105 protein-coding genes and 1 pseudogene (1 of these 106 running past the window's edge) are annotated in these 113,753 nt (G+C 67.4%); 56 read left to right on the top strand and 50 right to left on the bottom strand.

The window, feature by feature from the left end; genetic code table 11:
- On the bottom strand, window positions 1-147 hold the beginning of the coding sequence (locus tag AC3WTE_RS21935; RefSeq protein WP_492440872.1) for a hypothetical protein. The gene continues 666 nt to the left of window position 1, outside the view; 147 of the gene's 813 nt are visible here — the first part of the coding sequence; it begins with the start codon at window positions 145-147; the stop codon falls past the left edge of the window.
- 117 nt (window positions 148-264) lie between these two features.
- Here AC3WTE_RS21935 and AC3WTE_RS21930 point away from each other — a divergent pair, with 117 nt between their 5' ends.
- Window positions 265-1,461: a mannosyltransferase gene (locus AC3WTE_RS21930; protein ID WP_492440870.1), complete on the top strand. Its 1,197-nt coding sequence runs from the start codon at window positions 265-267 to the stop codon at window positions 1,459-1,461.
- Here the strand turns inward: AC3WTE_RS21930 and AC3WTE_RS21925 are convergent.
- Window positions 1,458-1,730, bottom strand: coding sequence for a 4a-hydroxytetrahydrobiopterin dehydratase (locus AC3WTE_RS21925; RefSeq protein WP_492440869.1), 273 nt, complete (start codon window positions 1,728-1,730; stop codon window positions 1,458-1,460). The two genes, AC3WTE_RS21930 and AC3WTE_RS21925, sit on opposite strands and share 4 nt — an antisense overlap.
- A 145-nt stretch (window positions 1,731-1,875) precedes the next feature.
- On the opposite strand from AC3WTE_RS21925, the gene AC3WTE_RS21920 reads away from it, so the two are divergent.
- Together AC3WTE_RS21920 and AC3WTE_RS21915 are read left to right on the top strand one after the other, a co-directional pair.
- The gene (locus AC3WTE_RS21920) at window positions 1,876-2,730 is read left to right on the top strand and encodes an endonuclease domain-containing protein (protein ID WP_492440867.1); all 855 of its coding nucleotides are present in this window, start codon (window positions 1,876-1,878) and stop codon (window positions 2,728-2,730) included.
- A gap of 77 nt (window positions 2,731-2,807) precedes the next feature.
- Window positions 2,808-3,194, top strand: coding sequence for a (deoxy)nucleoside triphosphate pyrophosphohydrolase (locus tag AC3WTE_RS21915; RefSeq protein WP_492440962.1), 387 nt, complete (start codon window positions 2,808-2,810; stop codon window positions 3,192-3,194).
- Here AC3WTE_RS21915 and AC3WTE_RS21910 read toward each other — a convergent pair.
- Complete coding sequence (locus tag AC3WTE_RS21910; protein WP_492440865.1) at window positions 3,188-3,460, bottom strand: hypothetical protein; 273 nt, start codon at window positions 3,458-3,460, stop codon at window positions 3,188-3,190. The genes AC3WTE_RS21915 and AC3WTE_RS21910 overlap by 7 nt on opposite strands.
- 93 nt (window positions 3,461-3,553) lie before the next feature.
- Complete coding sequence (locus AC3WTE_RS21905; protein WP_459368643.1) at window positions 3,554-3,721, bottom strand: hypothetical protein; 168 nt, start codon at window positions 3,719-3,721, stop codon at window positions 3,554-3,556.
- A gap of 68 nt (window positions 3,722-3,789) precedes the next feature.
- On the opposite strand from AC3WTE_RS21905, the gene typA reads away from it, so the two are divergent.
- Window positions 3,790-5,697 (top strand): translational GTPase TypA, encoded by a 1,908-nt coding sequence (typA, locus tag AC3WTE_RS21900; protein ID WP_492440863.1) that lies wholly within the window; start codon window positions 3,790-3,792, stop codon window positions 5,695-5,697.
- 48 nt (window positions 5,698-5,745) lie between these two features.
- Here the strand turns inward: typA and AC3WTE_RS21895 are convergent, their stop codons facing one another.
- Window positions 5,746-6,615 carry a hypothetical protein gene (locus tag AC3WTE_RS21895; protein WP_492440861.1) on the bottom strand — a complete coding sequence of 290 codons (870 nt, stop codon included), beginning with the start codon at window positions 6,613-6,615 and terminating at the stop codon, window positions 5,746-5,748.
- Window positions 6,616-6,702: 87 nt separating this feature from the next.
- Here AC3WTE_RS21895 and AC3WTE_RS21890 point away from each other — a divergent pair, with 87 nt between their 5' ends.
- The gene (locus AC3WTE_RS21890) at window positions 6,703-8,628 is read left to right on the top strand and encodes an ABC transporter family substrate-binding protein (protein ID WP_492440860.1); all 1,926 of its coding nucleotides are present in this window, start codon (window positions 6,703-6,705) and stop codon (window positions 8,626-8,628) included.
- Between the two features lie 477 nt (window positions 8,629-9,105).
- Window positions 9,106-10,491, top strand: a complete 1,386-nt coding sequence (locus tag AC3WTE_RS21885) for a hypothetical protein (RefSeq protein ID WP_492440859.1) — start codon at window positions 9,106-9,108, stop codon at window positions 10,489-10,491.
- 53 nt (window positions 10,492-10,544) lie between these two features.
- Here the strand turns inward: AC3WTE_RS21885 and AC3WTE_RS21880 are convergent, their stop codons facing one another.
- Entirely contained in the window at window positions 10,545-11,840 is a 1,296-nt protein-coding gene (locus tag AC3WTE_RS21880) for a chloride channel protein (RefSeq protein ID WP_492440857.1), read from the bottom strand.
- A 29-nt stretch (window positions 11,841-11,869) separates the two neighbouring features.
- Between AC3WTE_RS21880 and mshB the strand changes: the two genes are divergently transcribed.
- Both mshB and AC3WTE_RS21870 read left to right on the top strand, forming a co-directional pair.
- Window positions 11,870-12,748: an N-acetyl-1-D-myo-inositol-2-amino-2-deoxy-alpha-D-glucopyranoside deacetylase gene (gene mshB, locus AC3WTE_RS21875; RefSeq protein WP_492440856.1), complete on the top strand. Its 879-nt coding sequence runs from the start codon at window positions 11,870-11,872 to the stop codon at window positions 12,746-12,748.
- A 90-nt stretch (window positions 12,749-12,838) separates the two neighbouring features.
- Window positions 12,839-13,291 carry a hypothetical protein gene (locus AC3WTE_RS21870; RefSeq protein ID WP_492440854.1) on the top strand — a complete coding sequence of 151 codons (453 nt, stop codon included), beginning with the start codon at window positions 12,839-12,841 and terminating at the stop codon, window positions 13,289-13,291.
- A gap of 21 nt (window positions 13,292-13,312) precedes the next feature.
- Here AC3WTE_RS21870 and AC3WTE_RS21865 read toward each other — a convergent pair whose 3' ends face one another.
- The gene (locus tag AC3WTE_RS21865) at window positions 13,313-14,560 is read right to left on the bottom strand and encodes a hypothetical protein (protein WP_492440852.1); all 1,248 of its coding nucleotides are present in this window, start codon (window positions 14,558-14,560) and stop codon (window positions 13,313-13,315) included.
- Between the two features lie 217 nt (window positions 14,561-14,777).
- Between AC3WTE_RS21865 and AC3WTE_RS21860 the strand changes: the two genes are divergently transcribed.
- Both AC3WTE_RS21860 and AC3WTE_RS21855 read left to right on the top strand, forming a co-directional pair.
- On the top strand, window positions 14,778-17,354 hold the full coding sequence (locus AC3WTE_RS21860) for a bifunctional FO biosynthesis protein CofGH (RefSeq protein ID WP_492440850.1): 2,577 nt from the start codon (window positions 14,778-14,780) through the stop codon (window positions 17,352-17,354).
- Window positions 17,355-17,434: 80 nt separating this feature from the next.
- Window positions 17,435-17,899, top strand: a complete 465-nt coding sequence (locus AC3WTE_RS21855; RefSeq protein ID WP_492440848.1) for a DUF2231 domain-containing protein — start codon at window positions 17,435-17,437, stop codon at window positions 17,897-17,899.
- A 120-nt stretch (window positions 17,900-18,019) separates the two neighbouring features.
- On the opposite strand, the gene AC3WTE_RS21850 is transcribed toward AC3WTE_RS21855, so the two are convergent.
- Complete coding sequence (locus AC3WTE_RS21850; RefSeq protein WP_492440846.1) at window positions 18,020-20,047, bottom strand: FAD-dependent oxidoreductase; 2,028 nt, start codon at window positions 20,045-20,047, stop codon at window positions 18,020-18,022.
- Complete coding sequence (locus AC3WTE_RS21845) at window positions 20,044-20,610, bottom strand: PadR family transcriptional regulator (RefSeq protein WP_492440844.1); 567 nt, start codon at window positions 20,608-20,610, stop codon at window positions 20,044-20,046. The genes AC3WTE_RS21850 and AC3WTE_RS21845 overlap by 4 nt, the downstream gene beginning before the upstream one ends.
- 257 nt (window positions 20,611-20,867) lie before the next feature.
- On the opposite strand from AC3WTE_RS21845, the gene fdxA reads away from it, so the two are divergent.
- Both fdxA and dapC read left to right on the top strand, forming a co-directional pair.
- Window positions 20,868-21,188, top strand: a complete 321-nt coding sequence (gene fdxA / locus AC3WTE_RS21840; protein WP_029121628.1) for a ferredoxin — start codon at window positions 20,868-20,870, stop codon at window positions 21,186-21,188.
- Window positions 21,185-22,306, top strand: coding sequence for a succinyldiaminopimelate transaminase (gene dapC / locus AC3WTE_RS21835; RefSeq protein WP_492440842.1), 1,122 nt, complete (start codon window positions 21,185-21,187; stop codon window positions 22,304-22,306). Before fdxA ends, dapC begins: the two co-directional genes overlap by 4 nt.
- 20 nt (window positions 22,307-22,326) lie before the next feature.
- On the opposite strand, the gene AC3WTE_RS21830 is transcribed toward dapC, so the two are convergent.
- The gene (locus AC3WTE_RS21830) at window positions 22,327-23,253 is read right to left on the bottom strand and encodes a LysR family transcriptional regulator (RefSeq protein WP_492440840.1); all 927 of its coding nucleotides are present in this window, start codon (window positions 23,251-23,253) and stop codon (window positions 22,327-22,329) included.
- Between the two features lie 69 nt (window positions 23,254-23,322).
- Between AC3WTE_RS21830 and AC3WTE_RS21825 the strand changes: the two genes are divergently transcribed.
- Window positions 23,323-26,787 (top strand): proline dehydrogenase family protein, encoded by a 3,465-nt coding sequence (locus AC3WTE_RS21825; RefSeq protein ID WP_492440838.1) that lies wholly within the window; start codon window positions 23,323-23,325, stop codon window positions 26,785-26,787.
- Window positions 26,788-26,815: 28 nt separating this feature from the next.
- Here the strand turns inward: AC3WTE_RS21825 and AC3WTE_RS21820 are convergent, their stop codons facing one another.
- The 3 genes from AC3WTE_RS21820 to AC3WTE_RS21810 form a co-directional block, all read right to left on the bottom strand.
- Window positions 26,816-27,061 carry a hypothetical protein gene (locus AC3WTE_RS21820; RefSeq protein ID WP_492440837.1) on the bottom strand — a complete coding sequence of 82 codons (246 nt, stop codon included), beginning with the start codon at window positions 27,059-27,061 and terminating at the stop codon, window positions 26,816-26,818.
- Window positions 27,062-27,159: 98 nt separating this feature from the next.
- Window positions 27,160-27,732 carry an NUDIX domain-containing protein gene (locus AC3WTE_RS21815; RefSeq protein WP_492440835.1) on the bottom strand — a complete coding sequence of 191 codons (573 nt, stop codon included), beginning with the start codon at window positions 27,730-27,732 and terminating at the stop codon, window positions 27,160-27,162.
- A 33-nt stretch (window positions 27,733-27,765) separates the two neighbouring features.
- Complete coding sequence (locus AC3WTE_RS21810) at window positions 27,766-28,305, bottom strand: DUF302 domain-containing protein (protein ID WP_492440834.1); 540 nt, start codon at window positions 28,303-28,305, stop codon at window positions 27,766-27,768.
- 230 nt (window positions 28,306-28,535) lie between these two features.
- On the opposite strand from AC3WTE_RS21810, the gene AC3WTE_RS21805 reads away from it, so the two are divergent.
- Window positions 28,536-29,933, top strand: coding sequence for an acyl-CoA synthetase (locus tag AC3WTE_RS21805; protein WP_492440832.1), 1,398 nt, complete (start codon window positions 28,536-28,538; stop codon window positions 29,931-29,933).
- Between the two features lie 116 nt (window positions 29,934-30,049).
- Window positions 30,050-30,469: a TIGR03618 family F420-dependent PPOX class oxidoreductase gene (locus AC3WTE_RS21800; RefSeq protein ID WP_492440830.1), complete on the top strand. Its 420-nt coding sequence runs from the start codon at window positions 30,050-30,052 to the stop codon at window positions 30,467-30,469.
- Between the two features lie 11 nt (window positions 30,470-30,480).
- Here AC3WTE_RS21800 and AC3WTE_RS21795 read toward each other — a convergent pair whose 3' ends face one another.
- Together AC3WTE_RS21795 and AC3WTE_RS21790 are read right to left on the bottom strand one after the other, a co-directional pair.
- Complete coding sequence (locus AC3WTE_RS21795; protein ID WP_492440828.1) at window positions 30,481-31,347, bottom strand: ABC transporter substrate-binding protein; 867 nt, start codon at window positions 31,345-31,347, stop codon at window positions 30,481-30,483.
- Between the two features lie 52 nt (window positions 31,348-31,399).
- Complete coding sequence (locus tag AC3WTE_RS21790; protein WP_492440827.1) at window positions 31,400-32,143, bottom strand: SDR family NAD(P)-dependent oxidoreductase; 744 nt, start codon at window positions 32,141-32,143, stop codon at window positions 31,400-31,402.
- A gap of 334 nt (window positions 32,144-32,477) precedes the next feature.
- Here AC3WTE_RS21790 and AC3WTE_RS21785 point away from each other — a divergent pair, with 334 nt between their 5' ends.
- The gene (locus AC3WTE_RS21785) at window positions 32,478-34,190 is read left to right on the top strand and encodes an MOSC domain-containing protein (protein WP_492440826.1); all 1,713 of its coding nucleotides are present in this window, start codon (window positions 32,478-32,480) and stop codon (window positions 34,188-34,190) included.
- Here AC3WTE_RS21785 and dapD read toward each other — a convergent pair whose 3' ends face one another.
- Together dapD and AC3WTE_RS21775 are read right to left on the bottom strand one after the other, a co-directional pair.
- Window positions 34,191-35,123 carry a 2,3,4,5-tetrahydropyridine-2,6-dicarboxylate N-succinyltransferase gene (gene dapD / locus AC3WTE_RS21780; protein ID WP_492440824.1) on the bottom strand — a complete coding sequence of 311 codons (933 nt, stop codon included), beginning with the start codon at window positions 35,121-35,123 and terminating at the stop codon, window positions 34,191-34,193.
- An 83-nt stretch (window positions 35,124-35,206) separates the two neighbouring features.
- Window positions 35,207-37,021 (bottom strand): NAD(P)-binding domain-containing protein, encoded by a 1,815-nt coding sequence (locus tag AC3WTE_RS21775; protein WP_492440823.1) that lies wholly within the window; start codon window positions 37,019-37,021, stop codon window positions 35,207-35,209.
- 114 nt (window positions 37,022-37,135) lie between these two features.
- On the opposite strand from AC3WTE_RS21775, the gene AC3WTE_RS21770 reads away from it, so the two are divergent.
- The 6 genes from AC3WTE_RS21770 (at window position 37,136) to AC3WTE_RS21745 (ending at window position 43,534) form a co-directional block, all read left to right on the top strand.
- Window positions 37,136-38,182, top strand: a complete 1,047-nt coding sequence (locus AC3WTE_RS21770; RefSeq protein ID WP_492440822.1) for a 2,3-butanediol dehydrogenase — start codon at window positions 37,136-37,138, stop codon at window positions 38,180-38,182.
- Window positions 38,183-38,196: 14 nt separating this feature from the next.
- Window positions 38,197-38,991: an acetoin reductase gene (locus AC3WTE_RS21765; RefSeq protein ID WP_492440821.1), complete on the top strand. Its 795-nt coding sequence runs from the start codon at window positions 38,197-38,199 to the stop codon at window positions 38,989-38,991.
- A 23-nt stretch (window positions 38,992-39,014) separates the two neighbouring features.
- The gene (locus tag AC3WTE_RS21760) at window positions 39,015-40,295 is read left to right on the top strand and encodes a GAF domain-containing protein (RefSeq protein ID WP_492440820.1); all 1,281 of its coding nucleotides are present in this window, start codon (window positions 39,015-39,017) and stop codon (window positions 40,293-40,295) included.
- Between the two features lie 26 nt (window positions 40,296-40,321).
- Window positions 40,322-41,386: a succinyl-diaminopimelate desuccinylase gene (dapE, locus tag AC3WTE_RS21755; RefSeq protein WP_492440818.1), complete on the top strand. Its 1,065-nt coding sequence runs from the start codon at window positions 40,322-40,324 to the stop codon at window positions 41,384-41,386.
- On the top strand, window positions 41,383-41,745 hold the full coding sequence (locus AC3WTE_RS21750) for an RNA-binding S4 domain-containing protein (protein ID WP_492440817.1): 363 nt from the start codon (window positions 41,383-41,385) through the stop codon (window positions 41,743-41,745). Before dapE ends, AC3WTE_RS21750 begins: the two co-directional genes overlap by 4 nt.
- Before the next feature lie 142 nt (window positions 41,746-41,887).
- Complete coding sequence (locus AC3WTE_RS21745) at window positions 41,888-43,534, top strand: ABC-F family ATP-binding cassette domain-containing protein (RefSeq protein WP_492440815.1); 1,647 nt, start codon at window positions 41,888-41,890, stop codon at window positions 43,532-43,534.
- A gap of 139 nt (window positions 43,535-43,673) precedes the next feature.
- Here AC3WTE_RS21745 and AC3WTE_RS21740 read toward each other — a convergent pair whose 3' ends face one another.
- Both AC3WTE_RS21740 and AC3WTE_RS21735 read right to left on the bottom strand, forming a co-directional pair.
- Window positions 43,674-44,510 (bottom strand): type VII secretion target, encoded by an 837-nt coding sequence (locus AC3WTE_RS21740; RefSeq protein WP_492440814.1) that lies wholly within the window; start codon window positions 44,508-44,510, stop codon window positions 43,674-43,676.
- 71 nt (window positions 44,511-44,581) lie between these two features.
- Window positions 44,582-46,243 (bottom strand): AAA family ATPase, encoded by a 1,662-nt coding sequence (locus AC3WTE_RS21735; protein WP_492440961.1) that lies wholly within the window; start codon window positions 46,241-46,243, stop codon window positions 44,582-44,584.
- Between the two features lie 104 nt (window positions 46,244-46,347).
- Here AC3WTE_RS21735 and log point away from each other — a divergent pair, with 104 nt between their 5' ends.
- From log to AC3WTE_RS21700, 7 genes are all read left to right on the top strand, one after another.
- A complete protein-coding gene (log, locus tag AC3WTE_RS21730; protein ID WP_459370248.1) occupies window positions 46,348-46,923 on the top strand; it encodes a cytokinin riboside 5'-monophosphate phosphoribohydrolase in 576 nt (191 codons plus the stop codon).
- 11 nt (window positions 46,924-46,934) lie between these two features.
- Window positions 46,935-48,716 carry a long-chain-acyl-CoA synthetase FadD6 gene (fadD6, locus tag AC3WTE_RS21725; protein ID WP_492440812.1) on the top strand — a complete coding sequence of 594 codons (1,782 nt, stop codon included), beginning with the start codon at window positions 46,935-46,937 and terminating at the stop codon, window positions 48,714-48,716.
- Window positions 48,717-48,844: 128 nt separating this feature from the next.
- On the top strand, window positions 48,845-49,669 hold the full coding sequence (gene folP / locus AC3WTE_RS21720; protein WP_492440959.1) for a dihydropteroate synthase: 825 nt from the start codon (window positions 48,845-48,847) through the stop codon (window positions 49,667-49,669).
- A gap of 5 nt (window positions 49,670-49,674) precedes the next feature.
- Window positions 49,675-50,607, top strand: coding sequence for a glucosyl-3-phosphoglycerate synthase (locus tag AC3WTE_RS21715; protein ID WP_492440810.1), 933 nt, complete (start codon window positions 49,675-49,677; stop codon window positions 50,605-50,607).
- Between the two features lie 36 nt (window positions 50,608-50,643).
- Window positions 50,644-50,949 carry a DivIVA domain-containing protein gene (locus AC3WTE_RS21710; protein WP_459368675.1) on the top strand — a complete coding sequence of 102 codons (306 nt, stop codon included), beginning with the start codon at window positions 50,644-50,646 and terminating at the stop codon, window positions 50,947-50,949.
- The gene (locus AC3WTE_RS21705) at window positions 50,946-51,518 is read left to right on the top strand and encodes a DNA-3-methyladenine glycosylase I (RefSeq protein WP_492440808.1); all 573 of its coding nucleotides are present in this window, start codon (window positions 50,946-50,948) and stop codon (window positions 51,516-51,518) included. The genes AC3WTE_RS21710 and AC3WTE_RS21705 overlap by 4 nt, the downstream gene beginning before the upstream one ends.
- A gap of 166 nt (window positions 51,519-51,684) precedes the next feature.
- Window positions 51,685-51,852 carry a DUF3117 domain-containing protein gene (locus AC3WTE_RS21700; protein WP_005059648.1) on the top strand — a complete coding sequence of 56 codons (168 nt, stop codon included), beginning with the start codon at window positions 51,685-51,687 and terminating at the stop codon, window positions 51,850-51,852.
- A 1-nt stretch (window position 51,853) separates the two neighbouring features.
- Here the strand turns inward: AC3WTE_RS21700 and glgA are convergent, their stop codons facing one another.
- Window positions 51,854-53,023: a glycogen synthase gene (gene glgA, locus AC3WTE_RS21695; RefSeq protein WP_492440806.1), complete on the bottom strand. Its 1,170-nt coding sequence runs from the start codon at window positions 53,021-53,023 to the stop codon at window positions 51,854-51,856.
- Between the two features lie 75 nt (window positions 53,024-53,098).
- Here glgA and glgC point away from each other — a divergent pair, with 75 nt between their 5' ends.
- Both glgC and AC3WTE_RS21685 read left to right on the top strand, forming a co-directional pair.
- Window positions 53,099-54,313 (top strand): glucose-1-phosphate adenylyltransferase, encoded by a 1,215-nt coding sequence (gene glgC / locus AC3WTE_RS21690; RefSeq protein ID WP_492440804.1) that lies wholly within the window; start codon window positions 53,099-53,101, stop codon window positions 54,311-54,313.
- A 164-nt stretch (window positions 54,314-54,477) separates the two neighbouring features.
- Window positions 54,478-55,497, top strand: coding sequence for a zinc-dependent alcohol dehydrogenase (locus AC3WTE_RS21685; protein ID WP_492440802.1), 1,020 nt, complete (start codon window positions 54,478-54,480; stop codon window positions 55,495-55,497).
- Between the two features lie 45 nt (window positions 55,498-55,542).
- On the opposite strand, the gene AC3WTE_RS21680 is transcribed toward AC3WTE_RS21685, so the two are convergent.
- The 5 genes from AC3WTE_RS21680 to AC3WTE_RS21660 all read right to left on the bottom strand — a co-directional run bounded on the left by AC3WTE_RS21680 (window position 55,543) and on the right by AC3WTE_RS21660 (window position 60,478).
- Window positions 55,543-56,217, bottom strand: coding sequence for a methyltransferase family protein (locus AC3WTE_RS21680; RefSeq protein WP_492440800.1), 675 nt, complete (start codon window positions 56,215-56,217; stop codon window positions 55,543-55,545).
- Window positions 56,218-56,225: 8 nt separating this feature from the next.
- Window positions 56,226-57,863 carry an ABC transporter permease gene (locus tag AC3WTE_RS21675; RefSeq protein WP_492440798.1) on the bottom strand — a complete coding sequence of 546 codons (1,638 nt, stop codon included), beginning with the start codon at window positions 57,861-57,863 and terminating at the stop codon, window positions 56,226-56,228.
- Complete coding sequence (locus AC3WTE_RS21670) at window positions 57,860-58,801, bottom strand: ABC transporter ATP-binding protein (RefSeq protein ID WP_492440796.1); 942 nt, start codon at window positions 58,799-58,801, stop codon at window positions 57,860-57,862. The genes AC3WTE_RS21675 and AC3WTE_RS21670 overlap by 4 nt, the downstream gene beginning before the upstream one ends.
- The gene (locus AC3WTE_RS21665) at window positions 58,798-59,451 is read right to left on the bottom strand and encodes a TetR/AcrR family transcriptional regulator (protein WP_492440795.1); all 654 of its coding nucleotides are present in this window, start codon (window positions 59,449-59,451) and stop codon (window positions 58,798-58,800) included. Before AC3WTE_RS21665 ends, AC3WTE_RS21670 begins: the two co-directional genes overlap by 4 nt.
- Before the next feature lie 262 nt (window positions 59,452-59,713).
- Window positions 59,714-60,478, bottom strand: coding sequence for an O-methyltransferase (locus AC3WTE_RS21660; RefSeq protein ID WP_492440793.1), 765 nt, complete (start codon window positions 60,476-60,478; stop codon window positions 59,714-59,716).
- A 459-nt stretch (window positions 60,479-60,937) separates the two neighbouring features.
- Here AC3WTE_RS21660 and sigE point away from each other — a divergent pair, with 459 nt between their 5' ends.
- The 4 genes from sigE (at window position 60,938) to tatB (ending at window position 64,093) form a co-directional block, all read left to right on the top strand.
- On the top strand, window positions 60,938-61,597 hold the full coding sequence (gene sigE / locus AC3WTE_RS21655) for an RNA polymerase sigma factor SigE (protein WP_459370250.1): 660 nt from the start codon (window positions 60,938-60,940) through the stop codon (window positions 61,595-61,597).
- 90 nt (window positions 61,598-61,687) lie between these two features.
- On the top strand, window positions 61,688-62,095 hold the full coding sequence (gene rseA / locus AC3WTE_RS21650; protein WP_492440791.1) for an anti-sigma E factor RseA: 408 nt from the start codon (window positions 61,688-61,690) through the stop codon (window positions 62,093-62,095).
- 85 nt (window positions 62,096-62,180) lie between these two features.
- Complete coding sequence (gene htrA, locus AC3WTE_RS21645; RefSeq protein WP_492440790.1) at window positions 62,181-63,674, top strand: serine protease HtrA; 1,494 nt, start codon at window positions 62,181-62,183, stop codon at window positions 63,672-63,674.
- Complete coding sequence (tatB, locus tag AC3WTE_RS21640; RefSeq protein ID WP_492440789.1) at window positions 63,674-64,093, top strand: Sec-independent protein translocase protein TatB; 420 nt, start codon at window positions 63,674-63,676, stop codon at window positions 64,091-64,093. Before htrA ends, tatB begins: the two co-directional genes overlap by 1 nt.
- Before the next feature lie 4 nt (window positions 64,094-64,097).
- Here tatB and AC3WTE_RS21635 read toward each other — a convergent pair whose 3' ends face one another.
- Window positions 64,098-64,805: a TetR/AcrR family transcriptional regulator gene (locus AC3WTE_RS21635; RefSeq protein ID WP_492440788.1), complete on the bottom strand. Its 708-nt coding sequence runs from the start codon at window positions 64,803-64,805 to the stop codon at window positions 64,098-64,100.
- A 143-nt stretch (window positions 64,806-64,948) separates the two neighbouring features.
- Here AC3WTE_RS21635 and AC3WTE_RS21630 point away from each other — a divergent pair, with 143 nt between their 5' ends.
- The 3 genes and pseudogenes from AC3WTE_RS21630 to AC3WTE_RS21620 all read left to right on the top strand — a co-directional run.
- Window positions 64,949-66,034, top strand: a complete 1,086-nt coding sequence (locus AC3WTE_RS21630; protein ID WP_492440786.1) for an oxygenase MpaB family protein — start codon at window positions 64,949-64,951, stop codon at window positions 66,032-66,034.
- Between the two features lie 41 nt (window positions 66,035-66,075).
- Complete coding sequence (locus AC3WTE_RS21625; RefSeq protein ID WP_492440784.1) at window positions 66,076-67,767, top strand: aldehyde dehydrogenase family protein; 1,692 nt, start codon at window positions 66,076-66,078, stop codon at window positions 67,765-67,767.
- A gap of 243 nt (window positions 67,768-68,010) precedes the next feature.
- Window positions 68,011-68,643 (top strand): annotated as a pseudogene (locus tag AC3WTE_RS21620) (acyl-ACP desaturase); the annotation flags it as partial.
- 4 nt (window positions 68,644-68,647) lie between these two features.
- On the opposite strand, the gene AC3WTE_RS21615 reads toward AC3WTE_RS21620, so the two are convergent.
- The 5 genes from AC3WTE_RS21615 to AC3WTE_RS21595 all read right to left on the bottom strand — a co-directional run bounded on the left by AC3WTE_RS21615 (window position 68,648) and on the right by AC3WTE_RS21595 (window position 74,365).
- Complete coding sequence (locus tag AC3WTE_RS21615; protein WP_492440782.1) at window positions 68,648-69,652, bottom strand: beta-ketoacyl-ACP synthase III; 1,005 nt, start codon at window positions 69,650-69,652, stop codon at window positions 68,648-68,650.
- A 26-nt stretch (window positions 69,653-69,678) separates the two neighbouring features.
- The gene (locus AC3WTE_RS21610) at window positions 69,679-70,812 is read right to left on the bottom strand and encodes an Mrp/NBP35 family ATP-binding protein (RefSeq protein ID WP_492440780.1); all 1,134 of its coding nucleotides are present in this window, start codon (window positions 70,810-70,812) and stop codon (window positions 69,679-69,681) included.
- Window positions 70,813-70,855: 43 nt separating this feature from the next.
- Entirely contained in the window at window positions 70,856-72,166 is a 1,311-nt protein-coding gene (locus AC3WTE_RS21605) for a lytic transglycosylase domain-containing protein (protein WP_492440957.1), read from the bottom strand.
- 256 nt (window positions 72,167-72,422) lie between these two features.
- A complete protein-coding gene (locus AC3WTE_RS21600; RefSeq protein WP_492440778.1) occupies window positions 72,423-73,055 on the bottom strand; it encodes a DUF1003 domain-containing protein in 633 nt (210 codons plus the stop codon).
- Complete coding sequence (locus AC3WTE_RS21595; protein ID WP_492440777.1) at window positions 73,052-74,365, bottom strand: magnesium transporter MgtE N-terminal domain-containing protein; 1,314 nt, start codon at window positions 74,363-74,365, stop codon at window positions 73,052-73,054. Before AC3WTE_RS21595 ends, AC3WTE_RS21600 begins: the two co-directional genes overlap by 4 nt.
- Window positions 74,366-74,390: 25 nt before the next feature.
- Here AC3WTE_RS21595 and AC3WTE_RS21590 point away from each other — a divergent pair, with 25 nt between their 5' ends.
- Entirely contained in the window at window positions 74,391-75,356 is a 966-nt protein-coding gene (locus AC3WTE_RS21590; protein ID WP_492440776.1) for an HpcH/HpaI aldolase/citrate lyase family protein, read from the top strand.
- A 9-nt stretch (window positions 75,357-75,365) separates the two neighbouring features.
- Here AC3WTE_RS21590 and AC3WTE_RS21585 read toward each other — a convergent pair whose 3' ends face one another.
- Complete coding sequence (locus tag AC3WTE_RS21585; RefSeq protein ID WP_492440774.1) at window positions 75,366-75,596, bottom strand: DUF4190 domain-containing protein; 231 nt, start codon at window positions 75,594-75,596, stop codon at window positions 75,366-75,368.
- Window positions 75,593-76,213: a DUF4190 domain-containing protein gene (locus AC3WTE_RS21580; RefSeq protein WP_492440773.1), complete on the bottom strand. Its 621-nt coding sequence runs from the start codon at window positions 76,211-76,213 to the stop codon at window positions 75,593-75,595. Before AC3WTE_RS21580 ends, AC3WTE_RS21585 begins: the two co-directional genes overlap by 4 nt.
- An 80-nt stretch (window positions 76,214-76,293) precedes the next feature.
- On the opposite strand from AC3WTE_RS21580, the gene AC3WTE_RS21575 reads away from it, so the two are divergent.
- The 6 genes from AC3WTE_RS21575 to AC3WTE_RS21550 all read left to right on the top strand — a co-directional run bounded on the left by AC3WTE_RS21575 (window position 76,294) and on the right by AC3WTE_RS21550 (window position 81,867).
- Window positions 76,294-76,794 (top strand): YflT domain-containing protein, encoded by a 501-nt coding sequence (locus AC3WTE_RS21575; protein ID WP_492440772.1) that lies wholly within the window; start codon window positions 76,294-76,296, stop codon window positions 76,792-76,794.
- A gap of 145 nt (window positions 76,795-76,939) precedes the next feature.
- Window positions 76,940-78,349: an extracellular solute-binding protein gene (locus tag AC3WTE_RS21570; RefSeq protein WP_492440771.1), complete on the top strand. Its 1,410-nt coding sequence runs from the start codon at window positions 76,940-76,942 to the stop codon at window positions 78,347-78,349.
- Window positions 78,346-79,260: a carbohydrate ABC transporter permease gene (locus tag AC3WTE_RS21565; RefSeq protein WP_492440769.1), complete on the top strand. Its 915-nt coding sequence runs from the start codon at window positions 78,346-78,348 to the stop codon at window positions 79,258-79,260. Before AC3WTE_RS21570 ends, AC3WTE_RS21565 begins: the two co-directional genes overlap by 4 nt.
- Before the next feature lies 1 nt (window position 79,261).
- Window positions 79,262-80,098: a carbohydrate ABC transporter permease gene (locus AC3WTE_RS21560; protein ID WP_492440767.1), complete on the top strand. Its 837-nt coding sequence runs from the start codon at window positions 79,262-79,264 to the stop codon at window positions 80,096-80,098.
- Between the two features lie 3 nt (window positions 80,099-80,101).
- Entirely contained in the window at window positions 80,102-81,277 is a 1,176-nt protein-coding gene (locus tag AC3WTE_RS21555; RefSeq protein WP_492440765.1) for an ABC transporter ATP-binding protein, read from the top strand.
- Window positions 81,274-81,867: a suppressor of fused domain protein gene (locus tag AC3WTE_RS21550; protein WP_492440763.1), complete on the top strand. Its 594-nt coding sequence runs from the start codon at window positions 81,274-81,276 to the stop codon at window positions 81,865-81,867. Before AC3WTE_RS21555 ends, AC3WTE_RS21550 begins: the two co-directional genes overlap by 4 nt.
- Here AC3WTE_RS21550 and AC3WTE_RS21545 read toward each other — a convergent pair.
- Together AC3WTE_RS21545 and corA are read right to left on the bottom strand one after the other, a co-directional pair.
- Window positions 81,864-82,142, bottom strand: a complete 279-nt coding sequence (locus tag AC3WTE_RS21545; protein ID WP_492440762.1) for a hypothetical protein — start codon at window positions 82,140-82,142, stop codon at window positions 81,864-81,866. The genes AC3WTE_RS21550 and AC3WTE_RS21545 overlap by 4 nt on opposite strands.
- 85 nt (window positions 82,143-82,227) lie before the next feature.
- Entirely contained in the window at window positions 82,228-83,334 is a 1,107-nt protein-coding gene (corA, locus tag AC3WTE_RS21540; RefSeq protein ID WP_492440760.1) for a magnesium/cobalt transporter CorA, read from the bottom strand.
- 137 nt (window positions 83,335-83,471) lie between these two features.
- Here corA and AC3WTE_RS21535 point away from each other — a divergent pair, with 137 nt between their 5' ends.
- Window positions 83,472-84,614, top strand: a complete 1,143-nt coding sequence (locus AC3WTE_RS21535; RefSeq protein WP_492440955.1) for an NAD(P)-dependent malic enzyme — start codon at window positions 83,472-83,474, stop codon at window positions 84,612-84,614.
- A gap of 5 nt (window positions 84,615-84,619) precedes the next feature.
- Complete coding sequence (locus AC3WTE_RS21530) at window positions 84,620-85,480, top strand: glycine betaine ABC transporter substrate-binding protein (protein WP_492440758.1); 861 nt, start codon at window positions 84,620-84,622, stop codon at window positions 85,478-85,480.
- Here the strand turns inward: AC3WTE_RS21530 and AC3WTE_RS21525 are convergent.
- From AC3WTE_RS21525 to AC3WTE_RS21515, 3 genes are all read right to left on the bottom strand, one after another.
- Entirely contained in the window at window positions 85,477-86,307 is an 831-nt protein-coding gene (locus tag AC3WTE_RS21525) for an SDR family NAD(P)-dependent oxidoreductase (RefSeq protein WP_492440756.1), read from the bottom strand. The two genes, AC3WTE_RS21530 and AC3WTE_RS21525, sit on opposite strands and share 4 nt — an antisense overlap.
- 17 nt (window positions 86,308-86,324) lie before the next feature.
- Entirely contained in the window at window positions 86,325-87,161 is an 837-nt protein-coding gene (locus AC3WTE_RS21520; RefSeq protein ID WP_492440755.1) for an SDR family NAD(P)-dependent oxidoreductase, read from the bottom strand.
- 140 nt (window positions 87,162-87,301) lie between these two features.
- On the bottom strand, window positions 87,302-87,562 hold the full coding sequence (locus AC3WTE_RS21515; RefSeq protein ID WP_492440754.1) for a helix-turn-helix domain-containing protein: 261 nt from the start codon (window positions 87,560-87,562) through the stop codon (window positions 87,302-87,304).
- Between the two features lie 76 nt (window positions 87,563-87,638).
- Here AC3WTE_RS21515 and map point away from each other — a divergent pair, with 76 nt between their 5' ends.
- Window positions 87,639-88,400: a type I methionyl aminopeptidase gene (gene map / locus AC3WTE_RS21510; RefSeq protein WP_492440752.1), complete on the top strand. Its 762-nt coding sequence runs from the start codon at window positions 87,639-87,641 to the stop codon at window positions 88,398-88,400.
- Between the two features lie 81 nt (window positions 88,401-88,481).
- Here the strand turns inward: map and AC3WTE_RS21505 are convergent, their stop codons facing one another.
- Together AC3WTE_RS21505 and AC3WTE_RS21500 are read right to left on the bottom strand one after the other, a co-directional pair.
- A complete protein-coding gene (locus AC3WTE_RS21505; RefSeq protein WP_492440750.1) occupies window positions 88,482-92,189 on the bottom strand; it encodes a multifunctional oxoglutarate decarboxylase/oxoglutarate dehydrogenase thiamine pyrophosphate-binding subunit/dihydrolipoyllysine-residue succinyltransferase subunit in 3,708 nt (1,235 codons plus the stop codon).
- Window positions 92,190-92,364: 175 nt separating this feature from the next.
- Window positions 92,365-93,117 carry a hypothetical protein gene (locus AC3WTE_RS21500; RefSeq protein ID WP_492440748.1) on the bottom strand — a complete coding sequence of 251 codons (753 nt, stop codon included), beginning with the start codon at window positions 93,115-93,117 and terminating at the stop codon, window positions 92,365-92,367.
- Window positions 93,118-93,303: 186 nt separating this feature from the next.
- Here AC3WTE_RS21500 and AC3WTE_RS21495 point away from each other — a divergent pair, with 186 nt between their 5' ends.
- On the top strand, window positions 93,304-94,590 hold the full coding sequence (locus tag AC3WTE_RS21495) for a Bcr/CflA family efflux MFS transporter (RefSeq protein WP_492440746.1): 1,287 nt from the start codon (window positions 93,304-93,306) through the stop codon (window positions 94,588-94,590).
- A 194-nt stretch (window positions 94,591-94,784) separates the two neighbouring features.
- On the top strand, window positions 94,785-96,509 hold the full coding sequence (locus tag AC3WTE_RS21490) for a DHA2 family efflux MFS transporter permease subunit (protein WP_492440953.1): 1,725 nt from the start codon (window positions 94,785-94,787) through the stop codon (window positions 96,507-96,509).
- Between the two features lie 159 nt (window positions 96,510-96,668).
- On the opposite strand, the gene AC3WTE_RS21485 is transcribed toward AC3WTE_RS21490, so the two are convergent.
- The 4 genes from AC3WTE_RS21485 to AC3WTE_RS21470 are packed head-to-tail and all read right to left on the bottom strand — an operon-like array spanning window position 96,669 to window position 102,588.
- Entirely contained in the window at window positions 96,669-97,280 is a 612-nt protein-coding gene (locus tag AC3WTE_RS21485) for a hypothetical protein (protein ID WP_492440744.1), read from the bottom strand.
- A gap of 33 nt (window positions 97,281-97,313) precedes the next feature.
- Complete coding sequence (locus AC3WTE_RS21480) at window positions 97,314-98,672, bottom strand: FAD-binding oxidoreductase (RefSeq protein ID WP_492440742.1); 1,359 nt, start codon at window positions 98,670-98,672, stop codon at window positions 97,314-97,316.
- Window positions 98,669-99,172 (bottom strand): hypothetical protein, encoded by a 504-nt coding sequence (locus tag AC3WTE_RS21475; protein ID WP_492440740.1) that lies wholly within the window; start codon window positions 99,170-99,172, stop codon window positions 98,669-98,671. Before AC3WTE_RS21475 ends, AC3WTE_RS21480 begins: the two co-directional genes overlap by 4 nt.
- Window positions 99,169-102,588, bottom strand: coding sequence for a TM0106 family RecB-like putative nuclease (locus AC3WTE_RS21470; protein WP_492440739.1), 3,420 nt, complete (start codon window positions 102,586-102,588; stop codon window positions 99,169-99,171). The genes AC3WTE_RS21475 and AC3WTE_RS21470 overlap by 4 nt, the downstream gene beginning before the upstream one ends.
- A gap of 53 nt (window positions 102,589-102,641) precedes the next feature.
- Here AC3WTE_RS21470 and AC3WTE_RS21465 point away from each other — a divergent pair, with 53 nt between their 5' ends.
- Window positions 102,642-102,986: a DUF2200 domain-containing protein gene (locus AC3WTE_RS21465; protein WP_492440737.1), complete on the top strand. Its 345-nt coding sequence runs from the start codon at window positions 102,642-102,644 to the stop codon at window positions 102,984-102,986.
- Here the strand turns inward: AC3WTE_RS21465 and AC3WTE_RS21460 are convergent.
- Window positions 102,983-103,522, bottom strand: a complete 540-nt coding sequence (locus tag AC3WTE_RS21460; protein ID WP_492440951.1) for an LppP/LprE family lipoprotein — start codon at window positions 103,520-103,522, stop codon at window positions 102,983-102,985. The genes AC3WTE_RS21465 and AC3WTE_RS21460 overlap by 4 nt on opposite strands.
- Window positions 103,523-103,621: 99 nt before the next feature.
- On the opposite strand from AC3WTE_RS21460, the gene AC3WTE_RS21455 reads away from it, so the two are divergent.
- A complete protein-coding gene (locus AC3WTE_RS21455; protein ID WP_492440735.1) occupies window positions 103,622-105,526 on the top strand; it encodes a DEAD/DEAH box helicase in 1,905 nt (634 codons plus the stop codon).
- Window positions 105,523-106,623, top strand: a complete 1,101-nt coding sequence (locus tag AC3WTE_RS21450; protein ID WP_492440733.1) for an acyltransferase family protein — start codon at window positions 105,523-105,525, stop codon at window positions 106,621-106,623. The genes AC3WTE_RS21455 and AC3WTE_RS21450 overlap by 4 nt, the downstream gene beginning before the upstream one ends.
- On the opposite strand, the gene AC3WTE_RS21445 is transcribed toward AC3WTE_RS21450, so the two are convergent.
- Window positions 106,620-107,705, bottom strand: coding sequence for a DUF5685 family protein (locus AC3WTE_RS21445; protein WP_492440732.1), 1,086 nt, complete (start codon window positions 107,703-107,705; stop codon window positions 106,620-106,622). The genes AC3WTE_RS21450 and AC3WTE_RS21445 overlap by 4 nt on opposite strands.
- Window positions 107,706-107,779: 74 nt before the next feature.
- On the opposite strand from AC3WTE_RS21445, the gene AC3WTE_RS21440 reads away from it, so the two are divergent.
- Window positions 107,780-108,505, top strand: coding sequence for a siderophore-interacting protein (locus tag AC3WTE_RS21440; RefSeq protein WP_492440731.1), 726 nt, complete (start codon window positions 107,780-107,782; stop codon window positions 108,503-108,505).
- A 28-nt stretch (window positions 108,506-108,533) separates the two neighbouring features.
- Here the strand turns inward: AC3WTE_RS21440 and AC3WTE_RS21435 are convergent, their stop codons facing one another.
- The 3 genes from AC3WTE_RS21435 to AC3WTE_RS21425 are packed head-to-tail and all read right to left on the bottom strand — an operon-like array spanning window position 108,534 to window position 111,758.
- The gene (locus AC3WTE_RS21435; protein WP_492440729.1) at window positions 108,534-109,103 is read right to left on the bottom strand and encodes a TetR/AcrR family transcriptional regulator; all 570 of its coding nucleotides are present in this window, start codon (window positions 109,101-109,103) and stop codon (window positions 108,534-108,536) included.
- Complete coding sequence (locus AC3WTE_RS21430; RefSeq protein ID WP_492440728.1) at window positions 109,103-110,350, bottom strand: cytochrome P450; 1,248 nt, start codon at window positions 110,348-110,350, stop codon at window positions 109,103-109,105. Before AC3WTE_RS21430 ends, AC3WTE_RS21435 begins: the two co-directional genes overlap by 1 nt.
- 43 nt (window positions 110,351-110,393) lie before the next feature.
- Complete coding sequence (locus tag AC3WTE_RS21425; RefSeq protein ID WP_492440727.1) at window positions 110,394-111,758, bottom strand: FAD-binding oxidoreductase; 1,365 nt, start codon at window positions 111,756-111,758, stop codon at window positions 110,394-110,396.
- A 101-nt stretch (window positions 111,759-111,859) separates the two neighbouring features.
- Here AC3WTE_RS21425 and AC3WTE_RS21420 point away from each other — a divergent pair, with 101 nt between their 5' ends.
- The gene (locus AC3WTE_RS21420) at window positions 111,860-112,207 is read left to right on the top strand and encodes a hypothetical protein (protein ID WP_492440726.1); all 348 of its coding nucleotides are present in this window, start codon (window positions 111,860-111,862) and stop codon (window positions 112,205-112,207) included.
- On the opposite strand, the gene AC3WTE_RS21415 is transcribed toward AC3WTE_RS21420, so the two are convergent.
- Window positions 112,194-112,832: a TetR/AcrR family transcriptional regulator gene (locus tag AC3WTE_RS21415; RefSeq protein WP_492440725.1), complete on the bottom strand. Its 639-nt coding sequence runs from the start codon at window positions 112,830-112,832 to the stop codon at window positions 112,194-112,196. The two genes, AC3WTE_RS21420 and AC3WTE_RS21415, sit on opposite strands and share 14 nt — an antisense overlap.
- A gap of 80 nt (window positions 112,833-112,912) precedes the next feature.
- Between AC3WTE_RS21415 and AC3WTE_RS21410 the strand changes: the two genes are divergently transcribed.
- Complete coding sequence (locus AC3WTE_RS21410; protein WP_492440724.1) at window positions 112,913-113,698, top strand: oxygenase MpaB family protein; 786 nt, start codon at window positions 112,913-112,915, stop codon at window positions 113,696-113,698.
- The last annotated feature ends 55 nt before the right edge of the window (window positions 113,699-113,753 follow it).

The following is a 113,753-nucleotide window of genomic DNA, read 5'->3' as shown; positions in this document are numbered from 1 at the left end:
CAGCGGCGTGCCGGGCACGACGGGTGCCGGGGCCGCGGGAGCCGGGTCGGCGGCCGCGACAGCGCTCAGTGCGATCGCCACCGGGACTGCGCCGGCGGCGGCAATCATGCTGGTGGCCAACAATTTTCCTTTGGTGCGTTTGCGCATTTTGGGGGTCCTCCCGGTCCAGTGGTGGCGCGTCAGAACCGACGGTATGCCGTTACTGGTGTTACTCAAGTGACACGTGTGGCATTTATAGATCCGTTACTGATCGGAAGGCGAAGGGTGACCGACCGTTACAGTCGTGCGATAAACACCGCCACGCGATCAGTCCTGCGCTGGGCGCCACTGATGCTGGCGCTCAGCGTCGCTGTGCGCTTCGCGTGGACCTACCTGGTGCCCAACGGAGCCAACTTCGTCGACCTCCACGTCTACGTCGGCGGCGCGGCGACACTCGGCAGCGGCCACCCGCTGTACGACTACGTCTATGCCGACCAGACGCCCGACTTCCCGCTGCCGTTCACCTATCCGCCGTTCGCGGCGGTGCTGTTCTATCCGCTGCACTTCGTGCCGTTCGGTTTGCTGGCATTCTTCTGGCAGGTCGGCATCATCGCTGCGCTCTACGGCGTGGTGTGGATCAGCCTGCGGCTCATCGGGTCAGCTGATCCCGCACACCGGCTGGCCATGGCGTGGACGGCCATCGGTATCTGGACCGAGCCGCTGCGGAGCACGTTCGACTACGGTCAGATCAACGTCGTCCTCGTGCTGGGCGTGCTGTACGCGGTCTACAGCACCCGGTGGTGGTGGTCCGGCCTGCTGGTCGGGCTCGCGGCCGGGGTCAAGCTGACGCCGGCGGTGACCGGGCTCTATTTCCTCGGCGTCCGCCGCTGGGGCGTGGCGGTCTTCGCGGCCGTCACGTTCGTCGGCACCGTGCTGGTGTCGTGGCTGGTGTTGCGGGATCAGGCGCTCTACTACTTCACCGATCTACTGGGCGACGCCAATCGCATCGGCCCGGTCGCGACGTCGTTCAACCAGTCCTGGCGCGGCGCGATCTCGCGCATCGTCGGGCATGACGCCGGTTTCGAGCCCGCCGTGGTGATCGCGGTGGTGCTGACCGCCGTGCTGGCCGTGTTCGCCTGGCGCGCGGTCTACGGTCCGGACCGGCCCGACCGGCTGGGTGCGCTGCTCGTCGTGCAATTGTTCGGGCTGCTGTTCTCGCCGATCTCGTGGACCCACCACTGGGTGTGGCTGATCCCGCTCATGATGTGGCTGTGGCACGGGCCGTTCGCGGAACTGTCCAGCGCGCGGGCGCTGCGCTGGACCTGGCTGGTGCTCATGATCGTCGGGGTGCCGTGGCTGCTGAGTTTCGCCCAGCCGACGATCTGGGTGATCAGCCGTCCGTGGTACCTGGCATGGGCGGGGCTGATCTACCCGGTGATGACGGTGGTGACGCTGGGCTGGATGGCGAGACGCGTCCGCTAGACGAGCCTGTTGATGTCCTCGGCCATCGCGACATCCTTGTCGGTGATGCCGCCTTCGGAATGCGTAACCAGAGTGAAAGTGACTGTCCGCCAACGGATGTCGATGTCGGGGTGGTGGTCTTTGGCTTCGGCGTGGACCGCCACCCGGCGGACGGCGTCGATACCGTCGAGAAACGCCGGGAACTTCACGGACCTGCGTAGCGCGCCGTCGGCTCGTTCCCAGCCCTCGGGCAGTGCGGCGTCTACTTGTTCATCGGTGAGGACAGCCATCACCCCATTGTTCCGGCCAGCGTGGGGGATTACGAGGAATTCCTGCCGAATTCCCGCGTAATCCCCCACGCTCGGCGGCCTGACCTGTGGATAACCGCTCCATTGGGAGCCAAATTTGTCGCCCGTACCGTCGAGGGTGGGTGTCATGGACCAACTCATCCTCGGTTCGCACGCTTTACGGGCCGGCCGCCTGACGGAGCATCAGCTCCGCACTCGGTATCGCATGGTCTATCGCAACGTGTACCTGGCCAAGGGCGTTGAGATGACAGCGGAACTCAAGGCGCGCGCCGGTTGGTTGTTCGCCGGTCCGGACGCCGTTCTGGCCGGAGTGTCGGCGGCCGCGGTACACGGAACGAAATGGCTCGACGCCGACGCTCCCGCGGTGGTGGTCCGCCCAGATCGGCACTGCCCGAAAGGGCTGACGGTGTTTTCGTATGCCGTTGCGCCACAAGACGTCTGCCTGCGAAAAGGCATGCGGGTCACAACCGCCGCCCGTACCGCGTTCGATCTCGCGCGACTGCTGCCGCAACGCGAGGCCGTGCCGATCGTGGACGCGCTGATGAACGCTACCGACTTGAAGGTCATCGATGTCGAACCGCTGATCGCGGCGAATCCGCGTATCCGCGGGCTACAGCGAGCACGGATGGCGTTGGCGTTGGTCGACGGCGGCGCGGAGTCGCCGCAGGAATCCCGGCTGCGGTTGACGCTGGTGGCGGGTGGGCTTCCGATTCCCGAGACGCAGATCCGGTTCTACGACGATTACGGTGAGGCATTCATCCGCGTCGACATGGGCTGGCGTCAGTGGAAAGTGGCCATCGAGTACGACGGCGTGCAGCACTGGAGCGACGGCCGGCAGCGGGCGTGGGACATCGAGCGCCTCGCGATATTGGAAGCCATGGGGTGGGGCGTCATCAGGGTCAGCGCCACGATGTTGCGTGAGCCCGAAAAGCTGGTCGAGAGGGTGCGCGCCAAACTACGTGCCTCGGGTTGCCCGGTCTGACGCTGCCGAGCGTGGGCCTCTACGAGGAATTCCTGCCGAATTTCCGCGTAAACCCCCACGCTCGACGGCCAAGTAACCTGACCGACGTGATCGTCGTCGCGGGCGCCCTGATCGCCGACGCCAAACTACTGGTCGCTCAGCGCAATCGGCCGCCGGAGCTCGCCGGTCTTTGGGAGCTGCCCGGCGGAAAAGTTGCGCCGGGGGAGACCGACGAGCAGGCGCTCGCCCGCGAACTCCACGAAGAACTCGGGGTCATGGTGACCGTCGGGAAGAGGCTGGGCGAGGACGTGCCGTTGTCCGCCACCGTCACGTTGCGGGCGTACCGGGCATCGACCGACGACGCGCCCCACGCTCATGACCACCACGCCGTGCGTTGGGTGAGTGCGGCCGAACTCGACGATCTGCCGTGGGTGCCTGCGGACCGCGCGTGGCTGGTCGAGCTGAAGGCGGCGTTGGCTCAGTAGTGCAGCTTGTCGCCGACGACGCGGGCCGACGCCATCGCGGTGCCGTGCTGGGCGGTGTACAGCGGATGCAGCAGCGCGGGGTACTTGCAATGCGGGCAGGCGGTCTTCGGCTTGTTCGCCGTGGAGAACGCCAAATGGTGACACGCAGCACACCTCACCACGAAGAACCCGCCGGCCCAATTGGCCAATCCGGCGAATATCGCGGCCGTTGCGCCGAGCGCCAGCACGAACCCGACAATGCCGGTCAACACTTCGTAGACGGTCATGACGACGACCTCCTCGCGCTGGTTCCGTGGAGCTGACGAGACGCTTCCACCCTACTCGCGAAACCAGTAAAGAGGCAGGTCAATAGCTGTACATCAAGCCTTGCGGGCGCGCTTGTAGACCTTCTCCAGATCCTTGCCGTGCACCCCGTGGTGCGCTGCCTTCTCGACCTTGTGCAGCACCAGCGGACACCGCTTGCACCGGGGCTTGCTGCGGCAGCATTTCTTCTTTGGTTTCGCCCCGGCGAGCTTGCTGGCCTTCATCGATGTGCAGTTTCCTCAGGGCGTGCGCAGTTTCGCAAACCGACCCCCTCGCTGCGACAATCTTGGGCGTGAGTGAGCAGGCCAGCGCCGGATTCAGAAATGTCGCCATCGTCGCACACGTCGACCACGGCAAGACGACCCTCGTCGATGCCATGCTGCGGCAGTCCGGAGCGTTGACCCACCGCGGCGACGACGCCACCGAACGCATCATGGACTCGGGTGACCTTGAGAAGGAAAAGGGCATCACGATCCTGGCAAAAAATACGGCAGTTCACCGCCATAATTCCGATGGCTCCGTCACGGTCATCAACGTGATCGACACCCCGGGCCACGCCGACTTCGGTGGCGAGGTCGAGCGCGGCCTGTCCATGGTCGACGGCGTCGTGCTGCTGGTCGATGCCTCCGAGGGCCCGCTGCCGCAGACCCGCTTCGTGCTGCGCAAGGCCCTTGCCGCGCACCTGCCCGTCATCCTCGTGGTGAACAAGACCGACCGGCCCGACGCCCGTATCGCCGAGGTCGTCGAGGAGAGCCACGACCTGCTGCTCGACGTCGCCTCTGATCTGGACGAAGAAGCCCAGGCTGCCGCCGAGAAGGCGCTCGACTTGCCGACCCTGTACGCCTCGGGCCGCGCCGGTGTCGCCTCGACCGTCCAGCCCGCCAACGGCGAGGTGCCCGACAGCGAGAACCTGGACCCGCTGTTCGACGTGCTGCTCGAGCACATCCCGGCGCCCCAGGGCGACCCGGACGCTCCGCTGCAGGCGCTGGTCACCAACCTCGACGCGTCGGCCTTCCTCGGTCGTCTGGCGCTGGTCCGCATCTACAAGGGCAAGCTCAAGAAGGGCCAGCAGGTGGCCTGGATGCGTGAGGTCGACGGCGCACCCGTCATCACCTCCGGCAAGATCACCGAACTGCTGGTCACCGTCGGTGTCGAGCGCACCCCGACCACCGAGGCCGTCGCCGGCGACATCGTCGCAGTCGCGGGCATGCCGGAGATCATGATCGGCGACACCCTGGCCGACCCCGAGCACGCCCACGCGCTGCCGCGTATCACCGTCGACGAGCCCGCCATCTCGGTGACCATCGGCACCAACAGCTCGCCGCTGGCCGGCAAGGTCTCCGGACACAAGCTGACGGCGCGAATGGTCAAGTCCCGCTTGGATTCCGAGCTCGTCGGTAACGTGTCGATCCGCGTCGTCGACATCGGCCGTCCCGACGCCTGGGAGGTCCAGGGCCGTGGTGAGCTGGCGCTGGCCGTGCTGGTCGAGCAGATGCGCCGCGAAGGCTTCGAGATGACCGTCGGCAAGCCGCAGGTGGTCACCCGGCAGATCGACGGCAAGCTGCACGAGCCCTTCGAAGAGCTGACCATCGACTGTCCCGAGGAGTTCCTCGGCGCCATCACTCAGCTGATGGCCGCCCGCAAGGGCCGCATGGAGCAGATGACCAACCACGCCGCCGGGTGGGTCCGGATGGACTTCATCGTGCCCAGCCGTGGCCTGATCGGCTTCCGCACCGACTTCCTGACGCTGACCCGTGGCACCGGTATCGCCAACGCCGTGTTCGAGGGCTATCGGCCCTGGGCCGGCGAGATCCGCGCCCGGCACACCGGCTCACTGGTCAGCGACCGGACCGGCACCATCACGCCGTTCGCGATGATCCAGCTGTCCGATCGCGGCCAGTTCTTCGTCGAGCCGGGCCAGGACACCTATGAAGGCCAGGTCGTGGGCATCAACCCCCGTGCCGAAGACCTCGACATCAACATCACCCGCGAGAAGAAGCTGACGAACATGCGCAGCTCGACCGCGGACGTCATGGAGACGCTGGCGCGGCCCCTGGAGCTCGGCCTGGAGCAGGCCATGGAGTTCTGTGCCGAGGACGAGTGCGTTGAGGTCACCCCTGAGGTCGTGCGCGTGCGCAAGGTCGAGCTGACGGCCAGCCTGCGTGCCCGCGCCAAGGCCCGCGAGAAGGCCCGCAACTAACTCACCAAGCCGAAAAGCGGGTTGGCGCAAGCGTTTTCACGACGTGCGCTAGCCCGCTTTCTGGTTCTGGTCGAGCCAGGCGACGCCGTCATCGGCAGCCTTGTTCAGCGCGCCGCGCTCGCCGAAGTATGTGGAGACCGCGCCGACCCAGGGCAGCGCGCTCATGCGCTGCCACCACTTGGCCGGCTGCGGCCGTTTGGCGATCTCGTCGAACGTCGCGCGCAGGATGCCGGCCAGCTGCCAGACGGTCTTGACGACCACCACCGGCATCGATGACGTGATGGCCTCCAGCGGCTTCCAGCCCGGCGGCGGCGTTTCGGGAAGCGGCTCCGGATTCGCGGACGACACGGCCCGGTCGTCGAGCACGTCTTCGGACAACTGCCGACGGCACAGCACCGCGGCGAGCAGCCGCACCTGCTCGCGCCGATCGGTGACGCCGTATTCGCGGGACACCGCGCACAGCACGATGGCGTGGTTGACGAACCCGGCCAACTCGCTCACCGGCAGCACCCGGGCCAGCCAGCCGAAGAGCCCGGGTGTGGCCACCACGAGCGTGTTCAACGCGCCGACGCGGTGCACCCACCAGTGGATGCGTTCGTCGCGGCTCATCCGCTCCCAGGCAGCGGTGCCGGGCAAATCGGCGGCATTCATCAGGTGGGCACCGGCGTTCAGCGCACGGTCTGTGGTGCTGGGGCTGCGGCCGGCCTCGGCGCGCCGGTGCCGCACCCGCAGCCGACGGACCAGATCGCCCACCCGGCGGGGCGGTCGCAGCAGGCGGTGGGTGCGCTTGCGCAGCCCGATGGGATCGGCTTCGGACAGCACGTCGAGCAACGGGTTGATGATCGCGACGGCGCGGCTCAGCGCATCGGCGACGTCGGCGTCGGAGAGCGGGGTGTACGGCTTCGGCAGTAGGCCCATACCGCAGATTGTGGACCATCCGGGGCGAGCGAAGCGACGCGAATTGGTCACCCAAGAGGCGAGCGAAGCGACGGGGAAGTGGTCACGATGGTGGTCGCGCAGTTGCCGACCGATACCCTGAACGGCGTGCCGACCGCCCGCCGCCAGCTGATGACGACTGGTGCACTGGTATCGGTCCTGGCACTGGCCGGCTGCACGGTGAGCCCGCCACCGGCGCCACGCAGCACCGAAACGACCAAGACGGTCGTCCCACCGCCGCCCAAGATGAACCAGATCATCATGGCCATCGACTGGATCGGCCCCGGATTCAACCCGCATCTGCAGTCCGACCAGTCGCCGGTCAACGCGGCGATCTCGGCACTGGTTCTGCCGAGCTCGTTCCGGCCCATCGCCGATCCGGCGTCGCCGTCGGGATCGCGCTGGGAACTCGACCCGTCGTTGCTGTTGTCGGCTGAGGTGACCAATCAGAACCCGTTCACGGTCACATACAAGATCCGTCCCGAGGCGCAGTGGACCGACAACGCGCCCATCGCCGCGGACGACTACTGGTACCAGTGGCGGCAGATGGTCAGCCAGCCCGGCGTCGTCGACCCGGCCGGTTATGACCTGGTGACCGGTGTCCAGTCGGTCGACGGTGGGAAGACGGCCGTCGTGACGTTCGCCCGGCCGTACCCGGCCTGGCGGGAACTGTTCAACAACATCTTGCCCGCGCACATCGTCAAGGACGTACCCGGCGGTTTCGCTGCCGGACTGGCGCGGGCCATGCCGGTGACGGGCGGTCAGTTCCGCGTCGAGAGCATCGATCCGCAGCGCGACGAGATCCTGTTGGCGCGCAACGACCGCTACTGGAGCGTGCCGTCGGTGCCGGACCAGGTGCTGTTCCGGCGTGGGGGATCGGCTGCCGCCCTTGCTGATTCGATCCGGAACCGGGACACCCAGGTGGCCCAGGTGCACGGCGGGCAGGCGACGTTCGCGCAACTCGCCGCCATCCCGGGCGTGCGGACCGCGCGGATCGTCACCCCCCGGGTCATGCAGCTGACGTTGCGCGCGCAGCGCCCGGGACTGACCGACGTCCAGGTCCGCAAGGCGCTGCTGGGCCTGCTCGATGTCGGCCTGCTGGCGGCCGTCGGCGCGGGCAGCGACAACACCGTCACACTGGCGCAGGCCCAGGTGCGGACGCCGTCCGACCCCGGCTACGTGCCGACGGCGCCGCCGGCGCTGGACCGCAACGCCGCGATGGACCTGCTTCACCAGGCCGGGTACAACGTCGAGCCCGCTGTCGCGCTGCCGGCGTCACCCGGCATGCCGCCGCCACCGGGCCATGATCGGCTGGTCAAGGACGGCAAGCCGCTGGAGCTGGCCATCGGTGTCGCCGCGAACGACCCGACCTCGGTCGCGGTGGCGAACACCGCGGCCGACCAACTGCGCAGCGTCGGGATCGAGGCCACGGTGCTGGCCATGGATCCGGTGGCGCTGTACGCGGACGGTCTGGAGCGAGTCGATGCGATCGTCGGCTGGCGCCATGCCGGTGGTGATCTGGCGACGGTGCTGGCGTCGCGGTACGGCTGCCCGGGGCTGGACGCCACGGCGGTGTCGACCACGACGCCCCCGGCCCCCGCCCCGCAGCCGACAGCGACCTCCAAAACCGTTGCGCCGAAACCGCAGCCGCCGACGACTCCATCGCCGACACCCACGGTGACCTCCACCGCGCCGACCGTTCCGCTGCCCAAGCCGCTCGGTGGTGATCAGCTGGTGCAGGCGCCCAGTAACTTGACCGGTATCTGCGACCACACAATTCAGCCGAAGATCGATGCGGCCCTGGCCGGTACCGAGAGCATCGCCGATGTGCTGGGTGAGTTGGAGCCCAAGCTCTGGGCCATGGAGACGGTGTTGCCGATCCTGCAGGACACCACGATCGTCGCTGCCGGGCCCACGGTGCAGAACGTCAGCCTCACCGGCGCCGTCCCGGTCGGGATCGTCGGCGACGCGGGCAAGTGGGTCAAAGTTCCCTGATCTGCTCCCGGCGCCTCTGAGGTTTCGGAGCCGCTCCGCGTCACGGAAAAGTCTGCTGTCGAGCTCGGGCAGTGGTGGCGGCCGCATTGCGTCTGTCGCGGCCGGCTTTCGCCTCATTTGGTCTGGTAGTTCCGTTTGAAAGCATTTCGGCAAATTGTGCTTAGCGTGGCTCCACGAACACAAAGCCCAGCTAAAGAGCTGTTCTATAGGTTGCTGCAGCGTCTCTCAGTCAACGAGTCCGCGATCGAGGTGCGGACCTAAAATTGTTTGCTGTCACTTGGTCTTGGGGTAGCTGCAGTCAGATTTATGGCTGGTGAGCTGTGTCGTTGAACTGACGCTGTTGTCATATATCGATCACCTAAGTTGCTGGGAAGTCGCAAATTGATATTGCTTTGCAACTTACCGGCGAGTAAATTTTGCGACGCGCGCCCACTGAGATCACCGACACAATCGAGAGGGAAAGTAATGCAGCTAACGATGAGGCCCTATGTCAACGCGGGTCTTGCCTTGGCGGGTGCCAGCGTCATCGCTGTCGCTTCGGTCGTCCCGAGCCAGGCTCTACATGCGCCGACGCTGCCTCAGGTGCACATGCCTGCGGTCCAGTTGACCGCCCTGGACAACCCGCTCGACGTATTCGGCCCGATCGTCACCGCAATCCAGCAATTGCTCGGCGACACCGCCAACGTCGCCGAAACCAGCGTCAATCCACTTCTTCAGCAGGTCGTGATCAATCAGCTGTACACGCTCCAGCAGGCGCAGCAGCTCATCGGCAACGTCGCCGGGGGGCTGGGAACCATCGGGGCGGCACTGCCCAGCACGCTTCAGGCGGTCGGCGCACAGCTGGCCACCGGAAATGTCAACGGCGCCATCGACGCCTTCCAGAGCGGCATCATCTTGGGGGGATTGCAGCTCATCACTGGAATTTCGCAGCCCATTCAGAACATCGTGCAGCGGCCGCTTGCCGTCGCCTCGGCGTTGGTTCCGGCAATGATCACCACCGTTCAGTCCTTGGTGATCTTCGCGGTGGGCTCGACGATCGGGATCGGCTGCAGTGACTGCGTCACCGTCAAGCCGATTGTTCAGCAGATGGTGAGCAGTATTCAGAGTGTGCTGCAGGCGGTTACGACGCTGAATCCGATCAACGTCATCAACGCTGTCCAGCACGGGATCGCGGATGTGACGATCGACGTTATCAAGCAGGTGGATCAGTTCGTCACCGATGCGGTGCCGTTCATCGCCAGCACGATCAAGACCGCCCTGAACGTGAATCCGAATACCTCGACCGGTACCACCAATCCGGCGGCTGCCACTACGGCCGCCGCGGTGAAGGTGAGCACCCTTGCCGCGACGGCGCCCAAGGCGACCAACCCCGCGGCGGTGCCCGCGGTCACGCCCGCGGATTCGACGCCCGCCGCCACATCGGCGACCGGGACCGCCGCCACCACGCCGGCTGGTGCGACGAGCGCCACGACGGAGGGCACGCCGGCCTCGACGACCAAGACCGGTGCGGCAGAACCGACTTCGGCCACGACGCCCGGCAGCTCGGGTACGTCGAGTTCGTCCGGCTCGTCGGGTTCGTCGACCAAGGACACCGGCACGACGTCGAGCGGTGCAGGGTCGACGAAGTCGGGTGCGGACTCCGCCGGGACAAGCCAATCCGGTTCCGCTAAGGGCACGGATGGTTCGGCGGCGGGTGCCAAAGGCTCGTCCGGTGGCTCGAAGTCGGGTGCCGGCACGTCGAGTTCGACTACGTCGGGTGACGCCAAGGCGGGCTCGTCGAAGGCCGGCGACTCAGGCGCCGGTACCGCGACCAAGCCGAAAGCGGCAGCCAAAGCCGGCAAGCCCAGCCATGCTGCAGCCTGAGCCGACGGTGGTCACGCCGAGTAGTTCATGTAGCTGATCGGAACTGTGGCCCTCTACCGGAAGGTGGAGGGCCACAGCCGTTTCGGATGCTCAGCCGCCGTGGCAAGTGTCCGCTCGCGCAGCAGCCGAATGCCGTGCGACGAGAACGCGGCCACCGCGAAAACCAGGAGCAACCAGACCGGCGGATGGGCCAGCTCCCACACGAAAAGTGCGGCGAATGCCGGTGCGCGTTGCGTTATCGCCAGCACACCGGCCGCACAGGTCAGGGCCACTGCCGGCACGTGAAGGTTGGTGCGGGCCAGGTCGTTGAGAGCAAGCGTGGCAACCGTTCCCGCGGCCGCGCCGGTTGCCAGGGCCGGGGTGATCAAGCCGCCGACCGCGCCCAACCGCAGGTACAGCGCGGTGAGCAGCGGTTTGAGCAGCAAGATGACGGCCGCGGCGGCGAGAGTGAGGTCGGAGCCGACGGCGACGACCAGCACGCTGCGGCCATTGCCCGGCAGTTCGGGGCGGTAGATCGAGCAGATGCCGGTGACCAGGCCGGCCAGTGCGACCCCGGGGATCAGGACCCACGAAGTCAGTTGCGGCTTGGGGCCGGCGAGCAACACGAGCCGGTTGAAGGTCAGGCCGACGACGACCGCCAACGGAGCGATGGCCACTGCCAGCATGGTGAACTGGTAGGACAGTGCCGGGTTGGGCCACACGAGATTGCGCTCGAAGTGCGTGATGGGGTGCGACACCGCGACCGCCAGGCTCGAGGTGAGGAGCGCCGTGCCGACCACCTTCGGGTGCCAGGTGCCCATCATGACGCGCGCGGCGAAGAAGGCCCCGCCGAGCGGCACGCTGTACACCGCGCCCAGGCCGGCACCTGCGGCACAAGAGAGCAGAATCTCGCGGTCGCGGGCCGTCAGCGTGCCCATGGTCGACGCGGTGAGCCGGCCGAGCCATGTCGTGCCGTAACTGCTGAGTACCGCGGCCAATTGACGTGGTGCCGTCTCCCGGCCCAGCGAGGCGCCTGACCCGACAGCGACGACCTGCAATGCCGCGTCGGCCGCCATGGGCAGATGCTGCATCGGCTTCTTCCCGGCGATGGTCGCCGATAATGACGGCACGCCGCTGCGGCGGCGCAGAATCCACCAACCGAATCCGGCCAGTGCCCCGCCCACGGCCGGCGCGAGCGCGCGGCGGACCGGCGAGCTGGCCCCGATGCCGTCGAGCAACAGCCCGTAGGAATAGTGGTAGGCGAGGTGTTCGACGGCGTGCAGCAGCGACACCGTCGTCGCTCCGGCGACGCCGGCGAGCAGGCCGGTGAGCAGCACCGCGCTGCCGAACTCAAGCGCACGTCGCGTCACCCGAGTGAATGTATGCCAGCCTGGGAGATATGGAGACCCCACGGCTGCTGTTCGTCCACGCCCATCCGGATGACGAGACACTCACTACCGGAGCGACCATCGCGCACTACGCATCCCGCGGCGCCGACGTACGGGTGCTCACCTGCACCATGGGTGAAGAGGGGGAGGTCATCGGTTCCCAGTGGGCGCAGTTGGCGGTCGACGGAGCTGACCAGCTGGGCGGCTACCGCGTCGGTGAATTGACCTTGGCACTAAGGGAATTGGGTGTCGACCAGCCGCGGTATCTGGGCGGGGCCGGGCGATGGCGCGACTCCGGTATGGAGGGCAGCCCGGCGCGGCACCGTCAGCGATTCGCGGACGCCGACATGGACGAGGCGGTCGCCGAGCTCGTGGCCGTGCTGCGGGACTTCCGCCCGCATGTCGTCGTCACCTACGACCCCAACGGCGGTTACGGGCACCCCGACCACGTCCAGGCCCACCGGGTGACGACGGCTGCGGTCGCCGCGTCGTCGGGTGACGGGCACCCTGGCGAGCCCTGGCAGGTGCCGAAGTTCTACTGGACCGTGATGGACGGTGAGTCGATGGCCGAGGCCCTGGAATCCCTGAGCGGGATCGAACTGCCCGAGAGTTGGGTGCGAATCCCGGCCAGTGCCCTGCCGTTCGACCTCGGCCACCGCATCGACGCCATCATCGACACGCCGGACAACCTGCCGGCCAAGGTCGCTGCCATGCGCGCCCACCAAACGCAGGTGACGGTCGAGCCGAGCGGCCGGGTCTTTGCACTGTCCAACAACATCGCGCTGCCGATCACTGCGCGCGAGCACTACACGTTGGTCGAGGGCACGGTGGGCGAGCGTGACGGCCGTGGTTTCGAAACTGACCTACTCAGCGGGATAAACCTGACGTGACACCGGGATCGGGGGGAGTAGGGTAGCCGCCATGGACTCGGATCTGGACCCCAACTTGCAGCACCTGCAGGGCCTTGGCGACAACTATCAGTGGGTCGTCGGTTCTCTGGTTGGGCTGCTCGACAGCATCCCGACCTGACGTCTGTCCCGGTGCGCGCCGACTCCGGTCGGGCGCGCGCGTTGATGCTCGGTCTGCTGGCGTTCGACGGCGCCCTGTCGGCCATCGCGGGTGCCCTTTTCCTGCCGCTCTATCTCGGCTCGGTGCCGTTCCCGATCAGTGCACTGATCAGTGGGCTGGTCAACGCTGCCCTGGTCTGGGCCTGCCTGCAATGGACGTCCATTCCTCGACTGGCCGCGCTCCCGATGTGGGTCTGGCTGTCGACCGTTGTGATCCTGTTGCTCGGCGGCCCGGGCGATGACGTCGTGTTCGGCGGCACCGGAATCATGCAGGCGTCGCCGTTGATCTTCTTGCTGTTCGGTGCGACACCGCCAGGCGTGGTGCTGTGGCGCCACGCGCGGAGGCGGGCTCGATTGTCGGGTTAGCGGCTTGATCGAGGCTGGGCGTCAGCCCTTCGTGCCGGCCTTGCCGTGGTTGTCCGAACCGCTGTTCTGGCTGCCGGCGTTGGAACCGGCATTGCTCGACTGGCCGGCGGCCTTCTCGCCCTCGGACTTTCCGCCCCGGACCTTGCCGGGCTTCGTGTCGGTCGTGCCGGCGTCACCCGCGGCCTGGTTGTCCGCGGGGTTCGTGGTCCCGGCCTTCTCGCCGGGTTTCTTGACGGGCTTGGTCGCCTTGACGTCGTCCTGCTGCTGGGCGGCCGATCCGGCGGTGTCACCTGCGGCAGGGGCGCCGGCCTTGGGATCGGTTTTCGGGTCGGCTTTGGGATCCGCCTTCGGATCAGTCTTGAGCTCAGTCTTCGGCTCACTGACCTGTGGCTGCCCGGTGCCGGTGGCCTCGGTTTGTGTTCCTTTCTCGGTGGTGGTGTCGACGTTCGCCGGCTTCTCGGCCGGAGCCTGGGTCTGCGCGGCCGTCGGCGCGAGCTTGGCGGCGGGGTCGGCCTTCGTGGACGTCTTGGCCGGGTTGATCGCGGCGGCCAGGCTGGTCAGCGCGGTCTGCACCGACTTGGCGATCGAATCGAGGGTGGGCGCCGTGGCCGCCAGCGACCCGATGGGCGGCAGTGGCGGGATCGGCGGGATGAGCCAGCCGAGGAAGTAGTTGAACTCCGCGATGCCGAAGTTGATGACGTCGTTGACGGAGTAACGGATGGCGTTGCCGATGCCGTTGACCCACACGCCGAGGTTGAGCGGATCGTTCACGATCGGGACAACGGCCTGATAGAAGATGTTGTCCGAGACTGGCCGGATCAGTGTCCAGTAGAAGATGTCGGTCTGCGCGGCGATGGTGCCCGAGAACGGTACGAACCAGCCGGCCCAGTAGAGCAGGTCGGTCGCGTAGTTGACGCCCCAGTCGACCCATGCCTGAATGCCTTGGTATGCGCCTGTCAACCAGTCGCTGGCCGCGTTCTGCGGACCGACGACGGGCGCGGCGGCCAAGGGGGCCGCTGCCAACGGGTTGGGGCCGACCTTCTGGCCGACGTTGGGGACGACGCCCGCGGCCGGCGGCTTGGGTGGGGCCATGTTGCCGGCCGCGGCGAGCAGTTTCACCATGGCCTCGGTCAGGTGGGGCTGGGCTGTGGTCGGGTGCGCGGGGACCGCGACGTCAGCGGGAACTACCTGAATCGGGGTCAGTGCGAGGGCAGTGGCGGTTGCCGCGGCCGCGCCCGCCATCAGATACGGACGGAGAGAAACGGACACCATGGCTCCTCGAAATGATCGCGTCCCGACCCTTATGAATTTACGCGCTCGTCACCAAGGTCACCCAGGTTGTCTGCGTGTTTGCTGAGTGTGTCGGAGCACGGGGGCGCGCGCCGGGAAAGACGTGCTGGCGCTACTGTGGCCGGTATGCCAGGCGCAGTGGTTTCAGAATGTGAGACGCGTGGATGATCGCCGACACCACCGGGGTTACACGGAAGTGGCTCTGAACCCCCCGAACGGCGCCGACCTGCCCATTCCCGTGGTCCCTCCGCTCGCCGCGCCTTCTTCGTCCGCGTTACGCCGCGTCCTGCGCCGTGCCCGTGACGGTGTTTCGCTGAATGTGGACGAGGCCGCGATCGCGATGGCGGCCCGCGGCGACGACCTTGTCGACCTCTGCGCCAGCGCCGCCCGCGTCCGTGACGCGGGGTTGGCAGCGGCAGGGCGGCGGGGCGCCACCGGTCGGCTTCCGGTGTCGTATTCGCGCAAGGTGTTCATCCCCGTCACCCATCTGTGCCGCGACACCTGCCACTACTGCACGTTCGTGACGGTGCCCGGCAAGCTGCGTGCGGCGGGTATGGGTATGTACATGGAGCCCGACGAGATTCTCGACGTGGCCCGCAAAGGCGCCGAGTTGGGTTGTCAGGAGGCGCTTTTCACCCTCGGTGACCGCCCGGAGGACCGCTGGGACGAAGCCAGGCAATGGCTCGACGAGCGTGGCTATGACTCCACCCTCGACTACGTGCGTGCCATGGCCATCCGCGTCCTCGAGGAAACCGGTCTGCTGCCGCACCTGAACCCCGGCGTCATGAGCTGGTCGGAACTGTCACGGCTCAAGCCCGTGGCGCCGTCCATGGGCATGATGCTGGAGACCACGTCGCGCCGGCTGTTCGAGACCAAGGGCCTGGCGCATTACGGCAGCCCTGACAAGGACCCGGCGGTGCGGTTGCGCACGCTCGACGATGCGGGCCGGCTGTCCATCCCGTTCACCACCGGCTTGTTGGTGGGCATCGGTGAGACGCTCACCGAGCGGGCCGAGACCATGCACGCGATCCGCAAGTCCCACAAGGAGTTCGGGCACGTTCAGGAAGTCATCGTGCAGAACTTCCGGGCCAAGGACCACACCGCCATGGCCGCGACGCCCGATGCCGGGATCGATGATTTCCTGGCCACCATCGCGGTTGCGCGCCTGGTACTCGGACCCAAGATGCGGATCCAGGCACCACCCAATCTGGTGTCGCGCGCGGAGTGCCTGGCGCTGATCGGCGCCGGGGTCGACGACTGGGGCGGGGTCTCACCGCTGACACCCGACCACGTGAACCCCGAACGGCCCTGGCCGGCTCTCGACGATCTGGCCGACATCACCGCCGAAGCCGGGTACGACCTGGTCCAGCGGCTGACGGCGCAACCGTCCTACGTACAGGCCGGGGCGGCATGGATTGACCCGCGCGTGCGCGGGCACGTGGATGCCCTGGCGGACCCGGACACCGGCTGGGCGCGCGACGTCAACCCCGTCGGGTTGCCGTGGCAGGAGCCCGACGAGGCGTCAGAGTCGTTGGGCCGCACCGATCTGCACACCGCGATCGACAGTGAGGGCCGGCTGACGGAGACGCGCAGCGACCTCGGCAGCGCGTTCGGTGACTGGGAGTCCATCCGCGAGAAGGTCTCCGAGCTGGCCGCCCGCGCCCCGGAACGCATCGACACCGACGTGCTCGCGGCCTTGCGCTCCGCGGAACGCAATCCTGGCGGCTGCACCGACGACGAGTACCTGGCGCTGGCCACCGCCGACGGCCCGGCTATGGATGCCGTTGCGGCGCTGGCAGATTCGCTGCGTCGTGAGGTCGTCGGCGACGACGTCACGTTCGTGGTCAACCGGAACATCAACTTCACCAACATCTGCTACACCGGCTGCAGGTTCTGTGCCTTCGCGCAGCGCAAAGGTGACGCCGACGCCTACTCGCTGTCGGTCGACGAGGTCGCCGACCGCGCCTGGGAGGCGCACGTCGCCGGGGCCACCGAGGTCTGCATGCAGGGCGGTATCGACCCCGAGCTGCCCGTCACCGGGTATGCCGATCTGGTGCGTGCGGTGAAGAAGCGGGTGCCGTCGATGCACGTGCATGCCTTCTCGCCCATGGAGATCGCGAACGGCGTGACCCGCAGTGGCTTGTCGGTGCGGGAATGGCTGACGGCGCTACGGGAAGCCGGACTCGACACCATCCCGGGTACCGCGGCCGAGATTCTGGACGACGAGGTCCGCTGGGTGCTGACCAAGGGCAAGCTGCCGACCGCCGAGTGGATCAACGTCGTGACAACCGCGCACGAGGTGGGGCTGCGGTCGTCGTCGACCATGATGTACGGCCACGTGGACACGCCGAAGCATTGGGTGGGTCACCTGAACGTGCTGCGCGGAATTCAGGACCGCACAGGTGGTTTCACCGAGTTCGTGCCGCTGCCTTTCGTGCATCAGTCGTCGCCGCTGTATCTGGCCGGCGGGGCGCGCCCGGGGCCGACGCACCGCGACAACCGCGCCGTGCACGCCCTGGCGCGGATCATGCTGCATGGCCGGATTCCCAGCATCCAGACCTCGTGGGTCAAGCTGGGCGTCGAGCGCACTCAGGTGATGCTGCAGGGCGGTGCCAACGACCTCGGTGGCACGCTGATGGAGGAAACCATCTCCCGGATGGCGGGCTCGGAGAACGGCTCGGCCAAGACCGTGGCGGAGCTGGTGGCCATCGCCGAAGGCATCGGCCGCCCGGCCCGCCAGCGCAGCACCGACTACTCGCCACTGGCCGCCTGACTTCGCTCAGCCGGCACAAATGTGCGGCGACACGCAGCGCTCGATGTGCATTTGCGTCCGATCGCGGTGAAAATTGACGGGTGAACACCATCGCGGACATCCCCGCGCACCCATTTTTCGTCCATTTCATCGTGGTCCTGGTGCCACTGACCGCGATTTTGGTGATCCTCTGCGCGGTCTGGACGGCCGCGCGGGAGCGTCTCGTCTGGCTGACGCTGGTGCTGTCTGTGGTGCTGACGGTGCTGACCCCGCTGGCCACCGAGGCCGGCGAGTGGCTGGAGCACCAGCAGAAGGACAGGACACCGACCCTGCACGAACACACGGAACTCGGCGACACGGCGATCTATTTCGTGGTGGGGCTGCTGGTGGTGTCGTTGGCGCTCGCGTTCCTGCACCGCTGGGGCGCACGCCTCGGCGAACGGCGTGGTCTGGCCGGCGTCGTGGTGGTGGTGCTGGCCGTGTTGATCGGCGTTGCCTCGATCTACCAGATCGTGCGTATCGGGGACTCCGGCGCTCGCGCGGTGTGGGGTAGCGGCGGGTCGTAACCCGCCGCACGTGCGCGCGGGCGGCTATGTCGAGCGTGGGGCTTGTCGGTGACGACACGCTGTGCGCGGCGCGGCAGCACCCACTCTCGACGTAGGGCCGCAGCCCGACCAGTGGCGGAACTACAGGTTCGCCGCGAGCTCGGTGCCCTGCCGAATGGCCCGCTTGGCGTCCAACTCAGCCGCGATGGCGGCGCCGCCGATGACATGCGGCGTGATCCCGATGCGGCGTAAGCCGTCTTCGAGGTCGCGGACCGACTCCTGGCCGGCGCAGATGACCACGTTGTCGACCTCGAGCACACGCGCCCCTGTCCGGTCCGATCCGAAGCTGATGTGCAGCCCGGCGTCGTCGATCTTCTCGTAGTTCACGCCGGACAGCTGCTGCACGCCTTTGGCTTTGACCGACGCCCGGTGCACCCAGCCGCTGGTCTTGCCCAACCCGCGCCCCTGGGCGCCCTTGGTGCGTTGCAGCAGGTACACCTCGCGGGCCGGCGGCAGGGGGATCGGTGTGGTCAAGCCGCCGCGGGAGTCGCCGCCGTCGGCGATGCCCCACTCCGCCCGCCACTCTTTCAGATTGAGGGTGGGCGACTCATCCACCGTGAGGAACTCGCTGACGTCGAAACCGATGCCGCCGGCGCCGATCACGGCCACCCGCTTGCCGACAGGCGCCCCGGTGATCGCCTCGGCATACGACAGCACCATCGGGTGGTCGATGCCCGGGATGTCGGGCATGCGCGGCGCGACACCGGTGGCGAGTACGACGTCGTCGTAGCCGGATAGTTCGTCGGCTGTGGCCCGGGTGCCCAGCCGGACGTCCACCCCGTGCTTGGTCAGCATCGTGGTGTAGTAGCGGAGGGTCTCGTTGAACTCCTCTTTCCCGGGAATCCTCCGGGCCAGATCGAATTGGCCACCGATATGGTCGCCGGCCTCGAAGAGCGTCACGTCGTGTCCGCGCGCGGCGGCCGTGACGGCGGCTGCCAGTCCGGCCGGTCCGGCGCCGACCACCGCAACCCGCTTCGTGACCCGGGTCTTGCCCAGCACCAGCGTGGTCTCGTGCCCGGCCCGCGGATTCAGCAGGCACGACACGGTTTTGTGGACGAAGGCGTGGTCCAGACAGGCCTGGTTGCAGGCGATGCACGTGTTGATCTCGTCGGCGGCGTCGTGCTGCGCCTTGCGGACCCAGTCCGGGTCGCTGAGCAGTGGGCGGGCCATCGAGATCAGTTGCACCGCACCGTCGGCCAGAATCTGTTCGGCGGACTGCGGCATGTTGATCCGGTTGGACGCCACCACCGGAATGGTGACGTGTTGGGCCACCGCGTTGCTGATGTCCGCGAACGCGCTGTTCGGCACCGACGTCACGATGGTCGGCACCCGCGCTTCGTGCCAGCCGATGCCGGTGTTGATGATCGTCGCCCCGGCGGCTTCGATTTCCGTTGCGAGCGTGAGGATTTCCTCCCACGTCTGGCCGTCTTCGACGTAGTCGGCCATGGACAACCGGTAGCAGATGATGAAGTCGTGGCCGACGGCCTCGCGGGTGCGCCGCACGATCTCGACCGGGAACCGGCGGCGCTTCTCTGGTGTGCCGCCCCAGCCGTCGGTGCGCTTGTTGGTGCGCGGCGCCAGGAACTGGTTCAGCAGATAGCCTTCGCTGCCCATGATCTCGACGCCGTCGTACCCGGCTTCGCGGGCCAACAGCGCGCACTTCACGAAGTCGTTGATGGTGCCTTCGACGTCACGGAGCGCGCGCGGCCGGAAGGGATTGATCGGGGCCTTGATCGACGATGCGCTGACCGAAAGTGGGTGGTAAGCATAGCGTCCCGCATGCAGCACCTGCAGCAGGATCTTGCCGCCCTCCGCGTGGACGGCCGTGGTGATCCGACGGTGGCGGCGCGCGTCGCTCGACGACAACATTTCGGCCGCGAACGGCAACAGCCAACCGGTGCGGTTGGGCGCGTAGCCGCCGGTGATGATCAGCCCGACGCGGCCGCGGGCCCGCTCGGCGAAGTACTCGGCCAGCTTGCCGGTGTCGCGGGCCCGGTCCTCGAGGCCGGTGTGCATCGAGCCCATGATCACCCGGTTGCGCAGTGTGGTGAAACCGAGGTCCAACGGGGACAACAGGTTCGGATAGGGCGTTGAATGCGGCACAGTCATCGGTTTCCTCTCAATGCCAGCAGAACTTCGTCCAACCAGTCCACCGAGCCCTGCTCGGCGCGGATACCGCCGCGCAGCACCAGGTATTGGTGCAGCGCGCTGCCGGTCAGCGTGGAGGGGTCGGGGAACTGCCGTTTCGCGTAGCCGAGGTAGGTGTCGAGCAGTGCGGCGCGTTCAGTGCGCAGCCCGTGAATCTGCTCGTGCAGGGCGCCGGTGCTCTCCATGGATCCGTATGCCGCCCCGCGTAGCTTCACCGCGAGTTCGCGAGTGCGCGCGTCGGTGACGGAACTGCCGCGGCCGGTGAGCGGTTCGGCGATCCAGCGTTCGAGTTCAGCCCGGCCGCTGTCCGTCACCGAGTAGACCTTCTTGTCCGGCCGCCCGTGCTGCGCGACGACTTCGACGCTGACCCAGCCGTCGGCGTCCATGGCCCGCAGCGTTTTGTAAATCTGCTGGTGGGTGGCGGCCCAGAAGTAGCCGATCGACCGGTCGAACCGGTTCGCCAATTCATAGCCGGAACCGGCTTGTTCGCAGAGCGCCACGATGATCGCGTGGGGGAGGGCCACGGCCTGAGCGTAGGTGCTACCGACGGTCCTATGCAACAAATTGCAAAGCGAAAAATTACAGGTGTAAAAAGCTGTGGGTAGGAGCTAGTCGGACGGTATGTGCAACGTCTAGTGTCAGTAACCACGCGCCACCCTTTTCGGGCGGCGCGTAAAGTTAGGTAACACTGAGCCAGACGCTTCGGTACGGGCGCACCATACTGACGTCTGCTCGTTGATTCCTGACGAGCCAGCAGCCCACTGGAACAGGAGAACTACCGGTGACGTACGTCATTGCCGAACCCTGCGTCGACGTCAAAGACAAGGCATGTATCGAAGAGTGCCCGGTCGATTGCATCTACGAGGGTGCACGCATGCTGTACATCCACCCCGATGAGTGCGTGGACTGCGGCGCGTGCGAGCCTGTCTGCCCCGTCGAGGCCATCTACTACGAGGACGATGTCCCCGATCAGTGGAGCGGATACACCCAGAACAACGCCGACTTCTTCGCCGAGCTCGGCTCGCCGGGTGGTGCGTCGAAGGTCGGCCAGACCGACAACGACCCGCAGGCGGTCAAGGATCTCGCGCCGCAGGGCGAGTGACTCCGCGCAAGACGAGCCACCTCGCTCGGCCCGTTTCGGGGCGTCTGCCTACATTCCCCTGGGACACCCTGGCTGACGCAACCGCGACCGCACGTACCCATCCGGACGGCATCGTCGATCTGTCCGTCGGCACGCCCGTAGATGCGGTGGCCGACGTCATCCGGGAGGCGCTCGCCGCTGCCAGTGCCGCACCGGGTTACCCGGCGACGGCCGGTACGCCGGCGCTACGCGCGGCGGCGGTGGCTGCTCTGCAGCGCCGGTATGGCATCACCGGCCTGCCGGAGCAGGCGGTACTGCCGGTCATCGGCACGAAAGAGGTCATCGCCTGGCTGCCGACCCTGCTCGGGTTGGGGGCCGCGGACACCGTCGTGGTGCCCGAGCTGGCCTACCCGACGTACGACGTCGGCGCGCGGTTGGCGGGTGCCCAGGTGCTGCGGGCCGATTCGCTGACCCAGATCGGGCCCCAAGTGCCCGCGCTGATCTACCTCAACTCGCCCAGCAACCCGACCGGCAAGGTGCTGGGTGTCGACCACCTGCGCAAGGTCGTCGGCTGGGCGCGTGAGCGCGGTGTCATCATCGCGTCCGACGAGTGCTACCTCGGGCTGTCGTGGGACGCCCAGCCGCTGTCGGTCCTGCATCCCGATGTCTGCGACGGTGACCACACCGGTCTGCTCGCCGTGCACTCGCTGTCCAAGACGTCGTCGCTGGCGGGTTACCGAGCCGGTTTCGTCGCCGGTGACCCGGAGCTGGTCGCCGAACTTCTCGCGGTGCGCAAGCACGCCGGGATGATCGTCCCGACGCCCGTGCAGTCCGCGATGGTCGCTGCCCTCGACGATGATGAACACGAGCGCGTCCAGCGGGACCGCTACGCCAAGCGCCGCGACGCACTGCTGGCCGCGGTCCGCGGCGCCGGATTCACCGTCGAGCACTCCGAGGCCGGCTTGTACCTGTGGGCCACCCGCGGCGAGTCCGGGCGTGCGACTGTCGCCTGGCTGGCCGAGCGCGGCATCCTCGTGGCCCCCGGCGAGTTCTACGGCCCGGCCGGTGAGCAGTTCGTGCGCATCGCGCTGACCGCGACCGACGAGCGCATCGCCGCCGCCGTCTCCCGGCTCGCTTAACTTCCCGCCCTGGTCGGGATTCAGTCCACGTCGAGCTGCCGGGGCACTGCCGAAGCCAATGCCGCCCGGCACGCCACGATGGCCGGCATCTTGCTGATGGCGGTCCGCGTCGCCGTGAACACCACGCGCCGACGGGGGTCGACGTCCACAACACGTAAATCGGGACGGCGCCGGACCCGCATCAAGTCGGGCAGGATTGCGACCGCGTTACCGTTCTCGATCAGAGCGATCTGGGCTTCGAGGTCGTCGGTCTCGAAGCGGACGTCGGGCTCGAAACCTGCTCGGCGGCAAAGCTGTTCGGCCCAGTGCCGCGAGGCGGTGCCTTCGGGCTCCATGGTCCACGGCAGGTCGGCGGCATCTTTGACCGAGGTGATGTGGTCCCAGGGCTCTCCGGTCGGTGGTACGGCCAGCCGTAGCAGGTCGGTGGTCAGCGGTGCCCGGTGCAGATCGGGATACGCGCGCGCGGCATGCCCCGGATACTCCTCGGCGATCACCAGATCGAACTCGCGCAGCCAGGTCTCGTAGAGCGCCTGCTCCGGTTCGCGTTGCGACATCGTCACGCGAAGACGCGGATGGCGTGTCGCCAGTTCCGTCAGCATCTGAGGCATGAAGGCCGAGGCTGCCGATTGGAAGACGGCCAGCCGAACGGTGCCGGAAGCCTCGTCGCTCTGAACCGCGACATCGGAGGCGGCCTGTTCGAGCCGCGCCAAGATGACCGCGGTGTGTTCGACGAGCACCTCGGCCGCGGGGGTGAGCCGCAGGCGGCGCCCGACCTTCTCCAGCAGTGGCACGCCGACCTCGCGCTCGAGCTGGCTCAGCGCTTGCGATATTGACGACGGGCTTTGGTGCAACGCCTCGGCGACCTCGGACAACGTGCCGCGCAGGCTCAGCTCGTGCAGCAGCCGCAGCCTGCGGGTGTCGAGCAGATCTGCGCGATGATGTTTCATTTTTGCTTAAATGTTTCTGGTAGAAATCATCGCTTTATTTTAAGTGTCTTGCGTGTCCATGATGGGCAGATGGCACAGCTGAGCCGGGAAAAGGACGACCTGCTCACCGAGGTGGTGACCCAGGTCCGGTACTGGCTCGACGACGCCGCGCGCCTGCCCGTGGCCCCGGCCGGCCGCAGATTGGCTGATGTCCTGCGTGATCCGCATGGCCTGGATTTCACCGTCGGATTCGTCGACCGCGTGATCCGGCCCGAAGACCATAGGGTCGCGGCTGCCAACCTGCGCGCCCTCGCGCGCAACGCCCCAGGCTTCCTGCCGATGCATGAACGGCTGTTGATCAAGCTCGGTGCCCTGGTGTCGGTGATCGCACCCGGCTTGGTCATTCCGGTCGCCCGGAATGCGTTGCGCCAGATGGTCGGTCACCTCCTCGTCGACGCGACCGACGCCCGCCTCGGACGCTCCATCGCACGGATCCGCAAGCGAGGCGTCAGGCTCAACATCAATCTGCTCGGTGAGGCCGTGCTGGGGCGGGCCGAGGCGGCCCGACGGCTGGAGGGCACGCAGCGGCTGCTGGGCCGTCCCGACGTCGACTACGTGTCGATCAAGGTCTCGGCCACCGTGCCGCCGCACTCGCCGTGGGCGTTCGACGAAGCTGTCGACCACATCGCGCAGAACCTGCTGCCGTTGTTCACCCAGGCCGCGACCGCGCCGACCACGAAGTTCATCAACCTCGACATGGAGGAGTACCGCGATCTGGAGCTGACGATCGCGGTGTTCACCAAGCTGCTGGACCGGCCCGAACTGCTCGACTTCGAAGCCGGGATCGTCTTGCAGGCGTATCTGCCCGATGCTTTGAGCGCGATGATGCGACTGCAGAACTGGGCTCGTGCGCGCCGCGAGCGGGGTGGTGCGGGCATCAAGGTTCGGCTGGTCAAAGGCGCCAACCTGCCGATGGAACATGTGGAGGCCTCCCTGCACGGCTGGCCCGTGGCGACCTTCTCGACCAAACAGGACACGGACAGGAATTACAAGCGGGTGCTGGATTACGCATTGCAGCCCGGCCACACCGCGAATGTGCGTATCGGTGTCGCCGGACACAACCTCTTCGATATCGCCTATGCGTGGACGCTCGCCGGGCGGCGCGGCGTCCGGGATCACGTGGAGTTCGAGATGCTGCTGGGGATGGCCGAGGCACAGGCCGAAGCCGTCCGGCGCACCGTCGGCGGTCTGTTGCTGTACGTACCGGTGGTGCACCCCAAGGACTTTGACGTGGCGATCGCGTACCTCGTGCGCCGCTTGGAGGAAGGTGCCAGCCAGGACAACTTCATGTCCGCAGTGTTCGAGCTGCACGACGACCAGGTGCTGTTCCAGCGTGAGAAAGACCGGTTCGTGGCGTCGCTGGCCGAAATTGACGACGTTGGGGCGAGCGAAGCGACGGGGGGAGCCGGTGTTCCGGAGCCGAATCGCCGGCAGGACAGGCGAACCGACGATCCGAACAAAGCGATGAGCCCGGCCGGTGGGTTCGCGAATATCGCCGATACTGACCCGGCACTGCCCGGCAATCGACTGTGGGGACGAGCGATCACCGACCGGATCGCCGCGTCGTCGGCAGGCGTGGAGCTGGTCGCCGAGCACACCGTGTCGAGCGCGTCCGTGCTCGATGAGATCATCGCCGAGGGGGTGACCGCGGGCGCGGCATGGGCTGCATTGGCTGGTGCGCAGCGGGCCGCAGTCCTTCGGCGTGCGGCGGCAACGCTGCAGGCAGCGCGGGCGGTATTGCTGGAGGTGATGGCGTCCGAGTGCGGCAAGACCCTGGATCAGGGTGATCCCGAGGTGTCGGAGGCCATCGATTTTGCGAATTACTATGCGGCACAAGCAGAAAATCTGGGCGCCGTCGACGGTGCCGTCGCGGTGCCGGCCGGATTGGCGGTGGTCACGCCGCCGTGGAACTTCCCGGTGGCGGTCCCCGCCGGATCGGTGCTGGCCGCGCTGGCCGCGGGTAGTCCCGTCATCATCAAACCTGCCGGTCAGGCCAGTCGGTGTGGATCCGTTATGGTGCAGGCGCTTTGGGACGCCGGCGTGCCGCGAGATGTGCTGCAGTTGGTGCACCTCGACGAGGGTGAGCTCGGCAGGCAACTGGTATCCGACCCGCGGGTTACCAGGCTGATCCTCACCGGTGCCTTCGAGACCGCGGAATTGTTCCGCAGCTTCCGGCCCGACTTGCCGCTGCTGGCCGAGACGAGTGGCAAGAACTCCATCATCGTCACTCCGCATGCTGATCTCGATCTCGCGGTGAAAGACCTGGTGTACTCGGCCTTCGGACACGCGGGTCAGAAGTGTTCGGCAGCGTCACTCGGCATTCTGGTGGGCTCCGTGGCCCGGTCCGCGCGGTTCCGCGACCAGCTCGTCGATGCCGTCACCTCACTGAAGGTCGGCTACCCGACAGATCCGACCGTGCAGGTGGGCCCCATCATCGAACCCGCGCACGGCAAGCTGCTGCGCGCACTCACGCAGCTCTCGCCTGGGGAGCAGTGGTTGGTGGCGCCTCGCCAACTCGACGACACCGGACGGCTCTGGTCACCCGGAGTGAAGACCGGAGTTCGATGCGGCTCGGAGTTCCACCTCACCGAATACTTCGGTCCGGTCCTGGGCCTCATCGTCGCCGATGACCTCGACGAGGCGATCGCCATTGCGAACCGGGTCGACTACGGACTGACGGCAGGCCTGCACAGCCTGGACCGCACCGAGATCGAACGTTGGCTCGACCAGGTCGAGGCCGGCAACGCCTATGTGAACCGCTCGACGGTCGGGGCGATCGTCCGGCGCCAGCCTTTCGGCGGGTGGAAGAAGTCGGCGGTTGGTGCGGGCGCGAAGGCAGGTGGCCCGAATTACCTGATCGGGCTGAGTGACTGGCGTTCCGCGCCGGCGACCCAAACGGCCTCGGTATCACCACCGGTACGCGCGATCCTGGACGTCGCGCAGACTTTCGCGCTGGACCCCGGAGAGCTGGATTTCCTCGAACGGTCCTTCGGATCCGACGCCCATGCCTGGGCGACGGAGTTCGGCGTAGCGCGCGATGTGTCGGCCTTGATGGCGGAGAAGAACGTCTTCCGGTACCTGCCGGTGCCGGTGACGGTGCGCGCCGAGGACGCTGATCTGGCAGCCGTGCTGCGGGTGGTCGGGGCGGGAATCCTGGCCGGTTCGCCCGTCACCGTCTCCACTGCCGTTCCGCTCGATCAGGCGATTGCCGAGACGCTGGCGACCGCCGGCGTCGTCTGCCGGGTAGAAGATGCGGTGGTGTGGCGGAACACATTGCGCGACAACGCACCTGGGCGCGTTCGCCTGCTCGGCGGCAGCCGGGAACGGTTCGCTCGCGACAGTGCCGGCAATGCCGGCATTGCGCTCTACGCGGGGCCGGTTGTCGAAGCCGGGCGGATCGAGCTGTTGACGTTCCTGCACGAGCAGGCGATAGCGGTGACGGCGCACCGATTCGGTTCCCCGACACCATTGTCCGAGAACCTGTTCCGGTGCTGAGTACTCAAAGACGCCGGCCGGCAACGAATCAGTGGCTCTGGTGCACCGTGGTGTCGACGCGCGGCGCCTGAGCGTGTGGCTGGATTTCTTCGAGCCACTGCAGCTGATCGATGCCGTGGTTGTTGTGCGACGCCACAACGGTTTCCGGCAGAGCTTTTTGGCTGTCGTCGGTGACCGACCACACGATCGGGGTCACCAGGACTCCGACTGCCAGTGCGCCTGCGAGAACGTAACGACCCACCGCCTGCTGTGCAAAACCGCTGATCGTCTTCATGTTGCTGCCTCCTGCTGGGTGTTGTACCCAGATCAACAGGTGGCCGGAACGTCATCATCCCAGGTGGCGCGATGTTTACCTGAGTTGGCAGGATTGCCTTACCGGGCCATGTGCAACCGCAGCAGCGTCCACGCCGCCAGCGTCTGCGCATCGGTGATGTCGCCACTGCGGATCATGTCCTCGATCTGGCCGGCGGTGAACCACTCGCTGTGCATGTCCTGCTCTTCATGCTCACGCTCGTGTTCGCCTTCGGTGATGTCGGTCGCGAGGTAGGCCCAGCCGCGCTGGCTGCACATCCCCGGTGCGACATCCAACTGGCCCAACACTTCCCATGTCCCCGCTCGCAGCCCGGTCTCCTCGCGGAGTTCCTGCGCGGCCAGATCAGCGGGCGCGGGCTCGTCGCCGTCCAGTGTGCCCGGTGCCGTGCCCTGCACAAACTCCCAGCGCCGCAACCCAATTGGATAGCGGAACTGCTCCACCATGCGGTAGCGGTCGCCGTCGTGGGCGATTACCAGTGCGTACGTGGGTTTGTCCACCACCCCGTAGATGCCGGTGGTGCCATCGGGGCGGCGGATGTCGTCTTCGCGCACGGACATCCAGTTGTTGCGGTACACCTCACGGGAGCCGACGCGTTCGATCACTGTTCCAGTATCGCGGAGGGGAGGCGACAAACAACAGGACCGCCCTTATCGCGCGGCGGGTGGCTACTGGTGGCGGTCTGCACCGGTCGGTGACTGGATGAGGTGTGCCGGCGGGTGCGCCCCGAGCAGCACTATGAGCTGGGCGAGCAGTGCGTCGAGTTCGATACCGACGGCGCTGATTTCGGGATGGTGGTAGCTGTCGAACAGCAAGCTCGGCTGGTCGACGGCCAGGTGGGTACGGCCGGCGGGATCGACGTAGAGCAGTGTTCGCAGCGGCGCGTGCAGCATCACGCTCGGGTCGTGGCGGAACATGCGCTCTGCGATGGTGTGGTTGCCCATCAAGTACTGGGTGGCTTTCCAGCCGGCTGTGGATGTGGCCATGATCGCGGTGACGTCGGCGCGGTAGTAGTACATGAACCCGTGAGGTGCGTTGCTGTCGGCGAGGTCGAGGTGGGCTTGCCAGCTGGCCAGTTGGGAGAAGCGGCCGTAATCGACTTCGGGTACCAGGGTTTCGTAGCGGGCGCGGGCGGCGTCGTACGGCTGTGGCAGATCGATGACCAGGCGCCGCGATGGGTGCTCGATGGCCGGGGTGGGCTCGTTCATGGTGAGTTTTCTCCTGGGTGTGGTCGATCTCCACGTCGTGGACGTCGAGGGTGATGGTCATCAAAACTTCGCTGCGGGTGGGGTGGCGACAGTACGGGATCGCCGACATGTCTGAGTATTGAGAACTATACCCAGACGGATTGTGTTCCCCGCATGTTGCTGTGTGTCACGTATCCCTGGACAACGCGGTCGACATTCGCTGCCCCTGGACAGGCGGGTAGCCTCGCGATGTGCTGCTGACCTCTCTGAACCCCGCCGTCATCGCTGCCGGGCACGACCTCGAAGACGCGGTACGCATCGACGGCGCGGTGTTGTCGCGCAGCGATCTGGTCGGAGCCGCGACCTCGGTGGCCGAGCGGGTTGCGGGTGCGTCGCTGGTGGCGGTGCTGGCCCGGCCGACGGCCACGACGGTGCTGGCCGTCGCGGGCTGCCTGATCGCGGGGGTGCCGGTGGTTCCGGTGCCCGCCGACGTCGGTACGGCGGAACGTCGGCACATGATCACCGATTCCGGTGCGCAGGCGTGGCTGGGCGAGGCGCCTGATGAAACCGAAGGACTACCCGTTATCCCGGTGCGGCTGCACGCCCGGTCCTGGCACCGCTACGCCGAGCCGTCGCCCGATTCGACGGCGCTGATCATGTACACCTCGGGCACCACAGGGCTGCCGAAGGGCGTGGTGATCAGCCGTCGCGCCATCGCCGCCGACATCGACGCGCTGGCCAAGGCCTGGGCCTGGACCCCGGCCGACACCTTGGTGCACGGCCTGCCGCTGTTCCACGTGCACGGACTGATCCTGGGGCTGCTGGGCTCGTTGCGGATCGGAAATCGCTTCGTGCACACCGGCAAACCCACACCGGCTGCTTACGCCGCGGCGGCCGGTTCGCTGTACTTCGGGGTGCCGACGGTCTGGTCCCGCGTGGTGGCCGACGCCGCGGCCGCCGCGGCGCTCCGTAGTGCGCGACTGCTGGTGTCGGGCAGTGCGGCACTGCCGGTGCCGGTGTTCGACGACCTCATACGGCTCACCGGGCATGCGCCACTGGAGCGCTACGGCAGCACGGAATCATTGATCACCCTGTCCACCCGGATCGACGGCGAACGCCGGCCCGGCTGGGTGGGGTTGCCGTTGGAGGGGGTGCAGACGCGGCTGGTTGCCGAAGATGGGTCTGCGGTGCCGCACGACGGGGAAACCATTGGCCGTCTTGAAGTTTCGGCGCCGACAATCTTCAGCGGCTATCTCGACCGGCCCGAGGCGACGGCCGAGGTGCTGGGCGACGACGGCTGGTACCGCACCGGCGACGTCGCCGTCATCGACGACGGCGGAATGCACCGCATCGTCGGCCGCGAGTCGGTGGACCTCATCAAGTCGGGCGGCTTCCGGGTCGGCGCCGGGGAGATCGAGACCGTCCTGTTGGGCCACCCCGGGGTGGCCGAAGCTGCGGTGGTCGGCATGCCCGACGAAGACCTGGGACAGCGGATCGTCGCGTTCGTCGTCGGAACGGCTTCCACGCAGGAACTCATCGACTTTGTGGCGCAACAGCTTTCGGTGCACAAGCGGCCGCGTGAAGTGCGCATCGTCGACGGCCTGCCCCGCAACGCCATGGGCAAGGTGCAGAAGAAGCTCCTCCTCTAACTCCCGCGAGCGTGCGTGTCTGCGTGCGACACGCCGCGTTCAGCGCGCCGTTCGCGCACGTTCGCGGGCGGTGGGCGTGCGGGAATGCCGCACGCCTCCACGGCCTTATAGATGCCATGCAACTGACAGACGAAGCCCGCGCCCTCATCGGAAGCGGCGCCAACGCCACGCTGGTGACCCTGAACGCCGATGGCAGCCCACAGGTTTCGGTGGTTTGGGTGGAGCTGCAATCCACCCCTGACGGCGACGAACTGGTCAGCGCGCACCGCGCCGAGCGCAAGAAGGTGCGGAACATGCGCCGCGACGGCCGGGTCGCGCTGACCATCATCGGCGACGACCGGGGCACTGCCCACGTCAAGCCCTACCTTGCGATCACCGGTACCGCCCGCATCGTCGAGGGCGGGTCGCCCGAGGTCCTGCGGCGACTGACTGCGGTCATGGCGCCGGAATTCGTCGGCCAATTCCCGGGCCCCGACGCGCCGCCGGGATTCCTCACCCGCATCACCATCGACAAGGTGACCGGCGTCGGCGTCTAGGTACCTACCGCTCAGCGGTGCCCGACGTAAATGGCGTCCGCTGCCACTGTGGGGACTCCGAGTTCGGCCGCAACCGCATCGATCGCGCGACTGGCAACGGCAGCGTCCACGTGCCCGTCTGCGGTGTAGTACGGCTGGATGTAGCGCTCGTAGTAGCACTGCACCTCGTGGTGTGTCATCCGATTCAGAAACGATGCGACGTACCTGACCGCCAGATCGGGTTGCTCGGCCAAGAGTTTCAGCGCCCGCCGGTTGGCTCGCACCAGCGCCTGCACAGCCGGGCTGTCAATCGGGTTGTGGGCCGGGTCAACGGCGATTCCCACGGTGGGAATCTGGAAGTGATCGCCAACCCAGGCCAGCACGTGGAAGCCTTCCTCCTCGGCGACTTGTTCTGGCCCGATGGTGCTTCCGACGTAGGCCGCGTCGATCGAACCGTCGCGAAGCTGCCGCAAGTCCATCTGATAGTCGCCGGGATGCCGAGCCACGCAATGCAGGTCGCGGTCCGGATCCAGGTCGTGTTTACGCAGGACGATGCGCGCGAAGCAACCCGGCGGGTTGTCTGGTGCGTGTACTGCCAGACGCCGACCGCGCAGGTCGGTCATCGACTTGACGTCGGGGCCGCCGAGGAACCAGAACAGCGGACGATCGGTGTTGGCACTGAGCACAGCCCATTGAAAGCTGTCTGTCAGCCGCGACAACACTGCCCGGCCGAGCCCGATGGTCGCACAGGTACGCACCCGCGCTATGTCCCAACGAGTGCCGTCCCGCATCGCGACGTGAACGCCCTCGTCTTCGAAGAAGCCCTCCTGATCTGCCACATAGGCGACCAGCTCCTCGTGGATACCGCGCCCGACGTAGGCCAGGTCGATCGTGTCCATGACTCGGGGTCCCTTCCCGATCGTGATGAGAGCTGTTGTAGTGCAGTCGCATTCAGTCCATCGTCAAGCCGCCGTCGAGCGGGAGATAGTGCCCTGTGGTGAAACCCGAATCCTCACCGGCCAAGAACGCCAAGGTGTTGGCGACTTCGTCGGGCGTGACCAGTCGTCCCATCGGTGCAGCGGCACCGAGTGCGGTCAGTTGCGCCGCCGACAGTTTCTCGCTCATCGAGCTTCCCTGCACGGTTGCCGGGGCGACCAGGTTGGCGGTGATGCCGTGCGGCGCCAGTTCGAGCGCCAGGTAGCGGACAAACTGATTCATGGCCGCCTTGGCCACGCCGAGGTTGATCATGCCGTTGCGCGGGTGCCGAGACGGCGCGGCGGTGAGGTAGAGCAACCGGCCATAGCCGCGGGACGTCATCCCTGGCACAGCGGCTTTGGTCAGCAGGAACGCGGCGTGTAGCTCGCGGTCCAGCTTGCCGCCGAGTTGCTCCCAGGTCAGGTCGGCGAACGACGTGATGTCGTAAGGAATCAGTGCGTTGTGGACCAGCACATCGACCGGACCCCAGAGCCGCTCAGCAGCTGCGAACATGGCCGCGACGTCGTCGGCCACGGTCACGTCCGCCCTGACCGAGATCGCCTCACCGCCGGCCGCGGCAATGGCCGCGACCACTTCGTCGGCCTCCTGGGCACTGGCACGGTAATTGGCGACGACGCGAAACCCGCGGTCGGCCAGGACCCGTGCGGTCGCCGCACCGATTCCTCGGCTGGCTCCGGTGATCAGCGCGACTCGTGACATCAGGGTCGGCCTCCGGTTGACGGGAAGAACTCTGTGGCGCGGTACTCGTACATGCGAAGATCGGGCGACGCCTTCGCCCCAGTGAAACACGCTGGCTGCAAGGCAGATTCGCCCCTGGTCTGTCACGATCGTACGACGGGATGCGGCTGCGGTATAGATGTCGCGCACTATTTCACCCATGACCACGGGCTGATCCGTCGCTGTCAAGCGATTGTGACGAAGCTGCGAATTGCGATGTTTCCGGGGTAGCCACGAGGGTCGCAAGCGCGCGAAGATGCTGATGCGACGGCGCACCGGCTCCGCAGAAGGTGCGAGGTTACGCAAGGAGGCGCATGTGGCCACGCTTGTCTCGGTCAACGTCGGTATGCCCAAACACGTGCCATGGAAGAACAGCACCATCTTGACCGGTATCTGGAAGATGCCGGTGGATGGTCCAGTCATGGTGCGGCGGCTCAATATCGACGGCGACGGTCAAGGCGATCGAACAGGTCATGGCGGCGAACAGCGCGCGGTCATGGTCTACCAGATGGAGTCCTACCGCTTTTGGCGTGAATACCTGGACAGAGACGATCTCTCGCCCGGAGACTTCGGCGAGAACTTCACGGTCAGTGGACTCGCCGACGACGAGGTCTGTATAGGCGATCGCTACCGCATCGGAGATGCCGAGTTCGAGGTCACCCAGCCCCGCGTCACCTGCTTTCGTCTGGGTATTCGGCTCAATGAGCCGCAGATGCCCAAACTGCTTGTCTCCCAACGCCGCCCAGGATTCTACCTCCGTGTCATCAAGGAAGGGCAGGTGCGGGCCGGCGACGACGTGGTCAGGACTCGGCGCGGACTGCATGAGCTCAGCGTCAGTGATGTCGATGCACTGCTCTACCTGCCGGATCGAGATAGGGGGCAACTTCGCAAGATCGTCGAAGTTCCGGCGTTGAGCACCGGTTGGCTGCAGTCGTTTCGCGACATGCTTGCGGCGCACGAGGCCTCAGGGGTTCTTACCGGACCGCCTATCGGGACCGAACCGGGGTGGAACGGGTTTCGTGCGTTGCAAGTGACTGCAGTGCACCATGAAACCTCGGCAGTGGTGTCCATTTGGCTGAAAGCGCAGGACCGCAGCCCGATACCAGGACCGCTTGCCGGCCAGTACCTCACGATCAGGGTTCCGCAGGCCGGTGAACCGGCACCGGTGCGGAGTTACTCGATATCGGGCAGCCCCACCCCCAGTGCCTACCGCATCAGCGTGAAACGAGAAGAGCGGGGGATGGTCAGCAGCTGGTTGCACGCCCACGCGGCCCCAGGGCTTGTGCTCGAGGTCGCCGCCCCTCGCGGCGATTTCTGTCTCACCGGCGAGACCTCCCCGGTGGTCTTGGTCTCCGCCGGTATCGGAGTAACTCCGGTTCTGGCAATGCTCCATTGGCTGTCCGCAACAGACAGGGGCCGGGAAATCTGGTGGCTGCACACCGCGCGGAATCGTGAAACACATGCTTTCGCAGCCGAAATCGATGCGCTGATTGCGACACTTCCCAACGCACGTCAGCAGACCATCTATACACAGACTCAAGGACGATTGAACCGGGCGATGTTGGTTGCGCTGGGCCTGCCGCCGGCCGCGGCGGCATACGTTTGTGGGCCAACCAATTTCATGGCTGAGGTTCGGGATGGCCTCCTGGCCGCCGGCTTGGATCCGGCGCGGGTGTACACCGAGACGTTCGGCGCCTTACCTTCGATACATCCCGGCGTCGTCGACGAAGTCGCACGTCGGGCCCCGCATCCGCCATCGGGCCGGGCCGGCACCGGTCCTGCCGTGGTCTTCTCCCGCAGCGGGCTCACGGTGCAGTGGTCGCCGGACTACGACAGCCTTCTCGACCTGGCTGACGCCTGCGATGTCCCGACCCGCTTCGCTTGCCGAAGCGGTGTGTGTCACCTGTGCGAGACCGAAATCATCTCGGGCACAACTACATATATCCGGGAACCGCTCGAACCCCCCCGAGTCGGAGCCGTCTTGATCTGCTCGGCCGCACCGGAAAGCGATGTGGTGCTCGATATCTGATCAGTTGGCGTGCAACGCCTCGTTGAGGGTGATGCCGGTGCCATCGCGCTTGACGACCTCGACCGCGCCGCTGACCGAGTTCCGGCGGAACAGCAGGTTGTTCGAGCCGGACAGCTCCTTGGCCTTGATGGTCTGACCGTCGGCGGTGGTCACCTTCGTGCCGGCGGTGACGTACAGGCCGGCCTCGATGACGCAGTCGTCGCCGAGCGAGATGCCCAGGCCGGCGTTGGCACCCAGTAGGCAGCGCTTGCCCACCGAGATGACCTCTTTGCCGCCGCCGGACAGCGTGCCCATGATCGACGCGCCGCCACCGACGTCGGACCCGTCATCGACGACGACGCCCCCCGAGATGCGGCCCTCCACCATCGAGGTGCCGAGGGTGCCGGCGTTGAAGTTGACGAAGCCCTCGTGCATGACCGTGGTGCCCGACGCAAGGTGCGCGCCCAGGCGGACGCGGTCGGCGTCGGCGATGCGCACGCCGCTCGGCAGCACGTAGTCGACCATGCGGGGGAACTTGTCTACGCCGAACACGGTGACGGTGCCGCGCCGGCGCAGCTTGGCGCGGACGGTCTCGAAGCCCTCGACCGCGCACGGGCCGAAGTTGGTCCACACCACGTTGGTCAGGAGGCCGAAGATGCCGTCCAGGTTGGCGCCGTGGGGCGCGACCAGACGGTGTGACAGCAGGTGCAGTCGCAGCCAGACATCGTGCGTATCGGCGGGCTTGTCATCCAGCGAGGCGATGGTGGTCCGCACGATCTCGGTGCGCACGCCGCGGTCCTCATCGGTGCCGACGAGGGCTTCCAGCTCAGCGGGGACCGGGCCGGCCGCGGCGTCGGCCGAGAGCGCGGGCGCGGGGAACCAGGTGTCCAGGACCGTTCCGTCGGCGGTGATGGTGGCGATGCCGATGCCAGATGCACCAGAAGAAGAAGTCACGTTGGCCAAGGTTACTGAACCAGCGCAGAACTGGGGGCACCACCCAGGAGAGGGCGGTGCCCCCAGCTCGCGAGGAAACCAGCTCATTGCAGGTGATGGACCTCCTGCAGGCCGTAGACCGGCGTGGGGATGCCCTCATAACGGGCCTTGAGCTGCAGCGCCAGGTACAGCGAGTAGTGCCGCGACTGGTGCAGGTTGCCGCCGTGGAACCACAGGTTCTCCTGCTGCGTCGGCTTCCACATGTTGCGCTGCTCGCCCTCCCACGGACCGGGGTCTTTGGCCGTCCCGCTGCCCAGGCCCCACACCTTGCCGACGCGGTCGGCGATCTCCTGGCCCATCAGGTCGGCGGCCCAGCCGTTCATCGACCCGTAGCCGGTCGCGTAGACGACGACGTCGGCGGGCAGCTCGGTGCCGTCGGCCAGCACCACCGCGTCCTCGGTCAGGTGCGACACCTGGCCGTGTGCCAGCTTGATCGACCCGTTGGCCACCAGCTCACACGCACCGACGTCGATGTAGTAGCCCGAGCCGCGGCGCAGGTACTTCATGAACAACCCGGAGTCGTCGTCGCCGAAGTCCAGCTCGAAACCGGCGGCCTCCAGCCGTGCGTAGAAGTCCTTGTCCCGCTCCCGGATTGCGTCGTAGATCGGTCGCTGGAAGTCGGCCATGATGGAGTACGGCAGCGACGCGAACGTCAGGTCGGCCTTCTCGGTCGTCATGCCCGCGGCCACCGCCCGCTCGGAGTACAGATCCCCGAGACCGAGGTCCATCAGCGAATCCGATTTGACGACGTGGGTCGACGAGCGCTGCAGCATCGTCACGTCGACACCGTTCTCGTACAGGGCTTTACAGATGTCGTGCGCGGAGTTGTTGGACCCCACCACGACGACCTTCTTGCCCACGTAGCGGTCCGGCCCCGGATGCTGACTCGAGTGGTGCTGTTCGCCGGCGAAGACGTCCTGGCCCGGAAGCGTTGGGACGCTGGGCTTTCCGGACATCCCGGTTGCCAGCACCAGTTGCGTCGGATGCAAGGTCAGCTGCTCGCCGTCACGGTTCACTTCGACGGTCCACCGGCCGGCCTCGGAATCATAAGTGGCCGAGAGGCATTCGGTGCGCGACCAGTACGGCACCTCCATCACCTTGGTGTAGAACTCCAGCCAGTCACCGACCTTGTCCTTCGGCGCGAACACCGGCCAGTTGGCCGGGAAGGGCAGGTACGGCAGGTGGTCGTACCAGACCGGGTCGTGCAGGCACAGGGACTTGTACCGCCCCCGCCACTGGTCACCGGGCCGGTCGTGCTTGTCGACGACGATGGCCGGCACCCCGAGCTGACGCAGCCGCGCACCCAGCGCGATACCGCCCTGGCCGCCGCCGATCACCAGCACATAGGGCTGCTTCTCGCGTCCCAGTGTCGCCTCCTCCTCGGCGCGCTTCTCGGCCCACGAGCGCGGGTCGGGATCGGACCCGTGCACGGCGCCGAGCACCCGCGTCGCGCCCTTGCGTTCCTCATGGCCCTTGAGCTCCTGCAGTGTGGTCAGCAGCGTCCAACCTTCGTCGCCACGCAGCCGCAGGTGCCCCGAGCCGCGCCCGGTGGCCGTCTCGAACTCGATGAATGCCGACGTCACGTCGCCGTCGGCGGTGGCGGGTTCGCGCGTCCGGAACCCGGATGGAGTGGTGTCGGCCAGTCGGGCGCGCAGCATGCCGGCGATCTGGTCGCGTCCCTCGACGGTCTTGAGGTTCCAGGTGAAGGCGACGAGGTCGCGCCAGAAGCTGTCCACGGCGAACATCCCGACGACGCCGTCGATGTCCCGTGCGGCCAGCGCCGCTTCGAAGTTGGCGAGCCAGGTCTCGACACGCTGCTGCGGAGAGACGGCGGTAGTGGGTTCCAGTGTTGCGGTCATGTGACTCAGGACACAGCCGCGGCGCAACTTCCGGCAAGAGTTGCACCACGTTGCAGCGTTGCAACCCCCTGCAACCCTGTCGCGGTGTGGTCGCCGTCACATAGAACTGGGCTCATGAGAGCAGCTGTCTATTACGGTCCCAACAAAGTCTCGGTCGAGGACGTCGCCATCCCGGCTCCCGGGCCGGGCCAGGTGCAACTGCAGGTCGGCTTCAACGGCATCTGCGGTACCGACCTGCACGAGTACTACGCAGGCCCCATCTTCGTCCCCACGCAGCCGCATCCGCTGACCCACCAGGAGCTGCCACTGACGCTGGGTCACGAATTCTCCGGCACCATCACCGCTGTCGGCGCCGGCGTCACGGGATGGCGCGAGGGGGACCGAGTGGCCGTCGAGCCGATCTACAAATGCGACCGCTGCGGACCCTGCGCGGCAGGCAACTACAACGTATGCCAGCAAATCGGCTTCCATGGCCTGATGTCCGACGGTGGCATGGCCGAATACACCGTCGTGCCGACGAACATGCTGCACCGATTGCCCGACAACGTCTCGCTGGAACTCGGAGCACTCGTCGAACCGATGTCGGTCGCCTACCACGCCGCCACTCTCGGCGACGTCCGTTCCGGTGACACCGCGATGGTGTTCGGTGCGGGCCCGATCGGCATCGGGCTGTGGTTCGCCTTGCGTGGCAAGGGACTTCAGGAGGTCTTCGTCGTCGAGCCGTCGCCGACCCGGCGGGCGGCCATCGAAGCGCTCGGCGCCGTCACGCTCGACCCGACGGCCACCGACGTGCCGGGCTTCATTGCCGACCACACCTACGGCGCCGGAGCCGACGCCGTGTTCGACGCCGCCGGCGTCACCCCCGCCGTCGAAACCGCGTTGGCCTGCGTCGGATCGCGCAAACCCATGGTCAGCGTTGCCATCTACGAAAAGCCGCTGCAGACCCCGCTTTTGCGCCTCGTGATGAACGAGTCCCGAATCCAGGGCTCGCTCTGCTACACCGGTGCCGACTTCGAAGCCGTCATCGCGTTGATGGCGCAAGGTGCCTACGACACCACCGGATGGGTGGCCCAGATCCCGATAGGCGACGTGGTCAGCGAGGGGTTCGAAGCGCTGCACGCGGGGAACAAGATGAAGGTTCTGGTCGACCCGACGCGATGAGCGGAGAAACAGCAATGACATTGACAGGAAGAGTCGCCCTGGTCACCGGTGCCGGCCGCGGCATCGGACGTGGCATCGCGCTGCGATTGGCCCGCGACGGCGCCGACGTCGCACTCGTCGACGTCGAAGCCGACCCGCTGGCCGAGGTGGCGGCCGAGATATCCGAAATCGGCTCAAAGTTCACCACTTTCGTGGCCGACGTCGGTAACCGGGATCAAGTGTTCGCTGCCGTCGACTATGTCGCGACCGAACTCGGCGGGCTGGACATCATGGTGAACAACGCCGGTGTCGCACTGGTCGGCCCGCTCGTCGACGTGACGCCCGAGGACCTCCAGCGGTTGTGGTCCATCAACGTCGACGGCGTGCTGTGGGGCATCCAGGCCGCCGTCGCGAAATTCAAAGAACTCGGGAACCAGGCGAACGGCAAAGTCAGCAAGATCATCAACGCCTCGTCGATCGCCGGGCACGACGGCTTCGCCATGCTCGGGCCGTACAGCGCCACCAAATTCGCCGTGCGCGCCTTGACCCAAGCCACCGCCAAGGAGCATGCCGCCGACGCCATCACCGTCAACGCCTATTGTCCCGGCGTGGTGGGCACCGACATGTGGGTGGAGATCGACAAGCGGTTCGCCGAACTCACCGGCGCTCCGGTCGGCGAGACGTACGCGAAGTTCGTCGGCGGGATTGCTCTGGGCCGCGCTGAAACCCCGGACGACGTAGCGGGGTTCGTGTCGTATCTGGCCGGACCGGACGCCGACTACATGACCGGGCAGGCGGGTCTGATCGACGGCGGTCTGGTTTATCGCTGACATGCGGAGCACAATCGGCGATGATGCAGAGCCCGGCCGTGCCTGAACCAGCGGTAGCCGTTGGCGAGGACCCGCGCAGTTACGCGCGGTTGATGTCGGCTGTCTACGACGCGACCATGTCCGGGGGCCGCGCGCCCGCGCGGCCCCGCGACGTCATCGGCGAATCCTGGCAGCGGATGCTGGCCCGGGGCGTCAACCCCGACACCCACATCCCACCGGTCATCGAGGCGTCCGGGTTGGACGCACTGCGCAAGTCATCGGGCTTGCTCGCGGTGCTCGACGAGGTGTCCAGGGGGCTGGAATCCATTGTCGCCGAAGGGGACAACATCCTGGTGCTGGCCGACGCCCGGGGCCGCGTGTTATGGCGGTCGGGATCCGCGGCGGTGCTCGGCAAGGCCGACCGGCTCGGGTTCGTCGAGGGCGCCAACTGGGGCGAGGGTGCCGTCGGCACCAACGCCATCGGCACCGCGCTGGCGTCCAACCGCGCCGTGCAGGTGTTCTCCGCCGAGCATTTCCTGCGCAGCCATCACGCGTGGACCTGCGCCGGCGCGCCCGTCCGCGACCCGCGCACCGGCCAGGTGATCGGCGTCGTCGACGTCTCCGGGCCGGCCGCGACGGTGCATCCCACCACCGTCGCGCTGGTCGATGCCGTCGCGCGACTCGCCGAATCCCACCTACGCGAGCAGCATGACCGGACGCTGAACCGGCTGCGAATGGTCGCCGCGCCCATTCTCGCGCGGATCGGCAGTCCGGCGCTGGCCGTCGACGCCGACGGCTGGGTGGCCGCTGTCGATCAGATGCCGCTGCACAACCGGATTCTGCTGCCCGACGAGCTGGCCCCGGGCCGGGTCTGGATCCCTACGTTGGGCCGGTGCGAGGTCGAGATTCTGCCCGGCGGGTGGCTGGTCCGGCCATCGACCGCCGCGGCCGACGACGACGCGACCGCCACCTGCGTGGTCCTGGACCTGCGTGGTGCGCCCGTCCTCGAGATGGCCGGCCAGTTCGGCGGGTGGCGCCATGACATCTCGCTGCGGCACGCCGAAATCCTGCTGGTGCTGGCGATACACCGGAACGGCAGGTCGGCGTCGGAGCTGGCCGAGGACCTCTACGGTGACCGGAGCCGGGTGGTCACGGTGCGAGCCGAGCTGTCTCGGATGCGAAAGCAATTGGCGGGCTTGATTCTTGGCAAGCCCTACCGGTTCGGCGACGATGCCGTCATCGACGTGCGCTATCCGGCCGACCGCTCGACACTGCTGGGCGCCTCGACCGCGCCGGCCATCCGGGCCCTGCGCGCGGTCGCCTGAACCGGCGGACCGACTAACCTGGCTGAATGCTGGATCTCACCGCCGACCCGATCGCTCTGACCGCCGCGCTGGTCGACATCCCCAGCGAATCCCGGCACGAACAGCTCATCGCCGACGAGATCGAGACCGCGCTGAAGGCCCAGGCCCCGCACTTCGAAGTGATCCGCAACGGCGACGCCGTGCTGGCGCGGACCAACCTGGGCCGGCCGTCGCGCGTGCTGCTGGCCGGGCACACCGACACCGTGCCCGCGGCGGACAACCTGCCGAGCCGGCTTGACGGCGACGAACTCTGGGGCTGCGGCACCTCCGACATGAAGGCCGGCGACGCGGTGTTCCTGCACCTGGCCGCCACCATTGCCGAGCCGACGCACGACATCACCCTCGTCATGTACGACTGCGAGGAGATCGAGTCCAGCGCCAACGGACTCGGCCGCATCGAACGTGAACTGCCCGACTGGCTCAAGGCCGACGTCGCGATCCTCGGCGAGCCCTCGGGCGGCCTCATCGAAGCCGGCTGCCAGGGCACGTTGCGCGTCATCATCCACACCACCGGCACCCGCGCGCATTCGGCACGATCGTGGCTGGGCGACAACGCGATTCACAAGCTCGGTGCCATCCTCGACCGGCTCACCGCCTACCAGGCCCGGCAGGTGGACATCGACGGCTGCGTCTACCGAGAAGGTCTTTCCGCGGTCCGGATCGACGGCGGTATCGCCGGCAACGTCATCCCCGACGCCGGTTCGGTCACCGTGAACTTCCGGTTCGCCCCGGACCGCAGTGTCGAGCAGGCGCTCGCGCACGTGCAGGAGGTGTTCGCCGGTCTCGATGTCCGCATCGAGCTGACGGACTCCGCAGCCGGTGCGCTGCCGGGGCTGACGCAGCCTGCCGCGGCCGCACTGGTCGCGGCCGCCGGGGGACAGGTGCGGGCCAAGTATGGCTGGACCGACGTGGCCCGCTTTGCCGCCCTGGGTATTCCGGCCGTCAACTACGGACCGGGCGACCCGAACCTCGCGCACAAGGTCGACGAACGGGTGTCGACGGCGGACATCACCGTGGTCACCGACATACTGCGGCGGTACCTGACACGTTGAGTAGCGTCCGCGTCGACAGCTGGATTTTCGCGGTTCGGATCACCAAGACCCGGGCCCTGGCTGCCGCGGCCTGCCGGGCAGGACATGTCCGAGTCAACGGTGTGCCCGTCAAACCTGCGCAGTTGGTCAGCCCGGGCGACGAGGTCCGGGTCCGGATCGAGGGCCGTGAGCGCATCGTGGAGGTCATCCGGCCGATCGCCAAGCGCGTGGGTGCGGCCGTCGTGCCGGAATGCCTGATCGACCGCAGCCCGCCGCCGCCCGCCAAAGAGACGATGCCTGCGGTGCCTGTTCGCGATCGGGGAGCGGGCCGTCCCACCAAACGTGAACGGCGACAGCTGGATCAGCTGCGCGGTTACTGACCGGAGATAAATCAGTTGCGCACGTGAGTACTGTGGGCTTTGCAACTGCTGTCAACCGAGGTGGGCCGAAACATGCTGGGAGAAGACATCTCCGGATAACCGGAGTACGCCCTGCCCCCGTCACTCTCGCGAGAGCTTTTGCATGTCTTCTATTACGTGTTCCCATTTGTCGTTTGCCTGGCCCGATGGCGCCGAGCTGTTCTCGGATTTGTCGTTCACCGTCGGTGCCGGTCGCACCGGACTGGTCGCCCCCAACGGTGCCGGTAAGAGCACCCTGCTGAAACTCATCGCCGGAGAGCTGCGGCCGACCGGAGGCAGCGTCACCATCGACGGCTCGCTCGGCTACCTGCCTCAGACGCTGCCCTTCGCGACCGATCTGACCGTCGCTGAAATGCTCGGGGTGGCAACCATTTTGGCTGCGCTGGCAGCGCTGGCGGACGGTGATGCCTCCGAGGAGGTGTTCGCCGCGATCGGCGACGACTGGGACATCGAGGAACGCAGTACCGCGCAGTTGGCGCGGCTAGGCCTCGATGTCCCCCTCGGCCGGGTACTCGGCACCCTGTCCGGCGGAGAGGTCGTCACCCTGGGGCTGGCCGCACAACTGCTTCGGCGGCCCGATGTGCTGCTGCTCGACGAGCCCACCAACAACCTGGATTCCGTTGCACGACAACGGCTGTACGATGAGCTGGACCGCTACTCGGGCGCCCTGCTGTTGATCAGCCACGACCGCGCACTGCTCGATCGCATGGACCGCATCGCGGAACTGCGCGACGGTGGCATCCAGTTTTACGGCGGGAATTTCACGGCTTATCAGGACGCGGTGGCTGATGCGCAACGTGCCGCGGCAGACGAGATGCGCAACGCGGAGTCGCAGCTCAAACTCCAGAAACGGCAGATGCAGCAGGCCCGGGAACGCGCCGCACGTCGTGCCGGCACCGCCGCCCGCAACATCAAAGACGCCGGCCTGCCGAAAATCATTGCCGGACAACTCAAACGCAACGCTCAAGAGTCAGCCGGCCGGGCCGACGAGGTCCATGCGCGTCGCGTCGATGACGCCCGGGCCCGCTTCGACGCCGCGGAACGCGCGGTGCGGGACGACGATGTCATCGCGCTCGACCTGCCGAACACGGAAGTGCCCGCAGGCCGGACCGTCCTGAGTGCGGCCGGGCTGAACATCCAGCGCGGTGGCCGGATGTTGTTCGCCGACTACGGCAACGGTGCCGGGACCGGGATCGACCTCGATATCCGCGGACCCGAACGCATTGCCCTGACCGGGCGCAACGGCGCGGGAAAGTCCACGCTGCTTCGGATGATCAACGGCGACCTCCAGCCCGATGCCGGCACCCTGACCCGCGGCGGCGGCCGCATCGCCTACCTGTCGCAGCGCCTCGACCTGCTGGACGAGCAGCGCAGTGTCCTGGAGAACCTGATGAGCTGGGCGCCGGCGCTGAGTATCACCCGCAGGCGACACCTGCTGGCGCAGTTCCTGTTCCAGGACAACAGAGTTGATCTGCCCGTGTCGGTTCTGTCCGGTGGGGAGCGGCTGCGCGCGACGCTGGCCTGCGTGCTGTACGCCGAACCGGCGCCGCTCCTGCTGCTGCTCGATGAACCGACCAACAACCTGGATCTGGTCAGCGTCGCGCAACTGGAGGCCGCGCTGAACGCCTACCGAGGCGCCTTCATCGTCGTCAGCCACGACGAGCGGTTCCTCGACGCCATCGGCATCGAGCGGCGAATAACGTTGCCGGAGCGGGGCGCCGAGCCGAGTGATGAGCCCAGTGCCCGGTAGTGCGGCGGTGCCAACCGGTCTGCACCCCCAGTTCGGTTGGCGGCCGTCAACTTTCGTTGACGTCAAGGAAAGTTGACGGCTCCAGATCGCACATGTCCTACAGAGAGGTGCGTTTCGGGCGCAGCTGCGGCGAATCGGGCTAGATATCCTGCGGCCGGGTCTGGGCCGGCCGGCGCGGCGGGGGAGTGGCGCCGTCCGTCGGCCCGGCTTCGTTCACATCGGACCCGCCGGGCTGTCGGTGCTCAACCGACAAAATCCGGTTGTCGTCCTCGCCCTTTTCGTGGCGCTCCGGATCCCGACGGTCTTGACGGTCCCGGTCTTGATCGTCGGCGTCGGACTTGCCGTGTTCGCCAACGGAGTCCACCCCGCTCGGATCATCCAGCCCGCCGAGCCCAGCACCGGCCGCATGCCCAGCGCCGACACCGTCGATGCCACCCAGGCCACTGGCTATCCCGCTGAGCACACCGGTGAGGCCTTGCGCCAACTGGCCGGGAATCTGGCCCAACGTCTGCGCGACACCCTGCGCGATCTGCCCGGCCTGCTGGCCCACCTGACCGAGCGTCTGCGCCACGTCACCACCGCCGGCGGCCGGGCTGCCCGGCACCGCCGCGCCGAGACCGCCCGGCGTGCCGGCGCTGACACCACCGCCGCCGCCGGGGATGCCCTCGGCCGCCGAGGACAGGCCCCGCGCGCCCTCCTCGTCACCGGCCCGGTAGGCCTCCGCGGCGCGGTGCAACTGCTCGGACATCTGCTGGCCGGCCGCTCCCGTCGACTGCAGAATGTTGTCCCGGCGGGCCATGACGCCGCCCAGCGCCGAATTCATCCCGAAAGCGATCAGCCCGTGCGTCTTCGCGGGGCCAACGGACTCCCCGAGACCACCGCTGTTCTGGAGCTCACCGAGCCCTGCTGCGACCGCGTCGTGCACGCGGGCCATGCCCAGCACACCCTCGGTATTGACGTGTAGCCGATCGCCCATGACCTGACCCCTCGAAGTCTCGTTGCGGTCAATCCTATGGCGGTGCCGGCGACCTGCCCTGCGGCAAATGGTCAGGCCCGATCGGCGACGACCTCCGCCGCCACCGCTCGGGCCTGCCGGCCGAAGGCACAGTCGAGGTCGATGCGGTCGAAACAACCCGCGGCCCGGACGTCGCCCAGGACCGCCGCGTCGTGCAGGGCACGCAGCGCCACGGCCGACTGCCCGCCCCGCTCGGCAGCACGGAACGCCTCGCGGGCGGCGGTGATAGCGCCGTGCCGGTCCCGCCGAGCCGCGTTGGTCCAGGCGCGAGCCAGCGCCAGTTCGGGCGCGAACAACATCGACTTCAGCCCGTGCCGGGCCTCGGCGCGCGAAAGTGCCCGGCCCGCCTCAGCGGTCGCACCGCGCTGGCCGAGGGCCCGTGCCAACAACATCCAGGCCAGCGGGCCCCACGAATATCCGGTGGGCGACAGTACTTTTACGGCGTCCTGCAGCAATTCGATGGCCGAGTCGAGCTCACCGCGCGCGATCCGCACATCCGCCAGTAGCACCTCGCCGATGGCTCGCCCAGGTTGTTGGGACTGAGTGAAGTCGATGAGCTCCTGAGCCAGCTGGTGAGCCTTGTCCGGCTCGCCGGCCAACAGCAGGGCCGTAGTTTGGCCGAGGCCACTCGTGAACCGCAGCAGCCCCGGTTGCCCGGCGGCCAGTGCGCGTTCGGCGAAGGCGTCCACCTCGGTCAACCGGCCCGTGCGAGCGCAACTCAGCGCTGCCGCCGATGCCGCCCAGCCGACCGCGGTATCGCTGGGGTCCGCACTGGCCAACACCGAGTCAGCCAGCTGCATGGCCTTCGCGAGGTTGCCCGCATTCATCGCGAACGTCGCGGACAAGGCGTCCAGCGTGACCTGCGCGGCCGGCGTCTGCACCCGGCCACGGACGGTGCGCAGGAAGGCGGTCGCGCGTTCGGGCTGGGACAGCATCCAGAACTGGTTGGCCGCGCGGGGTAGTGCCCACGCCATCAGTTCCGGGTCGGACAGCACCGCCGCGTCGACCTCGGCCAGCACAGCATCGGCATCCAGCCCGCGGCCCTGCCAGGCCAGCGCGTAGCTCAGTGTCACGCGGGCGGCCAGGCCGCCCGTCGGCAGCGCTGCCCGGCCCAGTCGCTCCGCCAACTCCAGATCGCCAAGGCGCAGCGCATCGCCGGCGGCGGCAGCCAACTCGGCCCCGGGCTGTTCGGCGGCGGCATCAAGTGCGCGCACCGCGCGCCGCAGCCGGGCGACGACGCCGTCATCGTCCAGAGGCGGCAGCGCCGGCTCCGGAGCCGTGGGAACGGCGGCAGCATCCGGTTCCTCGGCCGCCACCGGAACCACCAATCGATCGCGCACCAGAGCCGAAATACCCTCGGGCAGGCAATGATCGGCTTCCGCGGTCACGATGACCCGCGCCGCGCCGGACACCGCCAGCTGGTACACCAGCGACGCGGAGAGCCGGTCCAGCAGATGCCCGTCGTCGACGACCAGCAGCAGTCCAGTCCCGAGCGCGTCCCGCGCCGCTTGCATGACCTGCACCGTGCGTCCCGTCTCGGGCACCGTGAACAACCGCTCGAACGCGGCGAATGGCACAGCAGAGTCGGCCGCGGTGCCGTTGATCCACGCTGCGCGTTCGAACCCCGGTGCCAGCTCGTCGTACGCGGCCCGCACCGCGGTGGTCTTGCCGGACCCGCGGGCACCGGTCAGCAGCGCACCACACCGGGTTTCGACGCCCGCTTTCAGCTGGCTGAGCACCACCGTCCGATCCTATGGCTGCGCGCCGGGCCGCACCGCTCGATTAGCGTTGTGCTGTGCTGGCCGACAACAACAATGCCGAAAATGCCTACGCCGTCTGCGTCTACTGCGCCGCCGGTCCCCGCCATCCTGAGCTGCTGACCCTCGCCGGCGACGTCGGCCGCGCCATCGCGGCGAAAGGCTGGACCCTGGTGTCCGGCGGCGGCAACGTCTCGGCGATGGGCGCCGTCGCCGACGGTGCCCGGGAGAACGGCGGCCGCACCGTCGGCGTCATCCCGAAGAAACTGGTGCACCGCGAACTCGCCGATGTGAACGCGAGCGAACTGATCGTCACCGACACCATGCGCGAGCGGAAGCAGATCATGGAGGACCGGTCCGACGCGTTCATCGCGCTGCCCGGCGGCATCGGCACCCTGGAAGAGTTCTTCGAGGCCTGGACGGCCGGCTACCTCAACATGCACGACAAGCCGCTGGTCATGCTCGATCCGCACGGTCACTACGACGGGCTGCTGACCTGGTTGCACACCTTGGTCGACACCGGATACGTGCAGCAGGCCGCGCTCGACCGGCTGGTGGTCGCGAAGGACATCGACGAAGCCATAGCTGCTTGTGCACCGGGTCACACCGCTCATTAGGCTCACCACGCATGAGTGACGAGACATCACGCACCGGCGTCGGCCTGCTTGAGATCGCTAAGCAACTGCCCGGTTTCCTCTCCGACGCCCCGGTGATCCTTCGGGGTCTGATCACCGGCTTCGGTGCCAGCCCGACGGCGAAGACGTCCATCGGCAAGGTGTTCCAGGAACGCGCCGCGGCAAACAAGGACAAGGTCTTCATCAAGTTCGACGACCACCGCATCACCTACGGCCAGGCCAACGCGACGGTGAACCGCTACGCGTCGGTCCTCGCGGCCAAGGGCGTCGGCCCGGGTTCGGTCGTCGGCATCATGCTGCGCAATTCGCCGGACGCCGTGTTGTTGATGCTGGCGACGGTCAAGTGTGGCGCCATCGCCGGGATGATCAACTACAACCAGCGCGGCAATGTCCTGGCGCACAGCCTGGGTCTGCTGAGCGCCAAGGTCCTGGTCGCCGAGTCGGACTTCCTCGAGCCCGTCACCGAGTGCGGCGCCGACCCTGAGCTGACCAAGGGCCTCATCTCGGTCGAGGACCTGCGTGAGCTCGCCATCGGCCAGTCGACCGCCAACCCGGTGGGCACCAGCCAGATCCTGGCCAAGGAGAAGGCGTTCTACATCTTCACCTCGGGCACCACCGGCATGCCCAAGGCCAGCGTCATGACGCACTACCGCTGGCTGCGCGCGCTCGGCGGGTTCGGCGGGTTGGGGCTGCGCCTGAACACCAGCGACACCCTGTACTGCTGCCTGCCGCTGTACCACAACAACGCCCTGACGGTCGCGACGTCGTCGGCTCTCAACGCCGGTGCCGCGCTGGCGCTGGGCAAGTCGTTCTCCGCCTCCCGCTTCTGGGACGAGGTCATCCGCTACGAGGCGACCGCGTTCATCTACATCGGCGAGATTTGCGGCTACCTGCTGAACCAGCCGCCCAAGCCGACGGACCAGGCGCACAATGTCCGCGTCATCGCCGGCAACGGGTTGCGCCCCGCGATCTGGGACGAGTTCACCTCTCGCTTCGGCATCAAGCGCGTGTGCGAGTTCTACGCCGCCAGCGAGGGCAACACCGGCTTCGTCAACGTGTTCAACATCGACAAGACGACCGGCATCTGCCCGTCGCCCGTCGTCTACGTCGAGTACGACCTGGAGACCGGCGAGCCGGCTCGCGGTCCCGACGGCCGGCTGCGCAAGGTCAAGCGTGGCGAGCCGGGCCTGCTGCTCAGCAAGGTCAACAGCCTGCAACCGTTCGACGGCTACACCGACAAGTCGGCCAGCGAGAAGAAGCTGGTGCGCAACGCGTTCAAGGACGGCGACGTCTGGTTCAACACCGGTGACCTGATGCGGTCGCAGGGCTTCGCGCACGCCGCGTTCGCCGACCGCCTCGGCGACACCTTCCGGTGGAAGGGCGAGAACGTGGCCACCACCGAAGTCGAGGCCGCGCTCGGTGCGGACGACCAGGTCGAGGAATGCACCGTCTACGGCGTCGAGGTGCCGGGCTGCGGCGGCCGCGCCGGCATGGCCTCGGTGCAGTTGCGTGACGGTGCCGAGTTCGACGGCGCCGCACTGGCGAAGGCCGGTTTCGAGCACCTGCCCGCCTACGCGGTGCCGCTGTTCATCCGGATCGTGCCCGCGCTGGCGCACACCTCGACGTTCAAGAGCCAGAAGGTCGATCTGCGTAAGCAGGGCTACGGCGACGAGGTGACGGACCCGATCTATGTGCTGGCCGGGCGTGACGAGGGCTACGTGCCCTTCTACCCTGACTACCCGGCCGAGGTGAAGGACGGCAAGAAGCCACGGTAGGCGGCTACGAGCTACGCGCACCCGCACAATCAGCAGGTTTGCGGCAGCCGGATAGCCTGGGAGCCGTGCAGTCCTCTCCACGGGGCCAGTTCCTGGGTCGCCAGGTGGCCGGCGATCGCGCGCTGATCATGGCGATCGTGAACCGCACCCCGGATTCGTTCTATGACCGGGGTGCGACCTTCAGCGACGGCGCTGCCCAGAAGGCAGCGCGCCGGGCCATCGCCGACGGCGCCGACGTCATCGACATCGGCGGCGTCAAGGCCGGGCCGGGCAGTACCGTCGACGCCGACGAGGAGATCGCGCGCGTGGTGCCGTTCATCGAATGGCTCCGGGCCGAATATCCCGACCAGCTGATCAGCGTCGACACCTGGCGCGCCAGTGTGGCCAAGCAGGCCTGCGCGGCCGGAGCCGACCTGATCAACGACACCTGGGCCGGTGCCGACCCCGGGCTACCGGAGGTGGCCGCCGAATTCGGTGCGGGGCTGGTCTGCTCGCACACCGGCGGAGCGGTGCCGCGCACCCGGCCCTTCCGCGTCAACTACGGCGTCACCGAGCGGGGCGTGGTCGACGACGTCATCGCCGAGGTGACGTTAGCGGCGCAGCATGCCGTCGACGTCGGCGTTGCGAGGGACGCCATCCTGATCGACCCGACGCACGATTTCGGCAAGAACACTTACCACGGCCTTAGTTTGTTGCGCCACGTAAAAGATCTTGTAAATACCGGATGGCCAGTGCTGATGGCCCTCAGTAACAAGGATTTTGTGGGGGAGACTCTAGGTGTCGAACTGACCGAGCGCCTGGAGGGGACGCTGGCCGCGACGGCACTCGCCGCCGCTGACGGCGCCGCCATGTTCCGGGTGCACGAGGTGGGCCCCACCCGACGCGTGCTGGAAATGGTCGCGTCGATCCAGGGCGGGCGTCCACCGAGCCGAACAGTGAGGGGACTCGCGTGACCCTAATGCCCGAAATGACCGCCGAATCGATCGCCCGCCATGCGTGGCTGGCCGAGCGGAGCTGGAGCCGGCCCACCTGGACCATCGCCGAACTCGAGGCCGCCAAGGCCGGCCGGACCATCTCGGTGGTGCTGCCGGCGCTGAACGAAGAAGAGACCGTCGCCGACGTCATCGACAGCATCAGCCCACTGTTGGGTGGCCTGGTCGACGAGCTGGTGGTCCTGGACTCCGGTTCGACCGATGAGACCGAGCTGCGGGCCATCGAGGCCGGGGCGCGGGTCGTCAGCCGCGAACAAGCGCTGCCCGAGGTGCCGGTGCAGCCCGGCAAGGGCGAGGCGCTGTGGCGCTCGCTGGCCGCCGCCACCGGTGACATCATCGTGTTCGTCGACTCCGATCTGCTCGACCCCGACCCGATGTTCGTGCCCAAGCTGCTCGGTCCGCTGCTGCTCGCCGACGGTGTGCACCTGGTCAAGGGTTTCTATCGGCGTCCGCTCAAGGTGGGCGGCGCTGAGGACGCCAACGGCGGCGGTCGCGTCACCGAGCTCGTGGCCCGCCCGCTGCTGGCTTCGCTGCGGCCCGAGCTCACATGCCTGCTGCAGCCGCTGGGCGGCGAGTACGCGGGCACCCGGGAGCTGCTGACGTCGGTGGGCTTCGCGCCGGGCTACGGCGTCGAGATCGGCCTGCTGATCGATACCTACGACAAGCTGGGTCTCGATGCCATCGCGCAAGTCAATCTCGGGGTGCGCACGCATCGCAACCGGCCGCTGACAGAGCTGGCCGCGATGAGCCGCCAGGTGATCGCCACGCTGCTGTCGCGCTGCGGCATCAGCGATTCGGGCGTCGGACTGACCCAGTTCTTCGCCGACGGTGACAACTACACGCCGCGGACGTCGACGGTGTCGCTCATCGACCGACCCGCCATGAACACCCTGCGCTGATCCCACTTGTCAGGGTGATCCGGCAGGATCATCGGTGTGACGCTGATTCTGATCTACCTCGTGGTGCTGATCCTGGTCGCGGTGGTGCTGTTCGCTTTGGGCACGGTCCTGTTCGGCCGCGGTGAGCAACTGCCGCCACTGGCCCGGGGCACCACGGCCACCGTGCTGCCCGCCTCCGGCGTCACCGGTGCTGACGTCGACGCCGTCAAGTTCACGCAGACCCTGCGCGGTTACAAGACCAGTGAGGTCGACTGGGTGCTGGACCGGCTGGCACAGGAGCTGGACTCGCTGCGCGGCGAGTTGACGACGTTGCGGGCGCAAACCGCGGACTCCGAGCAATGACCGCACCCGACGGCAAGATCCGGTGCGGCTGGGTCGGCATCGGCGAGTCCGCCGACGCCACGCAGTACCGCGACTACCACGACACCGAATGGGGCCGCCCGTTGCGCGGCACGCAGGCCCTGTTCGAACGCGTGTCGTTGGAGGCATTCCAGAGCGGCCTATCCTGGCTGACCATCCTGCGCAAGCGGGAGAACTTCCGGGCCGCGTTCCACGGGTTCGACGTCGCGAAGGTGGCCGGCTTCGGAGAGAAGGACATCGACCGGCTATTGGCCGATCCCGGCATCGTCCGCAACCGCGCCAAGATCGAGGCGACCATCGCCAACGCCCGCGTGATCGACGGTGGTCTGGACCTCGACGAGCTGCTGTGGTCGTTCGCACCCCCACCGCGGCCCCGCCCGGCCGACCTGGCGCAGGTCCCGGCGACCACGCCGGAATCGGTGGCCATGGCGAAGGAGCTCAAGCGCCGGGGATTTCGGTTCGTCGGCCCGACCACGGCGTATGCGTTGATGCAGGCCACCGGGATGGTCGATGACCACGTGGAGTCGTGTTGGGTACCCCCGCACAGCTGATCAGAGGCCTCACGGGCGGGTCTTTCACACCCGCAGGTAGCGATAGGGAACAATAGACATAGTTCAGTTGCAGTTCAGTGCCGTGAGCCGACCCGAGCCAGTGGGTTGTTCCGGCCTTGATCCGGGACCGTGGATGCGGTCCGGGCGCGTGCGGAGGGAGCACCCGATGGCGGCGATGAAGCCCCGGACCGGCGACGGTCCACTGGAAGCAACCAAAGAGGGGCGCGGCATCGTCATGCGGGTACCGCTGGAAGGTGGCGGTCGTCTGGTGGTCGAGCTGACCCCCGATGAGGCCGCGGCCCTGGGCGACGAACTGAAGAACGTCACCAGCTAGTTCAGTCGCAGACGCTCCGATAGATGCCGAGCGTCTGCTCGGCGACCTGCATCCAGGAGAATTCCTCGATGCACCGCCGACGGCCGGCCTCCCCGAACGTGCGGGCCCGATCGGGGGCGCGGACCAAGGCGTTGACCGCGACCGCGAGCCCCGTCTCAAACCTCACCGCATCGGCGGCGTCGTAGTGCACCAGTAGTCCGGTGATGCCGTCGTCGACCACCTCGGGAATGCCGCCGACGTCCGAGGCGACCACCGCGGTCCCGCAGGCCATGGCTTCGAGGTTGACGATGCCCAGCGGTTCGTAGACCGATGGGCAGACGAAAACTGTTGCCGTCGCGAGAATTTCGCGGATCTTCTCGGTCGGCAGCATCTCCTGGATCCAGTGCACCCCGGCACGCGTCGTGCTGAGCTCCTTCACCGCGGCCGCCACCTCGGCGGCGATCTCCGGGGTGTCGGGTGCGCCGGCACACAGCACCAATTGCACGTCCGGGTCGAAGCGGTGGGCTGCCGCGATCAGATGGCTGACGCCCTTCTGCCGGGTGATCCGCCCGACGAACGCCACGATCGGCCGGTCCGGATCGATCCCGAGGTCGACCAGAGTCTGGCCCGCATCCACCGGATACCAGTCGTCGGTGTCGATCCCGTTGCGCACCACGTGCACTCGCGCGGGGTCCAGCTGAGGGTAGGTGGCCAGCACGTCGGCCCGCATGCCCGCGCTGACCGCGATGACGGCGTCGGCCGCTTCGATCGCTGTGCGCTCAACCCATGACGAGATGCGATAGCCGCCGCCGAGCTGCTCGGCCTTCCACGGCCGTCGCGGTTCCAGCGAGTGTGCGGTCAGTACATGCGGGATGCTGTGCAGCAGTGCGGTGAGGTGTCCGGCCATGCCCGTGTACCAGGTGTGCGAGTGCACCACCGTGGGAACGGCGGCCGGACCGGCGAAGGCGTTGTTGACCATCGCCAGGTCCGCCGACAGCGTCGTCAGGGCCGCGTTGGCCCCGGCGAGTAGCGGGTCGGGCTGGGCCACGAACGCATCTCTGCGGTGCACACCCATGCAGTGGACGTCGACGTCGCACAGCTTCGTCAGCTGCGCGACGAGTTCGGTCACGTGCACGCCCGCGCCGCCGTAGACCTCCGGCGGATACTCCCGAGTCATCATCGCCACCCGCATGTCGATGACGTTAACGCGTAACAGGTTCTCGCGTATGTCTGGCCGCTTCGGTTGGTGCCTATTAGGTTTGGTGCCATGAGGGAACAGCCGCAGGTGCTGGGAATCGTCTTGGCCGGCGGCGAGGGCAAACGGCTGTATCCGCTGACCGCGGACCGCGCCAAGCCCGCGGTACCGTTCGGCGGTGCCTACCGGCTCATCGACTTCGTGCTCTCCAACCTCGTCAACGCCCGTTACCTGCGGATTTGTGTTCTGACGCAATACAAGTCGCACTCGCTGGACCGGCACATCTCGCAGAACTGGCGGCTCTCGGGCCTGGCCGGCGAGTACATCACCCCGGTTCCGGCGCAGCAGCGGCTCGGGCCGCGGTGGTACACCGGCTCGGCCGACGCCATCTACCAGTCGATGAACCTCGTCTACGACGAGGACCCCGACTACATCGTGGTCTTCGGCGCCGACCACGTGTACCGCATGGACCCCGAGCAGATGGTGCGGTTCCACATCGAGAGCGGCGCGGGCGCGACGGTCGCCGGCATCCGGGTGCCGCGGGCCGAGGCGTCGGCATTCGGCTGCATCGACGCCGACGAGTCAGGCCGCATCCGCAGCTTCATCGAGAAGCCGTCGGACCCGCCGGGCACTCCCGACGACCCGGAGCAGACGTTCGTCTCCATGGGCAACTACGTGTTCACCACCAAGGCGCTCATCGACGCCATCCGCGTGGACGCCGAGAACCACGACTCCGATCACGACATGGGCGGCAACATCATTCCGCAGATGGTTGCCGACGGGATGGCCGCCGTCTACGACTTCAATGACAACGAGGTGCCCGGGGCCACCGAACGTGACCACGGCTACTGGCGCGATGTCGGAACACTCGACGCGTTCTACGACGCCCACATGGACCTGGTGTCGGTGCACCCGGTGTTCAACCTCTACAACCGGCGCTGGCCCATCCTCGGCGAATCGGAGCACCTGGCCCCGGCCAAGTTCGTCAACGGCGGCGCGGCGCAGGAATCGGTGGTCGGCGCGGGCAGCATCATTTCGGCTGCGTCCGTGCGCAACTCGGTGCTGTCGTCCAACGTCGTGATCGACGACGGCGCCATCGTCGAGGGCAGCGTGATCATGCCCGGCGCGCGCGTCGGTCGGGGAGCGGTGGTCCGGCACGCGATCTTGGACAAGAACGTGGTCGTCGGACCCGGCGAGATGGTCGGTGTGGACCTGGAGAAGGACCGCGAACGCTTTTCGGTCAGCGCCGGCGGTGTGGTCGCAGTCGGTAAGGGCGTCTGGATTTAGCGCGGCCAGAATCGAGAGCGCAGTCCCGCGTCGATGACTTTCGGCCCTGGGCACCAGTGGGTTCGGCGTGTGACATCTATGGGGTGCCTCACGCCGACAGCCCGCATCGAATCCCGGCTGCCTCTGCAGCAATTGATGTCGACCACGATGAAAATCGGGGCGGCATGTGGGGGCCCTGGGCGCCGCCACAGGTGATGCCGGCTGCTTACATCACCGCCGACGGCGAACTCGTCGTCAGGGACTTGCCGATACCGAGCCCAGGGCCGGGCGAAATACTGCTCCGCACCGTCGTGTCCGCGTTATGCGGAACAGACCTGCACCGTTTCCGCGGAGCGACGTCCTACGGGGCAGACACGGATGTCTACGGTCATGAATCGGTGGGCACGGTTGTGCGCTGTGATTCGGGCCGATTCAGACCCGGGCAGCGAGTTCTCCACGTGCCTTTCCCCACGGACGGCAAGGTGTTCGCGCCGTATCAGCTTGCGCGGGAGACCAACGTCGTTCCGCTGCCGGAGGAATTGTCCGCTGAGGTTGGTGTGTTCGCCCAACAACTCGGCACGGTGATCTATGCACTTCGCAACTTCTGGCCGTGGCCCGAACCGCCGCGGCGGGCGTTCGTCGCCGGGGCGGGTCCTGCGGGATTGCTGTTCATCCAGATGCTCCGCCTCCGCGGATGCACCGAGATCTATGTCTGTGAGCCCGATGAACACCGTCTTGGACTCGCGGTGGCGTTGGGCGCGCTTCCGGCCGGTGCCGATACCCCCTCAGCCGAGCTGAGCGTGGATGCCAGTGGCATGGCCGGTGTGCGCCACGCGTGCTGGCAACGCGCGTGTCAGCACGGCACCATCGGCATCTACGGCCTGCCCGACCACGAACCGGGCGACCTGGAAATCTCGGTGCTGGAAATCGTGAGCAAGAACCTGCGCGTGGTCGGCGCCATCGGCTCGCAGGCAGAACCCGGTCTGGTTTCATTCTGCGAGGCGGTTCATCTCCTCGCGGCTGCAGAAGTACACGTCGAACAACTCATTTCGCATCGAATCGGCCTGGAAGGACTCCCTGAAATCGCTGCACGTGCAGCCCACGTGCAGGACAACGTTGTGAAAGTCCTGGTCAGATTCCCCAATCAGCCAGCGAGTGCCGGGCCGTACCGGCGCGAGATGGGCTGGCCCGGGCGAAGCGTTTGACCGATTGAATCCACCCAGCTCCACCCGCTCGGCATGCGCCCGCGGTCACCACACGTAGGGCAGCAAGCGATAGCGCACCTTCTCGGTGTACGCGTCGTAGCCCGGCAGCTCGGCGCGCAGCATCTTCTCCTCGTCGAAAATCCGGATCGCCAGCGCCGGGGCACTCGCGATCACCGGCACCAGTCCCCAGTAGGAGCCGAGCGCGAGCGGGGTCGCGAACATCATGATCAGCGCGCAGATGTACATGGGGTGCCGCACGATGCCGTACAGCCCGGTCGAGATCACGGGCTGTCCGGCCTCGACGGAGATGCTCGCGCCCGCGAAGTTGTTCTGGATCACCACCCACTGGGCCGCCACCAGCGATACACCCACGACGGCGTTGCCCAGCACCACCACCGCCGTCGGCACGCTGGACCAGCCGAACCGCCAGTCCAGGGCGCTGACCACCCCGGTCGCGAACACCGACGTCAGGACCGCCCACATGACGAGCTTCTGCACGGGTCGGGTCTCGGCCTTCGGGCCGCCGTGCATCCGCCGGGCCAGCGCCTCGGGGTGCTTGACCGCCAGGTACATGCTCGGACCCATGGTGGCGATCATGAACACCGCGATGAAAACCCAGGCCTGCCAGTAGTGGATGGTGCCGGCCGGTACACACAGCAACACGGCGAAGAAGATGACGCCCAGGACGGCTGACGCGAGCGCCTGCATGGCCAGTTTCATGGTTTCTCCTACCGTAGATCGCGGCGCCGGAAGGCCAAGGTGCCCACGATGATCAGAGCCGCATCCAGGACCAGCAGCCACACCAGGGGGATTGCGGTGAAGCCTCCGCTACCGACTCGCGGGACGTGGCTGAACGGGTCGAGGTCCAACAGCCAGTGCGGTGAATTCGCCAGTGAGCCAAGCAGATACACCGCGATGAACCCGACCAGCACGCCCCATGCGGCCGGGGTGAACCGCGGCGCCGCGCCGAACAACACCGTCGTCACCGCCACCAGGAGCCACAGGGCGGGCAATTGCACGGCCGCAGAGCCCAATACCAGCGGCAGCTTGCCGCCGATGTCGCCCGCCGCGGCGCCGTAGGTGAATCCGGCCAGTAGACCTGACGTCAGCATCGCGGTGGTCGTCCCGGCCAGAGCGATGACCAGATAGCCGGTCAGCCAACGGGTTCGGCTCACCGCCCCGGCGAGCACCGTCTCGGCGCGCTGGCCGCTCTCCTCCTGATGAGTCCGCAGCGCCAGCGAGACCGCGAATGCGGCGGCCACCATTCCCAGCATGTTGAAAGCGATCGAGATGAACGCCTGCTCCAGTGCGCCGGTGCCGCCGAGTCGGGTGATGATGTCGCGGGCCGAGTCGCTACCGCCCAGCTCGTCGCCGATACCGTGCACGACGCTGCCGACCAACAGCCCGTACAGCCCGAGCCCGATGGTCCACACCACTACCGAACCGCGGCAGAGGCGCCAGGCCAAACCCGTTGGCCCGCTGAGTAATCCGGTGGACCGTGGCCGGCCGCGCCGTTCAGCGAACATCCCGGCGCCGACGTCGCGGGCACCCTGGAGCTGGTACGCCAGTACCACCAGGGCGACGGTCAGCGTCAGATGCAGCGCCAGCACTGCGAACCGGTCACCGGCATACGGGCGTACCAACAGCGACCAGCCCAACGGCGATGCCCAGGAGAGCTCGCTGCCGCCGGCATCGCCGACGGCACGCAGGGTGAACGCGGCGCCGAGTACTCCGAAGGCAATACCGCGGGAGACTCGAGCGCTGGCGGAGAGTTGGGCGGCCACGGCGGCCACGGCGGTGAACACCAGCCCGGAAGCGGCCAGCGCGCAATTGAATGCCAGTGAACCCATAACGGGCACATCGGTTTTCAGCAGGCCGAGAAATCCGATGAACCCGGTCAGCAGCGCGGCGCCGCCGGTCATTAGCAGCGCGGCGGTCAGGCCCGCGTTGCGGCCGACGGCCGTCGAGTCGATCAACTCGGTGCGTCCGGCCTCCTCGTCCGCGCGCGTGTGCCGGATCATCGTCAGGATGACGGCGACAGCGATCAGCACGTGGAACATGCCGGCTTTCCAGATGCCGGCGGCGCCGAGGCTGTCGTTGTAGATGTTGCCGTAGATCGCGCGTTGGGCCGGGCTGGCCATGATGCTCGCGACGAAACCGGCGCGCCCCGCTGCGGTGGGGTAGACGGCCGCGATGCTGCCGATGTACACCGTGGCCAGCGGCAGGGACAGCAGCAGTACCCACAGCGGCAGCACGATGCGGTCGGTACGTAGGTAAAGACGAAGCAGCCCAAGAGTTCCGGCGAAGCTGGACGACCCCGCGGCAGTACGGTCGGGCTGCGCCGGCCGCGCCAGGACGGCGGTCATGCCCGCACCTCCTCGGGTTCGCGGCGCGCACGACCTTGGTCGTGGTGGCCGTAGTGCCGCAGGAACAGATCCTCCAACGTCGGCGGCTGGCTCACCAGCGAACGCACGCCGGCATCGCCGAGCGCTTTGATGACGGCGCCGAGGCTCTCGGATTCGACCCGGGCGGTGAGCATCCGACCGTCGAAGACGATGTCGGAAACCCCTGGCAGATGGTCGATCCGGCCCGGGTTGTTGATCATGTCGGCCTTGATTGTGGTGCTCGACAGGTGCCGCATCGAATCCAGCGTTCCGGTCTCCACGGTCCGGCCGGCACGGATGATCGTCACTCGCTGGCACAGCCGTTCGGTCTCGGCCAGGATGTGGCTCGACAGCAGGACGGTGGTACCGCGACGGGCCGCCTCGGCAACGCACTGCTGAAAGATGTTCTCCATCAACGGATCCAGGCCGCTGCTGGGTTCGTCGAGCAGCAGCAGGTCGGCATTCGAGGCGAAAGCGGAGATCAGCGAGACCTTCTGCCGGTTGCCTTTCGAGTACGTGCGGGTCTTCTTGGTGGGGTCGAGGTCGAATCGCTCGGTGAGTTCGGCGCGGCGTTTCTCGTCGATACCGCCACGCATGCGGGCCAGCAGGTCGATGGTCTCGCCGCCGGTCAGGGTTGGCCACAGTGTGACATCGCCTGGGACGTAGGCGATATTGCGGTGCAGTGCCACTGCGTCGGTCCAGGGGTCGCCGCCGAGCAGTCGGACCATGCCGGAGTCCGCGCGGACGAGCCCGAGCAGGATGCGGATGGTCGTCGACTTGCCTGCGCCGTTGGGTCCGAGGAAACCGTGTACCTCGCCGCGCTGGACTCTCAGATTCAGCCCGTCGAGTGCCCGGACCGAGCCGAAGTTCTTTGTCAGGGTGTCGATTTCGATGGCGTCTGTAGCGGCGTTCACATTCACTCCTCGGTGGTGGTGACGATGGGTTGGCCCGCTTCGCGTCGGGCCAGGAAGGCTTCGTACATGGTCGAGTCGGTCAAGAGGCCTTCGGTGTAGAGCTCGAGCGACGGCAGCAACATGTCCTCGGCGTAGTCGTGCAGCACCTTGCGGTAATCCGTCGGGTCGTCGTGCAGCTGGATGTAGGTCAGGAGTGCGCCGCCGCCGGTCAGTGCCATGAACATGGCACGGGCCTTGGGGTCTCGGCTGGGTTTGAGGGTGCCGGCGCGGACACCCTCTTCGAGATAGCCTTCGGCGTTCTCGATCATGCTCTGCCACAACGACTTCGCGAGGTCGCCGCCGGTTTGCAGCGCCCGCATCAGGTAGGCGGTCATGGGTGCGAAGGACTCGATCTCGGCGAGTTGGGCGAACCACGCGCTCGGGCTGGCGTTCTGCAACGACTCGCTCTTGGCGGCCCGGACGGTCTCGATGACGTGGGCATCGCACGCTTCCCGCAGTTTCTCCTTGGAGCCGAAGTGATGGATCACCAATGCCGCGCTGACCCCGGCGGCCGCGGCGATGCTGCGCACGCTGGCGGAGAACCCGTGCTCGCCGAACTGTTCGATCGCCGCGTCCCGGATCCGGGCGACGGTGGTGAGGTCTTCGACTGAACGCATGTTCAATACGCTAAACACGCGTTCAGTCGGGCGTCAAGGATCTGTTGCGTCAAAGGGGCGTAAAGATTTGGCGGCACGCGATGAGATCAGGTGCGCACGCCGTCGATCCTGCGGTGCGGGTCTCGGTTACTCGGGCTCTTGTGCCCTGAGTACAGGGTCGACGCACGTCGGCGGGGTTTGGCCGTTGAGCCTGTGGTGACGGTGTTGGTTACTCGGCCTTTTGCGCCGTGAGTTCAGGATCAATGCGCGGGCGAGACGATCTCTAGTCGCGGACTGCGGCCAGCAACCCGTCGCCCAGCGGCACCAGGACCGGGGTCAGTCGCTCGTCCTCGGCGATGACGCGGGTGGCGTCGCGTACCGCGGTCACATCGCGATCGTTGGCGGTGGCGTCCCCGGCGCGACCGCCGAGCGCGGCCCGGTGCATGACGATAACGCCGCCCGGCCGCAGCAGGCGGACGCCCTCGGCGACGAATTGCGGCTGGTCGACGGGTTCACCGTCGATGAACACCAGGTCGTACGACTCGTCAGCCAGCCGGGTCAGGACTTCCTGCGCGCGGCCCACGATCAGCCGGGTCCGCGACGGTCCGACGCCCGCTGCGATGAACGCCTGCTTGGCCAGCCGCTGGTGCTCAGGCTCGATGTCGATGGTGGTCAGGACACCGTCGTCGCGCATGCCGGACAGCAGCCACAGTCCACTCACGCCGGCGCCCGTTCCGACCTCGACGACGGCCTTGGCCGATGCGATCTTGGCGAGCACGCTCAGCAGCGCGCCGACGGCCGGGGTGATCGGATTGGCTCCGCTCTCCTCTGCCCGTTCCCGGGCCGCCGCGGTGATCGGTTCCTCGGTGATGGACCGCTCGGCGTGCTTCACGATGGCCTCGGCCGTGCTGGGCTTGGGAGCGGCGGCCGGTGCAGCGGCGACCGGCTGGGTCGGCGCCGGAGCGGGGGCGGGGGCGGCCGGAGCCGACCCAGCCGGCGCAGGCTGGCCGCTACCGGCCGAAACCGTCGGGTCATCGGTGCTGGACATGTCCGCAGCGTAACCAACGGCCGGCTGGCCGGCGCTCAGCACACGCTCAACACGGTGAGCTGACCTTCGGGTCGATCCGGCGGCTGCTCTGAAGGCCGCTCCGGAGGCTGAGGGCCGACCCTGAGCGACGGCGCGCCACGCCCGGGATGCAACGTTAAGTTTTGGCGAACATTTGTGGGGTATTCGCAGGTCATGGTCCTGGAATCCGGTTTCTCAGGAAAAGTTCAGTATGCTCATACATCAACCTCACCAGGGTGGGGAACCGTAATCGCCATGCACGCGAGTGTGAATGATCTGCAAGCCGATTCCGGCCTCCGGCGGTCGCCGGATATCCGCGGCATCGGGAATATCGGACTCCAGGTACCGGTTGGTCTGGATACGTCGTGTACCTACGACGAGGAACCCACCGAACTGGAGATTGCCACGACCACCATTACGGGAACTGGTCCGGCCCCGACGATGCTTGCCCCGACCCACATGTCCCACGTTCCGGTCGCCGAGGCCGAGTCGGACTGGGCTGAAGTCAGCGACGAGCTGACGGGCACTGCAGTGTTCGACGCCACCGGCGATGTGGCGTCCATGCCGTCATGGGACGAGCTGGTGCGCCAGCACGCCGACCGGGTGTACCGCCTGGCCTACCGCTTGTCGGGTAACCCGCAGGACGCCGAAGACCTCACCCAGGAGACCTTCATCCGGGTGTTCCGTTCGGTCCAGAACTACCAGCCCGGCACATTCGAGGGCTGGCTGCACCGCATCACCACCAACCTGTTCCTGGACATGGTCCGGCGCCGCACCCGTATCCGCATGGAGGCGCTGCCGGAGGACTACGACCGGGTGCCCGCCGACGATCCGAACCCCGAGCAGGTGTACCACGACTCGCGGCTCGGACCGGATCTGCAGGCAGCGCTCGATTCGCTGCCCCCGGAATTCCGCGCCGCCGTCGTGCTCTGCGACATCGAAGGCCTGTCGTACGAGGAGATCGGCGCGACGCTCGACGTCAAGCTGGGCACCGTGCGCAGTCGCATTCACCGCGGCCGACAGGCGCTGCGGGAGTACCTGGCCAGCCACCCCGGTGACTACTCCGAGGCGGCCGCGGCGATCTCCGCCAAGTCCGCCTGAGCGTTGTGACGCATCCGTCCCAGGTTGTCGCGCTACATTCAGTAGTAACGGCAGCGCAGACGGAGGCGTGGCGCGGAGAGGAGGTCGGTGATGGTCGACCGGGGACAGTTGTTCCGTCGTGCGTTCTCCTGGCTGCCCGCTCAGTTCGCCTCCCAGAGCGACGGACCCGTCGGCCCGCGGCGCTTTGGTTCTACGGAACACCTGGCCATCGAGGCCATCGCCGCATTCGTCGACGGTGAACTGCAGATGGGTGCGCACTTGCGCGCCGCCCATCACCTATCGCAGTGCCCGGATTGCTCCGCCGAGGTGGACGCCCAGGGGCAGGCCCGAAGCGCGTTGCGTGATTCGTGCCCGATCATCGCGCCGAATTCGTTGCTGGGTGCCCTGGCGAACATCCCCAACGACGCATCGACGCAGTTCGCGGATGTCCAGGCATCCGGAATCGAAGACCAGGACTTTGCCGACCGGCCGCCGCGGGAACGTCGCCGCCGCCGGTAGGGTTGAGTCTGAAATTTTGAGTAGCCGGCCCGCCCCTCCAGGCGGCCAGTGCAGATAGAGCCAGCAGATGGGGAGTGGAACACCGGTGACGAATCAGGACATGTCCGGCGATCGCCCCCGTCTGGCACCGCGTCCGGTGACGCGCACCCCGGTGGACCCGGCGTCGCAGCGCGCGTTCGGCAGGCCCGACGGCTTCGCCGGTTCCTTCCTCGCCGAGGACCAGATCCGGAACCAGGGGGAGTACACCCCCACCAACCAGGCGCCCGATCCCGTGCTGGCGGAGGCCTTCGGGCGGCCGGGTGGTGCCGCCGACTCCCTGCAGCGGCACCCGGCCGACGCGGGTGCGCTGGAGGCCGAGGGCGCGGATGACGACGACGCCGTCGCGGACCCGTGGCGGGATCCGTCGGCCGCGCCGTCACTCGGGACTCCGGCACTGCCCACGCCGCCGCCGGTGACGGTTGCCGCTCCCGTCGGCAAGCTCGGCGTGCGGGACGTGCTGTTCGGCCGCAGGGTCTCCATGACCGCACTCGCGGTGTTGGCCCTGCTGGCGTTGGTGATCGGCCTGGTCGGTGGCGTCGTCGGCCGCAAGACCGCAGAGGTGGTGGAGGCCTTCACCACCTCCAAGGTCACCTTGAAGACCAGCGACAATGGTGACCTGCCGGCCGGCCGGTTTGCGAAAGTGGCTGCCGCCGTGGCGGATTCGGTGGTGACCATCGAAGCGATGGGGGACACCGACGGGTCGCAGGGCTCCGGCGTGGTGGTCGACGGCCGCGGCTACGTCGTCACCAACAACCACGTCATCTCGGACGCGGCGAAGGATCCCGGCAAGTACCACATCTCCGTGGTGTTCAACGACGGCAAGCAGGTGCCGGCGAACCTTGTCGGTCGTGACCCCAAGACCGACCTGGCGGTGCTGAAGGTCGACAACGTCGACAATCTGGTCGTCGCGAAGTTCGGCGACGCGGACAAGGTCAAGGTCGGTGACGAGGTCATCGCGGCCGGCGCCCCACTGGGCCTGCGCAGTACCGTCACGCACGGCATCGTCAGCGCGCTGCATCGCCCCGTGCCGCTATCTGGCGAAGGGTCCGACACCGACACCGTCATCGACGGCATCCAGACCGACGCCTCGATCAACCACGGCAACTCCGGCGGTCCGCTCATCAACATGAATTCCGAGGTCATCGGGATCAACACGGCCGGAAAGTCCTTGTCCGACAGCGCCAGTGGTCTCGGCTTCGCCATCCCGGTGAACGAGGTCAAGGCCACCGTCGAGGTGCTGATCAAGGACGGCAAGATCTTCCACCCGACGCTGGGCCTGAATGCCAAGTCGGCCAGCGACAAGGTTGCCTCGGGCGCCCAGGTCGTCAACGTCGTCGGCGGCAGCCCCGCCGACAAGGGCGGCATCCTGGAGAACGACGTCGTCGTCAAGGTCGGTAACCGCAAGGTCGCCGATGCCGACGAGTTCGTGGTCGCGGTGCGGCAGTTGCAGATCGGTCAGCCGGCGCCCATCGAGGTGATCCGCGAAGGCCGGCACTTGACCCTCACCGTCGTTCCCAACGCAGACACCCCGGCCAGCTGATGTTCGGCAACATCGGATGGGGCGAGATGCTCGTGCTGGTCATCGCGGGCCTGGTGATCCTCGGCCCCGAGCGGCTACCCGGCGCCATCCGGTGGACGGCCGGCAGCCTCAAGCAGGTGCGCGATTACCTGAGCACCGCGACCGGCCAGTTGCGTCAGGACCTCGGGCCGGAATTCGAGGATCTGCGTCAACCGCTCAGTGAACTGCAGAAGCTGCGCGGGATGACGCCGCGGGCGGCGCTCACCAAGCATCTGCTGGACGGCGACGATTCGTTCATCACCGGAGCTTTCGACGCCGCGACACCGGATCAGACGAAGCCCCTGACCACGCCGGAGGTCAACGGCCTTCCGCCCACACCGGGCGCTACGGCGCAGCCGCCGCAGCCGGGGCCGACACAGTTCGATCCTGACGCGACCTGACCGTCTAGAGGTTCAGCGCCTCTAGCCGCGCCGGATCGCGGTAGCGATCGGAGTGCTCGGCGATCTCCGCCGCCGGCGGCAGGATTTCGTCCGCGGCGACGTAGACGCCACCGGCGCGCAATGAGTCGTCGAGCATCAACCAGATCCAGCGGGTCAGGTCGGCGACCAGCGCGTCCTGGGTATCGCGCAGTGGCTGTTCGAGCCAGTGCCCCGCGGCGGTTTCGACCAGGCCGACGATGCTGTAGGACAATCGCTCGGCGTCGGCCGCCACATCGAACGCCGCCACGTACATCTTCAGGACCGTGGTCAGCAGGTTGGCGATGGTGATCTTGATGTCGGCGAAGGCGTTGAAGCCCTCATCGATCGAACATCGCTGCAGGTAGCGGTACAGATTCGGGTGCTGGGTCAGAAAGTGGACGTGCGCGCTCACGCCGGCCTTGATGATCTGCGCCATGCTGCCTTCGGGCCGCCACACCGGTGCCAGTTCCGCGGTGATCATCTGGCTGGTCCGTTGTGCGACCGAGTGTTGCAGGTCCGCCGCGTCGACGAAGTGCCGGTACAGCTTGGTGCGGCTGACGCCGACGTGCGCGGCGATCTGTTCGGTCGAGGTCTGGGGCCCGTGTTGCTCGATCACCACGAGGGCAGCGTCGATGAACTCAGCGCGCCTGCGCTCGCGTTGGCCGGCCCAGCGACCGGTGGTGGCATTCGCCATGGCTCCTTGTTCTACCTCATGTACCTGGTCGGGAGTTGCCTGATGCATCCAATCAGTCGGAGTCTAGCTATCAAGTGGTACGTGTCGTACCATCTGATGATCGCGCCAGAGGGTGGCGCCCGCCCGTTCAAAGGGGAACGACGATGGACGCCGTATCCGCATTTCGCCGCGTTGCCGGACTGCCCGTCGCTGACGCGTTGCTGACGCCCGCGGCCGACTACGGATTCTTCGGACCTGACTCCGTCACCTGGCGGGTGTGGAGCTACCCGACGTCGCTGCTGTTGGGCTTCGCCCGCGCCGTGACCATCGAGCACCTCGACCCCTACCTGGCGGCCGCGGTGGACGCCAGCGGTCAGGTGTATGCCCGTACCCGGCTGCGCTATGACCGCACCATGCAGTACTTCGCGCTGGTGGCGTTCGGCGATGCCGAGTCGGTGCTGGACGCCTCCGAGGTCCTCGTCAAGATTCACGGCAAGGCCATCGGCACCGAGCCGATCAGCGGCAAGCAGTTCGACGCGAACGATCCCTATTCGCAGCTGTGGATCCACCTGACCGCGTGGCACTCGATCCTCTACACCTACGAGATGTTCGGGCCGGGCAAGCTGACCGATGCCGAGGAACTGCAGTACTGGGAGGAATGCGCGCGCGCCGCCGAATTCCAGACCATCAACCCGGACGACGTGCCGCGCACGCGCGCGGGCATCCAGCAGTACTTCGAGCAGTACCGGCCGCAGATGGCCGGCTCCGAGGTGGCGCAGAACATGATGAACTACCTCGTCGACCTCGGGTACCACATCCTGCCCGAGCGCGTCCCGGGCTGGATGCGGCGCGTGTTCAACTGGCCGATGCGCCGTGCCATCATCGCCACCATGCCGAAGTGGATGCGCACCCTCGGCGGTATCCCGCAGAACTATTCCGATGACGTCATCGCCAAGCTGATCGCGCGGCCGTTCCTGCGGGCGGTTTCCGGCATCCCGCGCCTCGAGCTCGCGATCCTGGACTTCACCACCCCGCACACCACGCCGATCGTCGGCCCGGCGCTGATGAAGATCCCGGCCCAGAACCCGGTCACCTACACCCCGGCCGAGGCTCGCACGAAGTTCGGCCGGACCACGCCGTTCGAGCAGTACCAGGCCCTGCTCGCCAAGCGGGAGCTGGGGCAGGGGCCCATGCCGTACGAGCACAACCACAACGACGCGCTGCTGGAATTCGAAGCACCCGCCGGCTGATTCCGGCCCATACCGACCACACCACCGGGAGAATTCAGGACATGACGGACACTGCGTACACGGCCCTGGTGGACCAGGCGCTGGACGACCTCGCCGAAGGTGAGAAGGCTTGGGCCGCAACCCCTCTGGCGCGACGGCGCCAGATTCTCGACGACGTGCAGCAGCTGGCGGTGCGGCACGGCGCCGAGTGGGTCGAGGCCGCGGTCGGAATCAAACAGCTGAATCCGGAGTCGCCGCTCGTTGGTGAGGAATGGATATCCGGGCCCTACCCGCTGGCGGCCGGGGCTGCCGCACTGTCGGCGAGCCTGGCCAAGTTGGAGGCCGGCCAGAGCCCGCTGAACGGCGCCGACTTCGGCACCGCCGCGGGCCGCACCACGGTGAAAGCGCTGCCGCTCAATATCTTCGACACGCTGCTGCTGTCCGGGTTCAGTGCCGAGGTCTGGCTGCAGCCGGGTGTCAGCCGGGATGAGGCGCTGCGGACCGCTGGTCTGGCACAGCGGGATCCGGGCAAGACCAACGGCATCGGCGTCGTACTCGGTGCGGGCAACATCACGTCGATCGCCCCACTGGACACCGTGTACGAGCTGATCGCCCACAACAGGGTCGTGGCGCTCAAACTCAACCCGGTCACCGATCCACTGCTGCCGGTGCTGACCAAGGTGCTGGCCCCGTTCATCGCGCTCGGTGCGGTGCGGATCCTCACCGGTGGCGCGGACGTCGGCACTTACCTGGTGCAGCACGACGCGGTGGACCACGTGCACATGACAGGCAGCGCCCTGACCCACGACGCCATCGTCTTCGGTGTCGGCGAAGAGGGGGTCCGACGCAAAGCCGCGGGCGAGCCGATCTTGCACAAGGACATCACCAGCGAGCTCGGCGGGGTGTCACCGACCATCGTCGTGCCCGGCAAGTGGAGCCGCGCAGACATCGAGTTCCAGGCCAACCACATCGCCACCCAGCGGCTGCACAACAACGGCTACAACTGCGTGGCGTCGCAGGTCGTCGTGCTGTCGTCGAAATGGGCGCAGCGCGACGAGTTCGTCGCAGCCCTGACCGAGGCGATTGCCGCGGCGCCCAACCGCGCGGCCTACTACCCGGGCTCCGATTCCCGGGTGGCAGGTGCCGAGGCGACCTACCCGCAGGCCCAGCGGCTCGGCGACCGCCTGCTCGTGGTGGATCCCGAAGACCGCACCGCATTGCTCAACACCGAGTACTTCTCGCCGGTGTACGGCGTCATCGACCTGGACAGCGACGGCGTCGAGTTCGTCCGCGAGGCCACCCGCCTGGCCAACGAGGACTTCGTCGGCACCCTCGGCGTCAACATCGTCGCCGCCCCCGCCACCATCAAGGCTCTCGGCAAGGCCTTCGACGCCATGATCGAGGCGCTGCACTACGGCACGGTGGCGGTGAACGCTTGGACCGGCGTCGGCTACCTCACCCCGCACGCCACCTGGGGTGCCTTCCCCGGGCACACGCTGGCCGACGTGCAAAGCGGGATCGGTGTGGTGCACAACGGTTTCCTGCTCGAGAAGCCCGAGCGCACGGTGGTGCGCGGGCCGTTCCGCCCGTCGCCGCGCTCGCTGATCGGCGGCGAACTGTCCATTTCGCCGAAGCCGCCGTGGTTCGTCAACAACCGGACGGCCGCGACCACCGGCCGGCTCCTCACCGCGTTCACCGGCAAGCCGAGCTGGGCCAAGCTGCCGGCGATCTTCGTCTCCGCGCTGCGGGGCTGATCGACTTCCTCGGTCAAAAGCCCGGTCTGTGGTCATGCCACGGACCGGGCTTTTTCCTGTGATCGGCGCTGAAGGTCGTCATCATCTGGTCACCGAATGCTAACCTACGGTACCGTAGGTTACGGTACCGTAGGTTTGTGGCGTTGCGGACCTACGCCGACCACCGATGAAGGGATTGACCCATGGATACCCAGACAGCTGTGCTGTATGAACTGGAGCCCGTCGTCGCGCAGAACCTCGACCGGTACCTGGATCGGGCAGTGGACAGCTGAAGAGGGGCGTCACAGCATCGCGCTGCGCGACTATCTCGTCGTCACTCGCGGCGTCGATCCCGTTGCCCTGGAACGGCTCCGGATGGAGCACACCGTCGCCGGCTACGACGCGGGCGACCGCAGCGCGCTGTCGGTGCTCGCCTATGTCTCATTTCAGGAACTGGCCACGCGCGTCTCGCATCGCAATACCGGCCGGGCGTCGGGCTGCCCGCTGGCGGACCAGCTGCTGGCTCGCATCGCGGCCGACGAGAACCTGCACATGGTGTTCTACCGCAACCTGATGGCCGCGGCCCTAGAGATCGCCCCGGACGAGGCGATGGTCGCCATCTGTGGCGAGGTCATCAACTTCGCGATGCCCGGCCTGGGCATGACCGACTTCGCGAAGAATGCGCTGACCATCGCCAAGGCCGGTATCTACGACCTGCGCATCCACCATGACGACGTGCTGGTCCCGGTGCTGCGCTTCTGGAACATCTTCGACCGCAACGATTTCGGGCCGGTCGGCGAGCAGGCGCGCGAACAACTGATCGGGTTCCTCGGCATGCTCGACGAGCGGGCGCGGTTCTACGAGGAGAAGCGCAAGCTGGCCAGTGTGGCCGGCTGAGCGGCTATCCCGGCAGCCGGATCACCTGGGCGGCGTAGGCCAGGCCCGCGCCGTAGCCCAGGAGTAGCGCCAGGCTGCCGGGTTTGGCCTCGCCGGTGTCGAGCAGGGTGTACATCGCCAGCGGAATCGAGGCGGCCGACGTGTTGCCGGCATCCTGAATATCTTGGGCAACAACAGTTTCCGGCTTGAGCTCCAGGCCCTTGGTGAGTAGCTCGTTGATCCGGCCGTTGGCCTGATGGGGGATGAAGACCTCGATGTCGTCGACCGTCAGGCCGGCGGCCGCGATGGCGCGCCTGCCGACATCGACCATCTGGAACGCTGCCCAGCGGAAGACGGTCTGGCCCTCCATGCGCAGGAAAGGCCTTGGGCCGGAGGGATTCTCGGCGTAGTCGATCCAGCTGAGATCCTGCACGATGGCGCTGGACTGCTCGCCGTCGCTGCCTGCGACGGTGGGCCCGATGCCTTGCTCTTCGGTCGGCCCGACCACCACCGCGGCGGCACCGTCGGCGAAGATGAAAGCGTTGCCGCGGTCGGTCATGTCGACGGCGTCGGACAGCTTCTCCGAGCCCACCACGAGGATGCGGCCGGCACTGCCCGCCCGGATCATATCGGCGGCCACGCCCAGCGAGTAACCGAATCCGGCGCAGCCCGCGGCGATGTCGAAGGCCGGAATGCCCTGTGCGCCAATCTCTGTGGCCACCTGGGGCCCGCACGGCGGGGTGTTGCGGAAGTTGGTGCTGGTGGCGACGATGACCGCGTCGATGTCGGTGCCGGACAGGTCCGCCGCCGCGCAGGCACGGCGGCCGGCCTCGCACGCCATCGTGACCGCGGACTCGTCAGGGCCGGCGAACCGGCGGTTCTTGATTCCGGTCCTGGAGTAGATCCATTCGTCCGACGAATCGATGGTTTCACAGATCTCGTCGTTGGTGACGACGCGGCCGGGGCGATAGGCCGCCACGCTCAGCAGGCCGACGTTCTGTGCGCCGCTGCGCGTATGGATATGTGTCACTTGTCGATTCCTGTCGGAGGAGGGGGTCAGCGCCCAGCTGGGTCGAGCCCGAGCGACATGCCGGCCAGTCCGCGCTTGCGGCTGGACAGTTTGTCGGCGATGCCGCGCAATGCTTGTCCGGCAGCCGAGTCGGCATCGGACAGCACCAGGGGCACGCCGGAGTCGCCGGCGCTCACGAGCCGCGGGTCCAGCGGCACCTGGCCCAGCAGCGGAACCTCGGCACCGACTGTGCGCGTGAGGCTTTCGGCAACCTGTGCGCCACCGCCCTCGCCGAACAGCTGCATCGTGGTGCCGTCGGGCAGGGTGAGTCCGGACATGTTCTCGACCACGCCGACGATGCGCTGACGGGTCTGCACCGCGATCGCGCCGGCGCGCTCGGCCACCTCGGCGGCGGCCATCTGGGGCGTGGTGACCACGAGAATCTCGGCGCCGGGAATCAACTGCGCCACCGAGATGGCGATGTCGCCGGTGCCGGGCGGCAGGTCGAGCAGCAGCACATCGAGGTCACCCCAGTACACGTCGGCCAGGAACTGCTGCAAGGCCCGGTGCAGCATGGGCCCGCGCCACACCACGGGGGTGTTGCCCTGAGTGAACATCGCGATGGAGATGACCTTCACATCGTGCGAAACCGGCGGCAGGATCATTGAATCCACCTGGGTGGGGCGATCCTGCACACCCATCATCCGGGGCACCGAGTGGCCATAGATGTCGGCGTCGAGCAGGCCGACCGACAGGCCTTTGGCGGCCAGTGCGGCTGCCAGGTTCACCGTCACGCTGGACTTGCCGACGCCGCCCTTGCCGGACGCCACCGCGTACACCCGGGTCAGCGAACCCGGCTGGGCGAACGGGATGACCGGTTCCTTGGAGTCGCCGCGCAGCTGCTTGCGCAGTTCGGCGCGCTGCTCGTCGTTCATCACGTCGAGGGTCACCTTGACCGCACCGGTGCCCGGCACGTCGGTGACGGCCGCGGTGACCCGATCGGTGATCTCGGTCTTCTTGGGGCAGGCCGACGTGGTCAGGTAAATCTCGACGTGCACGGCACCGTCGGACTCGACGGTCACGTCCTTGACCATGCCGACCTCGGTGATCGGGCGGCGCAGTTCAGGGTCGACAACTTTGCCCAGTGCGGCACGCACGGCGGCATTCAGCTCAGCAGACATTACTTGTGAGTTTATAACTGCCGGTCAGCGCGATGGCAGCTGGTCAGGGTTGGCCAGGGAAGGCCGGCGCCGGCGGGGGTCCGGGATCAGCGGGCGGCGCAGTGGCGGGGCCGGGTGCCGCGGGCACCGCTGCGGGCGCGACGGCGGGACCAGGAGCCGCTCCGACCGGGCCGGCGGCCGGGGTGCCCACACCCACGGCGGTCACCGGAATGGGGCCGCCGAGGGCGGGAGCCGGGGCCGGCGCGACGGGTGCCGGCGGCAGCTGGAACGGTGGCAGGTTGAACGGGTTCGGCTGCTGCGCGTCCAGTGCCGGGGCATCGGGAGCCGGATTGGCCGCCGCGCTCGGGGCAGGTCCACCTTGCAGGCAGAACACCGCACAGTTCTGCTTCGGCTCCGCCGGGCCGGGCAACGGACCCGTGCGTCCCATCTGCAGCGCGGGCGTCAACGCCAGCGGATCGTCGGACGGCAGTCCCATCGCATTGATGGGCAGGCCCGGCCCGAGCCCCTCGGGGTTGTCGAGGTGCTGGTCGCCGATGGCGGGCGGCGGGCCGACGATCGGCGGCAGGTCGACCGGGGCGATACCGGTGACGTAAGCCTTCGCCCAACCGAGCACGTTCTGGGCGTAGGGCATCGAGTTGTTGTAGCGCAGGATCGCCGTCAGCACCTGGGACGGATCACGCAGGTTCAGTCCGCCACTGCACAGGTAGCGCGCCGCGGCGAGGGATGCGTCGTAAACGTTCTGGACGTCGGGCTTGCCGTCGCCGATGGCGTCCGCGGCGTACCGGGCCCAGGTGCCGGGCAGGAACTGCATGGGACCCAGTGCGCGGGCGTAGGTCACCCGCCCGGCCGCGATGGTCTGCACGATGACCTCGTTGCCGGCCAGCGTGCCGTCCAGGACAGGTCCGAGGATCGGGGTGAGCGCGGTGCCGCGCGCGTCCGTGGCACCGCTGTTGGCGTGCCCGGATTCGATGCGACCGATGCCGGCGAGCAGGTTCCAGCTGATACCGCAGCCCGGGGCGTTGGTCGCCATGATCCTCTCGGCGGTGCGGTAGGCGTTGAGCACGACCGGCGGAATCCGCAGCCCGCCGGGCGCCATCACCAGCGACGCCGGCGGCGGAGACAGGGCCGTGGTCGGGTCCATGTGCAGGGCGCGCGGCACTTGATCGGACGCCACCACCGTCATACCGGCCCGGTTGCGGGGGCTGGGGCCGGTAGGTGTGACGGCCGCCAGTGGCGTGACGCCCGCGGTGGCGCTGTTGTGCACTGTTGTTTGCCGAGTCGGCGCGGAACCGCCGACGGCGAGCATCAGCACGAGTGGCGCGACGACCGCGACGCCGGCCAGTGGGCGGCGCATTGCCTGGGCCATTCGGCGGCGGCGGCCCGGGACGCCTTCGTCAGCCGGATCAGCTTCGCCGGCGACAGCGGCGTCGTAGTCCTCGACAGTGTCGTCTACCAGTGCGGAGTCACCTAAAAGTGCGTGGGGGTCGGTGGTAGACGCAGCGTCGTCCGCGGAGTCAGCGGTGTCGCCCCCGATAAGCACTAAGCCATCCTATGGAAGTGGAATACCGGAGTGACCCCGGTGACATGTGTTGTGATTCAAGTCACCATACCTACTCCGTGGGCGGTTGGCGTAGCAATGTTTCCGCCGAGTGGAAACTCGTATCGGCGGCCGGGGCGGAGCCGGCCTCGGCGTCGCCGAAAGCCTCGTTTTCCTCGACCGGCGGACGTGACTTTCCGGTCTTGCGTTTGCCGGATCCGCCCTTGCCGCCGTTCTGCTGAGCAATCAGCGTCCGCAACTCGTCGAGTTCGCGGCGGAGGTAGTCCCGAGTGGCCACCTCGCCGACGGCCAACCGCAGCGCGGCCAGTTCGCGGGCCAGGAATTCGGTGTCGGCTTTGGTCTGCGCCGCGCGCCGGCGGTCCTCTTCGAGCGACACCCGGTCCCGGTTCTCCTGACGGTTCTGCGCCAGCAGAATCAGTGGTGCCGCGTATGCGGCCTGGGTCGAGAACGCCAGGTTCAGCAGGATGAACGGGTACGGGTCGAACTGCAGGCTGATGGCGATCAGGTTGAAGGCGATCCAGATGACCACGATGACCGTCTGGATGAGCAGATATTTGCCCGTGCCCAGGAACCGGGCGATCCCTTCACTGAACCGACCGACCGCCTCGACGTCCAAGCGCGGCGTCAGCCGGAAGCGGGACGTGCGCGGGATGTCCAGGCGCTGCCGTGCCGAAGGCTCGCTCACCGGCCCGCTCCCGAGATGTTGTCAGTGATGGCCTGGGTCGAGTCCGGCGCTGGTCCGTCGGCACTGCGCCAGCCGGCGGGCAGCAGGTGGTCGAGCAGGTCGTCGACGGTGACGGCGCCCAGCAGGTGATTCTCATCGTCGACCACCGGCGCGGACACCAGGTTGTAGGCGGCGAAGTAGCGCGTCACCTCGGCCAGCGAGCTGTTCGGGGACAGCACCGGCAGATCGGTGTCGAGGATGCCGCCGACTTGGGTGGCCGGCGGTTCGCGCAGCAGCCGCTGCGTGTGCACGAGGCCCAGGTAGCGTCCGGTCGGCGTCGCGGTCGGCGGCCGCGCCACGAACGTCATGGACGCCAGCGCCGAGGTCAGCTCGGGGTCGCGGACGCGGGCGAGCGCCTCGGCGACCGTGGTGTCGGGGGCGAGGACGACGGGCTCCGGCGTCATCAGACCACCGGCGGTGTCGGGAGAGTGCTGCAGCAGTCGCCGCACCGGCTCGGCGTCGTCGGGGTCCATCCGGTCCAGCAGCACGGCGGCGCGGGTGGCGTCGAGCTCGCCGAGCAGGTCGGCGGCGTCGTCGGGGTCCATCTCTTCCAGCACGTCCGCGGCACGCTCGGTGCCCAGCTGGTTGAGCAGTTCGGCCTGCTCAGGTTCGGAGAGCTCCTGCAGGATGTCGGCCAGCCGCTCGTCGTCGAGAGCCCTGACCACTTCGTGGCGGCGTTTGACCGGCAGGTCGCGGAGCGCGTCGGCGACCTCGACGGGGCGCTGGCCGTCGAACTGCTCCAGCAGCTGGGCCACGCCCTGACCAGGCAGCGCGAGCGCCGACGGCGTCAGTCCGATGACGTTCTGCCACTCGACCACGTGCACCGTGGTGCGTCGGCCCAGCCGGCGGTGACGCACCGCGACGCGGGTGACCAACCAGTCGCGCGACCGAGTCTGCTCGATGGCGAGGTCGACCACGACGACATCGAGGCCGGCGAGCTGTTCGAGCTCCGGATCTCTGACGCGCACGCGGGTGTCCAAGATCTGCCCGAGGACCAGGGCCTCGCCGGGGCGCTGTTCGAACCGGCGCAGCGAGATGGTCGCTCCCGTGAGGGTGACGGAGTTGTGCTCGATCGAGGTCACCCGCAGGATCGGGACGAATATTCTGCGGCGCGTGGTCAGTTCCACGACGATGCCGAGCACCCGCGGTTGCTGGCGGATGACGCCCATGCTCACGACCACGTCGCGCACCCGGCCGACCGATTCCCCGTCAGGGCCCAGCACGACCAATCCAGCGAGCCGAGCGACGAAGACCCTGTTGACCGCCACCATGCACCACAGGGTAGAGAGTGGGGTCGTGGAGAACGTGTATCGGCCCCGCCGTACCTGCCTTTCTGTTCCGGGCAGCAGCGACAAGATGATCGCGAAGGCCAAGACCCTGCCGGCCGATCAGGTGTTCCTCGACCTGGAGGACGCGGTTGCCGCCGACGCGAAGGCCGCGGCGCGCGCCCGGGTGGCGCAGGCGTTGTGCGAGCCGGGCTGGGCGGGCCAGCTGCGCGGACTCCGGGTGAACGACTGGACCACCCCGTGGACGTACGCCGACGTGATCGAGGTCGTCACCGCGGTCGCGCGCGGGCGCGGCGAACTCGACGTCATCGTGCTGCCGAAGGTCAGCGATGTCTCGCACGTGCAGGCGCTCGATCTGCTGCTGACCCAGCTGGAGCGCACGCATGGGCTGCCCGTCGGCGGCATCGGCATCGAGGCCCAGATCGAAGACGCCAAGGGGCTGACCAACGCCGACTCGATCGCCGGTGGCCCGCGGGTGCAGGCGCTGATCTTCGGGCCCGGCGATCTGATGGCCAGCCTGAACATGCGCACTCTGGTGGTCGGGGAGCAGCCCGTCGGCTACGGCGTCGGCGACGCCTATCACCACGTGCTGATGACGATTCTGGTGGCGGCGCGGGCGCACGGCATCAATGCCATCGACGGCCCGTATTTCAAGGTGAAGGACACCGAGGCGTTCACGCGCGTCGCAGGCCAGACCGCGGCGCTCGGGTACGACGGGAAGTGGGTTCTGCACCCCGACCAGATCGCCGCCGGAAACGAGATCTTCAGTCCGCGCCAGGCCGACTACGACCATGCCGAGCTGATCCTCGAGGCCTACGAATGGCACACCTCGCAGGCCGGTGGTGCCCGCGGTGCGGTGTTGCTCGGCGACGAGATGATCGACGAGGCCAGCCGCAAGATGGCGCTGGTGATCGCGGGCAAGGGGCGTGCCGCCGGGATGACGCGCACCGGCGAGCGGTTCAGCCCGCCGGCGTGAGCGGGTCGGCTACGCGCCGAGGACCAGCACGACCAGGAACAGGTTGAGCAGGAACGCCAGGGCGCCGCACACGATGCCGCTGAGCGCCAGAGCGCGGCCTCGGGTGCCGCTGCCGGGGATCCGCTCGTAGGCGACCACGCCGAGTCCCACGCCGATGAGCGCCACGGGGCCCAGCACCACACCGGCCAGCGCGCACACGACCGAGCCGACCGCCAGTCGGTTGACCCGTGCGCTGATCACAAGTTCGGGTCTTGGTGAATCGCCCAGTCGTAGAACAGCGCGAAGCCCAGCAGGCCGACGACGATGGACACGCCACCGATGGCGATTCCCGCGATGGCCATGGCGCGGCCGTTGGTCCGCGGCCGGCCCTTGCCCTGCATCACGGCCACGATGCCGAGGACGATGCCCAGCAGCGAGATGATCGGACCGATGAAGCACATGAAATAGAGCGGTAATGCGACCAGCGAACACGCCAGCGATCCGATGGCCATGCCGTCGTTCGCCGGCGGCGCCGGGTACGACGAATACATCGGGGGCGGCAGGAAGCCGGCCGGCGGCACGAACCCCGACGGTGGGCCGTACGGCGCGGCGGGCGGGGGACCGTAGAAGCCCGGCGGTGGGCCGGGAGGCGCGGCAAACGGGCCTGTCGGTGGCTGGGGTTGGAAGTGGGGCTGGGGCGCGGCCGGACCCTGCTGCCAGGGCGCCGCGGTGGGCCCCGGCTCTTCGAGCGGCGGGTATTCGTACACCGGGTAGTCGCTGGTCGCTTCGGCGTCGGTGCCGGCCGGCCGGGCCGACTGACTGGCCGGCCGCGACGGATCCCAGGAGGGCTGCCCTGACTCCGCGCCCGGACTTGTCATGCCGACCAACCTAGCCTAAGAGATCATGGCATCGTGGTAGCAGAAGTGCGTTCCGCGGCGAGTGACAGGAGACCAGGGGCATGACGAATCCGCTGCAGCCTGACCGCACCCCGGGTCCGGGCGGACAGGCCGGATTGCCGACCCCGCCGAAGGGTTGGCCCATCGGGTCCTACCCGACCTATGCCGAGGCGCAGCGCGCCGTCGATTACCTGTCAGACCAACAGTTTCCGGTGCAGCACGTCACCATCGTGGGCGTCGACCTCATGCAGGTCGAGCGGGTCACCGGACGGCTCACCTGGCCGCGCGTGCTGGGCGGCGGCATCCTGACCGGCGCCTGGCTGGGCTTGTTCATCGGGCTGGTGCTGGGCCTTTTCGGCACCAACGCGTGGGGATCGCTGCTCACCGGCCTGATCGCCGGTGTGTTCTTCGGCTTGATCACCTCCGGCGTGCAATACGCGATGTCGCGCGGCACAAGAGATTTCAGCTCGACCATGCAACTGGTCGCCGGCCGGTACGACGTTTTGTGCGATCCGGTGTGCGCCGAGCAGGGGCGTGATCTGTTGGGTCGGCTGTCGCTCTGAGCCTTCCGGGGCCGGCCACCTGATCGGCTCCCGACGTCGCCACTGAGGCACCTGATCGGCTCCGACGCCGACGATATGTTGCATGGCACACCTTCTGCGCTCTACGGTTTGCGCGCGGGAGGTTCCCGTGAGACAGGAGGCGTCCGTGGTGCGCGCGGGAAAGCTGCGGGCTGCGCTGGCAGCGGGTGCGGCGGCGTGCACGGCCGCCACGTTGGTGTCCGCGTGCGGGTCCGGTGCCGGCGGCACCGTCGTCAACGTCTACACCTCGGCCAATGAGATGGCGACCTTCTCGGCGCTCGCCAGGCGGTGCAATGCCGAGCTCGATGGCCGCTTCAGTATCAAGCAGATCAGTCTGCCCAAGGGCGCCGACGATCAGCGGCTGCAGCTGGCCCGCCGGCTGACCGGCAACGACAAGAGCCTCGACATCATGGGCCTGGACGTGGTGTGGACCGCAGAGTTCGCCGAGGCCGGCTGGGCTGTGCCCCTGGCCGACGATCCGGCCGCAAAAGCGGAGGCCGACGCCGCCGACGACACCTTGCCCGGTCCGCTGAAGACCGCGCAGTGGAAGGGCCGGCTGTTCGCCGCGCCCATCACGACCAACACCCAGATGCTCTGGTACCGCGCCGATCTGATGCCCGAGCCGCCGGCCACCTGGGATGAGATGGTGGCGCAGGCGACCCGGCTGCATGCCGCCGGTGGACCCAGCTGGATTGCCGTTCAGGGCAAGCAGTACGAGGGCCTGGTGGTCTGGTTCAACACCTTGCTGACCAGTGCGGGCGGCAGCGTGCTGTCCGACGACGGCAAGAAAGTCACCTTGACCGACACCCCTGAGCATCGGGCCGCGACCGTCAGGGCGCTGCAGGTCATCAAGTCGGTGGCCACGGCGCCCGGTGCCGACCCGTCGATCACCCAGACCGACGAGGGGACGGCCCGGCTGGCGCTCGAGCAGGGCAAGGCCGCGCTCGAGGTGAATTGGCCGTTCGTGCTGCCGTCCATGCTCGAGAACGCGGTCAAGGGCGGCGTGCCGTTCCTCCGGCTGAACGAGCGCGCGGGTCTCAAGAGTGCCATCAACGACGTCGGCACCTTCGCGCCCGACGATGCGCAATTCAACACCGCCTATGACGAGAGCAAGAAGGTGTTCGGCTTCGCGGACTACCCGTCGGTGCAGCCCGGGGTGCCGGCGAAGGTCACCATCGGTGGGCTGAATCTCGCTGTGGGCAAGGACAGTACGCACAAGGCCGAGGCCTTCGAAGCCATCCGGTGCATGCGCAGCCCGGCAAATCAGGAGTACACATCGGTGGAGGGCGGACTGCCCGCGGTGCGCGCATCGCTGTACGACGAGCCCAAGTTCCAGGCCAAGTACCCGCAGTACGCGGTGATCCGTCGTCAACTCGCCGATGCCGCGGTGCGGCCCGCCACGCCGCAGTATCAGGCTGTCTCGACGCGGATTTCGGCGACGCTGGCACCGATCACCAAGATCGACCCAGAGGCCACCGCAGACAAGCTGACCGCCGAGGTGCAGCAGGCGATCGACGGCAAGGGACTGATCCCGTGAGCGAGGCTCGCCGAGTGAACAGACCGGCCCCGGGCCGCATCGACCACCCCGAGCGCCGTCTCGCGTATGCATTGATCGCCCCGGCCGTGTTGGTGATGCTGGCCGTGGCCGCGTACCCGGTCGGCTACGCGGTGTGGCTGAGCCTGCACCGGGACAACCTCGCGGCGCCGCGGGAGACCCGATTCGTGGGGCTCGACAACTACACGACGATCCTCACCGACCACTACTGGTGGACGGCCTTCGTAGTCACCCTCGGCATCACCGTGGTGTCGGTGGCCATCGAGTTCGTGCTCGGCATGGCGCTGGCGGTGGTGATGCACCGGACCATGTTCGGCAGCTCCGTGGTGCGCACCGCCATCCTTATCCCGTATGGCATCGTGACCGTAGCCGCTTCTTACAGTTGGTATTACGCGTGGACACCGGGCACCGGATACCTCGCGAACCTGCTGCCCACGGGCAGCGCTCCGCTGACCGAGCAGTTGCCGTCGCTGGCCATCGTGGTGCTGGCCGAGGTGTGGAAGACCACCCCGTTCATGTCGCTGCTGCTGTTGGCCGGGCTGGTGCTGGTGCCCCAGGATCTGCTCGACGCCGCCCAGATGGACGGCGCGGGCCGCTGGCAACGGTTCGCCAAAGTGACTTTGCCGCTGATGAAACCGGCCATCCTGGTCGCGCTGCTGTTCCGCACCTTGGATGCGTTCCGTATCTTCGACAACATCTACGTGCTGACTGGCGGCACCAACAACACCGGCTCGGTGTCGATCCTGGGTTACGACAACCTGTTCAAGGCGTTCAACATCGGGCTTGGCTCGGCGATCAGCGTGCTGATCTTCGCCACCGTCGCGATCATCGCGTTCATCTACATCAAGATCTTCGGTGCCGCGGCGCCCGGGGCGGAAGCCGAGGTGCGGTGAGATGAGCGATCAGACACGCGGCGGCCGGTTGGCCGGTTGGGGTGTGGTCAACGTCCTGGTGGTGGTGTATGCGCTGCTGCCGGTGCTGTGGATTTTCTCGCTGTCACTCAAGCCGACGTCAACGGTCAAGGACGGCAATCTGATTCCGCGTCAGGTCACGTTTGACAATTACAAGGGCATCTTCACCGGTGGCGGCTTCGGCTCGGCGCTGGTCAACTCGATCGGCATCGGGCTGATCACCACCGCCGTCGCGGTGACGATCGGTGGCATGGCGGCCTATGCCGTCGCGCGCCTGGACTTCCCGGGCAAGCGGCTGCTGGTCGGTCTGGCGTTGTTGATCTCGATGTTCCCCCAGATCTCGCTTGTGACACCGCTGTTCAACATCGAGCGCACCGTGGGGCTGTTCGACACCTGGCCGGGCCTGATTCTGCCGTACATCACCTTCGCGCTGCCGCTGGCGATCTACACCCTGTCGGCGTTCTTCCGGGAAATCCCGTGGGATTTGGAGAAGGCCGCCAAGATGGACGGCGCCACGCCGGGGCAGGCCTTCCGGAAGGTGATCGCCCCGCTGGCCGCTCCCGGCATCGTCACCGCGGCGATCCTGGTGTTCATCTTCGCCTGGAACGACCTGTTGCTGGCCTTGTCGTTGACCGCCACGCAGCGGGCGATCACGGCGCCGGTGGCCATCGCGAACTTCACGGGCAGTTCGCAATTCGAGGAACCGACGGGTTCCATCGCCGCGGGGGCGATGGTCATCACGGTGCCCATCATCATCTTTGTTCTGATCTTCCAACGACGAATCGTCGCGGGCCTGACGTCCGGTGCGGTGAAGGGGTAATTCATGGCCGAAATCGTTTTGGACCACGTCACCAAGAGCTACACCGGTGGGGCGACGGCCGTGCAGGACCTGTCGCTGACCATCGCCGACGGTGAGTTCCTCATCCTGGTCGGGCCGTCGGGGTGCGGAAAGTCGACGACACTCAACATGATTGCCGGGCTGGAGGACATCAGCTCCGGCGAACTGCGTATCGGCGGCGAACGGGTCAACGAGAAGGAGCCGCGGGACCGGGACATCGCGATGGTGTTCCAGTCCTACGCGCTGTACCCGCACATGACGGTGCGGCAGAACATCGCATTCCCGCTCACCCTCGCGAAGATGCCGAAGGCCGAGATCGCGGCCAAGGTCGAGGAAACCGCGAAAATCCTTGACCTGACCCCACTTCTGGACCGCAAGCCCGCCCAGCTGTCCGGCGGCCAGCGTCAGCGCGTGGCGATGGGCCGCGCCATCGTGCGCAGCCCCAAGGCATTCCTGATGGACGAGCCGTTGTCCAACCTGGACGCGAAGCTGCGGGTGCAGATGCGCACCGAGATCGCCCGGCTGCAGGCCCGGCTGGGTACCACCACCGTCTACGTCACCCACGACCAGACCGAGGCGATGACGTTGGGCGACCGGGTGGTGGTGATGAGTGGCGGTGTCGCGCAACAGGTCGGCACGCCCGACGAGCTGTACAACGAGCCGGCGAACCTGTTCGTCGCGGGCTTCATCGGCTCCCCGTCGATGAACTTCTTCCCGGCCAGCCGGACCGACGTCGGAGTGCAGCTCCCGTTCGGCGAAGTGACCCTCAGCGACGAGGCCCGCGCCGCGCTGGACCGGCACCGGCCGTCGGCCGACCTGATCGCGGGCGTGCGCCCCGAGCAGTTCGACGACGCCTCCGTGATCGACGCCTATGCGCGCATCCAGTCACTGACCTTCGAGGTCGATGCCGAGCTGGTGGAGTCGCTCGGCGCCGACAAGTACGTGCACTTCCGCATCGAAGGTACCGGCGCGCAGGCTGCCCAGCTGGAGCAGCTGGCGCACGACACCGTGGACGCCGGCTCGAGTGAGAACACCTATGTGGCAAGGGTTTCGGCCAAGTCGTCGGCAACCGCGGGCAGCAAGATCGAGCTGGCTCTCGACACGTCCAAACTGACCCTGTTCGACCCGGCCACGGGTCGCAACCTGTCACTACCGCAGTGACCGACGTTCTCGGAGCGGTAAGGACCCATGTGGCGGCGTATTTCGCCGGCCGCGGCAGCGCGGCAGTGCCGGTGGGCGCCAGCGTCACCTTCCTCGGTGCCGACCCCATCGAGGTGCTGCGCTTCGGTCCCACCGATGGCGACGTGTATCACTATGTGTCCCTAGGCTGTTCGCGCCATCCCATGGCGGACCCGACGGACATGCTGGCCGACGGGATCAGTGGTCCACGTGCGGAGGCCGTGCTGTCCCTGCGTGGCCCGACGCCCCAGGGTCTGGCCCGCTCCATCGCGATACTGGCGTCCGCGCCGACCGTCGAAGGTCTGATCCTGGAGCCGGATGCCCTGATCGATCTTCAGGGACCTGTATGGCAGGGCGCGGCGTTCACCGCATTTCTGCTGGGCACCAGCGACATTGGCGACGTCACGCTACCCGAGCCGTACCAGCCGGTGCGGATCCTGACCGCGACGCCGATCACCGCCACCGAGGCCGCCTGGGTGCGACTCAAGGGCGCCGACGCCATGCGCGAAGCCTGGCAGCAGGACGGCGTCGACGTCCTCGATCAACGCCGCCGCGCTGCCGAGCCGAGTTAGGACGTGTTGTTCGGGCAGGAGATATCCGCCCACACGACGTCGCCCTCGGCCGGTTCGTCGGAGGATGGGTTGTTGACCCGGACCACCGTGCAGCGTGGAAGGAGCGTCGGCTTGTTGCCGTTGAGCCAGTTGAGCCTCACGGTGTAGCCCTCGCTCTCGAGGTCTCTGATGACGGCGTCCGCACCGTTGGCGTGGGCGGCCGGCGCGGCGACGCCGGCAAGCGCAGCACTCGCGAAGGCGACTGCCACCGCGAGGGACGTGGTTCCGATTTTCATCTCGAAATCATGCCTGACCTGCGGCATTCCGCGTTGCGTTTTACGAAAGCTGCCGTTCGGCGCCGCGTCGCCGTCAGTTCACGAGCTAGAGCCAATGGTTGCGCCGGAATGTCCGGTACAACCCCGTGCACACCGTCACCATGACCGCCAGGACCGCGAAGTATCCATAATGCCAATGCAATTCAGGCATGTTGTCGAAGTTCATGCCGTAGATGCCCGCGATCATGGTGGGTACAGCGGCGATGGCGACCCACGCCGAGATCTTGCGCATGTCGACGTTCTGCTCCATGCCGACCTTGCCCAGTGCCGCGCTGACCAGGGAGCTGAGCAGGTCGTCGAAGCCTTTGATCCGCTCCGCGGCCTGATTGTTGTGGTCGTTCACGTCGCGGATGTAGCGGCGGACTTCCTTCGAGATCAAGTCGTTGTGGTCCGACAGCAGCCGCTGCAGCGCCATGGTCAGTGGGTTCACCGAGTGGCGCAGCTCGACGACTTCGCGTTTCAGCAGGTAGATGCTCTCCATGTCGGTCTGGGTCCGGGGCGAGAAAACGGTCTGCTCGATGGTGTCGATGTCCTTCTCGACCAGCGCTGTGACCTCGAGGTAACTGTCCACGACGTGGTCGGCGATGGCATGCATCACCGCATATGGCCCGAGTTTGAGGATGCCGGGCGACTCGTCCAGCCGGTGGCGTACGCCGGCCAGGCCGCTGTGCTCGCCGTGCCGGACGGTGACCACGAAGTCCGGCCCGACGAACACCATGATCTCGCCGGTCTCGACGATCTCCCGGGCGTTGGCCACGGACTCGTGCTCGACATAGCTGACCGTCTTGAGCACCAGGAACAGGGTCTCGTCGTAGCGTTCCAGCTTGGGGCGCTGATGCGCGCAGACGGCGTCCTCGACGGCGAGTTCGTGCAGACCGAAGACGTCGGCCACAGCCTGCATCTGATGCTGATCAGGTTCGTGCAGCCCGATCCATACGAACGCCTCCAGTCCGGCCGCGCGCAGTTCGTGCACCTTGGCGACGGCGGCGCCGTGGGTGTACTTGCCGGGCACGCGTTCGCCCATGGAGTAGACGCCACAGTCCACCGTGGCGCGCGCCACGGGGACGTGGATAGAACTGGCGTCGGGGCCGGTAGCGGCCTTTTTCGGGATGGGGCGAAAGTTCGAAGGTTGAAGTGCGCGGAACGAGGGCATGCGGTGAGACCTCCCGTGGGGCGGACTTTGCGGCACTGTACGGCCCTGGCAAATGCTACGCGTAACCGGCGGGTAGCTTTTGTGTGAAGTAGCCTGACGCGGTGTCAGATAAGTCAGGTGCTGTGCGCACGCCCCAGGTGGTCATCGACGATGCGGAAATTTTCGCCGCCCACGAAGGGGGCAAGCTCTCCGTAGCCCTCAACGAGCCACTGGATACCCAGCGCGCATTGTCGATCGCCTACACGCCGGGTGTCGCCCAGGTCAGCCGCGCCATCGCGGCCGATGCGACCCTGGCCAAGAAGTACACCTGGGCCAACCGCCTGGTCGCTGTCGTCAGCGACGGCAGCGCCGTCCTCGGCCTCGGCGACATCGGACCGGCGGCTTCTCTGCCGGTCATGGAGGGCAAGAGCGCCCTGTTCAAGACCTTCGGCGGCCTGGACTCCATTCCGATCGTGCTGGATACCAAGGACCCCGACGAAATCGTCGAGACCCTCATCCGGCTGCGTCCGACGTTCGGCGCCGTCAACCTGGAGGACATCTCCGCTCCGCGATGTTTCGAGATCGAGCGCCGCGTCATCGAGGCGCTGGACTGTCCCGTCATGCACGACGACCAGCACGGCACCGCCATCGTGGTGCTCGCCGCCCTGATGGGCGCCACCAAGGTCCTCGAGCGCGACATGCACAACCTCAAGGTTGTGGTGTCCGGCGCCGGTGCGGCCGGCGTCGCGTGCACCAAGATCATGCTCGAGAGCGGTATCCGCGACATCATCGTCCTCGACAGCAAGGGCATCGTGCACTCGGGCCGCGGCGACCTCAACTCCTTCAAGGCGACGTTGGCCGAGCACACCAACCCGCGTGGCATCACCGGCGGTGTGGCCGAAGCCCTCGACGGGGCTGACGTCTTCCTCGGGGTGTCCGCCGGTGTGGTGCCCGAAGAGTTCATCGCCACCATGGCGCCGGGTGGCATCGTGTTCGCGCTGTCGAACCCGGACCCGGAGATCCACCCGGACACCGCGCGCAAGTACGCGGCGGTCGTGGCCACCGGCCGCAGCGACTTCCCGAACCAGATCAACAACGTGCTGGCCTTCCCGGGCGTGTTCCGCGGAGCGTTGGACGCCGGTGCCCGCCGCATCACCGAAGCGATGAAAGTGGCTGCCGCAGAAGCCATTTTCTCCGTGGTGGGTGATGACTTGTCCGTCGATTACATCGTGCCCAGCGCGCTCGACCCGCGCGTGGGTCCGGCGGTGGCAGCCGCAGTGGCTGCCGCATCGCAAGCCTGAGCATCGTGAACCGCTGGGTCGCGGCGGGCGGTGTGGCGTTGGCCGCACTGCTCACCGCGACGACGGCGGGCTGCGGCAGCGACCAACCTGCGCCGCCGGCCCCCGCGCTGACGGTCGGTGCAGCCCCGACCAACGAGTCGAAGCTGCTGGCCCATCTGTACTCGGCGGCGCTGGGATATTTCGGTATCCCGACTCGTGTGCGCCTGGTCCCGGATCCTGTTGAGGCCCTTGATTCCGCTGATGTCACGGTGGCACCGGGTCTGACCGGTGAACTGCTCGCGAGGTTCGTCCCGCACGCCACGGCGCGGGCCGACGAGCAGGTGTACCGCTCGATGATCTCCGCGCTGCCCGAAGGCGTGGCCGCGGCCGACTACACGGCGTCAGCGCAGGACAAACCGGCCGTCGCGGTTACCGAGGCGACGGCGGCGACGTGGGGTGCCCGCGACGCCGCGGCGCTGCCGAACCATTGTCGTGACCTGTCCGTCGGGGTCGTGGTGCGGGCCGCCCATCCCAAGCGGGTGGGGGACTGCGTCTTGCCGGTGGCACGTGAATTTCCGGATACCGCAAGTCTTTTCGCGGCACTGAAGGCGGGTGCCGTGACACTGGCGTGGACCTCGACGGCGGCGCCGGCGGCACCTGCAGGAGTCACCGTGCTGACGGACCGGACCGCGCTGATCCGCGCCGAGAACGTGGTGCCGTTGTACCGCCGCAATGTCCTGGCTGAGCAACAGGTGTTGGCGCTCAACGGAATTGCCGGCGAACTGGATACCGCGACGCTGACCGACATGATCGGTCAGGTCGACAAGGGTGCCGACCCGGCGGCGGTGGCGGGTGCGTGGTTGGCCCAGCACCCGCTCGACCACTAGCCGAGCTTCGGGAGTACCCGTCCTGCGATGGCCGCGAACAACCCCTGGTAGGCGCCTGATCCGGTGATCCGGACGATCACGTCGATGATCTTGGCGTCGGGTCCGACCAGTACCCGGGCATGGCCCTTGCGCACCGCTTCGAGAATGATCTTGGCGGCCTGTTCCGGGGTGGTCAGGGCCGCCCTGTCGAACAGTTTGTTCAGGCCCGCGGAGTCGATGTCGGCCGCCGCGGTGGAGTTGCGCACGATGTTGGTCTTGATGCCGCCGGGGTGCACGGTGGTGACCTTGACCGGGTGGCCCGCGAGCTTCATCTCCTGGCGCAGCGCCTCGGTGAAGCCGCGCACCGCGAATTTCGCGGCGTTGTAAGCGGATTGGCTGGGGACCGCGAACAGCCCGAAGATGCTCGAGACGTTGACGACGTGACCGTCGCCCGAGGCGATCAGGTGCGGCAGAAAGACCTTGGTGCCGTTGACGACACCCCAGAAGTCGACGTCCATGACCCGTTCGATGTCCTTGAACTGGCTGACCTCGACGTCACCGGTGAAGGCGATGCCCGCGTTGTTGTAGATCTGGTTGACCTTGCCGAAGTGCTTGACCACGTCGTCGGCGTAGGCCGCGAAGGCTTCCCGCTCGGCGACGTTGAGGCGGTCGGCCTTCACCGGGGCACCGATGGCGCTGACCAGTTCTTCGGTCGTGGCCAGACCCTCGGTGTCGATGTCGCTGATCGCCAGGCTCGCGCCCGAGCGGGCCAGCTCGACGGCCAGTGCCTGGCCGATACCTGATCCAGCTCCGGTGATCACGCAGACCTTGCCGGCGAATCCCTCCATGAGTGCTCCTTGAGTGGTCAGTGCGAACGCGACGGCATCACGCGGGACGTGAACCGCGAGAACAGGTCTTGGTAGGCGCCCGAGCCGGTGGCCCGGATGATCAGGTCCAGCAGCTTGGCGTCCGGCCCGACGAGCACACGGGCGTGGCCCTTGCGGACCGCTTCCAGAATGATCGTGGCGGCGCGTTCGGGTGTGGTTTTGGCCAGCTTCGCGTCGAAGGTCTTGGCCAGTTCCTTGGGGTCCAGGCCCTCGGCAGCGGTGGAGTTGCGGGCGATGCCGGTCTTGACGCCGCCGGGGTGCACGGTGGTGACCTTGACCGGGTGGCCCGCGAGCTTCATCTCCTGGCGCAGGGCCTCGGTGAAGCCGCGGACGGCGAACTTGGAAGCGTTGTACGCGGCCTGGCCGGGGACGGCGAACAGGCCGAAGACGCTCGAGACGTTGATGACGTGGCCGTCGCCCGAGGCGATCAGGTGCGGCAGGAAATCCTTGGTGCCGTTGACGACGCCCCAGAAGTTGACGTCCATGACGCGTTCGATGTCTTTGAACTGGCTGATCTCGATGTCGCCGGTGAAAGCGATGCCGGCGTTGTTGTAGATCTGGTTGACCTTGCCGAAGTGCTCGGCCACGGCGTCGGCGTAGAGCGCGAAGGCTTCGCGCTCGGTGACGTTGAGGCGGTCGGCCTTCACGGGAGCGCCGATGGCCTTGATCCGCTCTTCGGTTTCCGCGAGGCCCTCGGTGTTGACGTCGCTGATCGCCAGCTTGGCGCCCGAACGGGCGAGTTCGATGGCGAGCGCCTGACCGATACCCGATCCGGCTCCGGTGACGACGCAGACTTTTCCGGCGAAGCCCTCCATGAACACTCCCTTGTGTTGACGCGTGTTGACCTGGCGTCAGGCTAGTCGATACCCGCGGTTCCGCCCTTGGCAGGCTTGGTTGCGGTGACCAGATAGGTCGATGCGGCGCGTCACAGCGACATCCCAAATCCTGCTATCGGCTATGAGGCCGCGGCCCGGGCCGGTCTCCATACTTCGGCCAAGACCTCCAAGGGCATGCCGAGCGCGTCGCTGAGTCCGATGACGGTGCCGAACGCGGGAGAAGGCAAGCGGCCGGTTTCGATCTTGCGCAACGTCTCGGGGGAAATCCCCGCCGATCGGGCCACGTCTTCGAGAGTGCGGGTGCCCCGTGCGGTACGCAACGCTGCGCCGAGTCGGCGGCCGGCGGCGACTTGCTCGGGGCTCAGCGGGGTGCGGACCATGGGACCACCGTAGCGCCGGTATTCAAATACCGCTATGCTCGGTTCGGTATTTAAATACCATTCCAGAGGATGCAGCATGATCGAACTGAAGACCGCGGCCGAGATTGAAAAGATGCGGATCACCGGCAGCTTCGTGGCAGAAGTACTGAATGAACTCAGTGGTCTGGCTGCCGTCGGGGTCAATCTCCTCGATCTGGAGCACCACGCGCGCGACATGATCAAACGCCGCGGCGCCCAGTCTTGCTACTGGGACTACGCCCCCTCCTTCGGCACGGGCCCATTCCGCAATGTCATCTGTCTGTCGGTCAATGATGCTGTGCTGCACGGTCTTCCGCACGATTATCGGCTGCGTGACGGTGACGTGCTCACCATGGACTTCGCGGTGTCCATCGACGGCTGGGTGGCCGATGCGGCCCGCACCGTGATCGTCGGCACACCCGCCCCCGCCGACGTACGGCTGGTTCGGGCCACCGAGGAGGCGCTGGCGGCCGGCACCCACGCGGCGCGGCCGGGTAATCGGCTCGGCGACATCTCGGCTGCCATCGGTGCCGTGGCCGCTGACTACGGCTACTCGGTGAATGTCGAGTTCGGCGGGCATGGGCTCGGCCGGACCATGCACGAGGACCCGCACGTGCCGAACGTCGGTCGACCCGGCCGGGGCTTGAAGCTGCGGGCCGGGATGACGCTGGCGCTGGAGCCGTGGTGGGCCACGGGCACCAACCGCATCCGCTACGACCGCGACGGTTGGACCATCCGATCGGCTGACGGCTCCCGAACGGCCCACACCGAGGACACCGTGGCGATCACCGAATCGGGTCCGCTGGTACTGACTCGTTGACCTCCCGGCCGGCATCCCCCTGAAACGGCGAAATGGTCGCTGTCATCCGCTGACAGCGACCATTTCGTCAGGCTCGCGAGCTCAGCCGAAGGCCTCGTCGATGATGGCCTGCTGCTCGATGGCGTGCACCTTCGAGCTACCCGACGACGGCGCGCTCATGGCTCGGCGCGAGATGCGCTTGATGCCGGTCAGGCGGTCTGGCAGCAGCTCCGGCAGGCTCAGGCCGAACGTCGGCCAGGCACCCTGGTTGGCCGGCTCTTCCTGCACCCAGAAGTACTGTTGCGCGTTCGGGTACTGCGCCAGCGTCGCCTCGAGCCGGCGCCTGGGCAGCGGGTACAGCTGTTCGACGCGGACAATCGCGATGTCCTCGCGATTGTCCTTGGCCTTGCGGGCCACCAGGTCGTAGTACAGCTTGCCGCTGCACAGCAACACCCGGGTGACCTTCGACCGGTCGCCGATGCCGTCCTCATACGTGGGCTCTTCGAGCACCGAGCGGAACTTGATCTCGGTGAAGTCCTTGACGTCGCTGACCGCCGCCTTGTTGCGCAGCATGGACTTCGGGGTGAAGACAATCAGCGGGCGGTGGATGCCGTCGAGGCCGTGCCTGCGCAGCAGGTGGAAGTAGTTGGCCGGGGTGGACGGCTGCGCCACGGTCATGGAGCCCTCGGCGCACACCTGCAGGAACCGCTCGATGCGGCCCGAGGTGTGGTCCGGGCCCTGGCCCTCGTGACCATGCGGCAGCAGCAGCACGACGTCGGAGAGCTGGCCCCACTTGGCCTCGCCGGAGCTGATGAATTCGTCGATGATCGACTGCGCGCCGTTGACGAAGTCACCGAACTGGGCTTCCCACAGCACCATGGCGTCGGGGTTGCCCACCGAGTACCCGTACTCGAAGCCGACGGCCGCGTACTCGGACAGTGCCGAGTTGTAGACCAGCAGCTTGCCGCCGGTCGGGGTGCCGTCGGTGTTGGTCGCCAGCAGCTGCAGCGGAGTGAACTCCTCGCCGGTCTTGCGATCGATGAGGACCGCGTGCCGCTGCGTGAAGGTGCCGCGCTGGGTGTCCTGACCGGACAGCCGGATCAGCCGGCCTTCGGCGATCATCGAGCCCAGGGCCAGCAGCTCGCCGAACGCCCAGTCGATCTTGCCTTCGTAGGCCATCTCGCGGCGCCTCTCGAGCACCGGCTTGACGCGCGGGTGCACGGTGAAGCCCTCGGGTAGCGCCAGGTGTGCGTCGCCGATGCGGGCCAGCAGCGACTTGTCCACCGCGGTCAGCAGCCGCTGCGGGATGGTCTGGTCGGACTCGACCGATTCGCTCGGCTCGATCTCGTGCTTTTCCAGCTCGCGGACCTCGTTGAAGACGCGCTCCAGCTGACCCTGGTAGTCGCGCAGCGCGTCCTCGGCCTCTTTCATGGAGATGTCACCACGGCCGATGAGGGCTTCGGTGTAGGTCTTGCGGACGCCGCGTTTGGTGTCGATGACGTCGTACATGTACGGCTGGGTCATCGACGGGTCGTCGCCTTCGTTGTGGCCGCGGCGGCGGTAGCACAGCATGTCGATGACGACGTCCTTCTTGAACGCCTCGCGGAAGTCGACGGCCAGGCGGGCCACCCAGCCGCACGCCTCGGGGTCGTCGCCGTTGACGTGGAAGATCGGCGCACCGATCATCTTCGCCACGTCGGTGCAGTACTCGCTGGAGCGCGAATCGGTTGGCGCCGTGGTGAATCCGATCTGGTTGTTCACCACGATGTGGATGGTGCCGCCGGTGCTGTAGCCCTTCAGGAGCGCCAGGTTGAGCGTCTCGGCGACCACGCCCTGGCCGGCAAACGCGGCATCGCCGTGCAGCATCATGGGCATGATCGAGAAGCGGCCATGGCCGTCGCTGTCCTCATGCTCGCCGGCCAGCAGGTCCTGCTTGGCCCGGACCAGGCCCTCGAGCACCGGGTCGACGGCTTCCAGATGGCTGGGGTTGGCCACCAGCGATACGTCGATCTCGTTGTCGCCGAACATCTGCAGGTAGTGGCCCGTGGCGCCGAGGTGGTACTTGACGTCGCCGGAGCCGTGCGCCAGAGCGGGGTTCAGGTTGCCCTCGAACTCGCTGAAGATCTTCGAGTACGGCTTGCCCACGATGTTGGCCAGCACGTTGAGGCGGCCGCGGTGCGGCATCCCGATGACCACCTCGTCGAGGTTGTGTTCGGCGGCCTGGTCGATGGCGGCGTCCATCATCGGGATGACGGCTTCTGCGCCTTCGAGCGAGAAGCGCTTCTGCCCAACGTATTTGGTGTGCAGGAAGGTTTCGAAGGCCTCGGCGGCGTTGAGCTTGGACAGGATGTACTTCTGCTCGCCGACCGTCGGCTTGTCGTGTTTGACCTCGACGCGCTCCTGCAGCCACTTCTGCTGCTCGGGTTCGAGGATGTGGGTGTACTCGACACCGACATGGCGGCAGTAGGCATCACGGAGCACCGACAGCACGTCGCGCAGCTTCATGAACTGCTTGCCGGCGAAACCGTCGACCTTGAACTCGCGGTCCAGGTCCCACAGCGTGAGGCCGTGGGTGTTGACGTCGAGGTCGGGGTGGCTGCGGAAGCGGGTCTTGTCCAGGCGCAGCGGGTCGATGTCGGCCATCAGGTGGCCGCGGTTGCGGTAGGCCGCGATCAGCTCGATGATGCGCGCGTTCTTGTGGGAGATCGAGTCCGGGTTGTCGATCCGCCAGCGCACCGGCTCGTAGGGGATGCCCAGCTCACGGAAGATCTCGTCGAAGAAGGCGTCGTCCAGCAGCAGCCGGTGGACTGTGCGCAGGAAGTCACCGGACTCGGCGCCCTGGATGATGCGGTGGTCGTAGGTCGACGTCAGCGTGATGAGCTTGCCGATGCCCAGCTCGGCGATGCGCTCTTCGCTGGCGCCCTGGAACTCCGCCGGGTACTCCATGGCGCCTGCGCCGATGATGGCGCCCTGGCCGCGCATGAGGCGCGGCACCGAGTGCACGGTGCCGATGGTGCCCGGATTGGTGAGCGAGATGGTGACGCCGCTGAAGTCCTCGGCCGTCAGCTTGCCGTCGCGCGCACGCCGCACGATGTCCTCGTAGGCGGCGATGAACTGGCCGAATTGCATTGTGTCGCAACGCTTGATGGCTGCGACGACGAGCTGGCGCGAGCCGTCCTTGTTCTGCAGGTCGATGGCCAGGCCGAGGTTGGTGTGAGCTGGGGTGACCGCCGTCGGCTTCCCGTCCACCTCGGCGAAGTACCGGTTCATGTTCGGGAACTGCTTGACCGCCTGGACGATGGCGTAGCCGAGCAGGTGGGTGAAGCTGATCTTGCCGCCGCGGGTGCGCTTGAGGTGGTTGTTGATGACGATGCGGTTGTCGATCATCAGCTTCGCGGGGATGGCGCGCACGCTTGTGGCGGTCGGCACATCGAGCGATGCGTTCATGTTCTTGACGACAGCGGCCGCAGCGCCGCGTAGCACCTGCGTCTCGGAGTCTTCGGCGGGCGCCGGTCCCGGCGCGGCGGCCTTGGCCGGCGCGGCCTTCGCGGGCGCAGCGGGGGCCGGAGCAGCAGCGGGCGCGGCGGGGGCCGGAGCGGGCGCGGCGGGGGCCGGAGCGGCGGGGGCCGCCACCGGAGCCGGAGCTGCTACGGCGGCGGAATCCGTTGCGCCCGTGATGGGTTCGGGGTTGTAGTCGAGCAGGAAGTCGTGCCAACTCGGGTCCACCGAGGACGGGTCCTCACGGAATTTGCGATACATCTCTTCGACCAGCCACTCGTTCTGACCGAATGGTGAAGGTGATGTGCTCACGGCCGCTATTCGCCTCGTTTCGTTCTGCGCGACGGGTGCCGGACCCAAGCCCGGCGTACCCGCCATGTGTTGTGTTGGCGGTCGCCCGCCCCCGTGCCGCCTAAGGCTAACCCGTCGGCCGATTCCACGGACGGCGGAAGCCCGCCAATTGGTGCATCAATCTGCGGACAGTTTGCTAACCCCGCGCCTCGGGCAGCACATGTAGCGTCTGGCGCCACCTTGCCGGGGGAGGCCCGAAGGCCGTATGGGTGTTCTCGATGATCTTCTTGCTCATCAACCGGTTGCCGACACCGCCGATGATCGCGCCGACGCCGACGGGCAGCAGCTTGCCGAAGGCGATGGCGCCGCGCTTGAGCGTGTACTTCTTCACGAAGAACTTGAGCAGCCGCGCATTCAGTTGCGAGACGGCCGGTAACGGCACCGTCGCGGCACCGTCGGCCAGCCACGCGCCACTGGTGCGGCCGGTGCCGAGCAGATCCCCGATGGCATGCTTGCCCGCATCGCCGACGAGTACCGCCAGGACCAGCGCGCGACGACGCTCGCGCTGAGCGACCGGGATGCCGTGCACCTCGGCTACCGCGAGGGCGAACACTGCGGTCGCTTCGAGGAACACCACGGTCTCGGCGGCCACCGCCGACATCGCGACGATGGTGCCGATGCCGGGGAAGACCGCGGCCGATCCGACTGCGGCGCCGCTGGCCATGGTCGCGGCCAGGTAGTGCCTCTCGAGCTTGGCGATGATCTCGGCGGGGGTGGCACCGGGGTTGTGCTCGCGCAACCGGTTGACGTACGCGGCCACTGCCGGCGCCTGCACCCGGGCACCGCCCTCGATGATGTGCGAGAGCGCCTTGGCGGCAGCGCCAGGGTCCTCGGCGTGGGCGTCGTGCTTCACAGGCAACTGCCCCTTCATGCTGGAGCGAGCACTCATCGGCCGGCCTCTCCATCTCCGTACTCAGGAATTCAGGCTAACTCGTGGTCAACGATCGGCGGGCCATCTGAGTGCCCACAGCGGCTGAGCTGGTAACGCGGATCACTCCGGCCGCGCCATCCGGGCCAGTAGCGACCGCCCCGTTTGCCGGGAAGAAAAAACCGGTATGCATTGCTAACCATATTCATGGCAGCATCGCCCCTTGTGGATCTGACAGCGGTAGGCGACGCCACCGATAGCGGCGCGCCTGCCGAGGCGTCGCAGGTACGCCGAACGCCGAGCCGGACCCGGATGATCGTGGTACTCGGACTGCTGGTCGCGCTCGGCCCCCTGACCATCGACATGTACCTTCCCGCGCTGCCCCGGATCGCGTCTGAGCTGGGGTTGTCGTCATCGGTCGCGCAACTGACACTGACCGGGACACTCGGCGGACTGGCGCTCGGCCAGCTCATCGTCGGCCCGCTCTCGGATGCGCTGGGTCGCCGGCGGCCCCTGATCGCCGGCATCCTGCTGCACATGGCGGCCTCGGTGCTGTGCCTGTTCGCGCCGAACATCGAAATGCTCGGCATCGCCCGCACATTGCAGGGCGTCGGGGCTGCTGCTGCCTCGGTCGTGGCCATTGCGGTGGTGAGTGACCTGTTCGAAGAGTCGGTCGCGGCTGTCGTGATGTCCCGGTTGATCCTGGTCCTGGGCGTGGCACCGGTGTTGGCGCCCTCGCTGGGGGCCGCAGTGCTGTTGCGCGGGTCGTGGCACTGGGTGTTCGCCGCGCTCGCGGTATTGGGCGGCGCGATCCTGGCGGTGGCGGTGCTGGCACTGCCCGAGACCCTCGCGGTCGCTGACCGACGTCCGCTACAACTACGGGCCATCTTGCGCACGTACGTCGAGGTGCTCAGCGACATCCGGTTCGTGGCTCTGGTGCTCGTCGGTGCTCTCGGCATGTCCGGCCTGTTCGCGTACATCGCGGGTGCCGCCTTCGTGCTGCAGGGCCACTATGGCCTGGATCAGCAGACCTTCGCCCTGGTGTTCGCGGCCGGTGCGATCGCGCTCATCGGTGCCACCCAGTTCAACGTGGTGCTGCTGCGCCGGTTCGCCCCGCAGAAGATCGCGGTTGTGGCGCTGGTCGCCGCCTCGGCGTTCGGCCTCGGGTTCGTCGCGCTGGCGGCCCTGCATGTCGGCGGATTGGCGGGCTTCCTGATCCCGGTCTGGGCGATGCTCGCCGCGATGGGCCTGGTGATCCCGAACACACCCGCCGTCGCACTGGCCCGGCATCCCGATGCCGCCGGCACCGCGGCCGCCGCTCTGGGCGCCGCCCAGTTCGGGCTCGGCGCGGCGGTGGCACCACTCGTCGGCGCGCTCGGCAACGGTGAGTTGGCGCTCGCGGGCGTGATGACGACGGGCGTGGTGGTCGCGCTGCTGGCGCTGCTGGCTGTCGGTGACACGGGTGAGTCGGGACACGAACGCCACCGCGCGTAGCCCATCGAGACTCATGGCGGCGAGGACGAGCTGCTACTTGTTCGGTTCCGCGACTGTCCGTAGCGTCGAAGTCGAGACTCGGCACATCCGCCGGTCGCTAGACTCGATACCCATTGCATGCACACGTTGATTTCCGCCGGAGTCCGACGGTGAATGCTGCGCAAGTGAGTCGACCCTGGCACGCCCTGTGGGCCATGATGTTCGGCTTCTTCATGATCCTGGTCGACTCCACGATCGTTGCTGTCGCCAACGTGGTCATCATGCAGAAGCTCGGCACCGACTACGACGGCGTGATCTGGGTGACCAGCGCATACCTGCTGGCCTACGCGGTACCGCTGCTGGTCGCGGGCCGGCTCGGTGACCGCTTCGGCCCGCGGAACCTGTACCTGGCCGGCCTTGCCGTGTTCACGCTGGCGTCGTTGTGGTGCGGCTTGTCCGGCAGCATCGGGATGCTCATCGCCGCCCGCGTGGTGCAGGGCCTCGGCGCCGCACTGCTGACTCCCCAGACCTTGTCCACGATCACCCGAATCTTCCCGCCCGATCGCCGCGGTGCAGCCATGAGCGTGTGGGGCGCCACTGCGGGCGTGGCGACACTGGTCGGCCCGTTGGCCGGCGGCGTGCTGGTGGACCACCTCGGCTGGCAGTGGATCTTCTTCGTCAACGTCCCTATCGGCATCGTCGGCCTGGCCCTGGCCTGGGTCCTGGTCCCCGAGTTGCCCACCGAACGGCACCGGTTCGACATGCTCGGCGTGGTGTTGTCAGGCGTCGGCATGTTCGGCATCGTCTTCGGCCTGCAGGAGGGGCAGACGCACGACTGGGCGTGGTGGATCTGGCTGGTGATCCTCGCCGGCGTGGGCTTCATGGCCGCGTTCGTGTACTGGCAGTCGGTCAACCCCGACGAGCCGCTGATCCCGTTGACGGTGTTCCACGACAACGACTTCTGCCTGTCCAACGTGGCCGTGGCCACCATCGGCTTCTGTGTCACCGCGATGATCCTGCCGGTGATGTTCCACGCCCAGGCCGTCCTCGGTCTGAGCGCGACGGAGTCAGCTCTGCTCACTGCGCCCATGGCGATCGTGTCCGGGTTGCTGGCGCCGCTCGTGGGTCGGCTGATCGATCGGTATCCGCCGCAGCCCATCGTCGGGTCCGGGTTCTCGGCGCTGGCGATCGGGCTGACCTGGCTGTCGTTCGGACTGACTCCGACCACGCCGCTGTGGCAGCTGGTGCTGCCCTTCTTCGCCATGGGTATCGGCATGGCGTTCATCTGGTCGCCGCTGGCGGCGACCGCCACCCGCAACCTGCCGCCGCGGCTGGCCGGCGCCGGGTCCGGCGTCTACAACGCGACACGGCAGGTCGGTTCGGTGCTGGGCAGTGCCGGCATGGCCGCCTACATGACATCCCGGATCAGCGCCGAGATGCCGACGGGCGGGCGGCCGCCTGCCGGTGAGGGGGCAACCGTGACGCTGCCGCCGTTCCTGCGCGAGCCGTTCGCCACCGCGATGTCGCAGTCGTTGCTACTGCCGGCGTTCGTCGCGCTGTTCGGTGTCGTCGCCGCGCTGTTCCTGCGAGGCCAAGCGACGGCGATGCCGCTGGTTAAATCCCGGGGTTCGGTTCCGGAGTCGCCCGAGCCCAACTACTTTCCCGATGACGACGACTACGTCGAGTACACCGTCGACCGCGACAATCTGGACGCTTACGAGTCGTGGGACACCTGGTACGCCGAACCGGACGAGCCCCACGAGCACTACGAGGCCGAAGAGCCGCTCACCTCACCTATCCCGATGCACGTCGACCACTGGCCCAGCCCGCATCGCCCGGAATTCGTGGCGGCCGATGCGCCTGTGCCACCACGCCGAGGCCGGCACTACCGCGATGACGAGGCCGACGATCCGGGCGTTTACGGCCTGCATTCGATGTAGCGCCGTACGTGGTGGCACGCACCGCCGCCCGCTCGGGTTCCGCTCGGGCATGGCTCGGGCATGGCTCGCGAGCGTAACCGCAGGGCGATTTTCGGCCACGATTTGCGCCCTGAGGTTACGGTCGCGGTCGCGGAGGGCATAGCGCGATCGACAGCGCTGCTAGTAGATCCGGCTGCCCTGCGCGGACAGCACGAAACCGTGCGTCGCCCGGTCCTGACCCCACGCTTCGCCGGGATTCTGGATCTCGCAGGTGAGTGCGCCGTCACCGGCTGTCGCGCACACTTCGTCGTTCTCGTCGACGGAGCCCTTGGCACCGGGGACCACGATTTTCTGCCCGGGCGCCAACTGCCGGTAGCCGGCCGGGTCGACGGGCAGGCCACCGTCCTGCGTTTCCCTCTGCCTGACATCCGCCTGGCCGTAAGTCGCCACGCTGCCTGCGGCGACCTCGACCTGGGTCACGTCCGCCGGCACGCCGGGCAGCTTCCCCCAGCAGGTGATGCTGGAGTAGTACTGCCACGAGTTCGGCCCGTCGTACAGCTCGCAGTGCACGCCGTCGGCCGTCGTGAACCGGTACGAGGACCAGCCGTAGTGCTTGGGCCCGGCGTAGTCGCACAGGTTCACCGCGGTGTAACCGTCGAATCCGGTGATCACCGCGGGTGCACGGCTCGGAGCGGTGGTGTCGCAGGCCGGCGTTGCGTGGCTGTCGGGCGCCGCGAGTCCGGCGAGCGTGAGCAGTGGCAGCGTGACAACAGCCAGGGCGTATCGGCGCACCGTGTTGACGCTACCGCTCAAAGTGCAGCGCAATCAGCGGAACAGGACGGCGGGGTTCAGATAACCGGTCGGGTCGAATGCCGCCTTCACCGTGCGCATGGCCGCGATATCGGCATCGCTGCGAGACATGTTGAGGTAGTCGCGTTTCCGGGTGCCGACACCGTGTTCGGAGCTGACGTTACCTCCGCAGTCGGCGATCAGTGTCATCATCGCGGTGTAGAGGGCTCGTTCGCTTTCGTCAGAAACGTTGCAGCGCACCAGGTTCAGGTGTAGGTTGCCCTCGCCGATGTGGCCGAAGAGTACCGGGATGGCATCGGGTGCATGCTCGGCGGTGACGGTCACGGCCCGCGCGGTGAACCCGGCAATGCTGGAAAGTGGCAGCGACACATCGAATTTAAGCGGCGGCCCGTACCAGCCGAGGATCTCGCCGATCGATTCGCGCACCTGCCACAGTCGTTGAGACGCGCTGATGTCCACGCCCACTGCGGGTTCGCCGACCAGCTGGGTGTCCTCGAGTGCGGAGGCCAGCAGTTCGGTCTGATCGGTGTCGCCGGCCAGCTCGATCAGCAGCTGCCAGGCACCGTCCACCGGTGCGGCGACTCCTAGATGTTCGGCGGTCAGCGCACTGCCGCGCGAGTCGATGAGTTCGAGTGCGGCGATGCCGTCCGTATCCCGGAATCGGCGGCCGGCATCGATCAATGCGTCCAGATCGTCGAAGCCGGCCACCGCGGTAACCCGTTGTGCCGGAGCCGGATACAGCCGAAGGTCAAGTCCGGTGATCACGCCGAGCGTGCCCTCCGCCCCGACGAACAACGAGGTCAGGTCGTAGCCGGTGTTGTCGCTGCGCACCTGACTGTGCCGACGTACCAGCGAGCCGTCGGGCAACGCCACATCGAGGCCCAGAATCTGTTCGCGCATGTTGCCGTACCGCACTGTGCGCAGCCCGCCGGCATTCGTCGATGCCATACCGCCGACAGTCGCCGAATCACGTGACGCGAGATCGACGCCGAACACCAGGCCCGCGGCGGCCGCGGCGTGCTGGACCGCGGCGCAGGTCGCGCCGGCCCCGGCCCGGACCCGGCGTTCCTCGGTGTCGACCACTGCGACCGCCGACAACCGTTCGGTGGACAGCAGGATGTCGTCATGCTCGGGGACGGCTCCGGCGACCAGCGATGTCCGCCCGCCCTGGACTGTGACGTAGGCGCCGGTGTCCCGGCACGCGCGCAGTGCCGCAGCGACTTCGGCGTCGTTGCCCGGACGGACCAGTGCCCGGGCGCGGCCGCGATAGCGGCCGGTGTGGTCGACGACCCGGCCGGCGAGTACGTCGGAGTTGGTTGTGACGTATGCCGCGCCGACGACAGCGGTGAGCCGTTCGATCAGGGGATCGATCATCGCTGCTGCCGGGCGATCTGAGTCCGCGCGTATTCGACCGCGGGCGGTGGTACGAGAGGGCTCGGGATGCCGACGCGGCCGGTCTTGGTGTGGAATGCCACCATTTCGGCGCCCGGCCGGACCGCGGTGACCGAGGCCCAGCCGAGCGTGACGGTGCCACCCGGGGTCGCCAGCATGAACCCGTAGTCGTTGAATCCGGACGCCCATTGCGCGCCGGGAAACATGTTGTGCCCCAACGTCCGATAGATGCGGTACCAGGTTGTGGCCGCGATGACGGCGAAGAACATCGGCAGCAAGACGACTGTGACGCCGATGGCCGTCGGCACGGATCCGGCGCCGGCCGCCGAGAACCCGATGGCAACCACGAGGATCAACCACAGCTGCCACCGGGTCAGGGCTCGCGTGGTCGAGAGCCACGTGAAGTGCCTGCGGTCAGACGGACCGGCCGTCCAGACGTGATGAACGGGCGGCGCCTGCGGGCCCGGCGGCGGCATGGTCATGCGGTCACCGACAGAAACGCGCCGAGCTCGATCATCCCGTCCGGGGTCGACGGGAGGTAGTCGGTCAACAACGCCGAGCGCACCACGTAGGCGGCGTACTTGGCGCGGCTGATCGCCACGTTGAGCCGGTTACGGTTGAGCAGGAAACCCATGCCGCGCGGGACCTCGGCGATGGACGACGCCGTCATCGACACGAACACCACGGGCGCCTGTCGCCCCTGGAACTTGTCGACGGTGCCCACCTGGACATCGCCGTACCCGGCCGCGTCCATCCGCTCGCGCAGCAGCACCACCTGCGCGTTGTACGGTGCCACGATCAGAACATCCTCGGGGCCAAGGGTTTTCGTGCCGTCCTCGTCGGACCACTGCCGGCCGACCAGGTCCTCGATGGCCGCGATGATCGCCTCGGCTTCCTGGGGGCTGTCGGTCGAATTGCCGTCGTGGTCGACGGTCATCAGGTGCACGCCGGGCTCGATCCCGGCCAATCGCCGTGCGCCGCTGACGCTTTCAGCGGACAGCAGCCGGTTGTCGTACGACAGCGCCGATACCGGCGCGCACACCGCCGGGTGCATCCGGTACGAGACGTCCAGGAAGTAGCCGCGTTCGGCAGGCAGCGTGTGCCGGCCCTCGACCAGCCAGCTCAGGGCCGACTCGTCCACCGGTTCCGGGTGGGTGCCCTGGCTGACCTGTGGCAGCTGCTGCGGATCACCGAGCAGCAGCAGATTGCTTGCTGCCGACGCGACGGCAATGGTGTTGGCCAGGCTGAACTGGCCGGCCTCTTCGATGACGAGCAGATCCAGACAGCCCCGGGGGACGCGCCCGTCGTTGGCGAAATCCCAAGCGGTGCCGCCGATCACGCAGCCGTTGCTGTCCGCGATGAAGCGTGCGTACTGGTTGTCCGGGACCTCGGTGAACGGTGCGTCATCCGGCGCCCGCTTCTTGCCGACCACTGCGCCGTCGATGCCGGCCTTGACCACACTGCAGAGCACGTTCTCCACGACGGCGTGCGACTGCGCCACCACACCGATGCGCCAGTGGTCGTGGTTGACCAGGTCGGCGATGACCTTCGAGGCGGTGAAGGTCTTTCCCGTGCCCGGCGGGCCGTGCACCGCGAGGTACGACGAATCCAGATCCCGCAGGGCGGCAACGATATCCCGCGCGGTGTCGCCGGTACGGGGGAGCGGTCCCTTGGAGCCGGTGCGTGGGGCGGAGCGCAAGAGGATGTCCAGCACCGCGTTGGGCGGCAGCGACGGCAACCCGGCGGCCACCGCGCCGGCGGCCGTCTCGATCGCGTTCCGCAGTGGTTTGGTGTTCGGTGGCGGGCCGGGCGTCAGGGCGAACGGCAGCTGGTCGAACTCGTCGCCGTCTTTGCCGGTGCGATGCATGATCAGCACCTCGGTGCCGTCCTCGTTGCAGTCCAGCACCTTGGCGGCGCCGGCGGCCCGGACGTCCGGATCGTCGGAAAGCCCTGTTGGAGAGGGTGGTTCATAGAGGGCGAAGACCTCGGCGCCGGGCGGGATGGAGCCGGCGGCGATCTCGCCCCGCAGCAGCACCTGACGCTGTGGCTTACGGGCCTTGGGTGGGGTGTTCCAGTCGACGGCGATGTGCGGGGTGGTCGTGGCCACGAAAACGTCTGCGCTGTCGGCCCATTCGTCGACCGGATTGTTGATCCGGTCGAAATGCTCCCACCAGAACGGCTTTTCCTCGCGCTGGTGGTACCCGCGGGCTGCCGCGATCATGGCCACGGCCTGCTGCTCGGCGGAACGCGCCGTGGTGCCGTCGCCCGCGTACTTGGACAGGGCGCGCTGCGTTGCGTCGTCGGCCGGCGCCGCAGTCTCTGGTTGTGCCGGGCCGCCGCTGACCGGTCCACGCGGCGCGATGCCCGCGGCCCACGCCACCCCGAGCAGCCACTCGCGCAGCCGCAGCGTGGAGCGGCAGTCGTAGTGGTTGTAGTCCTCGATCTCCTTGAGGACCGTCGCCGCTTCCTCGTGCTCCCCGGCGGCCTCCAGCTCGGTGTAGCGCGCGTACTGCGTGATCGAGTCGGTGGCTTTGGTGACCTCGCCGACGCGCAGCTCGCCGCCCATGTACAGCGGCTCCAGGTACTTGATGCTGTAGCTCTCGGTACCGACGCGAATGCTCTTGCGTACCAACGGCAGCAGGTCGACCAGCACGCCGCTGCGCAGCAGTTCGTCCACCTCGGCCTCGCCGACGCCGTAGCGCCCGGACAGTCGCAGCAGCGTGCTCTTCTCGTAGGCCGCGTAGTGGTAGATGTGCATGTTCGGGTACCGCTTGCGTTGCTTGCGCACGAACGCCAGGAAGTCGATGAGCGCCTGGCGTTCACTGGTCCGGTCATGTGCCCACAGCGGGTGGAACGCGCCGGTGGCGGTCAGGGTGCCCCACAGGTATTCCAGTCCCCAGTCCCGGCCGTTCTCGGTCCACAGCGGGTCGCCTTCGTAGTCGAAGAACAGGTCGCCGCGGTCGGGCTCGGGCAGGCCGGTCAGGGGCTGCGGGTCGATCACCTCGAACTGGGGCTTGCCCTCGATCGGGGGAGCGACCTGCAGGCGCGCCTGCCCCACGAGATTCGCCACGATGCGGGACGAGAGTCCGGGCACCGCACCGGTGTGTTCGGCCAGCTCGTGCATGGTGGTGATCCCGGCGTCGAGCAGCCGGGCGCGCTGGCTCACCCGCATGCCGGCCACCAGCAGGAGATCGTCGCGTTCTCGGACTTCGACCGCGCAGTCATCGCATTGGTGGCAGGCCCGCAGGTCCGGGGTCTCCCAGGACACCGGCGCCCCACCGGCCCGGTGTTCGTCGAGCAGCCGCTGCAGCGCGGCCCGTCGGGGCAGGTAGACAGGAAGCAGTTCGGCCACTGGATAACTGGCGACGGTGCCGTCCCCGAGCACCAGGTCGACTTCCGGCGCCACCGGCACCCCGGCCTGCTCCAGCGCGTCGGCGTAGGCCGCCAACTGCAGGAGTGCCTCGACTTTCACCGAGCGGGCGAGCTTGGTGTCCCGAAGCCGATAGCGCCCGTCCTCCAGGATCAGGAAGTCGGCGAAACCCAGGAAGCGGCCATCGAACATCGCGGCCTGATAGATCACCGGCGCCCGGCGGTCGACGGCTGCCCGGGTGGCCTCGGCCGCCGCGAGCAGCCCGGCGACCGTATACGGCCGCGGCCGGCCGATCATCGTGACGTTGTCCCCGGACGCCTCGCGGAGCTGCTCCAGATGCCGCTGCTCGTGGGCGTCGCCGAGTTCGGCTGTGCGCGCCAGCAGATCGTCGTCCACGACGGCCTTCGGTCCCCAGCCCAGCATCCCGTCGAACCGGCGCAGCAGCGCATACTCGCACCGCGCCGCCGCCGCGAGATCGGACGCGCTGTAGATGACCGGCGCGGTCTGATCGGTCGGACTCAGGAACACGTCGTCACCATATGGCAGCCCGGTGACAAAACGCCGGGGCTACGGTGGACTCGGTGAGCCGGATTTTCACCACCAGCGTCGCTTCGGTCTACCCCCACTACGTCAACAAGGTGGAGAAGAAGGGCCGCACCACCGCCGAGCTCGACGAGGTCATCTGCTGGCTGACGGGCTTCGATCAGGCGACCCTCGCCGAGCACCTGAAGGCCCAGACCTCCTTCGAGGATTTCTTCGCCGCGGCGACGCTGAACCCGAACGCCACCCTCATCACGGGGTTGGTGTGCGGCGTCCGCGTCGAGAACGTCGAGGACCCGCTGATGCAGAAAATCCGCTACCTGGACAAGCTGGTCGACGAGCTGGCCAAGGGCAAGGCCATGGAGAAGGTGCTCCGCGCGACCTAGCGCGTGTTGCCGATCAACTCGACGCCGTTGCCGTTCCAGTGGAATCGCACGACGCTCTTGAGCCCGGTCGCCGGGTTGGTGTAGCTCAGGGCGACGGTGTCGCCGGTGGACGCGGCCAGGTCGATGCCGTTGAACCCGTACGTGTCGGGCACCCCGGTCGGGATGAACTGGCCCAGGTGGAACATCACGGCACGGGTATTGGGCTGCTCGGCGTTGGTGTTGGCTTTCACAATCACCACCGACAGTGGCGCGCACTGGTTGTAGTTGCCGGCCAGTGGCTCCGGGCTCCAGCCCTGCTTGCTGCGGGGATCCGCCGGCAGCGTGGACACGGCCTTGGCGATATCAGGAGCGGTGAGACTGACGGCGCAGGGGTCCGCCGGTGCCGCGCTGGTCTTCGGACCTGCGACGACGGTCGGCGCGGCAGATTTCTTGGCTGCGGCCGGCGCGGTCGGATCGGGAGTCTTGGAGGCGGTCGAGTCGCCCGAGCCACATGCGGACAGGCTTGCCGCCGCGAGTACGGCCACCGCGATCGTCATCAGTTTCGGTTCGGCGCAGCGCACCCGGCCACCCTATAAGGAGTCCGGTCGGCCATGCTGGGCGTACCTGGCCCGATGACCCACTAGACTTCTCGCATAATGACGACGTCTTCGCCCGAGGCCGACCCGGATTCGGGCGGCCAGAACACCACCACTGAACCCGCTTCTGACACCTCCGCCGAAACCGGCGCCGAGGTCACCTTCGCCGACCTGAACATCCGTCCGGAGGTGCTGCGGGCGCTGACCGACGTCGGCTACGAGTCTCCCTCGCCCATCCAGGCCGCCACCATCCCGGCGATTCTGAACGGGTCCGACGTCGTCGGCCTCGCCCAGACCGGTACCGGCAAGACCGCAGCCTTCGCGGTTCCGGTGCTGTCCAAGATCGACCCCACCAGCCGCAACACCCAGTGCCTGGTGCTGGCGCCGACGCGCGAGCTGGCGCTGCAGGTGGCCGAGGCGTTCGGCAAGTACGGCGCGCACCTGAACATCAACGTGCTGCCGATCTACGGCGGCTCGTCGTACACGCCGCAGTTGGCCGGTCTCAAGCGCGGTGCGCAGGTCGTGGTCGGAACCCCGGGCCGCGTGATCGACCACCTGTCGAAGGGCAGTCTGGACCTCTCGCACCTCGATTACCTGGTGCTCGACGAGGCCGACGAGATGCTGCAGATGGGCTTCGCCGAGGATGTCGAGCGCATCCTGGCCGACACCCCGGAGTACAAGCAGGTCGCCCTCTTCTCGGCGACCATGCCGCCGGCCATCAAGAAGATCACCGCCCGGTATCTGCACGACCCGGTCGAAGTGACCATCAAGGCCAAGGCGCAGACCGCTGAGAACATCACGCAGCGATACATCCAGGTGGCCGGCGCCCGCAAGATGGACGCCATCACCCGGCTGCTCGAGGTTGAGCCGTTCGAGGCGATGATCGTCTTCGTCCGCACCAAGCAGGCCACCGAGGAAGTTGCCGAAAAGCTCAGGGCGCGTGGCTTTTCCGCCGCTGCGATCAACGGCGACATTGCGCAGGCGGTCCGTGAGCGCACCATCAACGGGCTCAAGGACGGCTCCATCGACATCCTGATCGCGACCGACGTGGCGGCCCGTGGCCTTGACGTCGAACGCATCTCCCATGTTCTGAACTACGACATCCCGCACGACCCCGAGTCGTACGTGCACCGCATCGGGCGCACCGGCCGCGCGGGGCGTTCGGGCACCGCGCTGCTGTTCGTCACGCCGCGCGAACGGCACCTGCTCAACTCGATCGAGCGCGTCACGCGCAAGAAACTCATCGAGTCCCAACTGCCTTCGGTCGACGACGTCAACGCCCAGCGCGTGTCGAAGTTCCGTGACTCGCTCACCGACTCGCTCAACGCGCCGGGCATCGAGCTGTTCCGCCGGTTGATCGAGGACTACGAGCGCGACAACAACGTGCCGCTCGCCGATATCGCGGCGGCGCTGGCCGTGCGGACCCAGGGTGGCGAAGAGTTCCTGATGAAGGAGCCGCCGCCGGAGAAGCGCCGTGAACGTCCCGACCGGGATCGTGACGACCGCGGGGACCGCGGCGACCGGGAACGCAAGCCCCGGTCGACGCGCGACGACCTGGCCACCTACCGCATCGCGGTGGGCAAGCGGCACAAGGTGATGCCGGGTGCCATCGTCGGCGCCATCGCCAACGAGGGCGGGCTCAATCGCAGCGACTTCGGGCACATCAGCATCCGCGTGGACCACTCGTTGGTCGAGCTGCCCGCCAAGTTGAGCAAGGACACGCTCAAAAAGCTGGAGAGCACCCGCATTTCGGGCCAGTTGATTCACCTGGAGCTGGACAAGGGCGGGCATTCCGGCGGTTACCAGGATCGTGGCGCACGTTCGGACCGAGGGTCGGACCGGGGTTCGTACTCCGACCGCGGCGGCCGCCAGGATCATGGATCACGTCAGGGTCGAGGCCGCGACGATGAACGGCGCGACAGCCGCCACGAAGGTCGAGGCGAGGGCAAGCGTAAGTACAAGTGACCCGGGTTGCTTCACTCACCGGGGTCCGTGCTGTCGCCGCTCTGCTGGTGGTGTTGACCCACGCGGCCTACACCACGGGTAAGTACACGCAAGACTACGTCGGGTTGATGTACTCGCGTGCCGAGATCGGCGTGCCGATCTTCTTCGTGCTGTCGGGCTTCCTGCTGTTCACCCCGTGGGTGAAGGCGCTGGCTCGTACTGATGCCGAAAAGCCCTACGAGGCACCGTCATTGCAGCGTTACGCCTGGCACCGGGTACGGCGGATCATGCCCGCCTACGTGGTCACGGTGTTGGCGGCCTACGCGTTGTATCACTTCCGGACGGCCGGCCCGAATCCCGGCCACACCTGGCTGGGGCTGCTCCGCAACCTCACGCTCACTCAGATCTACACCGACAACTACCTGTTCTCCTGGCTGCATCAGGGCCTCACCCAGATGTGGAGCCTGGCGGTGGAAGCTGCTTTCTACGTTGCCCTTCCGTTGTTGGCCTACCTGCTGATGGTGGTGCTGTGCCGGCGGCAGTGGCGGCCCGGGGTGTTGCTCGGCGCACTCGGGATTCTGGCCGCATCGAGCTTCGGGTGGCTGACCTTGGTGCACACGACGCATTTCCTGCCCGACGGCGCCCGGCTGTGGTTGCCCACCTACCTGATCTGGTTCGTCGGCGGCATGCTGCTATCCGTGCTGTCTGTGATGGGTGTGCGTGCCTACGGATTCCTGTGCATCCCAATGGCATTGGTCTGTTACCTCATCGCGTCGACACCCATCGCCGGCGCTCCGACCACGTCACCGGCGACGCTGCTGGAAAGCCTGTGGAAGTCGGTGCTCTACGCGGCCATCGCCACGTTGGTCGTCGCGCCGCTGGGCTTGGGGAACCGCGGTTGGTACGCGTGGCTGCTCGGAAGCCGGCTGATGGTCTTCCTCGGTGAGATTTCCTACGAGATCTTCCTGGTGCACCTGGTCGTCATGGAACTGGTCATGGTCGAGGTGATGCACCAGCACATCTGGACCGGGTCGACGTTCGCGCTGTTCACGCTGACGACGCTGTTCACCATTCCGGTGGCGTGGCTACTGCACCGGTTCACCCGGGTCCGGAACTAGCAGTCGCAGCAGTCCCCGCAGCAGCAGTCGCAATCCCCACAGTCACAGCAGCAGTCGCACACCCAACAGTTGTCGAACCAGCCGCTCTTGCGCTTGGTTTTCTTCTCCTGGTCCTCGGGATCTTCGGGTTCGGCGGGATCTTCGGATTCGGCGCCGCCGTCGATCGGCAGTTCGCCGAATGGCGCCGCAGAAGGGCCGGGACCGGGCGGCACATCCGCCGCTTCGAACCCCGCACGGCTGAAGGTCCGGGTCACGGCCCGCCGTAATTCGCGCGTCAGCAGCTGATGCACCAACCGCCCATCGGTGAATTCCACGTCGGCCAAGGCGAGTTCGATGCCGAGCACCGCGTCGTCGCACGCCCTACGGACATCGCCGATCGGTGTTGCGGTGGCGGCCACGGGATTCCATTTCCCGAGCGTCCGGTCGGCGTGCAGGTCCTCGACCGCATCGAGCAGATGCGCGGTCCGCCCGAACAACCGACCGATCTCACGCAGTGGCTCCACGTTCGCCGGCTGCCCGGCCAATACCGCGGTGTGCGCGAATGCCGCCGCGACCGAGGTTTCCGTGGGTTCGGTGACCGCGAGCAACGAACTGCCTGCCGCCGCAGCGGCTTCCAGCACCGGTTGCCGATCGATGGCGTCCATCAGCACGGTGGTGTCGAAGCCGAGGGCAGTGCCGACGCCCGTGCCTTGCCGGACCCACCGGTCGGCGATCCGTCGGGCCGCGGGCCGCACGCCCGTGGCGGCGAACACCCCGTCTCCGTCATCGACATGGTCGCGCACCCGCGCCGCCGCAAGCACCAGTGAGACCACGGCCGCCAGCCGGACCGATTCACCTATCGCGACGTCGGCCTTGCGCATGCCCCGCAGCGGGCAGCGGCCGGCCTCCCGGCGTCCGGGCGCGGAGATGGACTGTGCCTCCACCAACGCCGACACCACGAGCCCGTCGTAGTTGGTGGCGACCCGGCCGCCCTGACCGTAGTCATCGCGGAGGGCGAGGCACAGGCCGCACAACTGGGCGGTCCAGACGGCGGCGAGTTCCTTACCGAGTCGATGCCGGCAGGGCCGGAGGATGCCGAACACGGGTTGAAGATAGCCGCGGCCAGCGCAAACCGCAGAGGAACCACTCGGGAATTAGATTAGGTTATGCTGCCCTAATGACTGAGTCGAAACCGTCGCGTGGAATTCAGGGGGCACTGGTCAAACTGTGGCGGGGCGGCGACTACGAGCTGACCGTCACCGGCCGCACCCAGATCACCGCGAACTATCTGCGGCTGCACTTCACCACCGGGAACCTGTTGGCCGAACGGCCGGTGCACCCGACCATGTGGGTCCGCGGTTGGTTCCCCGACGGTGACAGGGCGCACCAGCGCGGCTACACGCTGGTCAACCCCGATCCGGCCAACGGCACCACCGACATCGACTTCGCCCTCCATGACGGTCTGGCCACCCGCTGGGCCCAGGAGGCCAAGCCCGGCGACACCCTCGAGGTGACGCTGCTCGGCAGCAGCTTCGAGCTGCCCGAGCCTGCGCCGGCCGGCTACCTCCTGGTCGGCGACACCGCATCGCTGCCGGCCATCAACTCGCTGCTGCAGGCCATCGGCGAGGCGCCCGTTCAGGTGTATCTGGAGGCCGGACACGACGACGACCGCGACCTTCAGGTGGGTACCGGCGCTCAGGGGCTGACCGTGACCTGGGTCGATCGCAAGAACGACGGCGAGGCGCTGGTCGAGACCGTGCGGGCCTCGGCGTTCGACGCCTCGGACCACTTCGGTTGGGTGGCATGCGATAACCGGACCACCCGGTCGGTGGTCAAGGTGTTGCGCGAGGACTATCAGATTCCGAAGAAGTCCATCAAGGCGCGGGCCTACTGGGAAGCTTGATCACGCCGGGGCGCGCGAAGCCGCGGGACTACCGGGGAACCAGTTGGGCCACAACGAATTCGTCGAGCATCGCGCGCTCGTCGTCTTCGTCGGCGCCGGGGAACATCAACAGCGACACCATCATCCGGACCAGCCAGTTGGCCCGGCGGTGCGCGGCCTCGGTCTCGAGATCCGGCCACAAATCTGACAGGAACGCCGCGACCATGCCGGTGATGACGTCCGACTGCGCGGCCACCTCACCGCCGATGGGCCGCTGGGTGGCGACGAACCACGATGACAGTGCGGGACTTTCCCGCACACTGCGCAGTGCGATCGCCACCCCGTCGAGCAGTCGGGTGCGCGGGTCGCTGATGTCTGCGATCTGCTCGCCGACATGGGCGAACACCCGAAACGCCTCACGGTGCACGTAGGCCAGGTGCAGCACGTCCCGGTTCTCGTAGTACCGGTACAGCGTGGCACGGGAACAGCCTGCCGCCCTGGCGATTTCGAGCATCCCGACGGTCGCGGCATCCTGCTCGGCGAACAGGCGGTCGGCGGCGTCCAGGATGGCCTCCGCTGCGACCTCGGTACGTCGGCCGGCCAGCCAGTCAGTTGCCATCAGCAAATGGTAAACGGCACCGAGAGTGGACGGCGCACATAGCTGCCCCCGGCCCACTCGATGCTGTCCTCGTCGACGGTGAATTCCGGTATCCGCGAGAGCAGTTCGGTCAATGCGACGCGGGACTGCATCCGCGCGGCCGCCGCGCCCAGACAGTGGTGTGCCCCGTGACTGAACGTCAGGATGTTGCGCGGTGCGCGCGTCACATCCAATTCGCCTGCGCCCGGGCCGTATTGGCGTTCGTCGCGGTTACCCGAGCCGTAGAGCAACAACGCCTTGCGTCCGGCCGGGATGGTGGTGTCGCCGATGGTCACGTCGCGGGTAGCGGTGCGCGCCAGGCCCTGGACCGGCGAGGTGAGCCGGAGTAGTTCGTCGACGGATTCGGCGATGAGGTCGGGGTTTTCGACGAGCAGGCGGCGCTGGTCGGGTTGCCGGTGCAGGAGCTGCACCGCGCCGCCCAGCATCCCGGTGGTGGTGTCGTTGCCGCCGGTGACCATCGTGAAGGTGAACGCAAGGATCGACAGCACGCCGCTGATGTCTCCATCGGCGCCGATGCCCGCGGCAACCAGGTGTGACACGGTGTCATCTTCGGGCTCCTTGCGGCGGCGCTCGATCAGCGCGGTGAAGTACCCCATCATGTCGCCGAGCGCGCTGCCCAGCGTCTCGAGTGCGCCACCGAGGCCACCCTCGGCGGTGTTGGCCGCGACGATGGCCTCGGTCCAGCCGTCGAATTGGTCGCGGTCGGCCTCGGGCACGCCCAGGTAATGCGCGACGACCATCGACGGCAGCGGCTTGAACAGCTCGGCCACGATGTCTCCGCCACCGGCGGCCTTGAGCTTCTCGAGCCGTTGCACGACGAATTCGCGGACCTTGGGCTCGACGGCCTCGACCTGGCGCGGGGTGAAGCCGCGCGACACCAGCTTGCGGAATTCGGTGTGCACGGGCGGGTCCGTCATCACCATCGGCGGGTTGTCCTGTAGGCCAATAAGTTCCAGCTCGCCGTAGTTGACGGTCAGCCCCTGCGCCGAGGAGAACGTCTCGTGGTCGCGCGCGGCGGTCCAGATGTCGGCGTGCCGGGACAGTACGTAGTAGTCGGCGGCGGGATTGCCGGCGGGCACCACGTGATGCACCGGATCGTGGTCGCGCAGCGACCGGTACATCGGCCAGGGGTCGACCCACCCGGCCGAATCGGCCAGCTGGAACGCCACGGGGGAGCCGGATGTCTCGTGAGACAAAAGCGCCGTCATGTCTTATGTGTACGGCGGTTGAGCGGACGTGTCAATGCCCGAATTAGATGCCCGCGCCCGGATTCAGGATGTTGTCGGGGTCCAGCGCGGCCTTGATCCGGCGGTTCAGTTCCATCACCTCGGGACCGAGTTGGCCGGCCAGCCAGGGCCGCTTGAGCCGGCCGACGCCGTGCTCGCCGGTGATGGTGCCGCCGAGTGACACGGCGAGGTCCATGATCTCGCCGAACGCGATGTTGGCGCGGCGCGTGTTCTCGGCGTCGTTCGGGTCATGGACGATCAGTGGGTGGGTGTTGCCGTCCCCGGCGTGTGCGATCACCGAGATCAGTAGGTCGTGCTTACGGGCGATCTCGGCGACGCCGTCGACCAGGTCCGCCAGCGCGGGCAACGGTACGCCGACGTCCTCCAGGAGCAGTGGTCCCTTGGCTTCCACGGCCGGGATGGCGAACCGCCGCGCGGCCACGAAGGCCTCGCCCTCGTCGGGATCGTCGGTCGAAAACACTTCTGTCGCACCGGCTTCGGTGAACACGCGGGCCATGTATTCGGTGTCCTCGACGCCCGCGGCGCCGCGATCGTCGGACGCCGCTACCAGCATCGCCTTGGCGCTGCGATCCAGTCCCATCTTGAGTTTGTCCTCGACCGCGTTGATCGCGACGTCGTCCATGAACTCGAGCATCGACGGGCGAATCCGGCCGGTAATGGTCACGACGGCATCGGCTGCGGCGCGCACCGAGTCGAAACTGGCGACCACGGTGCACCCGCGATGCTGTGGTGGCAGCAGGCGCAGTGTCGCCTCGGTGACGACGCCGAGCGTACCTTCGCTGCCGACGAACAGTTTGGTGAGGCTCAGTCCCGCAACGTCTTTCAGTCGCGGGCCGCCGAGCCGTACCGCGGTGCCGTCGGCCAGAACCACCTGCAGGCCGAGGATGTAGTCGGTGGTGACGCCGTATTTCACGCAGCACAAGCCACCGGCGTTGGTGGCGACATTGCCGCCGATGCTGCAGATTTCGAACGACGACGGGTCGGGCGGGTACCAGAGCCCATGGGCCGCAACGGCTTTCTTCACCTCGGCGTTGAGCAGGCCCGGCTGCACCACGGCGGTACGGGTCGCCGTATCGACGATGATGTCGCGCATCCGTTCGGTGGTGAGCACGATGCCGCCGTCGACGGCCGTCGCGCCACCGGACAGGCTGGTGCCGGCGCCGCGTGGTACCACCGGAATCTTGTGTGCACTGGCCCACCGCAGGATCGTCTGCACTTCCTCGGTGCTCCGCGGCCGCACCACGGCGATGGGCGTGCCGGCGTCCGGATCCAGCGCGCGGTCCTGGCGGTAGGACGCGACGATGTCCGGATCGGTGACGACGGCGTCGGTGGGTAGGTCGGCGATGAGACTCGGCAGCGCGGTGTGCACTCGGCAAGTCTAGGAGCAGCGCGCCGACCGGTTACGGCCCGCGCCATGTGCCATGCGTATTAATCCCGTGTAACGACCGTGTTACGGGTACGCTCGACAGCGTGTACAGCAAGGCCATGTTGGCCGAGATGGAGGCGCTGCGTGGCAGCCCTCGCGGGGCGCATGTGTCAGCGACCGCGATCGAACTCCATGTCCGTGCCGTGAGCCGCAGCGTGCGTACCCGTCGCCCGGCTTTCGTGGCCGATGCGGTCCTCGATGCCATTGCCCCCGGTTCGGTGACAACGGTTGTGGCACTGGAGCTTTGGCTGGCCGGACTCTGGCATCGGGTGCCCGGGGGCTATCTGATCGATGATCGGGAACTGATCGCCCATCTGTCCGCCGGTCCGGTGCGGCGCTGGGCGCGCCGGGTGTGGCTGAACCTCCACAGTGAGTCCGTCATCCCGTTCTGATCGCACCGGCGGGCGGCCGGACTGCGCGCAGCGAAGCAAACAACAGGTCGTTCAGCATGTCGATGAGGTGCTCGCGGTCGACCAATATCGCTCCGAGGAGGACGGCGGTGAGCGTCTCGCCGACCCCGCCGATGACGAATTGTGCGGTCAGCTGCAGGTCGAGTGGTCGCGGATCGGTACCGGAACCGCTCAGCCCGGCGACGATGCCGGCGAACCGCTGAGCTTCCGCGAGGCGGCGTGGACCGAGTGCCGGTGAGGAGCCGGATTCGATCAAGATGACGCGGCCCTTGCGTTGATCCGTGAGCACGATGTCGGTGAGCACCGCCAGTGCTGCCCGGGAGCGGGCCCGTGGACCGCCGTCGGTATCGGCGATCGCGGCGAGTCCGCGTTCTTCCAGTTCGGTCATGATGTCGTCGAACACCGCGATGTGCAGGTCCTCGATGCTCGGAAACGATTCGGCGAAGTAGCGCGCGGCCAGTCCGGCTCGCTCGGCGACGCCGCGCAGGGTCGTCGCGGGGATGCCTTTGGTGCCCATCAGGTCCAGGCCGGCCGCCACGAAGCGGCGCCGCCGCTCGGCGATGCGGTCTGCGCCGCTCAAGCCGCCGTACTGCCGTGACCCACTCACGAAACCAATCTTGACACACGTGTTGACAGATGGTTGCCTCATGACATCTATCAACGCTTGATGACAGATTGGATTCATCCATGACCAGCACGGCAGTACCTGTTGAGGTCGCGGTCGAGCCATGGCATCCGGGCCAACCCCATGCCGAGCTGGCTGCTGATGTCCGGTGGTGGTTGGGCTCGCCGCTCAGCCTCGGGCTGTTCGGTCGCTTGGCGCTCGATCAGGTGGCGTACCGCCCGATCGCGGCCGCGGTCGACTGGTCGGGGCGGTTCCAGCAGAACTTCACCGATCGCGGCATCCGGTCGCTGGCGTACGGAATGTTGATGCTGTTCGGCGACGAGGTGGACCGCCGCTTCGATACCGAGGAGCTCAAGCGGCTACATGCGGGCGTGCGGGGGACCGGCAACGGCGAGTTCGCGGATACCAGATTCAGCGCGCTCGACCCCGAACTGTGGAACTGGATCGCCATCAGTTCGCTGAACCTGTTCTACCGGGGCTATGTCGCCATCCGTGGTGAGGATCTCGACGCTGAGCAACGCGAGGTCGTCTACCAGACCCTGCGGTGGATGACGAGCTATTTGGAGCTGCCCAGCTCGCGGGCCAAGCTGCCGGAAACGCTTGCCGACATGCTGGCGTACTACGACCGGGTCGCCGAGGAGTGCTTGGCGGACAACGCATTCCTGCAATACGCCGACGACAGCTTCGACGCCCTTCCGGTGCCCGCGCTGCTCCCGACGCGGTTGCGAAGGCTCGTTTTGCCGTTCTGGGGCGCGTTGACGCCGATCGCACTGCGCGCGCCCAAGGTGTTGGGGCAGCGTCATGCCCACCCGAAGATGCGGGAACTGTGGTTGTTGCGTTTTGATTGAGCGTGTCTGGGTGTTTTGACCTGGCGTTTCGGCAGAATGTGTTGGTGGCCAAGAG

This window comes from Mycobacterium sp. FW102-FHT13B02 (assembly GCF_058790275.1).
The sequence above is the reverse complement of the archived record's forward strand: the minus strand, read 5'-3'. Positions and strand labels throughout refer to the sequence as shown.

Coding starts and splice junctions, on each gene's coding strand:
- AC3WTE_RS21925 (WP_492440869.1), bottom strand. CDS start 1,730: ATGGCTGTCCTCACCGATGAACAAGTAGACGCCGCACTGCCCGAGGGC.
- AC3WTE_RS21920 (WP_492440867.1), top strand. CDS start 1,876: ATGGACCAACTCATCCTCGGTTCGCACGCTTTACGGGCCGGCCGCCTG.
- AC3WTE_RS21910 (WP_492440865.1), bottom strand. CDS start 3,460: ATGACCGTCTACGAAGTGTTGACCGGCATTGTCGGGTTCGTGCTGGCG.
- AC3WTE_RS21905 (WP_459368643.1), bottom strand. CDS start 3,721: ATGAAGGCCAGCAAGCTCGCCGGGGCGAAACCAAAGAAGAAATGCTGC.
- AC3WTE_RS21895 (WP_492440861.1), bottom strand. CDS start 6,615: ATGGGCCTACTGCCGAAGCCGTACACCCCGCTCTCCGACGCCGACGTC.
- AC3WTE_RS21890 (WP_492440860.1), top strand. CDS start 6,703: ATGGTGGTCGCGCAGTTGCCGACCGATACCCTGAACGGCGTGCCGACC.
- AC3WTE_RS21885 (WP_492440859.1), top strand. CDS start 9,106: ATGAGGCCCTATGTCAACGCGGGTCTTGCCTTGGCGGGTGCCAGCGTC.
- mshB (WP_492440856.1), top strand. CDS start 11,870: ATGGAGACCCCACGGCTGCTGTTCGTCCACGCCCATCCGGATGACGAG.
- AC3WTE_RS21850 (WP_492440846.1), bottom strand. CDS start 20,047: ATGACTGTGCCGCATTCAACGCCCTATCCGAACCTGTTGTCCCCGTTG.
- AC3WTE_RS21830 (WP_492440840.1), bottom strand. CDS start 23,253: ATGAAACATCATCGCGCAGATCTGCTCGACACCCGCAGGCTGCGGCTG.
- AC3WTE_RS21825 (WP_492440838.1), top strand. CDS start 23,323: ATGGCACAGCTGAGCCGGGAAAAGGACGACCTGCTCACCGAGGTGGTG.
- AC3WTE_RS21820 (WP_492440837.1), bottom strand. CDS start 27,061: ATGAAGACGATCAGCGGTTTTGCACAGCAGGCGGTGGGTCGTTACGTT.
- AC3WTE_RS21810 (WP_492440834.1), bottom strand. CDS start 28,305: ATGAACGAGCCCACCCCGGCCATCGAGCACCCATCGCGGCGCCTGGTC.
- AC3WTE_RS21800 (WP_492440830.1), top strand. CDS start 30,050: ATGCAACTGACAGACGAAGCCCGCGCCCTCATCGGAAGCGGCGCCAAC.
- AC3WTE_RS21795 (WP_492440828.1), bottom strand. CDS start 31,347: ATGGACACGATCGACCTGGCCTACGTCGGGCGCGGTATCCACGAGGAG.
- AC3WTE_RS21790 (WP_492440827.1), bottom strand. CDS start 32,143: ATGTCACGAGTCGCGCTGATCACCGGAGCCAGCCGAGGAATCGGTGCG.
- AC3WTE_RS21775 (WP_492440823.1), bottom strand. CDS start 37,021: ATGACCGCAACACTGGAACCCACTACCGCCGTCTCTCCGCAGCAGCGT.
- AC3WTE_RS21770 (WP_492440822.1), top strand. CDS start 37,136: ATGAGAGCAGCTGTCTATTACGGTCCCAACAAAGTCTCGGTCGAGGAC.
- AC3WTE_RS21765 (WP_492440821.1), top strand. CDS start 38,197: ATGACATTGACAGGAAGAGTCGCCCTGGTCACCGGTGCCGGCCGCGGC.
- AC3WTE_RS21760 (WP_492440820.1), top strand. CDS start 39,015: ATGCAGAGCCCGGCCGTGCCTGAACCAGCGGTAGCCGTTGGCGAGGAC.
- dapE (WP_492440818.1), top strand. CDS start 40,322: ATGCTGGATCTCACCGCCGACCCGATCGCTCTGACCGCCGCGCTGGTC.
- AC3WTE_RS21745 (WP_492440815.1), top strand. CDS start 41,888: ATGTCTTCTATTACGTGTTCCCATTTGTCGTTTGCCTGGCCCGATGGC.
- AC3WTE_RS21740 (WP_492440814.1), bottom strand. CDS start 44,510: ATGGGCGATCGGCTACACGTCAATACCGAGGGTGTGCTGGGCATGGCC.
- fadD6 (WP_492440812.1), top strand. CDS start 46,935: ATGAGTGACGAGACATCACGCACCGGCGTCGGCCTGCTTGAGATCGCT.
- folP (WP_492440959.1), top strand. CDS start 48,845: ATGGCGATCGTGAACCGCACCCCGGATTCGTTCTATGACCGGGGTGCG.
- AC3WTE_RS21715 (WP_492440810.1), top strand. CDS start 49,675: ATGCCCGAAATGACCGCCGAATCGATCGCCCGCCATGCGTGGCTGGCC.
- AC3WTE_RS21705 (WP_492440808.1), top strand. CDS start 50,946: ATGACCGCACCCGACGGCAAGATCCGGTGCGGCTGGGTCGGCATCGGC.
- AC3WTE_RS21700 (WP_005059648.1), top strand. CDS start 51,685: ATGGCGGCGATGAAGCCCCGGACCGGCGACGGTCCACTGGAAGCAACC.
- glgA (WP_492440806.1), bottom strand. CDS start 53,023: ATGCGGGTGGCGATGATGACTCGGGAGTATCCGCCGGAGGTCTACGGC.
- glgC (WP_492440804.1), top strand. CDS start 53,099: ATGAGGGAACAGCCGCAGGTGCTGGGAATCGTCTTGGCCGGCGGCGAG.
- AC3WTE_RS21685 (WP_492440802.1), top strand. CDS start 54,478: ATGTGGGGGCCCTGGGCGCCGCCACAGGTGATGCCGGCTGCTTACATC.
- AC3WTE_RS21680 (WP_492440800.1), bottom strand. CDS start 56,217: ATGAAACTGGCCATGCAGGCGCTCGCGTCAGCCGTCCTGGGCGTCATC.
- AC3WTE_RS21675 (WP_492440798.1), bottom strand. CDS start 57,863: ATGACCGCCGTCCTGGCGCGGCCGGCGCAGCCCGACCGTACTGCCGCG.
- AC3WTE_RS21665 (WP_492440795.1), bottom strand. CDS start 59,451: ATGCGTTCAGTCGAAGACCTCACCACCGTCGCCCGGATCCGGGACGCG.
- AC3WTE_RS21660 (WP_492440793.1), bottom strand. CDS start 60,478: ATGTCCAGCACCGATGACCCGACGGTTTCGGCCGGTAGCGGCCAGCCT.
- sigE (WP_459370250.1), top strand. CDS start 60,938: ATGCTTGCCCCGACCCACATGTCCCACGTTCCGGTCGCCGAGGCCGAG.
- rseA (WP_492440791.1), top strand. CDS start 61,688: ATGGTCGACCGGGGACAGTTGTTCCGTCGTGCGTTCTCCTGGCTGCCC.
- tatB (WP_492440789.1), top strand. CDS start 63,674: ATGTTCGGCAACATCGGATGGGGCGAGATGCTCGTGCTGGTCATCGCG.
- AC3WTE_RS21635 (WP_492440788.1), bottom strand. CDS start 64,805: ATGGCGAATGCCACCACCGGTCGCTGGGCCGGCCAACGCGAGCGCAGG.
- AC3WTE_RS21630 (WP_492440786.1), top strand. CDS start 64,949: ATGGACGCCGTATCCGCATTTCGCCGCGTTGCCGGACTGCCCGTCGCT.
- AC3WTE_RS21625 (WP_492440784.1), top strand. CDS start 66,076: ATGACGGACACTGCGTACACGGCCCTGGTGGACCAGGCGCTGGACGAC.
- AC3WTE_RS21610 (WP_492440780.1), bottom strand. CDS start 70,812: ATGTCTGCTGAGCTGAATGCCGCCGTGCGTGCCGCACTGGGCAAAGTT.
- AC3WTE_RS21605 (WP_492440957.1), bottom strand. CDS start 72,166: ATGCGCCGCCCACTGGCCGGCGTCGCGGTCGTCGCGCCACTCGTGCTG.
- AC3WTE_RS21595 (WP_492440777.1), bottom strand. CDS start 74,365: ATGGTGGCGGTCAACAGGGTCTTCGTCGCTCGGCTCGCTGGATTGGTC.
- AC3WTE_RS21580 (WP_492440773.1), bottom strand. CDS start 76,213: ATGACAAGTCCGGGCGCGGAGTCAGGGCAGCCCTCCTGGGATCCGTCG.
- AC3WTE_RS21575 (WP_492440772.1), top strand. CDS start 76,294: ATGACGAATCCGCTGCAGCCTGACCGCACCCCGGGTCCGGGCGGACAG.
- AC3WTE_RS21560 (WP_492440767.1), top strand. CDS start 79,262: ATGAGCGATCAGACACGCGGCGGCCGGTTGGCCGGTTGGGGTGTGGTC.
- AC3WTE_RS21555 (WP_492440765.1), top strand. CDS start 80,102: ATGGCCGAAATCGTTTTGGACCACGTCACCAAGAGCTACACCGGTGGG.
- AC3WTE_RS21545 (WP_492440762.1), bottom strand. CDS start 82,142: ATGAAAATCGGAACCACGTCCCTCGCGGTGGCAGTCGCCTTCGCGAGT.
- corA (WP_492440760.1), bottom strand. CDS start 83,334: ATGCCCTCGTTCCGCGCACTTCAACCTTCGAACTTTCGCCCCATCCCG.
- AC3WTE_RS21525 (WP_492440756.1), bottom strand. CDS start 86,307: ATGGAGGGATTCGCCGGCAAGGTCTGCGTGATCACCGGAGCTGGATCA.
- AC3WTE_RS21520 (WP_492440755.1), bottom strand. CDS start 87,161: ATGGAGGGCTTCGCCGGAAAAGTCTGCGTCGTCACCGGAGCCGGATCG.
- AC3WTE_RS21515 (WP_492440754.1), bottom strand. CDS start 87,562: ATGGTCCGCACCCCGCTGAGCCCCGAGCAAGTCGCCGCCGGCCGCCGA.
- map (WP_492440752.1), top strand. CDS start 87,639: ATGATCGAACTGAAGACCGCGGCCGAGATTGAAAAGATGCGGATCACC.
- AC3WTE_RS21500 (WP_492440748.1), bottom strand. CDS start 93,117: ATGAGTGCTCGCTCCAGCATGAAGGGGCAGTTGCCTGTGAAGCACGAC.
- AC3WTE_RS21495 (WP_492440746.1), top strand. CDS start 93,304: ATGGCAGCATCGCCCCTTGTGGATCTGACAGCGGTAGGCGACGCCACC.
- AC3WTE_RS21490 (WP_492440953.1), top strand. CDS start 94,785: ATGATGTTCGGCTTCTTCATGATCCTGGTCGACTCCACGATCGTTGCT.
- AC3WTE_RS21480 (WP_492440742.1), bottom strand. CDS start 98,672: ATGATCGATCCCCTGATCGAACGGCTCACCGCTGTCGTCGGCGCGGCA.
- AC3WTE_RS21475 (WP_492440740.1), bottom strand. CDS start 99,172: ATGACCATGCCGCCGCCGGGCCCGCAGGCGCCGCCCGTTCATCACGTC.
- AC3WTE_RS21460 (WP_492440951.1), bottom strand. CDS start 103,522: ATGACGATCGCGGTGGCCGTACTCGCGGCGGCAAGCCTGTCCGCATGT.
- AC3WTE_RS21455 (WP_492440735.1), top strand. CDS start 103,622: ATGACGACGTCTTCGCCCGAGGCCGACCCGGATTCGGGCGGCCAGAAC.
- AC3WTE_RS21440 (WP_492440731.1), top strand. CDS start 107,780: ATGACTGAGTCGAAACCGTCGCGTGGAATTCAGGGGGCACTGGTCAAA.
- AC3WTE_RS21435 (WP_492440729.1), bottom strand. CDS start 109,103: ATGGCAACTGACTGGCTGGCCGGCCGACGTACCGAGGTCGCAGCGGAG.
- AC3WTE_RS21430 (WP_492440728.1), bottom strand. CDS start 110,350: ATGACGGCGCTTTTGTCTCACGAGACATCCGGCTCCCCCGTGGCGTTC.
- AC3WTE_RS21410 (WP_492440724.1), top strand. CDS start 112,913: ATGACCAGCACGGCAGTACCTGTTGAGGTCGCGGTCGAGCCATGGCAT.